This is a genomic window from Paenibacillus rigui (genome assembly GCF_002234615.1).
Classification (GTDB): domain Bacteria; phylum Bacillota; class Bacilli; order Paenibacillales; family NBRC-103111; genus Paenibacillus_S; species Paenibacillus_S rigui.
This window is the reverse complement of the sequence record NZ_NMQW01000012.1, coordinates 115,343-230,685: the sequence shown is the minus strand read 5'-3', so window position 1 is coordinate 230,685 and position 115,343 is coordinate 115,343. Positions and strand designations below refer to the sequence as shown.

At 50.5% G+C, this 115,343-nt stretch carries 102 protein-coding genes and 2 other annotated features (1 of these 104 cut by a window edge); of the genes, 89 read left to right on the top strand and 13 right to left on the bottom strand.

Annotated elements, in window-relative coordinates; translation table 11 throughout:
- Positions 1-65 precede the first annotated feature (65 nt).
- The 9 genes from CF651_RS08585 (at position 66) to CF651_RS08545 (ending at position 10,829) form a co-directional block, all read left to right on the top strand.
- Entirely contained in the window at positions 66-1,160 is a 1,095-nt protein-coding gene (locus tag CF651_RS08585; protein ID WP_094014440.1) for a GerAB/ArcD/ProY family transporter, read from the top strand.
- Positions 1,144-2,607 carry a spore germination protein gene (locus CF651_RS08580; RefSeq protein ID WP_094014439.1) on the top strand — a complete coding sequence of 488 codons (1,464 nt, stop codon included), beginning with the start codon at positions 1,144-1,146 and terminating at the stop codon, positions 2,605-2,607. Before CF651_RS08585 ends, CF651_RS08580 begins: the two co-directional genes overlap by 17 nt.
- Positions 2,604-3,818 carry a Ger(x)C family spore germination protein gene (locus CF651_RS08575; RefSeq protein WP_094014438.1) on the top strand — a complete coding sequence of 405 codons (1,215 nt, stop codon included), beginning with the start codon at positions 2,604-2,606 and terminating at the stop codon, positions 3,816-3,818. The genes CF651_RS08580 and CF651_RS08575 overlap by 4 nt, the downstream gene beginning before the upstream one ends.
- 77 nt (positions 3,819-3,895) lie before the next feature.
- Positions 3,896-4,819: a hypothetical protein gene (locus tag CF651_RS08570; protein WP_094014437.1), complete on the top strand. Its 924-nt coding sequence runs from the start codon at positions 3,896-3,898 to the stop codon at positions 4,817-4,819.
- Between the two features lie 146 nt (positions 4,820-4,965).
- Positions 4,966-6,249, top strand: a complete 1,284-nt coding sequence (gene tig, locus CF651_RS08565) for a trigger factor (protein WP_094014436.1) — start codon at positions 4,966-4,968, stop codon at positions 6,247-6,249.
- Between the two features lie 539 nt (positions 6,250-6,788).
- Positions 6,789-7,382 (top strand): ATP-dependent Clp endopeptidase proteolytic subunit ClpP, encoded by a 594-nt coding sequence (gene clpP / locus CF651_RS08560; RefSeq protein WP_094014435.1) that lies wholly within the window; start codon positions 6,789-6,791, stop codon positions 7,380-7,382.
- Positions 7,383-7,393: 11 nt separating this feature from the next.
- A complete protein-coding gene (gene clpX, locus CF651_RS08555) occupies positions 7,394-8,659 on the top strand; it encodes an ATP-dependent protease ATP-binding subunit ClpX (protein ID WP_094014434.1) in 1,266 nt (421 codons plus the stop codon).
- A 120-nt stretch (positions 8,660-8,779) separates the two neighbouring features.
- Positions 8,780-9,895 (top strand): flavodoxin-dependent (E)-4-hydroxy-3-methylbut-2-enyl-diphosphate synthase, encoded by a 1,116-nt coding sequence (ispG, locus tag CF651_RS08550; RefSeq protein WP_094014433.1) that lies wholly within the window; start codon positions 8,780-8,782, stop codon positions 9,893-9,895.
- A gap of 160 nt (positions 9,896-10,055) precedes the next feature.
- Entirely contained in the window at positions 10,056-10,829 is a 774-nt protein-coding gene (locus tag CF651_RS08545; protein WP_179232737.1) for a divergent polysaccharide deacetylase family protein, read from the top strand.
- Here CF651_RS08545 and CF651_RS08540 read toward each other — a convergent pair.
- The gene (locus CF651_RS08540) at positions 10,774-11,541 is read right to left on the bottom strand and encodes an N-acetylmuramoyl-L-alanine amidase family protein (protein WP_245855784.1); all 768 of its coding nucleotides are present in this window, start codon (positions 11,539-11,541) and stop codon (positions 10,774-10,776) included. The two genes, CF651_RS08545 and CF651_RS08540, sit on opposite strands and share 56 nt — an antisense overlap.
- A gap of 195 nt (positions 11,542-11,736) precedes the next feature.
- Here CF651_RS08540 and lonB point away from each other — a divergent pair, with 195 nt between their 5' ends.
- The 15 genes from lonB to hemL all read left to right on the top strand — a co-directional run bounded on the left by lonB (position 11,737) and on the right by hemL (position 29,544).
- Positions 11,737-13,440 carry an ATP-dependent protease LonB gene (lonB, locus tag CF651_RS08535; protein ID WP_094014432.1) on the top strand — a complete coding sequence of 568 codons (1,704 nt, stop codon included), beginning with the start codon at positions 11,737-11,739 and terminating at the stop codon, positions 13,438-13,440.
- A gap of 225 nt (positions 13,441-13,665) precedes the next feature.
- A complete protein-coding gene (gene lon, locus CF651_RS08530; RefSeq protein ID WP_094014431.1) occupies positions 13,666-15,999 on the top strand; it encodes an endopeptidase La in 2,334 nt (777 codons plus the stop codon).
- Between the two features lie 18 nt (positions 16,000-16,017).
- Entirely contained in the window at positions 16,018-16,653 is a 636-nt protein-coding gene (gene yihA, locus CF651_RS08525; protein ID WP_094014430.1) for a ribosome biogenesis GTP-binding protein YihA/YsxC, read from the top strand.
- Between the two features lie 326 nt (positions 16,654-16,979).
- Positions 16,980-17,567, top strand: a complete 588-nt coding sequence (locus CF651_RS08520; protein ID WP_179232736.1) for a non-ribosomal peptide synthetase module — start codon at positions 16,980-16,982, stop codon at positions 17,565-17,567.
- Between the two features lie 340 nt (positions 17,568-17,907).
- Positions 17,908-18,309, top strand: coding sequence for an adenosylmethionine decarboxylase (gene speD / locus CF651_RS08515; protein ID WP_094014429.1), 402 nt, complete (start codon positions 17,908-17,910; stop codon positions 18,307-18,309).
- 184 nt (positions 18,310-18,493) lie between these two features.
- Positions 18,494-19,012, top strand: coding sequence for an S-adenosylmethionine decarboxylase (locus CF651_RS08510; protein ID WP_094014483.1), 519 nt, complete (start codon positions 18,494-18,496; stop codon positions 19,010-19,012).
- A gap of 196 nt (positions 19,013-19,208) precedes the next feature.
- Positions 19,209-20,606, top strand: a complete 1,398-nt coding sequence (gene hemA, locus CF651_RS08505; RefSeq protein ID WP_094014428.1) for a glutamyl-tRNA reductase — start codon at positions 19,209-19,211, stop codon at positions 20,604-20,606.
- Positions 20,607-20,620: 14 nt separating this feature from the next.
- Entirely contained in the window at positions 20,621-21,445 is an 825-nt protein-coding gene (locus CF651_RS08500) for a cytochrome C assembly family protein (protein ID WP_094014427.1), read from the top strand.
- A 24-nt stretch (positions 21,446-21,469) separates the two neighbouring features.
- Complete coding sequence (locus CF651_RS08495; protein ID WP_094014426.1) at positions 21,470-22,237, top strand: precorrin-2 dehydrogenase/sirohydrochlorin ferrochelatase family protein; 768 nt, start codon at positions 21,470-21,472, stop codon at positions 22,235-22,237.
- 62 nt (positions 22,238-22,299) lie between these two features.
- Complete coding sequence (gene hemC / locus CF651_RS08490) at positions 22,300-23,238, top strand: hydroxymethylbilane synthase (RefSeq protein ID WP_094014425.1); 939 nt, start codon at positions 22,300-22,302, stop codon at positions 23,236-23,238.
- Between the two features lie 5 nt (positions 23,239-23,243).
- Positions 23,244-24,770 (top strand): uroporphyrinogen-III C-methyltransferase, encoded by a 1,527-nt coding sequence (cobA, locus tag CF651_RS08485; RefSeq protein ID WP_094014424.1) that lies wholly within the window; start codon positions 23,244-23,246, stop codon positions 24,768-24,770.
- A gap of 43 nt (positions 24,771-24,813) precedes the next feature.
- Positions 24,814-25,812, top strand: coding sequence for a porphobilinogen synthase (gene hemB / locus CF651_RS08480; protein ID WP_094014423.1), 999 nt, complete (start codon positions 24,814-24,816; stop codon positions 25,810-25,812).
- A gap of 324 nt (positions 25,813-26,136) precedes the next feature.
- Positions 26,137-27,201, top strand: a complete 1,065-nt coding sequence (gene hemE, locus CF651_RS08475) for a uroporphyrinogen decarboxylase (RefSeq protein ID WP_094014422.1) — start codon at positions 26,137-26,139, stop codon at positions 27,199-27,201.
- Complete coding sequence (gene hemH / locus CF651_RS08470; protein WP_094014421.1) at positions 27,202-28,137, top strand: ferrochelatase; 936 nt, start codon at positions 27,202-27,204, stop codon at positions 28,135-28,137.
- A gap of 102 nt (positions 28,138-28,239) precedes the next feature.
- Positions 28,240-29,544 (top strand): glutamate-1-semialdehyde 2,1-aminomutase, encoded by a 1,305-nt coding sequence (gene hemL / locus CF651_RS08465; protein WP_094014420.1) that lies wholly within the window; start codon positions 28,240-28,242, stop codon positions 29,542-29,544.
- 78 nt (positions 29,545-29,622) lie between these two features.
- Here the strand turns inward: hemL and CF651_RS08460 are convergent, their stop codons facing one another.
- Complete coding sequence (locus CF651_RS08460; protein ID WP_425436234.1) at positions 29,623-31,068, bottom strand: phosphodiester glycosidase family protein; 1,446 nt, start codon at positions 31,066-31,068, stop codon at positions 29,623-29,625.
- Between the two features lie 365 nt (positions 31,069-31,433).
- Between CF651_RS08460 and CF651_RS08455 the strand changes: the two genes are divergently transcribed.
- The 6 genes from CF651_RS08455 to CF651_RS08430 all read left to right on the top strand — a co-directional run bounded on the left by CF651_RS08455 (position 31,434) and on the right by CF651_RS08430 (position 41,391).
- Complete coding sequence (locus tag CF651_RS08455) at positions 31,434-32,312, top strand: RluA family pseudouridine synthase (protein WP_094014419.1); 879 nt, start codon at positions 31,434-31,436, stop codon at positions 32,310-32,312.
- Between the two features lie 106 nt (positions 32,313-32,418).
- Complete coding sequence (locus CF651_RS08450) at positions 32,419-33,696, top strand: LysM peptidoglycan-binding domain-containing protein (protein ID WP_094014418.1); 1,278 nt, start codon at positions 32,419-32,421, stop codon at positions 33,694-33,696.
- Positions 33,697-33,846: 150 nt separating this feature from the next.
- Positions 33,847-34,126: a binding site (T-box leader), on the top strand.
- 149 nt (positions 34,127-34,275) lie between these two features.
- Positions 34,276-36,945, top strand: a complete 2,670-nt coding sequence (locus CF651_RS08445) for a valine--tRNA ligase (protein WP_094014417.1) — start codon at positions 34,276-34,278, stop codon at positions 36,943-36,945.
- A 5-nt stretch (positions 36,946-36,950) separates the two neighbouring features.
- The gene (locus tag CF651_RS08440) at positions 36,951-38,327 is read left to right on the top strand and encodes a bifunctional folylpolyglutamate synthase/dihydrofolate synthase (RefSeq protein ID WP_094014416.1); all 1,377 of its coding nucleotides are present in this window, start codon (positions 36,951-36,953) and stop codon (positions 38,325-38,327) included.
- A gap of 7 nt (positions 38,328-38,334) precedes the next feature.
- Entirely contained in the window at positions 38,335-39,738 is a 1,404-nt protein-coding gene (gene murC, locus CF651_RS08435; RefSeq protein ID WP_094014415.1) for a UDP-N-acetylmuramate--L-alanine ligase, read from the top strand.
- Positions 39,739-39,990: 252 nt separating this feature from the next.
- A complete protein-coding gene (locus CF651_RS08430; RefSeq protein ID WP_179232735.1) occupies positions 39,991-41,391 on the top strand; it encodes an SPOR domain-containing protein in 1,401 nt (466 codons plus the stop codon).
- Between the two features lie 173 nt (positions 41,392-41,564).
- Here CF651_RS08430 and tatA read toward each other — a convergent pair whose 3' ends face one another.
- The 4 genes from tatA to CF651_RS08410 are packed head-to-tail and all read right to left on the bottom strand — an operon-like array spanning position 41,565 to position 45,050.
- Positions 41,565-41,756 carry a twin-arginine translocase TatA/TatE family subunit gene (tatA, locus tag CF651_RS08425; RefSeq protein ID WP_094014413.1) on the bottom strand — a complete coding sequence of 64 codons (192 nt, stop codon included), beginning with the start codon at positions 41,754-41,756 and terminating at the stop codon, positions 41,565-41,567.
- A gap of 27 nt (positions 41,757-41,783) precedes the next feature.
- Entirely contained in the window at positions 41,784-42,512 is a 729-nt protein-coding gene (gene tatC, locus CF651_RS08420; protein WP_094014412.1) for a twin-arginine translocase subunit TatC, read from the bottom strand.
- Between the two features lie 28 nt (positions 42,513-42,540).
- Positions 42,541-44,265 carry a GMC family oxidoreductase gene (locus CF651_RS08415; protein WP_094014411.1) on the bottom strand — a complete coding sequence of 575 codons (1,725 nt, stop codon included), beginning with the start codon at positions 44,263-44,265 and terminating at the stop codon, positions 42,541-42,543.
- A gap of 17 nt (positions 44,266-44,282) precedes the next feature.
- Entirely contained in the window at positions 44,283-45,050 is a 768-nt protein-coding gene (locus CF651_RS08410; RefSeq protein ID WP_094014410.1) for a gluconate 2-dehydrogenase subunit 3 family protein, read from the bottom strand.
- Between the two features lie 159 nt (positions 45,051-45,209).
- On the opposite strand from CF651_RS08410, the gene CF651_RS08405 reads away from it, so the two are divergent.
- A complete protein-coding gene (locus tag CF651_RS08405) occupies positions 45,210-47,108 on the top strand; it encodes a heparinase II/III family protein (protein WP_094014409.1) in 1,899 nt (632 codons plus the stop codon).
- Positions 47,109-47,276: 168 nt separating this feature from the next.
- On the opposite strand, the gene CF651_RS08400 is transcribed toward CF651_RS08405, so the two are convergent.
- Positions 47,277-48,563: an N-acetylmuramoyl-L-alanine amidase gene (locus tag CF651_RS08400; protein WP_094014408.1), complete on the bottom strand. Its 1,287-nt coding sequence runs from the start codon at positions 48,561-48,563 to the stop codon at positions 47,277-47,279.
- 244 nt (positions 48,564-48,807) lie between these two features.
- Between CF651_RS08400 and CF651_RS08395 the strand changes: the two genes are divergently transcribed.
- The 20 genes from CF651_RS08395 (at position 48,808) to CF651_RS08300 (ending at position 67,142) form a co-directional block, all read left to right on the top strand.
- Entirely contained in the window at positions 48,808-49,050 is a 243-nt protein-coding gene (locus CF651_RS08395) for a DUF4321 domain-containing protein (protein ID WP_094014407.1), read from the top strand.
- Between the two features lie 51 nt (positions 49,051-49,101).
- Positions 49,102-49,713, top strand: a complete 612-nt coding sequence (locus CF651_RS08390) for a Maf family protein (protein WP_094014406.1) — start codon at positions 49,102-49,104, stop codon at positions 49,711-49,713.
- A gap of 57 nt (positions 49,714-49,770) precedes the next feature.
- Positions 49,771-50,460, top strand: coding sequence for a RadC family protein (gene radC, locus CF651_RS08385; protein WP_094014405.1), 690 nt, complete (start codon positions 49,771-49,773; stop codon positions 50,458-50,460).
- Positions 50,461-50,507: 47 nt separating this feature from the next.
- Positions 50,508-51,539, top strand: coding sequence for a rod shape-determining protein (locus tag CF651_RS08380; protein ID WP_094014404.1), 1,032 nt, complete (start codon positions 50,508-50,510; stop codon positions 51,537-51,539).
- A 36-nt stretch (positions 51,540-51,575) separates the two neighbouring features.
- Positions 51,576-52,439 (top strand): rod shape-determining protein MreC, encoded by an 864-nt coding sequence (gene mreC / locus CF651_RS08375; protein WP_094014403.1) that lies wholly within the window; start codon positions 51,576-51,578, stop codon positions 52,437-52,439.
- Positions 52,440-52,441: 2 nt separating this feature from the next.
- Complete coding sequence (mreD, locus tag CF651_RS08370) at positions 52,442-52,969, top strand: rod shape-determining protein MreD (RefSeq protein WP_094014402.1); 528 nt, start codon at positions 52,442-52,444, stop codon at positions 52,967-52,969.
- 69 nt (positions 52,970-53,038) lie between these two features.
- Positions 53,039-53,689 (top strand): septum site-determining protein MinC, encoded by a 651-nt coding sequence (locus CF651_RS08365; protein ID WP_094014401.1) that lies wholly within the window; start codon positions 53,039-53,041, stop codon positions 53,687-53,689.
- A gap of 19 nt (positions 53,690-53,708) precedes the next feature.
- Positions 53,709-54,503, top strand: coding sequence for a septum site-determining protein MinD (gene minD / locus CF651_RS08360; protein ID WP_094014400.1), 795 nt, complete (start codon positions 53,709-53,711; stop codon positions 54,501-54,503).
- Positions 54,504-54,510: 7 nt separating this feature from the next.
- Complete coding sequence (locus tag CF651_RS08355; RefSeq protein WP_094014399.1) at positions 54,511-55,656, top strand: FtsW/RodA/SpoVE family cell cycle protein; 1,146 nt, start codon at positions 54,511-54,513, stop codon at positions 55,654-55,656.
- A 162-nt stretch (positions 55,657-55,818) separates the two neighbouring features.
- Entirely contained in the window at positions 55,819-56,736 is a 918-nt protein-coding gene (locus CF651_RS08350; RefSeq protein ID WP_094014398.1) for a M23 family metallopeptidase, read from the top strand.
- Positions 56,729-57,613, top strand: a complete 885-nt coding sequence (locus CF651_RS08345; RefSeq protein ID WP_245855780.1) for a M50 family metallopeptidase — start codon at positions 56,729-56,731, stop codon at positions 57,611-57,613. The genes CF651_RS08350 and CF651_RS08345 overlap by 8 nt, the downstream gene beginning before the upstream one ends.
- Positions 57,614-57,636: 23 nt before the next feature.
- Complete coding sequence (locus tag CF651_RS08340) at positions 57,637-58,890, top strand: Rne/Rng family ribonuclease (RefSeq protein ID WP_094014396.1); 1,254 nt, start codon at positions 57,637-57,639, stop codon at positions 58,888-58,890.
- Positions 58,891-58,975: 85 nt separating this feature from the next.
- Positions 58,976-59,066: a sequence feature (ribosomal protein L21 leader region), on the top strand.
- 14 nt (positions 59,067-59,080) lie between these two features.
- On the top strand, positions 59,081-59,392 hold the full coding sequence (gene rplU / locus CF651_RS08335; protein ID WP_094014395.1) for a 50S ribosomal protein L21: 312 nt from the start codon (positions 59,081-59,083) through the stop codon (positions 59,390-59,392).
- Positions 59,393-59,403: 11 nt separating this feature from the next.
- Positions 59,404-59,733, top strand: a complete 330-nt coding sequence (locus CF651_RS08330; protein WP_094014394.1) for a ribosomal-processing cysteine protease Prp — start codon at positions 59,404-59,406, stop codon at positions 59,731-59,733.
- A 20-nt stretch (positions 59,734-59,753) separates the two neighbouring features.
- A complete protein-coding gene (gene rpmA, locus CF651_RS08325) occupies positions 59,754-60,065 on the top strand; it encodes a 50S ribosomal protein L27 (RefSeq protein WP_094014393.1) in 312 nt (103 codons plus the stop codon).
- Positions 60,066-60,218: 153 nt separating this feature from the next.
- A complete protein-coding gene (locus tag CF651_RS08320) occupies positions 60,219-60,863 on the top strand; it encodes a Spo0B domain-containing protein (RefSeq protein WP_094014392.1) in 645 nt (214 codons plus the stop codon).
- An 11-nt stretch (positions 60,864-60,874) separates the two neighbouring features.
- The gene (gene obgE / locus CF651_RS08315) at positions 60,875-62,176 is read left to right on the top strand and encodes a GTPase ObgE (RefSeq protein WP_094014391.1); all 1,302 of its coding nucleotides are present in this window, start codon (positions 60,875-60,877) and stop codon (positions 62,174-62,176) included.
- Positions 62,177-62,510: 334 nt separating this feature from the next.
- Positions 62,511-63,743, top strand: a complete 1,233-nt coding sequence (locus CF651_RS08310; RefSeq protein WP_094014390.1) for an MFS transporter — start codon at positions 62,511-62,513, stop codon at positions 63,741-63,743.
- A gap of 18 nt (positions 63,744-63,761) precedes the next feature.
- Positions 63,762-65,894 (top strand): assimilatory nitrate reductase catalytic subunit NasC, encoded by a 2,133-nt coding sequence (nasC, locus tag CF651_RS08305; protein ID WP_094014389.1) that lies wholly within the window; start codon positions 63,762-63,764, stop codon positions 65,892-65,894.
- Positions 65,895-66,089: 195 nt separating this feature from the next.
- The gene (locus CF651_RS08300) at positions 66,090-67,142 is read left to right on the top strand and encodes an anthranilate phosphoribosyltransferase (RefSeq protein ID WP_094014388.1); all 1,053 of its coding nucleotides are present in this window, start codon (positions 66,090-66,092) and stop codon (positions 67,140-67,142) included.
- 190 nt (positions 67,143-67,332) lie between these two features.
- On the opposite strand, the gene CF651_RS08295 is transcribed toward CF651_RS08300, so the two are convergent.
- On the bottom strand, positions 67,333-67,836 hold the full coding sequence (locus CF651_RS08295) for an NUDIX domain-containing protein (RefSeq protein ID WP_094014387.1): 504 nt from the start codon (positions 67,834-67,836) through the stop codon (positions 67,333-67,335).
- A 213-nt stretch (positions 67,837-68,049) separates the two neighbouring features.
- Between CF651_RS08295 and CF651_RS08290 the strand changes: the two genes are divergently transcribed.
- The 14 genes from CF651_RS08290 (at position 68,050) to yajC (ending at position 82,588) form a co-directional block, all read left to right on the top strand.
- On the top strand, positions 68,050-68,514 hold the full coding sequence (locus tag CF651_RS08290) for an ACT domain-containing protein (RefSeq protein WP_245855778.1): 465 nt from the start codon (positions 68,050-68,052) through the stop codon (positions 68,512-68,514).
- 39 nt (positions 68,515-68,553) lie between these two features.
- Positions 68,554-69,840, top strand: a complete 1,287-nt coding sequence (locus CF651_RS08285; protein ID WP_094014385.1) for a homoserine dehydrogenase — start codon at positions 68,554-68,556, stop codon at positions 69,838-69,840.
- An 11-nt stretch (positions 69,841-69,851) separates the two neighbouring features.
- Positions 69,852-70,844: a homoserine kinase gene (gene thrB / locus CF651_RS08280; protein WP_094014384.1), complete on the top strand. Its 993-nt coding sequence runs from the start codon at positions 69,852-69,854 to the stop codon at positions 70,842-70,844.
- Positions 70,841-71,725, top strand: a complete 885-nt coding sequence (pheA, locus tag CF651_RS08275; protein ID WP_094014383.1) for a prephenate dehydratase — start codon at positions 70,841-70,843, stop codon at positions 71,723-71,725. Before thrB ends, pheA begins: the two co-directional genes overlap by 4 nt.
- Positions 71,726-71,732: 7 nt before the next feature.
- Positions 71,733-72,611, top strand: a complete 879-nt coding sequence (gene ilvE, locus CF651_RS08270) for a branched-chain-amino-acid transaminase (RefSeq protein ID WP_094014382.1) — start codon at positions 71,733-71,735, stop codon at positions 72,609-72,611.
- A gap of 329 nt (positions 72,612-72,940) precedes the next feature.
- A complete protein-coding gene (locus tag CF651_RS08265; RefSeq protein WP_094014381.1) occupies positions 72,941-74,635 on the top strand; it encodes a LysM peptidoglycan-binding domain-containing protein in 1,695 nt (564 codons plus the stop codon).
- A gap of 120 nt (positions 74,636-74,755) precedes the next feature.
- Positions 74,756-75,472 carry a BofC C-terminal domain-containing protein gene (locus tag CF651_RS08260; RefSeq protein WP_245855777.1) on the top strand — a complete coding sequence of 239 codons (717 nt, stop codon included), beginning with the start codon at positions 74,756-74,758 and terminating at the stop codon, positions 75,470-75,472.
- Positions 75,473-75,621: 149 nt separating this feature from the next.
- Positions 75,622-76,125: a crossover junction endodeoxyribonuclease RuvC gene (gene ruvC / locus CF651_RS08255; protein ID WP_094014380.1), complete on the top strand. Its 504-nt coding sequence runs from the start codon at positions 75,622-75,624 to the stop codon at positions 76,123-76,125.
- Positions 76,122-76,760: a Holliday junction branch migration protein RuvA gene (gene ruvA / locus CF651_RS08250; RefSeq protein ID WP_094014379.1), complete on the top strand. Its 639-nt coding sequence runs from the start codon at positions 76,122-76,124 to the stop codon at positions 76,758-76,760. The genes ruvC and ruvA overlap by 4 nt, the downstream gene beginning before the upstream one ends.
- A gap of 15 nt (positions 76,761-76,775) precedes the next feature.
- Complete coding sequence (gene ruvB, locus CF651_RS08245) at positions 76,776-77,780, top strand: Holliday junction branch migration DNA helicase RuvB (protein WP_094014378.1); 1,005 nt, start codon at positions 76,776-76,778, stop codon at positions 77,778-77,780.
- 70 nt (positions 77,781-77,850) lie between these two features.
- Positions 77,851-80,001 (top strand): SpoIID/LytB domain-containing protein, encoded by a 2,151-nt coding sequence (locus CF651_RS08240; protein WP_094014377.1) that lies wholly within the window; start codon positions 77,851-77,853, stop codon positions 79,999-80,001.
- Between the two features lie 7 nt (positions 80,002-80,008).
- Complete coding sequence (gene queA / locus CF651_RS08235; protein ID WP_094014376.1) at positions 80,009-81,067, top strand: tRNA preQ1(34) S-adenosylmethionine ribosyltransferase-isomerase QueA; 1,059 nt, start codon at positions 80,009-80,011, stop codon at positions 81,065-81,067.
- A gap of 30 nt (positions 81,068-81,097) precedes the next feature.
- Positions 81,098-82,234, top strand: a complete 1,137-nt coding sequence (gene tgt / locus CF651_RS08230; protein ID WP_094014375.1) for a tRNA guanosine(34) transglycosylase Tgt — start codon at positions 81,098-81,100, stop codon at positions 82,232-82,234.
- Between the two features lie 30 nt (positions 82,235-82,264).
- The gene (yajC, locus tag CF651_RS08225) at positions 82,265-82,588 is read left to right on the top strand and encodes a preprotein translocase subunit YajC (protein WP_094014374.1); all 324 of its coding nucleotides are present in this window, start codon (positions 82,265-82,267) and stop codon (positions 82,586-82,588) included.
- An 84-nt stretch (positions 82,589-82,672) separates the two neighbouring features.
- Here the strand turns inward: yajC and CF651_RS08220 are convergent, their stop codons facing one another.
- Positions 82,673-83,032 carry a TIGR04086 family membrane protein gene (locus CF651_RS08220; protein WP_094014373.1) on the bottom strand — a complete coding sequence of 120 codons (360 nt, stop codon included), beginning with the start codon at positions 83,030-83,032 and terminating at the stop codon, positions 82,673-82,675.
- Positions 83,033-83,330: 298 nt separating this feature from the next.
- Between CF651_RS08220 and CF651_RS08215 the strand changes: the two genes are divergently transcribed.
- Positions 83,331-84,002 (top strand): DUF421 domain-containing protein, encoded by a 672-nt coding sequence (locus CF651_RS08215; protein WP_094014372.1) that lies wholly within the window; start codon positions 83,331-83,333, stop codon positions 84,000-84,002.
- Between the two features lie 3 nt (positions 84,003-84,005).
- On the opposite strand, the gene spoVB is transcribed toward CF651_RS08215, so the two are convergent.
- The gene (gene spoVB, locus CF651_RS08210; protein WP_094014371.1) at positions 84,006-85,568 is read right to left on the bottom strand and encodes a stage V sporulation protein B; all 1,563 of its coding nucleotides are present in this window, start codon (positions 85,566-85,568) and stop codon (positions 84,006-84,008) included.
- A 157-nt stretch (positions 85,569-85,725) separates the two neighbouring features.
- Between spoVB and CF651_RS08205 the strand changes: the two genes are divergently transcribed.
- The 6 genes from CF651_RS08205 to CF651_RS08180 all read left to right on the top strand — a co-directional run bounded on the left by CF651_RS08205 (position 85,726) and on the right by CF651_RS08180 (position 92,312).
- Positions 85,726-86,061, top strand: coding sequence for a post-transcriptional regulator (locus CF651_RS08205; RefSeq protein ID WP_094014370.1), 336 nt, complete (start codon positions 85,726-85,728; stop codon positions 86,059-86,061).
- A 124-nt stretch (positions 86,062-86,185) separates the two neighbouring features.
- A complete protein-coding gene (secD, locus tag CF651_RS08200; RefSeq protein WP_094014369.1) occupies positions 86,186-87,412 on the top strand; it encodes a protein translocase subunit SecD in 1,227 nt (408 codons plus the stop codon).
- Entirely contained in the window at positions 87,402-88,313 is a 912-nt protein-coding gene (gene secF / locus CF651_RS08195) for a protein translocase subunit SecF (RefSeq protein ID WP_094014368.1), read from the top strand. Before secD ends, secF begins: the two co-directional genes overlap by 11 nt.
- A gap of 63 nt (positions 88,314-88,376) precedes the next feature.
- Positions 88,377-89,330, top strand: coding sequence for a cation diffusion facilitator family transporter (locus CF651_RS08190; RefSeq protein WP_094014367.1), 954 nt, complete (start codon positions 88,377-88,379; stop codon positions 89,328-89,330).
- A gap of 13 nt (positions 89,331-89,343) precedes the next feature.
- Positions 89,344-91,803 (top strand): single-stranded-DNA-specific exonuclease RecJ, encoded by a 2,460-nt coding sequence (gene recJ, locus CF651_RS08185; protein ID WP_094014366.1) that lies wholly within the window; start codon positions 89,344-89,346, stop codon positions 91,801-91,803.
- The gene (locus tag CF651_RS08180) at positions 91,800-92,312 is read left to right on the top strand and encodes an adenine phosphoribosyltransferase (protein ID WP_094014365.1); all 513 of its coding nucleotides are present in this window, start codon (positions 91,800-91,802) and stop codon (positions 92,310-92,312) included. Before recJ ends, CF651_RS08180 begins: the two co-directional genes overlap by 4 nt.
- Before the next feature lie 120 nt (positions 92,313-92,432).
- Here CF651_RS08180 and CF651_RS08175 read toward each other — a convergent pair whose 3' ends face one another.
- Positions 92,433-93,107, bottom strand: coding sequence for a DUF2642 domain-containing protein (locus tag CF651_RS08175; RefSeq protein ID WP_094014364.1), 675 nt, complete (start codon positions 93,105-93,107; stop codon positions 92,433-92,435).
- 275 nt (positions 93,108-93,382) lie between these two features.
- Complete coding sequence (locus CF651_RS08170) at positions 93,383-93,997, bottom strand: DUF2642 domain-containing protein (RefSeq protein WP_094014363.1); 615 nt, start codon at positions 93,995-93,997, stop codon at positions 93,383-93,385.
- Between the two features lie 334 nt (positions 93,998-94,331).
- Here CF651_RS08170 and CF651_RS32215 point away from each other — a divergent pair, with 334 nt between their 5' ends.
- From CF651_RS32215 to CF651_RS08125, 11 genes are all read left to right on the top strand, one after another.
- Positions 94,332-94,706: a hypothetical protein gene (locus tag CF651_RS32215; RefSeq protein ID WP_179232734.1), complete on the top strand. Its 375-nt coding sequence runs from the start codon at positions 94,332-94,334 to the stop codon at positions 94,704-94,706.
- Positions 94,707-94,944: 238 nt separating this feature from the next.
- Positions 94,945-96,000: a CotH kinase family protein gene (locus tag CF651_RS08165; protein WP_094014362.1), complete on the top strand. Its 1,056-nt coding sequence runs from the start codon at positions 94,945-94,947 to the stop codon at positions 95,998-96,000.
- Positions 96,001-96,138: 138 nt separating this feature from the next.
- Positions 96,139-98,331: a RelA/SpoT family protein gene (locus CF651_RS08160; RefSeq protein WP_094014361.1), complete on the top strand. Its 2,193-nt coding sequence runs from the start codon at positions 96,139-96,141 to the stop codon at positions 98,329-98,331.
- A gap of 48 nt (positions 98,332-98,379) precedes the next feature.
- Positions 98,380-98,820: a D-aminoacyl-tRNA deacylase gene (dtd, locus tag CF651_RS08155; protein WP_094014360.1), complete on the top strand. Its 441-nt coding sequence runs from the start codon at positions 98,380-98,382 to the stop codon at positions 98,818-98,820.
- Positions 98,821-98,989: 169 nt separating this feature from the next.
- Positions 98,990-99,166 (top strand): hypothetical protein, encoded by a 177-nt coding sequence (locus CF651_RS32210; protein ID WP_179232733.1) that lies wholly within the window; start codon positions 98,990-98,992, stop codon positions 99,164-99,166.
- Between the two features lie 293 nt (positions 99,167-99,459).
- A complete protein-coding gene (locus CF651_RS08150; RefSeq protein ID WP_094014359.1) occupies positions 99,460-101,403 on the top strand; it encodes an FAD-dependent oxidoreductase in 1,944 nt (647 codons plus the stop codon).
- Positions 101,404-101,859: 456 nt separating this feature from the next.
- Entirely contained in the window at positions 101,860-103,119 is a 1,260-nt protein-coding gene (gene hisS / locus CF651_RS08145; protein ID WP_094014358.1) for a histidine--tRNA ligase, read from the top strand.
- A gap of 36 nt (positions 103,120-103,155) precedes the next feature.
- Positions 103,156-104,934 (top strand): aspartate--tRNA ligase, encoded by a 1,779-nt coding sequence (gene aspS, locus CF651_RS08140; RefSeq protein ID WP_094014357.1) that lies wholly within the window; start codon positions 103,156-103,158, stop codon positions 104,932-104,934.
- 147 nt (positions 104,935-105,081) lie between these two features.
- Entirely contained in the window at positions 105,082-105,858 is a 777-nt protein-coding gene (locus CF651_RS08135) for a tRNA threonylcarbamoyladenosine dehydratase (protein ID WP_094014356.1), read from the top strand.
- Between the two features lie 326 nt (positions 105,859-106,184).
- Positions 106,185-107,510 carry a replication-associated recombination protein A gene (locus CF651_RS08130; protein WP_094014355.1) on the top strand — a complete coding sequence of 442 codons (1,326 nt, stop codon included), beginning with the start codon at positions 106,185-106,187 and terminating at the stop codon, positions 107,508-107,510.
- 255 nt (positions 107,511-107,765) lie between these two features.
- Positions 107,766-109,085 carry a hemolysin family protein gene (locus CF651_RS08125; RefSeq protein ID WP_094014354.1) on the top strand — a complete coding sequence of 440 codons (1,320 nt, stop codon included), beginning with the start codon at positions 107,766-107,768 and terminating at the stop codon, positions 109,083-109,085.
- A gap of 91 nt (positions 109,086-109,176) precedes the next feature.
- Here the strand turns inward: CF651_RS08125 and mnmA are convergent, their stop codons facing one another.
- A complete protein-coding gene (gene mnmA / locus CF651_RS08120) occupies positions 109,177-110,271 on the bottom strand; it encodes a tRNA 2-thiouridine(34) synthase MnmA (RefSeq protein ID WP_094014353.1) in 1,095 nt (364 codons plus the stop codon).
- A gap of 220 nt (positions 110,272-110,491) precedes the next feature.
- Here mnmA and cymR point away from each other — a divergent pair, with 220 nt between their 5' ends.
- The 6 genes from cymR to CF651_RS08090 all read left to right on the top strand — a co-directional run.
- Positions 110,492-110,911 carry a cysteine metabolism transcriptional regulator CymR gene (cymR, locus tag CF651_RS08115; protein WP_094014352.1) on the top strand — a complete coding sequence of 140 codons (420 nt, stop codon included), beginning with the start codon at positions 110,492-110,494 and terminating at the stop codon, positions 110,909-110,911.
- 17 nt (positions 110,912-110,928) lie between these two features.
- Positions 110,929-112,077, top strand: coding sequence for a cysteine desulfurase family protein (locus tag CF651_RS08110; RefSeq protein WP_094014351.1), 1,149 nt, complete (start codon positions 110,929-110,931; stop codon positions 112,075-112,077).
- Between the two features lie 43 nt (positions 112,078-112,120).
- Positions 112,121-112,642 (top strand): PRC-barrel domain-containing protein, encoded by a 522-nt coding sequence (locus CF651_RS08105; protein ID WP_094014350.1) that lies wholly within the window; start codon positions 112,121-112,123, stop codon positions 112,640-112,642.
- An 11-nt stretch (positions 112,643-112,653) separates the two neighbouring features.
- Positions 112,654-112,851, top strand: a complete 198-nt coding sequence (locus CF651_RS08100; RefSeq protein WP_094014349.1) for a hypothetical protein — start codon at positions 112,654-112,656, stop codon at positions 112,849-112,851.
- A 240-nt stretch (positions 112,852-113,091) separates the two neighbouring features.
- A complete protein-coding gene (locus tag CF651_RS08095) occupies positions 113,092-114,162 on the top strand; it encodes an AI-2E family transporter (RefSeq protein ID WP_094014348.1) in 1,071 nt (356 codons plus the stop codon).
- 172 nt (positions 114,163-114,334) lie between these two features.
- Positions 114,335-115,343 carry the 5' portion of an ArsB/NhaD family transporter gene (locus tag CF651_RS08090; protein WP_094014347.1) on the top strand. It continues 272 nt past the right edge of the window, so only the first 1,009 of its 1,281 coding nucleotides appear in the window; it begins with the start codon at positions 114,335-114,337; the stop codon falls past the right edge of the window.

Below are 115,343 nucleotides of genomic sequence, written 5' to 3'. Positions count from 1 at the left end.
ATTTAGTTTATTTTTCTAAATCGGGGCATCCTACTTTTTAGCGAAACGAGGGAGGTAAGGGGATCATGACCAAAAATCTGAATATGCTTCAGGCATCGATGATTATTCTTACTTCCGGCGGATTATGGAATCATGTTATTCTTATCCCTGTTTTGCTTGATGTTGCAGGGCGTGATGCCTGGTTCGCTATAGCACTGTCTCTCGTGCCCAACCTGTTGTGGGTGAGCCTGCTGTATTGGATCGTGAAACGGAGTCAGCAGCAGCCCCTGTTCAGCTGGTTAAAGCACACCGCAGGAAACGGATATTCCTTTGCGCTGCGAATTGTATTTATAGCATTTCTATTGGTGACCTGCTCAATTACTGTGAAAGACACGGTAGATTGGGCGGTTGCTTCGTATTTACCCGAAACGCCCCCGGTTGCGCTTGCCTTACTGTTAGTTTCCCTTTGTTATTTTGCCGCCCGTTCCGGGATTATGAGCATTGCCGTGATGAGCGGCATTTTGCTGCCCTTAATCGCTTTATTGGGCTATTTTGTGATGGGGGCGAACTTCCCTAACAAGGATTACACCAGATTGCTCCCTGTCATGGAAAATGGCATGGAGCAGCTTCTGCGTGGAATCGTCTATGCATGCTCGAGCTTTGAGGAACTCATCTTCATTGTTCTGCTGCAGCATCACGTGGGATCCCGGATTAAATGGTGGCAGCTGGCCCTGCTGGGATTTCTCATGATGGGCCTGACGCTGGGTCCTACAACAGGCTCCATTGCGGAGTTCGGGGCGGTAGAAGGGGCGAAGCAAAGGTACCCTGCATTCGAGCAGTGGAAGCTCGTCATTATTCATCGATTCATAGAGCGGGTTGATTTTTTATCGATCTATCAATGGTTTGCCGGAGCCTTCATCCGCTTGTCCACGATTATGTACTTGCTCGGGGAGCTGAGCGGGTTGAAAGGAAAAACACATAAATCAATTTTTCTCATGCTTCTCTCCCTAGGCTTTGTTCTTATGATGCTGGTGCCCTGGAGCGATATTGTTTTTTATGATTGGCTGAAATACAAGTATCTCCCTGGAGCGCAAATCGGACTGCTGGCTTTATTGATATGTTTGTGGATTGCTGCCATGAAAGGGAAGAAAGGGGCGCCAGTCAATGACAACCTGGGATGAACGCAAGCTGCGTACCTTATTTAAGCAGTGTGAGGATGTTATGTTTCACCATTTAAGCTCGGAGGAGAAAGAGGAAGTTCAGACGAGCTTGCTGCTTGTTTATTGCGAAGGTCTTTGCAGCAGTGAATCGATTCAGAATACCGTCTTGCCCAGACTTTGGAAGAACCTGAAGAAGCAAGCCGGTGAAAAAGAAAGAATCATCCCGGAGGATATGGGGACCATGCTCGTCTGCGACCTTCCGGACGATGTATCGGAGCAGGTTTTGATCGATGAGATTTTTAGAGGCAACGTTCTCATCTTTCGAATGGATACGGGCCAGCTGGCCATATTTGAAAGCGGGATGCGGCCGGAGAGGAAGCCGGAGGGCTCTGTATCCGAGCTGACGGTTTTTGGTGCGAGAGACTGCTTCATTGAGGATGTGAAGACGAATGTAGCCTTGATACGCAAAAGGCTGCGGACGACAAGCCTGCACAGCATCAAGTATATTTTGGGGACACGCAGCAGAACGGAGGTGACCTTGTTGTACTTGGAGGACGTGCTGAATCCGGAAGTCGCCAGGGATATCAAGCATAAGCTGTCGCAGGTCGATGTGGAATCCGTATTGGATATGGAGTCTTTAAAAAATATCATTTTAAAGCCGGGACTGGGCTTTTTTTCGTTAATGAGTATCACCACCAGACCGGATCTGGTGACGGCTAGCCTGGTCAAAGGCAGGTTTGCCATTTTGATGGATGGGAATCCCTCGGCTTTAATCGCACCGGTCAACATCTCTTATATGATGGCTGTCGCCGAAGATGTGTACGCTCCGCTGCCCCTGCTGTATATCGAACGTTTTATGCGCAGGGTGGGCTTGATGATTACGGTTCTATTACCCGGATTTTGGGTTGCTCTTACCTCGTATCACCAGGACCAAATACCTCTTCCCCTGTTGGCTTCCATTACAGTGGCTACGATGGGGACACCGCTAGCGGGACCTTTGGAAATTTTTTTGATGATTGTGCTGTTTCAATTTTTTTTGGAGGCGGGAACCAGGCTGCCCTCTGCGTTGGGACCTTCCATCTCCGTGGTAGGCGGGCTCATTATCGGTGATGCGATTATTAGCGCGGGGCTCACCTCTCCGATAACGCTGGTAGTGGCGGCCGTCTCCGCAACGGCACAGTTTACGCTGGCTAACGGGCTGTTCGGCAGCTCGGTAGGCTTGCTGCGAATTTATATTTTTGTGCTCGCCTCATTTTTTGGTTTATTCGGTTTTTTCACCGGCGCGTTCTCGGTATTGATATACCTAGCCAATCTGAGGTCCTTTGGGGTACCTTACCTGGCTCCATATTCTCCATTAAACTGGAAGGACTTGCGTTATGTTATTTTCCGTTTTCCGAGGAATAACCGTACCCGTAAGCCCCAACTGTTACAAGATGCAGGAGGCCGGGATGGGGGGGCGCCGGAATGAAAGTGAGCCTTCTAAGCAAATTCGCCGTCTTATTGTGCATTGCTGCCTTTGGTTTGACCGGCTGTTGGAATGCGAAGGATGTAGATAATCTGGATTACGTCAATGCGGTGGGAATCGATTATGCCAAGGAGAGTAAGGAGTACACCGTTTATTTACAGCTGCTCAGCTTTCAAAGGGTAGCCAAGACGGAGGGAGGGGGGATCGATACGAAGCCCATCCCTGTCTGGATGGCTATTGGACATGGCCAAACTTATGCGGAGGCGATTGGCAAAATAACGGTTGAGGCGGAAAAAAGACTGTTTTGGGGACATGTGACATCGCTGATTTTGGGTGAGGGGCTGCTCGAGAAGGGCGAGATTACGGACGTTCTCCAGTCAATGTTCCGGTTTTACGAGCTGCGTTACACGATGTGGGTTTTTGGAACAAAGGAGCCGATCGATAAGCTGTTCGAGGCATCGCCCAATTTTGAACGATCCCGATTGAATATGATCATTCACGCCCCATTGGATAATTATTTGCAGCGGTCCTACATCAAGCCGCTCCGTCTGCATGATTTTATCGCGGATTACTATGAGACAGCCAAAACGCTGGTTCTTCCTTCCATCGCAATTAGCGGAAAAGTTTGGCGCATCAATGAAAAGCCGATCCACTCGCTTCGTTATAACGGAATCTATGTCTTTTGGGATAAAAAAAATACGGGCTTCCTGCCATTGGAGAAGGTGTACGGTTTAAGATGGATGGAAAAGGGAGCAAGACGGGCCCCGGTCCTTATCGAGGACGACAAGCTGTTGGCGAACCTTCGAATGGAACATCCCAAACATGCGATCTACATGCGAACCATTAACGATAAGCCAGTGTTCGATGTTCATGTTGTCGTGAAAGGAATTATATCGGAGCTTAATGAAAATGTGCCTGTGGGGACATTAATTCAGCAGGTCGAAACCAAGATCGAGAAGGAAATCCGCGACACGTATGCCGCAGGCTTGAAGCAAAAGGCGGATTTGCTGGGGCTCTGCGATCATCTGTATTTGCGGGGAGCCAAGGGATACTCCAAATACGCCGGGGATCGGACCTTTTTACTTCATCCCGACTCCCTTGGGAAGGTAACGGTGGATGCGCAGATTACAACCGCAGGCAAATATACGTACAAGCTGTACAAAGACGTAACTGATGAATCGGTAACCCAACCGGAAGGGCACCGTTTGCCTTAGCTGAATTTTGCTTTCCGCGGCGGAATCGGGTACACTGACTTTCATACATATGCAAGTCAGGGGTAGGTGATAGGCTGTTGAGTGAACAATCGACGAATAACGTCATACTATTTCCCAAAACAGCGGAATTTTATCAGTTTGAGCTGACCCGGATGCTCGAAACCGAACGTTACGGCGAGGCGGTTCGGCTTCTCCGTTTTTTAATTAGCTGCCAGAACCAGGACGAGCGTTTGCTGGAGGAGTGGCATGCGCTGCTGCAGTGGCTTCAAACCATGTTTCCGGAGGCTTTGTTTGAAGACGATAACGCTCAGGAGGATGAGGATTGGAGCGAAGCGGACATGCTGCGCGAGCATCTTGCCTCCAAGGCCAAGCATGACAGCGGATATGCTGAAAAACTGCTGGATATGCTGTCGTCCCCGCAATCGCTTGAAAATCAGCTGCTCGCATTGGACCAGCTGGCCCTTCTCGAGCAATCGGAGCTCGATATCACCTCGAGGCTGGTGGACTGGATTACGGAGAGGGAGTGGCATCCTCTCATTCAGTATAAGGCGCTGCAAACGCTCAAGCTCAGAGGAATGACGGGGCTGCTGGAGCTGAGGAAGAACGGTGAAACCATTCTTGTTCATGTCGAGGACACGCCTTCCGGTTTCGAGGAATTTCCGTCCATCGTCAATGATATCATGGATCGCGTGCAGGAAATCAGCCAGATGAATCAGCCGGCGCTTGCTTATTTCGCCCAAGAAACGTGGAATGAATTTTTAGCCTTTATTTACGGAACCTCTTCCTACCGTCAGATGCTTCGCCAAGACCGGGAGTATGTCGATGTGTGGGCTTCTGCGCTGCATTTGGTCCTGCTGGAGAGAGTGTTCCACAGCGGAGACAGGGCTGAAATCCTTGAATTGTATGGAATTACGAAAACGATGGAATTCCAGTGGGAGCAGGCATACCGCATCATGCAGCAGTTTGCCGCGGTAATGTTTTCTCATAAACTCTCGGATTAAATTTTTTCCTGTGTTTCCGAACTTGAAAACCGAGAAGGTTATGTTATAATAGAGTGGTTATATTGGCGAAATGGGTGAAAACGAATCCATTTTGATCAGAACGTGAAAATATGTGATGGAACATTTTTTGGAGGGGAAAGCATAAAATGAAAGCAAGTTGGGAAAAAATAGAGAAGAACGTTGGCGTTCTTGACATTGAAGTGGAAGCGGACCAGGTGGCCGCCGCATTGGACAAAGCATTCAAGAAAGTTGTTGCAAAAGTAAACGTTCCGGGCTTCCGCAAAGGGAAAGTGCCGCGTTCTATTTTTGAAGCGAAATTTGGCGTGGAAAGCCTGTATCAAGAAGCTCTTGATATCGTTGTTCCTGAAGCTTATGTTGAAGCGGTTCAAGAAACAGGTATTACTCCTGTAGACCGTCCTGAAGTGGACGTTGAACAGTTCGCAAAAGGCCAAGTTTTGAAATTCAAAGCAAAAGTTGTTGTTAAGCCTGAAGTTGAATTGGGCGAGTACAAAGGTCTTGAGCTGGAAGCTAAATCTTCCGACGTAACAGCTGAAGAAGTGACAGCTGAACTGGAAAGACTGCAACAGCGTCATGCTGAGCTCGTTCCTGTTGAAGAAGGCGCTGCGCAAAACGGCGACGTCGTTTCGATCGACTTCGAAGGTTTTGTAGACGGTGTTGCTTTTGAAGGTGGCCAAGCTGAGAAGTACTCTCTTGAGCTGGGCTCCGGCAGCTTTATTCCTGGATTCGAGGAGCAGGTCGTTGGCCTGAACAAAGGCGAAGAGAAAGACGTCACCGTTACTTTCCCTGAAAACTACCACTCCGAAGATTTGAAAGGCAAAGAAGCTGTATTCAAAGTGAAGCTTCACGACATCAAACGCAAAAACTTGCCTGCTCTTGACGATGAGTTCGCCAAAGACGTCAGCGAATTCGAAACATTGGAAGAGTACAAGCAAGATCTCGAAAGCAACTTGAAAAAACGTAAGGAATCCGAGCTTCAACGCAACAAAGAAGCTGAAGTTGTTGACAAAGCAGCTGCAGCCGCAAAAGTAGACATTCCTGAAATCATGATCGAGAACGAAACGGCTCAAATGGTTAAAGAATTCGAGAACCGTTTGCGTACACAAGGCATGAACCTGGAAATGTACTACCAGTTCACTGGCCAAAACGATGATGCTCTGAAAGAACAAATGCGCGGAGACGCTGAAAAGCGCGTTCTGAACAATTTGGTTCTGGAAGCCATCGCGAAAGCTGAGAACATTGCAGCTACAGAAGAAGAAATCAATGCTGAGCTGGAGAATATGTCCAAAATGTACCAGCGTCCTGCAGATGAGCTTCGTGCGATTCTGGCGGCTAACGGTAACCTGGGCGATCTGGCACATGACATTATCGTTAAGAAAACTGTTGATTTCCTGGTTGAAAACAGCAAATAAGGTTAACATAAGAAGCAAAGGCACGTGTATGTATGCGTGCCTTTCTCTGTAACTAGGGATCAGCCCTAATGTCCATTAAAGGGGACAGCAGGGGGCCTCTCTGGATCATGAATAAGAATACATAGGCAATTAGAGTTTGGCTACAGCGGGGACTCGCGTTTGTCTTGAACGCATAAAACCCCATACGGGGTTTTATGTCGTCACGGGCACGCTTAAAGGCAATCATAGTGGCGAGGCAGACGTTTTAAGTGCTACCCGGCCAATTGCAAGCGTGTTGTGCCGATCCCTTTGTTTGCAGAGGGCAGGCACACCGGCCGAGATCCTAACATAACGTAACATCGAAGTACATATGCATCACCACGGACGAAATTTTGGAGGTTCAGGGGCGAAGGCTGCTGGGCCGCAATGGCGAAGAGGATTTGGGGGGATTAGCTAAATTCCCTTAAGGGGCCTTTGGGTCATTCCCTCTATTCGCTAAAAGTTTTTAAATCTGCTACAATGGAAATTGTAACGAATTTTGGAGCAAAGGGGTTGGAACAATGGGTCTGATACCTATGGTTGTTGAGCAAGAAGGACGCGGAGAGCGCTCGTATGATATTTACTCCCGTCTATTGAAAGACCGTATTATCTTTATCGGGACGGCCATTGATGATGATGTTGCCAACCTCGTCATTGCGCAGCTGCTGTTTTTGTCCGCGCAGGATGCTGAAAAGGACATTCATCTGTATATCAATTCCCCTGGCGGTTCAGTAACGGCCGGTATGGGTATTTATGATACAATGCAGTTCATTAAGCCCGATGTCTCCACGATATGTGTAGGTATGGCTGCCAGCATGGGTTCCCTGCTGTTAACAGCAGGTGCCAAAGGCAAACGCTTTGCTTTGCCGAACAGCGAAGTGATGATCCATCAGCCGCTAGGCGGAGTCAGAGGTCAAGCTTCAGATATTAAAATTCATGCGGACTGGATTCTTAAAACGAAACAGAAGCTGAATCAAATATACGTGGAGCGCACAGGTCAGCCGCTTGAGAAGATCGAGCGCGATACCGACCGTGACAACTTCATGAGCGCAGAAGAGGCCAAGGCATATGGGCTTATTGATGCGGTTATCACTCGTAACGAACTGAATGGATAAGGAGTGATTCCATGTTTAAATTTAACGATGAAAAAGGTCAGCTGAAATGCTCCTTTTGCGGTAAATCTCAAGAGCAGGTCCGTAAGCTTGTAGCCGGACCCGGTGTCTATATATGCGACGAGTGTATCGAGCTTTGCACCGAGATCGTCGAGGAAGAATTGGGGCACGAGGAAGAGCTGGATCTGAAAGACGTGCCGAAACCAAAAGAAATTCGCAATATTCTGGACCAATATGTTATCGGTCAAGAGTTCGCGAAGAAATCGTTGTCCGTAGCCGTGTATAATCATTACAAACGGATCAACTCCCAGCAAAGCAAGCTGGAGGATGTTGAGCTTCAGAAAAGTAATATCGTTCTGCTTGGACCGACAGGTAGCGGTAAGACGCTGCTGGCTCAAACATTAGCCAAAATTTTGAATGTACCCTTCGCCATCGCAGATGCGACGTCTCTTACAGAGGCGGGTTATGTAGGCGAGGACGTAGAAAACATTTTGTTGAAGCTGATCCAGGCTGCGGATTATGATGTGGAGAAAGCGGAACGCGGTATTATTTATATCGACGAAATCGATAAAGTAGCACGCAAATCCGAGAACCCATCGATTACCCGCGATGTATCCGGTGAAGGGGTTCAGCAAGCCTTGCTGAAAATCCTCGAAGGTACGGTTGCATCCGTTCCGCCGCAAGGGGGACGCAAGCATCCTCACCAGGAATTCATCCAGATTGATACGACGAACATTTTGTTCATTTGCGGCGGTGCATTTGATGGTTTGGAACAAATTATTAAGCGCCGTATCGGCAAAAAGGTCATCGGTTTTGGTACCGATGGACTCAAAGCAGATTTGAAGCCGGGTGAATACTTATCGATGGTATTGCCTGAGGATCTGTTGAAATTCGGTCTTATTCCGGAGTTCGTAGGCCGCTTGCCGGTAATTTCCACCCTGGAGCCGCTTGATGAGGCTGCCTTGGTACGGATCTTGACTGAGCCGAAAAACGCGCTTGTCAAGCAGTACCAAAAAATGCTGGAAATGGATAATGTGACGCTGGAATTCAATGCGGAAGCGCTGGAGGAAATTGCGCGCGAAGCGATCAAGCGTAATACGGGTGCACGTGGACTTAGAGCGATTATCGAGAGCATTATGCTCGAGGTGATGTACGAAGCTCCTTCCCGCACGGAAGTTTCGAGCTGCGTCGTAACGAAGGAAGCGGTTCAGGCGAAAATTGCTCCCGAAATAACAACATCCGATGAGAAAACCGTTAAGAAGAAAGAAGAGAGCGCGTAAGAGCGTCTTTCTCACTCATAGCATATTCATAGTAAACTAACCATAACAACCTCCAATCCTAGTACACCTCGGTGTATTTCAGGAGCGGAGGATGTTTGGTATGTTGGGGGAGACTAAATTATGTTTCACAGATCGCAGACGATCCCTGTCAGAGTAGGGGATTTGACAATCGGCGGCAGCAACGAAGTCATTATGCAGAGTATGTGCACCACCAAAACCGCCGATGTGAAAGCGACCGTTGCCGAAATCCATCGTTTAGAAGAAGCTGGCTGCCAGTTGGTCCGCGTTACCGTTAACAACAAGGAAGCGGCTGAAGCCATCAAGGAAATCAAGAAACAAATTCATATCCCGCTCGTATCCGATATCCATTTTGATCATCGTCTCGCCCTGATGGCTATCGAGAACGGGATTGACAAGGTGCGTATTAACCCGGGCAATATCGGACGTCGGGAAAAGGTTGAGGCGGTAGTTAAAGCGTGCAAGGAACGCGGAATTCCGATTCGTATCGGGGTCAATGCGGGATCGCTTGAAAACCATCTGCTTGAAAAATACGGCTATCCTACCCCTGAAGCCATGGTAGAGAGTGCTTTATACCATATTAACATTTTGGAAGAGCTGGATTTCCACGATATTATCGTGTCCCTGAAAGCGTCGGACGTACCTATGGCTATTGCCGCTTATTCGAAGGCCGCGGAAGCCTTCCGCTATCCGCTGCATTTGGGCATTACCGAAGCAGGAACCTTGTTCACCGGCTCGGTAAAGAGCGCAGCAGGCATCGGGGCGTTGCTTAACATGGGGATTGGGAATACGCTTCGCATTTCGCTTAGCGCCGATCCGGTTGAGGAGATTAAGGTAGCCCGTGAGCTGTTGAAAACATTCGGGTTAATTACGAACGCCGCCACCTTGGTATCTTGCCCGACTTGCGGCCGGTTGGATATCGATCTGTTCTCGATTGCCAACGAGGTGGAAGAGTACATTGCCAAAATCAAAGTGCCGATTAAAGTCTCGGTATTAGGTTGTGCGGTTAACGGTCCTGGCGAGGCAAGAGAAGCGGACATCGGTATCGCTGGAGCGAGAGGCGAAGGGATGCTGTTCCGGTATGGGGAAATGATCCGGAAGGTACCCGAGGCGGAGCTTCTCGCGGAGCTGAAAAAGGAAATTGATGTGATCGTGGCCCACTTTGAACAGACTGGCGAAATACCGGGAAGAGCAAAGCATTCGACGATGCATGCCTAAAACATAGCAGTGCCTTCATCTTTTTAACTAAGATGGGGGCGCTGTTTTTTTTGTTGCTCTGTATAGTTTGGAAGCCTTTGACAAATAACATAATGGAAGGAATGGAGTCACGTGCGCAGCGCTTTTTTCTTCGCAATTTAGCGTGAAAGGATGAAAAAATATGCACAACCTGCTGCATCAGGTATGGAAGCTGGCTTTAAGTGTTTCGCTTATGGTTGCTTTGCTGAATGTGAATACAGCAAACGCTGAAGGAGAACCGGCCAGCAAGAGAATTGCTATCGTGATAGACGATATGGGCAACGACATGACGGGGACGAAGGAAATGATGGAGCTGCCGATTCCTTTTACCGCCGCTGTGATGCCCTTTCTGCCGACGACCAAACGGGATGCGGAGTGGGCTCACCGCCTTGGACATGATGTCCTGATTCATATGCCGATGGAGCCGGTAAGAGGGAAGAAAAGCTGGCTGGGGCCGGGTGCAATCACAACGGATTTGCCGGATGAGGAAATTCGCAAGCGGGTATTGGCCGCTATTGAGGATGTTCCTTTTGCCATTGGGATGAACAATCACATGGGCTCCAAGGTGACCGCGGACCCGCGGGTGATGCGTATTGTATTGGAAGTATGCAAGGAAAAGAACCTCATTTATCTCGACAGCAAAACATCACATAAAAGCGTCGTGAAGAAGCTTGCTGAAGAAATTGGGGTTCGCACAGGTGAAAATAATATTTTTATGGATGATATTTACAGCCGCGATCATATTGTCAAGCAAGCCTTAAAGGTTCAAAAGTATATGGATCAGCATGAAGCCACGGTGGTTATCGGGCATGTAGGTCCTCCCGGAAAACACACCGCAGCGGTTTTAAAGCAATCCATCCCTACTTTGCAGAAGATGGGCGGACAATTCGTGACCATTTCCAAGCTGGTTCCTTAGGGGCCGGCTTTTCGTTTAGAAAAGCAATGACTCCTTGTGCAATCGAGGCCGCCAGCTGTTTTTGCTTTTGAGGCTGCGTCATCTGCTCTCTGTCGGAAGGGTTTGAAATAAAACCCATCTCAACAATCACCGCCGGAACCTGAACATGCTTCAGCAAGTAAAAGGTTTTACCGTATACCGGCGCCTCCGTGGTTTTATACAGCTCGTTTAGTGAGCTTTGCAAGGAGCCGGCAAGCCTTTTGCTGGCCTCCGATTTTTGATGAAGTACAACGGGCCCTCTTTTACCGCTTCGGGCAGCCCAGTTAACGTGCAAGCTGATTACGGCTTTTGGCCGTACCTCATTGGCCAGGTGGCTGCGTTGGGACAAATCCTTTAAATGGCGGGAACGTGTCCGAAACCAACGGTTTTCCCCGCTTAACGCATAGTCCTCTACCCGATTCATCAGCACATGATAGCCTTTTTCGCTCAGCAGGCTGTAGGTCAGCTTGGCCATCTCCAAATTAATATTTTTTTCATACAATTCACCGTACAGCGTTCCGCTATCGATGCCCCCATGACCTACGTCTATTAATACGTCGACATCGGTCAAAATCGGGTTTCTGTTTACCGGCGGAGGTACAGTGGATGCTGTTACATGCAAAGTCCGATTCAGAAGGAAAGGGATAGAAATTGTGGCAACGATGATTAGGCACATAAAGATAAGTTTACGCATAGGCACACTCCTATCCGGCTCGAAATACATATTTCTACTCTTTATATCGTTCTCCGCAGATTGGTTCTCATGCATGGCAGAAAACTTTCTCAAAAAGCGATTAACGGAACCAGATGAGGGGAATACTACCAAGTAATTGGGTTGAACAAGGTATATTATAGTCAAGCGTTAAAAAGCTGAGGAGGTTGTGCTGCAATGAATATTAGTGTGATTTTGATGATCATCCAACTATTTTTTGCTGTTGTGATCGGGTTATATTTTTGGAATTTATTAAGAAACCAACAAACGAACCGCACGGCGGTCGATAAAGAATCGAAAAAAGAACTGGAGAAGCTGAGAAAGCTGCGGTCCATTTCTTTAAATAAACCTTTGGCAGAAAAAACACGTCCTACCAGTATGACTGATATCGTCGGGCAAAAGGAAGGGCTGCGCGCCCTGAAGGCCGCCCTGTGCGGCGCCAATCCGCAGCATGTAATCATTTACGGGCCTCCCGGTGTCGGTAAAACCGCAGCTGCTAGAGTGGTGCTGGAGGAGGCGAAGAAAAATCCGGATTCCCCCTTTCGTAACGATGCCAAATTTACTGAGGTGGATGCGACTACAGCCCGTTTCGATGAACGCGGTATCGCGGATCCGCTGATCGGCTCTGTGCATGACCCGATCTACCAAGGGGCCGGGGCTATGGGGGTAGCCGGTATTCCCCAGCCCAAAGCGGGTGCGGTGACGAAGGCGCATGGGGGCATGCTATTTATTGATGAAATAGGGGAATTGCATCCTCATCAAATGAATAAATTATTAAAGGTACTGGAAGATCGCAAGGTGTACTTGGAGAGTGCTTACTACAATTCGGAGGATACGAACATCCCTGGCTACATCCATGATATATTTCAAAATGGCTTGCCGGCCGATTTTCGTCTCGTGGGGGCCACAACAAGAAATCCGCAGGAGCTTCCCCCGGCCATTCGCTCGCGCTGCATGGAAATTTATTTCAGGCCTCTTCTTCCGAATGAGATCGGTAAGATTGCAGAGAATGCGCTGAAGAAAATTGGGTTCCCTGATAATCCGGCTGCGATGGAAGTCGTTAAGAAGCACGCTACGAACGGGAGGGAAGCCGTTAATATCGTTCAGCTTGCAGCGGGCATGGCCTTGACGGATGGACGTAAAGAGCTGTCGGTTTCGGACGTGGAGTGGGTTGTGAACAGCTCCCAAATTCCGCCTAGACCGGAGAGGAAAATCGGCTCCAAGCCGGAGATCGGATTTGTGAACGGATTGGCGGTATATGGGCCTAACCTGGGGACGCTTCTTGAAATTGAAGTGACCGCCATCCCTGTCATCCAGCAGGGGACGGGCAAATTTACGATTACCGGTGTTGTGGACGAAGAGGAAATGGGTGGCGGCTCCAGAACGATCCGGCGCAAAAGCATGGCTCGCGGCTCTGTGGAAAACGTTCTGACCGTTCTTCGCAGATTGGGCATGAATCCTTACAATTATGATCTTCATATTAATTTCCCGGGCGGAACGCCTATTGACGGACCTTCCGCAGGCGTTTCGATGGCAACGGCGGTGGCTTCGGCAATCAATCAAATCCCCGTAGATAACCATTTGGCGATGACGGGAGAAGTTGGAATCCACGGCAAGGTGAAGCCGGTTGGAGGCGTTGTTGCCAAAGTCGAGGCGGCGTTCCAGGCTGGCGCTACCAAAGTACTTATTCCTCGGGAGAACTGGCAAGAAATTTTTAGCGGACTGAATGGGCTGGAAGTGATCCCTGTCGACTCGGTGGAAGAAGTGTTGTTCCACGCCTTAAACCTCAATACATCTATGACCACGGAAACGTCCGGTGCACAACCGGATCTGCATCCTTCCGCTTCTGTAACTGTTTTGCACGCTGATGGGCTAGAGTAACATATTGGCCCTCAGCGTTTCTTTTTTTATTCCTGTGTCCAATGGACTATTGACCATTTTTGGCTGCCGATTGGTGTTTTGATTTTAATTTTGATAAAATGATTCCTACAGCTATTGGTTTCGTTTGAGCACTTGCTTAATAGGTCATGATAAGGGAAGTATACTTGTTAATGAATGCTGACGAAGTCAACTTTGCTTAAGCAAAGTCTTGGGAGGTGCTTTTGGATGGGACCGAGTAAAAATAAGGTGAGGCGCTTGCCCTTGCTTCCTTTGCGCGGGCTGCTTGTATACCCAAGCATGGTGCTTCATTTGGATGTGGGCAGAGAAAAGTCGGTAAAGGCGCTGGAGAAGTCGATGGTGGATGACAGCATGATCCTCCTTTGCTCCCAGTCGGAAGTAAATATTGAAGAGCCGACGACCGATGATATATATCGAATCGGGACGATCGCTAAAGTCAGACAAATGCTGAAGCTGCCTAACGGTACGATTCGGGTACTGGTTGAAGGCGTCATAAGAGCCGAAATCATTGAATTTATTTCGAATGACGAGTATTACGAAGTTCAAGTCAAGGAGCTGCCGGAGCAGGAATCCACGGATTCCGAGATCGACGCGTTGATGCGGACCGTACTGAATCAATTCGAGAATTATATTAACCTTTCCAAAAAAGTGACGCCCGAAACGTTGGCCGCGGTGTCCGATATCGACGAGCCCGGACGTCTTGCGGATGTAATTTGCAGTCATCTCTCGCTTAAAATCAAAGATAAGCAGGAAATACTGGAAACGGTCGATGTAAAAGAACGGCTGGAAAAGCTTCTTGCCATTCTGAATAACGAGCGCGAAGTGCTGGAGCTGGAACGTAAAATCAGCCAACGCGTGAAGAAACAGATGGAGAAGACCCAGAAGGAATATTACCTACGGGAACAAATGAAGGCGATCCAGAAGGAGCTCGGAGACAAGGAAGGCCGCGCCGGAGAGGTAGAGGAGCTGCGTTCGCAGCTGGCTGAAACGGATGTGCCGGAGAAGGTCAAGGAGAAGATCGAGAAAGAAATTGACCGTCTGGAGAAAATGCCTGCAACCTCTGCGGAGGGCGGCGTCATCCGCAACTATATCGATTGGCTGCTGGGGCTGCCATGGTCCCATTTGACCGAGGATGATCTGGATATCAACCGTGCCGAGGAAATATTGAATGAGGACCATTACGGCCTGGAGAAGCCTAAAGAGCGCGTGCTCGAATACTTAGCCGTGCAAAAGCTCGTCAAAAAGCTCAAGGGGCCGATCCTGTGCCTTGTAGGGCCTCCAGGGGTCGGTAAGACGTCTATCGCACGTTCCATTGCCCGTTCATTGGGCCGTGAATTCATTCGTATCTCGCTTGGCGGCGTAAGGGACGAGGCGGAAATTCGCGGGCATCGCCGCACCTATGTAGGAGCGATGCCGGGACGCATTATTCAAGGCATGAAAAATGCCGGTACAGCGAACCCGGTGTTTTTGCTGGATGAAATCGATAAAATGGCAATGGATTTCCGTGGGGACCCGGCGTCTGCTCTGCTTGAAGTGCTGGACCCTGAGCAAAACAGTACTTTTAGCGACCATTATATCGAAGTGCCGTTCGATTTATCGAACGTCATGTTCGTTACGACAGCCAATGCGGTGCATAATATTCCGCGGCCGCTGCTCGACCGGATGGAAGTGCTATATATCCCGGGCTATACCGAGATCGAGAAGCTCCATATCGGACGCAATTATTTGCTGCCTAAGCAGGAAAAGGATCATGGCCTGCAGGAAGGCCAACTGGTTGTGGATGAACAGGCACTCATGCGTATCGTCAGGGAGTATACCCGTGAAGCCGGGGTGCGGAACCTTGAGCAGCAAATCTCATCGGTTTGCCGCAAAGCGGCAAAGCAGCTGGTGTCTGGACAGGCGGATACCGTACAGGTGCGTTATGACAATGTGAAGGAGTACCTTGGACCTCCGAAGTTCCGCTTTGGTGTAGCGGAGGAATTTGACCAGATCGGTGCCGTTACTGGTTTGGCGTGGACGGAAGTGGGCGGAGATACACTTGTCATCGAGGTTACGGTTATGCCAGGCAATGGCAAGCTCACATTGACAGGGAAGCTGGGCGATGTGATGAAGGAGTCGGCACAGGCAGCGTTCAGCTATACACGCTCCCGCGTAGAACAGCTGAGAATCCCTCCCGACTTCCACGAGAAGGTGGATATTCACATCCACATTCCTGAGGGAGCCATTCCGAAGGATGGGCCATCCGCAGGTATTACAATGGCAACGGCGCTGATCTCGGCGCTTACGAATATTCCCGTTTCCAAGGAAGTGGCCATGACCGGGGAGATTACGCTCCGCGGCCGGGTGCTTCCGATCGGCGGGCTCAAAGAAAAGAGCCTTGCAGCCCATCGTGCAGGGATTCGAAGAATCATTATCCCAAGGGACAATGTGAAGGATATTGAAGAAATTCCGGAAAGCGTACGTAACGATCTTACCTTCATCCCTGTCGCGCATATGGATGAGGTATTGGAACATGCGTTAGTAAAACCCGTAGGGGTATAAGAAAAGAGTGAAGGTACCATGAAGGTCAATCAGGCTGAATTCATTATCAGCGCTGTTGGTCCGAGTCAGTATCCTCCCGACGCCTTGCCGGAGATTGCTTTGGCAGGGCGTTCGAATGTCGGGAAGTCCTCACTGATCAATCGGATGATCCAGCGCAAAAACCTGGCGAGAACGAGCTCTCAGCCAGGGAAAACACAGCAGTTGAACTATTATAAAATCAACTCGGACTTATTCTTTGTCGATTTGCCCGGGTACGGGTATGCTCGAGTATCAAAGTCTAAACGTGAGATCTGGGGCAAATTTATTGAGGAGTATTTACTGCACCGCGAGTATTTGAAGCTGGTGCTGCTCGTGATCGATCTTCGCCATCCGCCCTCCAAGGACGATCAGGCGATGTACAGCTGGTTGAAGCATCATGGCGTTCCCGTCTGCGTTGTCACAACGAAAGCGGACAAAATCACGAAGGGACATTGGCAGAAGCACGTCAAGATCGTAAAGGAAACATTGCAATTCGATAAATCCGATCATTTCGTGCTGTTCTCATCGGAGCTTGGGCTTGGCAAGGACGAGCTGTGGAGCATAATCGAGCAAACGATAGGCTATGGTCTGCCGCCTGAACAAGAGCCGGAGAGCCCCTTGCCGGAGTTGTCTTAATTTGCACGCGTCAGCTCGTATGGAAAAGGTTTGAATAGAAGCTGTTCATGAGGGCTTGTCCCTTTGAACGGCTTTTTGCTGTATCCCAAATGGCGGACAAGGGAATCATGAAAGAGAGAAAAGAATCTGTGAACTTAATGAGGGAATTGAAGGGATTTATATGAAATCCTGGTTTCTTCCGAGGAAAAAGCAGATTTTTCAGAAATTCAACGGAATTCCATGGTTGGTTTGCAGGATTATTAAATATTTATGTAGTATAATGTATATAGAACAAGAGAATAGCAGTAAGGCTTCAGCGTTCGAAAACAAAGAATCGAGGGATTTTTATGGCAATGAGGTTAGCGACCGAATACGTCAAAACCTGCCTACAGTTAACGGAAGCCGAGATGGCCATGTTTATTCAGATGTTTGTCGATCATCAAGCTTCTTTACAGGTAAAGGTGCTTGAAAACGGAAATCAAGAGGTGGTACTGCTCGACGATGCGGGCAAAGAAATTGTTCTCTCTTTCGAACGTAAGTTTAACACGTATGTTTGTCAGGGCTCCTGCCGCATTACGAACAAAAACTTGGTTAACCTGATGCGCAAAGCGGTTGCCGCTTTTAAAGGAAGTGCAACGGTTCACCGTATCTATGAAACCTATGTGATGATTTATGAATATGAACAAGGTTCAGTTGTCAAAATCGTGGAATGCAAGGGTGACACGGAAAGATTAATTTATGAATATAAGGACACCTTGGGCTTATTGGAGCAATTGTTCCGTAAAACGGAGGTAGAGCACGAAATCGAGATGATTAAAGCTCAGATCAACACTATGCTTGATTTGAGAAACGACATGGAAGACGTTGCAGTTCGCGGACAAATTGACGAGCGGCTGACTCAGCTGACACATCGTTTGTTCGTACTTGAAGCTTAATATAAACTCCGCAAGGATGATAAGACTCTCCCGGACTTCGCCAAGAAGCCGGGGGAGTTTTTTGTGTGGAATGGACTGGGTAAACCGACACAAGGGACAAGTATATGACATATGTTAGTCAATGTGTGATAAGAATCCAACTTTTAGGCATTTGGTAAAAAAAAGTGTTGCATTTCTACCCAATTGATGTTATTTTTATTTTCGTTGAAAACAAAATAGGAACCAGGATTCACTCAGGACATTGAATGTTGCGAGAGATTATTCCCTCGGGAAGTGAATGACGTAGGTCCTAGCGGATGAAATTTTCAAACATTTTATTCCTAGGAAGGGGGACCGAAAGATGGAATATTCAACTTTCGGAAGACACGTTGCTGTAGATACTTGGGGAGTGGACTTTGATCTTCTCAACAATGCAGAATGGTTACAAGCGCAAATGGTAGAGGCTGCTGAGGCATGCGGAGCAAGTGTAATGTCCGTTCAATCCAAACAGTTTGAACCACAAGGTGCAACAGTGCTAGTATTATTGTCGGAAAGTCATCTCTCCATTCATACTTATCCTGAGAAGGGTTTTGCCGCATTGGATTGTTATACCTGTGGCGAAACGGTAGATCCTCAATTGGCGATTGATTATATGATCTCCGTACTGAAGCCAGAGACGACGCATGCGAAGAAACTGGTTCGCGGTATGGGTGAAATGACAGTCGAAACACCGGTTATGAAGCAAGTACAATTAACAAAATAATAGTCCTCGAGTTGTTCGAGAAATGGTAACCACGGAGCGATCCGTGGTTATTTGTTATGTTCTTTCCCCATACAATGAAGGAGTAAGGCAAGCTTGTGGCTTGTGCACTGGGCAGGCAGGATCCGGTTTACGAGTCGGTGAAGCCTGGCTCATGCGAATGGGGGGAGGTTGTATCGCTGTGAGAATGAAGCGGAGGCTTTTGTTGTATGGGATTCTTGTATTCCTCGTCATTTGGCCTGTATATCAAATCTATGAGATGGCTGCGGGCCATGCCGAGAAGGAAGATGCGGGGAAGCTGCTGTACCAGGTTTCGCTATTTCAGATGGAGCTGCTGGGCAGCTTCATGCAGGATGCAGACAAGAAGGATACGGGTGCTTTGAATGACCTTCGACAAGCGCTCTACACGGCAAATTTCACACACGAGCACTTGGTGCTCGCCTATGGTGAAGATCAATTGACACCCCTCAGCGGGCTATCGCATTTAATGCAGTATGTGATCCGGCTGCAGATCGGGGGCAATCGGCCCATGCGCTCTGAGGAATCGCAAGCCATGCTCGAGGCGCGCAAGCTGTTTGCCGAAATGTATGATGCATATAGCAAGCTGCTAAGCTCGCACAATGAAATCGTAGCTTCTCAAAACGAACGATTAATCAAGGCGGATAAAGCCATGCAAGAGCTTCTGCGTAAAAAGCTGCTGCAATAGCATAGCCTTTACTTTAAACGAACGATAAAACGAACGGCGAGGCTCGTATAAACTGGGTGAAAATAGCTGAAAATAAGAAAAATGGGCAGGGCGATAAACGCGGTTTTTCACACTTTATACAAAAAAATTGTCGGAGATTTTCAGAAAACTATGCTATAATGGGTTGAAGATTTAGAGAGGGAGGCAGGTGACACACATGCATATCGTTGTAGCGGGCTTAAACTATAGAACAGCTCCGGTATCCATCCGCGAAAAATTCACATTTACCGAGGGAGACCTTCCGCTGGCGCATCAAGAGCTCAAGCAGATGAACGGTATAATGGAATGTGTCATTGTGGGCACCTGTAACCGTACGGAATTGTATGTCGTTGTTGACCGGGAGCATTTATGCGGACATTACTTGCGCGGGTTTATTGAGAAATGGTTTGGCGTGCCCCGTGAGCAGTTTTCTAAACATTTGTACATTTATGAAAACGAGAAGGCCATACATCATTTGTTCCAAGTAGCTAGCGGGCTGGATTCCATGGTTATAGGAGAAACGCAAATACTGGGTCAGGTTCGTGATGCGTTTCTGTTATCACAGCAAACGAAAACGACCGGTGTGATCTTTAATACATTGTTCAAGCAGGCCATCACCTTGGCCAAACGTGCCCATACGGAAACCGGTATCGGCGAGAATCCGGTATCTGTCAGCTATGCAGCCGTCGAGCTGGGCAAACGCATTTTTGGAAGCTATGATCACAAGAAGGTCCTGATTGTCGGGGCCGGCAAAATGAGCGAGCTCACAGTAAAACACTTGTACGCCAACGGTGCCGACAAGGTCATCGTGGTCAACCGCACCTTAAGCCGCGCCCAGGAGCTTGCAGGCAAGTTTCAAGGTGTAGCCAGCTCTATGGACAAGCTGCTCGATCATCTGGCTGAGGCGGATATCGTTATTAGCTCAACAGGCGCGGCTGATCTCGTCTTGAACCGGGAGCAAGTAGCCCACGTGCTTCAGAAGAGAAGATCCCGTCCTTTGTTTATGATTGATATCGCGGTTCCGCGCGACCTGGATCCGGCTATCGGCGAGCTGCCGAATGTATTCTTGTACGATATTGATAATCTGCAGTCGATTGTCAATAATCATTTGCAGGAACGCCGCAAAGCCGCTGTTGTCATTGAAGAGATGATTGAGGCTGAGATGGACGTGTTCGCCCAGTGGACGAAGACGCTTGGCGTAAGCCCGCTTATTCAGGCGCTGCAGGCCAAGGCCAACACGGTTCATGAGGAAACGATGGATAGCCTGATGAAGAAGCTGCCAGATCTGGATGAGCGTGAGCTGAAGGTCATTCGTAAGTTAACGAAGAGCATCGTCAATCAAATGCTGCGTGATCCGGTTGTTCGGATTAAAGAAATGGCTGCAGAACGCCATGGAGACGAAGCGCTGGAGTACTTCACGAAAATTTTTGCGTTGGAAGATCAGTTAGCTGAGCAGGAACGTAAGGAACAAGCTGCCCGGCAGCATGAAGCAGACACCGCTCGCGATCGTTGGAAAGAAGAAGAGCTTCTTTCGAATGCCGCGGTTCCCTCTGCGGAAGCCTTGGCCAAAATGTAGTTGGGAGAGTTGCCATGGTGACGAAAAGCTGGTTGTATGATGCCATTATTTATATTTATGCCCTGAGCCTCTTGTTTTACTTCTCGGACTTTGTCGGTCCGAACCGAAGTGCGAAACGGATGGGGACAGGGTTGCTTTCTTTTGTATGGGTTATGCAAACGGTCTATTTGGTTTTTAACCTGGCCTCGCATGATCGGGCGACGGCTTTTTCGATGTTCGAGACGCTGTTCATGCTCTCATGGCTGCTCGTAACGGTTTCGCTTGTAGTGAACCGTTTTTTTCGTATCGAGCTGTTCGTGTTTGTTGTGAATGTACTCGGTTTCAGTATGCTGGCCCTGAACTTTTTTAGCAATCCTAAGGTTTCGCCTATGCTGGCTTCATGGAATATTGATGATGAGGTGCTGTTTATCCATATCAGCTTATCCATTGCAAGCTACTGCGCTTTTGTCGTTGCCGCCGTATTCTCGGGCATGTATCTTATATTGCACAGACAGCTGAAGGAGAAAAAGTTTTCCAAGCTCATGCAGCGGCTTCCAAGCCTGGACAAGACGGATCACTATTCCTTCGTCGCTGTTGTGATTGGGGCGCCCCTGCTGCTGCTGGGTATGTCGCTAGGTGTCGTCTGGATTGCGCTGCAAGGCAATATGTCGTTATTTTTTGACCCTAAGGTTATTAATTCCTGGTTCGTTCTGTTGGCCTACATATTTTACCTTGTTCAGCGATTGGTTCTGAAGACGCCCGGGTATAAGCTTGCGCTTTGGAATTTGGCGGCGTTTTTCATTATGGGACTTAACTTTGTGTTTGCGAACTTTTATTCCACGTTCCATCAGTGGTCTTAAGTGGAGCGGGGAGGGGGGAGCACGATGGATAACCCGACAAACCCTACGGAATTACATTCCTTGAATTCGATCGACGGGAGCCAGCAACGCTATTATCCGCTGCTTGTCGATCTTTGGGGCAAGCCCTGTGTGATCGTAGGAGGCGGCACCGTCGCCGAGCGCAAAGCGCAGGGGCTGCTGGAAGCCGGAGGGCGGATTACCGTCATTAGTCCTGTCTGTTCCCCGCAGCTGCAGCAATGGGGCCTGGACAGGAGGCTGACGCTTAAGCATGAGTCGTATCGGGCAGGAATGCCCGAGCTGGAAGAAGCGCTGCTTATTTTTGCCGCAACGGATCAGCCGCAAGTGAATGAAGCGGTACGTTTGGAAGCGCAGGCTTTGGGCAAGCTGGTCAATAGCACCGATCATGCCGAGCAAAGCGGTTTTATCGTTCCGGCGGTGGTTCGCAGAGGCAAGCTGCTGCTGACCGTCTCCACCAGCGGAGCAAGCCCGGCCGTGGCCCGCAAGGTTCGTCAGGAGCTTGAGCAAGTGTTCGGTACGGAATATGAGCTTTATCTGGATTTGCTGCACGAGCTGCGTGCCGAGGTTCAGATGAAGGTAGGCGAGACGAAGGAACGCCAGGATATCTTTCGCCACATGCTGGGTTGGCGGCTGCTGGACTGGATTCGTTCGGGCAGCTTCGATGATGAGGCTAGAGGAATGCTGGTGGAGCGGGTGTCAGCCCGTCCTTCTGTTACGGAAATGGATGCTATCGGAGATTGGATCAACCGGCAGCTGGAGAACAGAAACGAATAATTCATCGGCAGCCTTTGCAGCTGTAGAGATCTATACATAACCAAACATAAGGGGTTGAGCGCATGCGCAAAATCGTGGTAGGAACCAGACAAAGCGCGCTGGCGTTAACGCAGACCGGTCAAGTCGTCGACCAGCTTCGCGAGCTGTGCCGCAGACTTGAAATCGAATGCGAGTTCGAATTGAGAAAAATTGTGACCAAGGGAGATCGTATCCTGGATGTCACTTTGTCTAAAGTTGGTGGCAAGGGGCTGTTCGTTAAAGAAATTGAGCAGGCCCTAATGGATGGCGAAATCGATATGGCCGTTCATAGTATGAAGGACATGCCCTGGGAGCTGCCGGAAGGCCTTGTAATCGGTGCAGTTCCGTTCCGTGAGGATCCCCGCGACTGTCTGATCACCCGCGAAGCGAAAAGTCTTGAGGATTTGCCACACGGCGCCAAAGTCGGCACGAGCAGCCTTCGCCGTTCGTCCCAGCTGCAGCATCTCCGTCCCGACTTGCATATCGAGTCGATTCGGGGAAATATCGATTCGAGGCTGAAGAAGCTTGATACGGAAGGCTTCGATGCGATATTGCTTGCTGCCGCCGGACTTCACCGGATCGGCTGGCAGGATCGGATCAGCGCTTATTTATCACCGGAGCAAAGCCTTCCTGCCGTCGGGCAGGGAGCTCTATGTATTCAGTGCCGCGGGAATGATGAATTCACGCTTGACCTGCTCAAGCATTACAATGACGAGAAGACTGCCATTGCAGTGGCGGCGGAACGAAGCTTCCTCGGCAAGCTGAACGGCGGCTGTCAGGTGCCTATCGGTGCTTATGCGACTCTTCAGGAGGAAGACGGAAATTCGGTCATTGCTATGACCGGAATGGTCGGATCACCGGATGGAAAGCAAATGTTGAAAGAAACGATGACCGGAACCGATCCGGAATTGCTTGGTAAAGAGCTGGCGGAGGCGTTGATCGCCCGTGGTGCCGCTGACATTTTGGCTGTAGTGAGGGGTTGAGTCCAGTGACGAAAGGTGTCGTCTATCTTGTAGGAGCAGGTCCGGGGGACCCGAAGCTCATTACTGTTCGGGGTTTGGAGGCAATACAGCGTGCGGATGTCGTCGTATATGACCGCTTGGCAAGTCCAAGATTGCTGAAGCATATGAAGCCGGGGGCAGACAAAATTTTCGTCGGAAAGCTACCGGACAAGCATATGCTGAAGCAAGGGGAAATTAATCAGCTGCTGGTAGATCTGGCTTTGCAAGGGAAAACTGTAACCCGTTTGAAGGGCGGTGACCCAAGCGTATTCGGCCGTGTCGGAGAGGAAGCAGAGCTGCTTGCGGAGAATGACATCACCTTTGAGATCGTTCCTGGCATCACGTCAGCTATTGCTGTACCTGCCTATGCAGGAATCCCGGTAACCCACCGTGACTTTACTTCTTCCTTCTCCATCGTGACAGGGCACGAATATCAAAATAAGACTTACAGCAGCGTAAATTGGGAAAACCTTTCTCAGGCTTCGGGCACGCTCATTTTTCTAATGGGCGTTGCGAACCTTGAATTTATATGCAGCAAGCTGATCGACGGCGGGAAAGCATTAACAACGCCGGTTGCGTTGATTCGCTGGGGAACCTGGATGGAGCAGGCGACATTGACGGGAACTTTGACCGATATCGTGGAAAAAGTAAAAGCGGCCAATTTCCAGTCCCCTGCAGTTATCATTGTCGGAGAAGTGGTGAAGCTTCGGGACAAGCTCGCTTGGTTCGAGAAGAAGCCGCTGTTCGGTCGCCGTATTCTCGTCACGCGTGCGCGCAGTCAAGCAAGCGAGCTGGTAAGCCAGATCGAGGATTTGGGGGGCGAAGCGGTAGAGTTTCCGGTTATTCGCACCCAGCCTCCGAGCAAGCCGCAAGCCCGTCAGGAGCTATCTGAAGCAATAGGCCGGCTGGCTGAGTTTGATTGGGTTCTATTTACCAGCGTCAACGGGGTAGACCATTTCTTTGACCAGCTTCGTCACCAAGGCGTCGATATACGGAAGCTGTTCAACGCGAGAATTGCAGCAGTAGGACCTAAAACGGCTGCGGCGCTGGAAAGCCGGGGATTGCTGGTGGATGTGCTGCCATCCAAGTTCCAGGGAGATGAGCTGCTGGCATCCATTGAAGCCGAACTCCGACCGGGACAACGCATTCTTCTTCCGACAGCGGATATTGCCAAAGCATATATCCCGGCCAAGCTCCAAAGTCTGGGGCTTCAGGTCACGGAGGTTGACGTTTACGAGACAGTGCTGGACACAACCGGAGGAGCGGAAGTCATTGAGCTGCTTCAGCAAAAATCGATTCATATCATAACGTTCACAAGCTCATCCACGGTGACGAATTTGATACTGGCACTGCAAGAGCTGGGGGCGGAGCAGCCGCTTGACCTTCTGCAGGGCGTACAAATCGCCTGTATCGGACCGATGACGGCTCAAACGGCGCGTGAGGCCGGTTTGAACGTGGATTATGTAGCGGAAGAAGCGACGGTCGAGTCGCTCGTTCAGAGCCTATATCGATAATAGGACAGCACAGCATACATCATTATTTTTAGGAGGGGTACCCATGGGTTTTCCTATCGTAAGAAATCGGAGATTGCGTGGCTCTAAAGCTCTGCGCAATTTGGTCAGAGAGACCTCCGTTTCCGTTCATGATCTTATTTATCCTATTTATGTCGTCTCGGGCACTCAAGTAAAAGAAGAAATCAAATCCATGCCGGGTGTTTATCGCTTTTCTTTGGATTTGCTGGAAGAAGAATTGAAGGAAGTTGTCGGACTGGGCATCGAAGCGATTATTTTATTCGGTATTCCTGATCACAAGGATGAGCACGGCAGCTCCGCTTACGATCATAACGGCATCGTACAGGAAGCAACACGTCGCGTAAAAGAGCTGTATCCGGAACTATTGGTCGTGGCCGATACTTGCTTATGCCAGTTTACAGATCATGGTCATTGCGGTGTCGTGCATGTGGACGAAAAAACAAAGCGTGCGGATGTGCTGAACGATCCGTCGCTTGAGCTACTGGTGAAAACAGCAGTGTCCCAAGCAGAGGCAGGGGCGGATATTATCGCGCCTTCCAATATGATGGACGGCTTCGTAGCTGCCATCCGCCAAGGCTTGGATGATGCAGGCTATGACCAGGTGCCGATCATGTCGTATTCCGTAAAATATGCCTCGGCATTTTACGGCCCGTTCCGGGATGCGGCGAATTCCGCTCCGCAGTTCGGAGACCGCAAGACATACCAGATGGACCCGGGGAACGCTCGTGAAGCGCTTCGCGAGGCGGAAGGCGACGTTATCGAGGGTGCGGATTTCTTGATGGTAAAGCCTGGGCTGGCATACCTGGACGTGCTGCGTACGTTGAAGGATCAATTCGATTTGCCGCTGGTTGCTTATAATGTGAGCGGCGAATATGCGATGGTGAAGGCGGCCGCAATGCAGGGCTGGATCGATGAACCTGCCATCGTTATGGAGACGATGATCAGCTTCAAACGGGCCGGAGCCGATTTGATTATTACGTATTTTGCCAAGGACGTCGCTCGTCTGCTAAGAAACAACCGTTAAAGGCAGCAGCGGCAGGTTCTCGGACAACCGGTAGAAATAGAGGCGGTTACAGAGAGAATCTCTTGAGGTCTCTCTGACCCAACCCTGCTGGAATCTACGGTTTGAATTTGGCTTCCCGAGCATTGGACGGACGGTAAAGAGCTTTTCCTGTAAGCAGCGAAATCTGTGGAGGGAAAGGTTCTTTTTGTATGTGGAGCGCCTGCGAAGAAGGAGCCTCTTGTCATACTTTTGTCGGAATCTGAAGAGTGAATGAGTTGTTACATGCTGGTAAATAGGGCATAATGTTAGTAGATCATAGGAGTAAACGGAAATGAGGAAAATCGGATGAATTACAACGATCGTTTTATTAAAGCCTGTAAAAAGCAGGAGGTCGATACACTGCCCGTATGGTACATGCGGCAGGCGGGACGTTACGATCCGGATTACCGCAAAATTAAAGAGAAATACAGCCTGCTAGAAATATGCGAGCAGCCGGAGCTGGCCGCGGAAGTTACTTTAATGCCGGTCAAAAAGCTGGGTGTCGACGCGGCTATTTTATATTCGGATATTATGAATCCGGTTGCTTCGATCGGGATCGATTTTGATATCGTAAAGAACATCGGACCTGTGATTCATAATCCTGTCCGTACGGCAGCGGATGTGCAGAAGCTGCGTCCAATTCAGGTGGAGCAGGACTTATCCCATATCTTGAAAACAATTGAAATTTTGGCCGGGGAACTGAAGGTGCCCTTGATTACTTTTGCGGGAGCGCCTTTTACGATTGCGAGCTATTTGATTGAAGGCAAACCGTCCAAGAGCTATATCCGTACCAAAGAAATGATGTACAGCGAGCCCGCCATTTGGTTCCAGCTGATGGATAAGCTCGGTGACATGGTGATTGCTTATTTAAAAGCGCAAATGGCGGCAGGTGCCAAGGCGGTTCAGCTTTTTGACAGCTGGGTGGGCTCTCTTTCTCCGAAAGATTTTCAGACGTATGTGCTCCCAACCATCACCAGAATATTTACGGAGCTGAAACATCTGGAGCAGCCCAAAATTTATTTCCCGGGTGTCAGCTCAGGCGAGCTGCTTCCGACCCTGCGTCAGATTGAAGCGGATGTGATCGGATTGGATTGGCGCGTATCGATTTCTGAAGGGCGCCAAAGGGTCGGCGACAATTTTGCAGTGCAGGGAAATCTTGACCCCTATGTATTGACCGCGCCTATGTCGGTTATTCAAGAGCAGGCAAAGGCTATTATCGATGAGGGGATTCAACAGCCGGGTTACATCTTCAATCTGGGACATGGTCTTTTCCCGGAAGCCTCACTCGATAAATTGCGTGAGCTGACAGCGTTCGTTCATGCCTACTCGACGGAAGCCATTGCCAAAACGAAGCAAGGAAGTGGTGTTTAAATGAGCAAACCGCGTATCGGCGTTCTGGTGATGTCTTACGGGACACCTGAAAGCCTGGATCAAGTTGAAGCCTATTACACACATATTCGCCGCGGCCACCCGCCTACGCCTGAGCAGCTTAAAGATTTGACGGATCGCTACGAGGCGATTGTCGGCGGTTTCTTCCCTTTGCGGGAAAACACGAATAAGCAGGTTCAGGGGCTGGAGCAGCGGTTAAATGCCGACCACCCTGAATTTGATTTCGTATGCTATCAAGGCTTGAAGCATGCGGATCCGTTTATCGAGGACGGTGTGGAGCAGATGGTGAAGGATGGGATCGAGCAGGCCGTAGGTGTCGTGCTGGCCCCCCATTATTCCATAATGAGCGTTGGAGGCTACATCAAGCGGGCGCAGGAGAAAGCAGCGGAGCTCGGACTTCCGATTCAATTTGTCAAAAGCTATCACCTGCACCCTGAGCTGATCGAAGCGTTGTCCGATCGGGTATCGGAGACGCTGAAGCGGTTCGGGGATACGCCGAAAGACGAGATTCGCGTCGTGTTCACGGCTCACAGTCTTCCCGAGCGGATTCTCGAAATGAAGGATCCGTACCCGGAGCAGCTGCTGGAAACCTCAAGAGCGATCGCAGCGAAGACAGGGGTAACGAACTGGCAGTTCGGCTGGCAAAGCGCCGGTCAAACCGGGGTGCCTTGGCTCGGACCGGACATCCTGGATGTGCTGGAGAAGGTTAGCACGGAAGAACAGGTGAAGCATGTGCTCGTCTGTCCCATCGGATTCGTCTCCGATCATCTGGAAGTATTGTATGACCTCGATATCGAGGCGCAAAAGAAGGCGCAAGGGCTGGAAATTCATCTGGAGCGGACACCTTCCCTTAACACCGATCCTTTGTACATGAAGACTTTAAGCGATGTTGTCTTTGCCATGTGCGGAGCACAATGATTTAAGGCCTGCTGATGGATCATTTGCCGGCGATATAAAATTTGTAATGGCGGCTCCTTTGTGGGCCGCATTCATTCGTTTAGCAAAGAGAGGGGTAGGAAGATGAGCTTGAAAAAAAGAGAAGATGCACGTTCGGGCAAGGCGTTCGCAGAAGCGAAGGAGATTATTCCAGGCGGAGTGAACAGCCCGGTTCGCGCGTTCAAGTCGGTTGGCTTAACGCCATTGTTTATGGAACGGGGAGCCGGCTCGAGAGTATATGATATTGATGGAAACGAATTTATCGATTACATAGGGTCTTGGGGTCCGCTCATTATGGGGCATTCGCATCCGGAGGTTGTAGAAGCCATCAAGCGGACAGCGGAGACGGGAACCAGCTATGGGGCGCCGACAGAGCTTGAAACATTGATGGCAAAGCTGGTCATTGAGCGTGTGCCATCGATCGAGATGGTACGTATGGTCAATTCGGGCACGGAAGCAACGATGAGCGCACTGCGGTTGGCCAGAGGCTATACGAAGCGTTCCAAAATCGTGAAATTCGAGGGCTGTTATCATGGTCATGCCGATTCGCTGCTGATTAAAGCAGGCTCCGGTGTCGCTACGTTGGGATTGCCGGATAGCCCAGGTGTACCCGACAGCGTTGCTATGAACACGATCACCGTTCCTTATAATGACTTGGAATCGATTCAACTGGCCTTTGAAAAGTTCGGTGAAGAAATTGCGGCTGTTATCGTGGAGCCAGTAGCCGGGAATATGGGGGTAGTTCCTCCTCGGCCGGGTTTCTTGCAAGGCCTGCGTGACCTCACGACACAATACGGCAGTTTATTGATCTTTGACGAGGTCATGACCGGCTTCCGCGTCGGAAAACATAGTGCACAGGGGCTTTATGGCATTACGCCGGATTTAACTTGTCTCGGTAAAGTCATCGGTGGCGGACTTCCGGTTGGCGCCTACGGCGGTAAGAAAGAAATTATGGAGCAAATAGCGCCAAGCGGACCGATTTACCAAGCCGGAACGCTGTCGGGAAATCCGCTGGCGATGGCGGCAGGATATACGACCTTGCGTCTGTTGGGTGAACCTGGGGTATATGAGGAGCTGGAACGTAAAGCCGCACGGCTGGAAGAAGGCTTTCTGCGCAACGCCCGTGAGCTGGGAATCGCCAGCACCATTAATCGGGTAGGATCGATGATTTGTCCGTTCTTTACCGATGTCGAGGTGGTTGACTACGAAACCGCCAAAACATCGGATTTGCAGCGCTTCAACCGGTATTTTGCCGCCTTGCTGGATGAGGGGGTCAGTATCGCGCCTTCCCAGTTTGAAGGGATGTTCGTTTCAGCAGCCCATTCCGACGAGGATATCGAGCTGACAATCCAGGCGCATCATGAGGCATTGAAGCAACTGGGATCCTAGGAACATAAAGAAAGAACGCCTTTGTGATGAAGGCGTTCTTTCTTTTTATCCAACAGGGTACCCGCGTCAGAGCACCTATTATGGTGTCTTGGCAGGTGTTGTTGTCGTCGGCGCTGTCGGTGTTGAAGGCGCGGTAGGCGTTGGTGTCGAGGTTGGCGCAGGGGTCGTCGTTGGCTTCGTCCCCGAATTTGTAGTTCCCGTTGCCCCCGTATTGCCTGTACCTGTAGGCTCTGTCGGCGTTGTCGGCTTGGTTGTGGTGCCGCTGCCTTGCGTTGACGTACCGGTGCCGCTGCCTGTAGAAGGCTGTGTTGTGCTGCCAGACGGCTTCGTGGGATTCGTCGTATCTTTTCCGGTCGTTGCCGGCGTTTTATCAGTTTCCGTTTCCTTCGTACTGTGTGTTGGAGTACTCGTCTTGCCTGTATCGGTTGTGCTGGAACCGGTATTGGTGGACTTCGTCGATCCTCCCGTTGTTGTCTCGGAAGTTTTCGTTTTGTCCGTTTCCGTCTTCGTCGGGGTCGGCGTTGGTGTTGGCGTCGGATTGCTTTTTTGCTTTGCCTTCAATTCGGCCTGTTCCCTTAGGAAGTCCGGATGGTCGTACGAGCCGCCGGCATCAATTTTGTCGATACCATCCCATACCCGGTTCGCGACGACGTCCTCCGGATTGGAGTAAACGAGGAACGCAGACGGCAGCCGTCTTTCGCCGTATCGGCTCGATGGCTTGGTAACCAGCTCGCCATTCACAACCATTTCGGACGAGGCGCCCCCATCCAGAAATCCGGCGTTAATGACGCCGTCCTCCATGAACATGTCCTGTACCTCTTTCAGCGTAGCACCCACGCTATGGGTTTGTCTTCCATCGATAACGATGAAAATAACGGTTCCGTCCGCTTTTTGACCGACGGCTGTACGTGGAGCACGGCTGTTATCATTAATAGGAAGCGGCTTGCCGTTGGCAATGACGCGCGGGTAGAAGGAAGCCGCTTCAGAGATGCCCATGTCCAGAAGCTCATTAATGGAATATTTGCCAATGATGAGCGTACCGTCCTTGGTGAATCCGACAATATGCTGCGGCACGGTGCCGTCCTGGTCCGTATAAATGACCGAGCCGCCGGAAATGACCGCACCCAATGCGGCAAAACCGTTCCCCAGTCCCTCTGGATCGTTAAAGCCCCCGGCATTGACACCGGCAACAGCTCCCGTCCGTTGAACCATGGAAGTAATTTTTTCCCCTTCACCCGATTTGGCCGGGGTCATAAGACGGATTGATTTCGGATCGTACACATACATCCGTTTCCCTTTCCAGAGCGTACCGGAGATGTCCTCGACCTTGATCAATTCGTCGATCGAACGGATTCTTCGGTTGGATGTTTTAATTAAGCCGGATTGCTGCCTCTCCAAGGAGTTACTCTCGACGAACGCCTGCATCTGGCGGACGAGTTCATCGCGGCGCTCGGCACCGACGAAGATCCATGCCCAATCCCTGTGCTGCGTAATGATGACGGTTTGAGCCATCCATTCGCGGATTTGCGTTCCCGGTCCGGTCAGGAACAGGAAGCTGGAGGAGAGAAAAGTAATCAGAGCGATAGACAGCAGCGTTCGTTTCAACCAGCTCCAATGTCGAATTTGGCGGCGCGTTGATTTCAAAAGTTGTATTCCACTACTCAACGTAAGTCCACTCCTGTTAATATAAAATAAGCAAAAATAGGATGAAAAAAACCAACCATATCTAATCTATTCTATCATATTTTCGCTATGTTTAATAGACTTGCACAAAGCAGGCAATCCGGCAGTCACTTTTGTCGGTGGGGACCTATTTTTGATAAACTAATTCTAAACTCGCATGCACAAAAGGTATTACCATGCTGCACATCAAAGGAGCTTAATGCGATATGATATCCTGGCAAAAAAAAGGGGAATGGCTTGAACTCAGGCTTCCCCGGCCGATCCAAAACGAAAACGACATGAAAGAGTATATCAGGTTACCGGATAAATTTCTTGGTAATTTAATCAAGGCTCAAGGTGTATCGTTGGCGGGAGCGCGTGCGCGTCTGAAGCTTTTTCCGAACGAACCGCTACAAACTATACCGAGGTGGTTCCCTTTAGAAGTGCTTTTTGAGGATGACTTTTGTTTGGTTGTCCTGAAGCCTGCCGGTATGAAGCTGCATACGGACGGCACACGCTCTGACGCGGAGCCGGTCACTTTATCGGAAGCCGTTGCCGGCTATTATGAAAGCACCGGCCAGGCCTGCAGGCCGAGACATATTCATCGGCTGGACGAGGATACGACAGGCCCTGTGCTTTTTGCGAAGCATGAGTGGGGACAATTGATTCTCGATGAAGCCATGCGCGAGAAGAAAATCGGCCGGGAGTACTGTGCCATTGTGCAGGGCAGACTCAAGCAGCAGCACGGCACGATCGATGCCCCTATCGGCAAAGACCGGCATCATGCCTCCCGAAGACGCGTTTCTCCTACCGGGGACCGGGCTGTGACTCATTATCAGGTCGCAGAGCAGTGGAAGGACGCCGCCTTGGTTCGTCTGAAGCTTGAGACCGGAAGAACGCATCAAATCCGGGTTCACTTGAGCTATCTGGGTCATCCGATCTGGGGGGATGCGTTGTACGGGGGACGCAAGGAAGGAATAGACCGGCAGGCACTGCACGGGGAGAAGCTCGTATTCAATCATCCCTTAACCGGAGAAAGAACAGAGATTGAGGCACCTTGGCCTCAGGATATGGAACGTCTTTATTCGTTTTTGCAAAAAATATAGTCATGCTCTCTCCGCTGGAGCCATATAACTTTATAGACAAGTGAAACTGACCGTCTCATGTTTTGTTATTGGTATGAGATGAGTTTGGCGGAGGGAGGACAAAACATTGGCTGAACAACAAAGCGGTTTGCGATTTGATATTTATGAGCGAGTGCATTTGTCAGAAGGGGTAGCAGGAATTAAGGAATTGGAGGATGTCGAGCTGGTGCCGCATATTCAAGTGCTGCCGCAAGGTGATCAGGCGCTGCTCCGAGGCAATTTGCTGCTTTCAGGAACCTATGTGGATGAGCAGGATGCTGTGAACCGGACATTGGAGCATTTGATTCCGGTTGAAATTACACTCCCAATGAATCGTGTGCAGCGAGTGGAGGATATTGCCGTCGAGATTGAAAATTTTGATGTCGATCTCCTGTCTACCCGAAGCTTAAATATTACCGGCGTGCTTTCCTTGAACGGTCTAGAGGTTGTTTCCGCACCGGCGGGGCAAGATTGGCAGGAGGTTGAAGAGGAGGTCGTGTTCGTACACGAAGTGCCTGATCCGCGCTTGGCGGAGCAGCCATATCATCCACCGCTGTATGACCAGCCACCCAATAACGAAGCGCAGCAGTATAGCAGCGACCCTCAATTTACGGATCCCCGTTATACGGGACAAAATAGCCAAGGGTGGCCGGGTCAGGCGTATGCCGGATATGATCAGCAGCATCCACAACAGCCGCAGTACAGCCCGTATTCCCCTCAAGGGTATGCTCAGCCGTACGCACCTCAGCATCCGTCTCAACAGGAATGGTCCAATCCGTCACTTGCCTATGCCGCGGCCAACCCGGTTCAAGAGCCGCAGGCAAGTGCTGAGGAGGATCAGCGGCAGTCCTTCACTTTGGAGGCGGGAGCCATCCCCGAACAGGATGCTGAGGCATCGGACGAAGAGCCAGCGGAGGAAGCCAGTCTGGTGGATGCATCCAAGGCTATGACAGCCGGTGAGACAAACGAGCCTCAAGTTGCAGAAGAGAAGAAGGAGCTGAAAATCGCATTCACAGGTAAAAAGGAGGAAGAAGCGGCGGTCCAGGAAAAACCGATCGGCTTGACGTCCTTACTGCAGAGTGCCGTAGCCAACAAGAACGAAATGAGGCAGGCGCAGGAAAAGCAGAATGAAGCGGAGCAGCCTCCTGCCAATGCAAACGATAAGCTGGAATGGAAAAAACTGCTTCTCAGCTCCATGAATGAGCAGCAGGAATTCCGGCGCGTGCGGCTGTGTATCGTGCAAAAGGAAGAGACGCTGGAGATCATCGCCAAGCGCTATGATTTGAATCCGCGGGAAATTGCTCTGTTTAACCGGCTGGGTGACACCGATTTGTCTGAGGGGCAAGTTGTTTATATTCCCAAATAAGTAGGATCATGCGCCTCAACTCCCGCATCCGGGTTTGGTTGGGGCGTTTTTTGGTTACAATGAGAGATATCGGTTGTTTTAGACGCATCCCGTATTGACTCTACCCTTAATGTTGTTTATCATAGGAATCATTATATGAAGTATATTGTTGTAACAACTTGGAAAGGGAGTAGTAGGCAGCCAACCCTTCAGAGAGTGGAATTGTTTCGCTGAGAGATTCCGCAGGATGTAACTGGCCGAAGTCGCCCCGGAGTTGCAAAGTTCAACGTACATCCTGTGCGATAGACTTTGCCGGTCACAGCCGTTATCTGTTGAAGTGCCGCAGGCTGGAGCACTCGTAAGCTAAGCTGTCATGGCTTGGTGACGAGGAGCTGATTGATGTTTGCGGAAAAAAGGTGGTACCACGGAAGCAAATCCTTTCGTCCTTTGCGACGGAGGGATTTTTTTGTGTTAAAGAGTTGATATCGTATGGGCTCTATAAGCTTCGCAGCACCTTGACAAACGCATGCCGCTTTGAACGACGGCGAAGCAGTTTATCCTTGGTTGTGATTTGAGTATGCATAATGGAGGTTTATCAAGATGGAAGAAACCAAAACAACGCAGGCAGCGACTTCGATGCCAACGACGTACGACCCTAAGGAAGCCGAGAAAAAATGGTACGGCTACTGGCTGAAGGGCGGGTATTTTAAAGCCGGACAGCGTCCGGACGTGGAGACGTATACCATAGTCATTCCGCCACCGAACGTAACGGGGATGCTGCACATTGGACATGCGCTTGACTGCACCCTGCAGGATATTATGATCCGAACCAAAAGGATGCAGGGCTTTGATACGCTATGGCTGCCAGGCTCGGACCACGCAGGGATCGCTACGCAAACAAGGGTAGAGCAAAAGCTGCGCGAGCAAGGCGTTTCTCGTCATGATCTGGGTCGTGAGAAGTTTTTGGATAAAGTTTGGGAATGGAAAGAGCAGTATGCGGAGTCGATCCATGAGCAATGGGCGAAAATGGGCTTCTCGCTCGATTATTCCCGTGAACGGTTCACCCTGGATGAAGGCTTGTCCAAAGCGGTACGCAAAGTATTCGTACAGCTGTATGAGAAAGGTCTCATCTATCGCGGCAATTACATTATTAACTGGGATCCGGCAGCACGCACGGCTCTTTCCGATATCGAAGTGGAATATAAAGAGGTGCAGGGGAACCTGTATCACTTAAAATACCCGGTGAAGGACAGCAATGAGTCCATTACAGTCGCTACAACCCGTCCGGAGACGATGCTGGGCGATACGGCGGTAGCTGTACATCCGGAAGATGACCGGTATAAGCACCTGATCGGCAAAATGCTCGTGCTTCCGATCATCGGACGCGAAATTCCGATTATTGCGGATGAGTATGTAGAGAAGGAATTCGGAAGCGGTGCGGTTAAAATTACGCCGGCCCATGACCCGAACGACTTTGAAGTGGGCAAACGCCATGACTTGCCGCAAGTGCTGGTTATGGACGAAGGCGGTCAAATGAACGCGAATGCGGGCAAATATCAAGGATTGGACCGTTTTGAATGCCGCAAGCAAATCGTTGCCGATATGAAAGAACTTGGCGTCCTTGTTAAAATTGAGGAGCATGTTCATCAAGTCGGTCACAGCGAGCGCAGTGGTGCGGTGATCGAGCCTTATTTGTCCACCCAATGGTTTGTCAAAATGAAGCCGCTCGCCGAACGTGCGATCGAAGCGCAAAAATCCGGCAAAGGCGTCAACTTCGTGCCGGACCGGTTTGAAAAAATTTATTTGAACTGGATCGAGAATGTCCGCGACTGGTGTATTTCCCGTCAGCTGTGGTGGGGACACCGGATTCCGGCATGGTACTGCCAGGATTGCAATGAAATTCATGTAGAGCAGCACGATGTAACGAAGTGCTCCAAATGCGGAAGCGAGAATCTGCGTCAGGACGAGGACGTTCTGGATACTTGGTTCAGCTCCGGCCTATGGCCTTTCTCCACACTGGGCTGGCCGGATGACACGGAAGATATGAAGCGTTTCTATCCTACGAGCCTGCTCGTAACCGGATACGATATCATTTACTTCTGGGTAGCCCGGATGATCTTTACCGCACTCGAATTTACAGAGCAAATTCCGTTCAAGGACGTACTGCTGCACGGCTTGGTTCGCGACGCCGAGGGTCGTAAAATGTCCAAATCACTCGGCAACGGGGTAGACCCTCTGGAAGTGATCGAGAAGTACGGGGCCGATGCGATGCGCTTCATGCTGTCGACGGGCTCAACACCGGGGCAGGACTTGCGCTTCCGTTGGGAAAAGGTCGAACAGGCACGCAACTTTGCCAATAAAATTTGGAATGCCTCACGGTTTGCCCTGATGAATCTAGGCGAATTCAAGGTGGAAGATATTGATTTGAGCGGCAAGCTGAGCACGGCGGACCGCTGGATTTTGCATCGCTTGAACGAAACGGTTCGCGATGTGACGAGACTGATGGATTCGTATGAGTTCGGAGAAACCGGCCGATTGCTGTACAATTTCATTTGGGACGATCTGTGCGACTGGTATATCGAGTTCAGTAAGCTTTCCTTATACGGAAACGATGCGGAAGCGAAGAAAACTACCCAATCCGTACTCGCCTATGTACTGGATCGGACACAGCGCTTGATCCATCCGTTCATGCCGTTTATTTCCGAGGAAATATGGCAGCATCTGCCGCATGAAGGGGAGACCATCACACTGGCGTCCTGGCCGGTATTCGAGGCCCGTTTCGAAGCATCGGATGCGGTAAGCGAGATGGAGCTGCTGATGGACATTATCCGTACCGTTCGGAACATCCGTGCGGAAGTGAACGTGCCGATGAGCAAAAAGATCGAGCTTCTCGTAAAGCCTTCAAGCGAAGAAACGCTGGCGATATTGCAGCGCAATGAGGAATACATTCGCCGCTTCAGCAATACGTCGCTTCTGGAGATTGGTCTAGATCTGACGACACCGGATAAAGCGATGACAGGCATCGTCACAGGTGCGGAGCTATACTTGCCGCTGGCCGGCCTGATCGACATTTCGCAGGAAATCGCACGTTTGGAGAAAGAGCTTCAAACGCTGCATGGCGAAGTGGAGCGCATTGAGAAAAAGCTGGGCAACGAAGGCTTTGTAGCGAAGGCGCCGGCGAAGGTGATCGAGGAAGAGAAGGCGAAGCTGGCCGATTATGCGGACAAACGCGACAAAGTCATTGCCCGTTTGGCGGAGCTGAAAGGGTGAGTTTGATGAGCGAAGAAAACACGCAGGGTACAGGCGGTTTTCAGAATGCGGCGGATGCGGTCGAGTGGATCGTGCATTTGGTCCCGTTCGGAATCAAGCCGGGCCTCAAACGGATGGAAAAGCTGATGGAGCTGCTGGGCCACCCGGAGCGCCGCTTGAAATTCATTCATGTGGCCGGCACGAATGGGAAGGGCTCCGTCTGCGCCTTTTTGAGTGAGGTCATCAAGCAGGCCGGTTATGATGTAGGCACCTTTACGTCTCCGTATATTGAAAAATATACGGACCGTATCCGGCTCAATGGTGAAAATATTGCGGATGAGGATCTGGTCCGTGTTGTCAATAAGGTTAAGCGGTTGGTCGAGCAGGTCGCTGCGACGGAACTGGGCCAGCCGACCATGTTTGAAGTGTCCACGGCCTTAGCTATCGAATATTTCGCTCATGTCGCTTATCCGGACTTTGTTGTTTGGGAAACCGGCCTGGGGGGAAGACTGGATTCCACAAACATTGTTACACCTATCGTGACAGCGATCACGAATGTCGGCCATGACCATATGGAGATTTTGGGCGATACACTGGAAAAAGTGGCTGCCGAGAAAGCGGGAATCATCAAGGCGGGAGTGCCTGTCGTTAGTGCCGTGGATCAGCCCGAGGCGATTGCGGTTTTGGAGCGGGTGAGCAGGGCGAAGCAAAGTACCTTATATTTGAGCGGCCGCCATTTCCGTTATGAAGCGATCGCGGATCGGGAAAATGACCAGTCGTTTCATTTCTTCGGGCCTTTCCGCGGCATTCCGAAGGTCGGCATATCCATGAACGGCAGACATCAGCTGCAGAACGCTTCGGTTGCACTCATGACGCTGGAGGTGCTGCGCCAATATTATGCCCTGATCGTTGAGGATGACGTGCTGTACAGCGCGATGAAAGCAACGCAATGGGCAGGGCGCCTGGAGATGATCAGCCAATCGCCTAGAATGCTCGTTGACGGGGCGCATAACCCCGAGGGTGGGGCCGCCCTGGCTCAAGCTCTGCGCGATACGTATGCATACAAAAATTTGCATTTTGTGATGGGAATGCTCTCTACAAAGAATCATTCCGGATATTTGCAGCATATACTACCATTGGTGGATACACTCATCCTTACCGAGCCGGATTGGCATAAGAAGGAGGATGCTGCCAAGCTAGCCGAGCTGGCCAGGACGCTGCTTAAGGAAATGGGCCGCACCGATGTGGAAGTGATCGTAGAACCGGATTGGAAAGCGGCGCTGGAGCTGGTCAAGGGCAAGACAGCACAAGACGACTTGGCTGTCGTTTCCGGCACATTATATTTAATAGGTGATGTTCGTTCCTGGATCGTACATCAAACCGATTCTGAAAAAGGCTGGTGAGAGCGGCGTGAATACATCTGAGCACATCCATTTTATCGGAATTGGCGGGTATGGTATGAGTGCTATTGCCAAGGTGATGCTGGAAATGGGCTATCAAGTATCAGGTTCCGATTTGGCTCGGCAGGAGCTTACTGAAAAGCTTGCTGCCAAGGGAGCGCAAGTTTTCATAGGCCATGAAGCGGATCATGTAAAAGGGGCGGACGTTGTCGTGTATTCGACGGCTTTGTCCAAGGATAATGTGGAGATCGCGGAAGCCCAGAAGCTGAACATTCCGATTCTTCACCGTTCCCAGATGCTGGGCCGCCTCATGAATACGAAAAAAGGCATTGCCGTTGCAGGTGCACATGGGAAGACGACAACGTCCTCGATGATTGCGCTTGTATTGGAAGGCTGTCAGAAGGACCCTACCTACATCATCGGCGGAGAGATTATGAATTTGGGTAGCAATGCCAAGGCAGGCCAAGGGGATTGGGTGGTAGCCGAGGCAGATGAGAGCGACGGCTCGTTCCTTCAATATCATCCGTATATTGCATTGGTGAACAATATTGAAGCGGACCATTTGGAAAATTACAACGGTGACTTTGAAAATTTGAAGCATGCGTATGCTCAATTTTTGAGTCAGGTAAAAGAAGACGGCAAAGCGGTTGTCTGTAAAGACGACGCTTACCTGCGGGAGATGATCCCGCAAATCCATAGTCAGGTGATTACTTACGGGATCGAAGACGATGCCGATTATATAGCCCGCAATCTTGAACTGGGCGACCGCAAGGCGCGGTTTGATGTGGAGTTCCAGGGCAAAGCTCTAGGAACGATCCAGCTGTCCGTTCCGGGCAAACATAACGTATATAATGCAATGGCTACACTGATTACATGCCTGGAGGCAGGACTCTCGTTCGAGCAGGTAGCCGAAGCCATTACGGAGTTCCGCGGTGCCAAAAGACGCTTCCAGGTGCTTGGGGAAGTGGATGATATCCTCGTAATCGATGATTACGCTCACCATCCGACGGAAATTGAAGCGACAATCAGTGCGGCAAAGGCAACCGGGAAACGGATTGTTGCCGTGTTTCAGCCTCAGCGCTACACGAGAACGTATTTTTTGTTCGAGCAGTTCAGCCGCGCTTTTCCCGATGCGGATGAAGTTATCATTACAGATATCTACTCCCCTGCGGGTGAGAAGCAGATCGAGGGCATTACCTCCGCGAAGCTCGTAGAGCTGATTCGCCAGAACAGCAATGCGAATGTCCGGTATATACCGAGTAAAGAGGAAGTGCAATCCTACTTGCTTGGCACTGTAGCAAGCGGGGATCTGGTGCTCACAATGGGAGCAGGAGATATTTGGAAGGCAGCCGACGGTTTGGCGAAAGCGCTGGAAAGCGGCGCAATGGAGCAAAATGAAAAACGACAAGCCTAACGACATGTAGGCTTGTCCAAGGATAAACGACTTCGCCATCTTCCAGATGGCATGCGTTTGTCAAGGTAGACGAAGGTTAGGAAACTTACACTTTCTGATCTACTGGACAAAAGACAAGACACGGGGAGAAGTAGCCTGTGTCTTGTCTTTTTTCCGAAGCAGCCGGTTAGTCTTGATTTGCAAAGCCTGTTCTATTTCCTGCGATCCTTTCATAGTCTATTAATACAAAAAATGGACAAGGGAGATGCCGAAATGAACAAAGCCAAAATGACCTTTCGATTTGACCACGACCCTGGGCGTCAACGCGGCGCCGATCGTATAGTGAAAGAGTCTCAGCCTACGGTCATTCCGCTGCGCAATGAGGAATACCGGGTTTTGGATGAGAAGCCGGATCCAAGCGATACGCTTCAGCCAGCAAACCTGGAGCAGGCATCCGTCTCTATAACGCCGCAGCCTGCGGGAGCTTCACAGTCGCCCTTCATTGATGGCCAAGCGTTGAATCAATACACGACGGATTTCGGGGGCTGGCAAAGCTCGTTCGATATCGAGACCCAGCGGGTAGAGAAGCTGATTCGAGATTCGGGCGGCTCTACAATGCCGCAAGGCACGTCGGTTCATCCCGAGTCCGGGTATATAGATACCAGGCAAGCGGATAGTAAAGACAGCATAGGCCATCAGGAACGCTATGCTCAGCCGGAGCTTGAGCCTCTTCGGGATCATCGGTGGTATGTTCCGGAAGAGACCGCCTATATTACGAAGCGTCCGGGCTCGTCGTGGATCAAAATCGTGACGTCCGTCACGGGTGCGGTGATTACGGGGGTTGCCTTCGGCTTCTTCGTGCTCTCGATGTTTTCCGATGATGCCAAGGACACACAGAATGCGGCAAAGAGCAATGTGCCTTCCGGTCAGTCTTCTTCTGTGGCGGCTTCCACCTCACCCGCCGGAGATAAAACAACGGCAGCTGCCGGAGCCAAGGCGGCAGGAGGCGGTACGGCGGCTTTGACATCCAGTGCGGCGACAGTAGCGGTCAATATCGGAGCCAAAACCTACAGCTTCCTGCAGAGCGGTGTATTCAGCACGTCTCAAAGTGCGGATGCGGCTCAAGCCGATCTCAAAAAGAAAGGCTTCGGTGCCGTAAGCGAGGCAGGGGATAAATATCCGGTATACGTAGGGATGAGTTTGACACGGGATGATGCACTCGGCTTGGCACAGCAATTCCAGCAAAAGAAAATGGATGTGCTGGTGAAGAGCGTGGAGCTGCCGGCAGTAAGCAAGATGAAATGGAGCGGCAAGTCTTCTGATGCCTTCGCCTCTTATGTTTCGCAAGGGGATAAGCTGCTCGGGCTTATCGCACCGGTAACAACGGCCAAGTTGGCAGAAGCCAAGCCGGGGCCCCTATCGGATGCATCGGTGCAGTCGATCAAAACCGCGCACCAGACGTGGACAGGGCTGACCGCAGCCGCGACAGAGGGATTGGCCGACGATGCCAAAGCAGCTGTGCAAAAAATGAATACGGCTCTGAACACGGCCGTCGTGTCGTTGGATGAATACAAAAAGAATCCGGCTCCATCGTACATGTGGCAGGCACAAACGGCATTAATGCAGTACGTCATTAGCCAAAAGGAGCTGCGTAAAGCGGTATCGGTACAATAAATAAGTGGTGAGGTACGAGACAATCGCTTGTAGAGTCAAAGCTTCCCTCCGGAATCATTCAAAAACGGAGGCGTCGTAGAAAAATGGAACAAGCCGCATGGACGAAGGTCGTCTTTGCGGCTTGTTTGGTTTGTTTTTCCGAAAGGCGCGGTAAGCACAATCGTTCTTAGCTTTTAGAGCAGCTGCTTAGGCTCTTCGCGGGGCTTCTCGACTTCATCCTCCACGATGCCGCGCGTGGAATTGCGGAATTCACGAAGCGTATCGCCAAAAGCGCGTCCGAGCTGGGGAAGCTTGGCCGGGCCAAACACGATTAATGCGATGGCCAGGATAATAATCAAGCCTGAAATGCCGATGTTGTTAAACATGCGAATCACTCCTTGATTCAGAATAGGTTAACCGCTGGGCAGCGGCTCCTTCATCGACCGGTACTGCCAGCCGGAGACGAGAATGCTGATTTCAAACAACAGGATGAGCGGAATGGTGACCGACAGATGAGAGAAAAAATCCGGCGGCGACAAGCAGGAGCCGACAATGGCAAGCCCAACATACGCATGCTTGCGTACTTTTCTCAGCACGTCCGGAGTAACCAAACCGATCTTCGTCAGAAACAGGATGACGACGGGGAGCTCGAAGGCAGTCGACAGCGGAAACACCACATCGAACAGAAAAGTGAAATATTTGTCGATTCCGTACGTTTCCACCGCTCCGATACTTTTGTTCATCCTCATCATGAAATGCACCATCATCGGAAAGACGACGAAATAGCTGAAGCACAGCCCGGTCAGAAACAGCAGAAACGAGGCAGGAAGGTAAACGAGCGTGCCGTTCGCTTCCTGCTCGGTCAAGCCCGGGCGTGCAAAAGCCCACAGGTGATAGAACAGGACGGGAAGCGTGAACAGAACCGCAAGCAGCAGCGCGCATTTCATATAAATGAACAAGCCGTCCGTAAACGAGAATACGTTCCACTGAATGTTGGCGGCCGTAGGCTGGGATTTGATAAATCGCAGGAGGGCAGGGGCAGCGGTAACGCCCCCGCCGAAGGTGAGTATAAACCATCCTGCTACAACGATCAGCCTTTTGCGGAGCTCCGTCAAATGTTCGATCCATTCCTGGTTTTCCATGTGAGCACCTGCCATTCCCAAAGGAGGCTTAGACGAGTGAGCCGCCGCCTTTTTTGATATAATTGATAACGCCTTCCGCTGCCCGATAGGCCAGCGCCCCTACGGTAGCAGTCGGGTTATAGCCGCTGTTATGGGCGAAGGCGGATGCACCGACCACAAACACATTTTCTGCATCCCACATTTGTAAATAATTGTTGACCGCCGATGTGCCGGGGTCCGCACCCATGACCACGCCCCCTGTATTATGGGTGGATTGGTAAGGTACGATATTATAAGGCTTTAACTGGTCGGAGGAGCCCATGTTGGTAGGAGCCATTTCCTTCATGATGGCCGTTGATTTGGTTGCAAGAAACTTGACCATTTCCCGGTCCTGATCCTCGAAATCAAACGTTACCCGAGGTAGCGGAAGTCCGTAAATGTCCTTGTAAGTCGGGTCCAGATCAATATAATGATGTCTCCACGGCATATTGGAGCCTTGAGGAGAAACGGTGATCGTACGATTTGCATAAAATATCGATTTTTTCTTAAATTCTGCGCCCCAGCCCGGGGTTCCGGCAGGAACCGAATTATTGGCAATAGGTCTTTGGCCTGCCTGGTACACGCGGATGCCGGCGCCATGGATAAAGTTCAACGGCCCGTGGTCGAAGTTATCCCCGTTGAAATCGTCGACCTCCATGCCAAGAGCCCCTGCCCCTGCGTACAGGTTGAATTCCTTATCATCAAAGAAGCCGGTTGCGGAACCTCCCTGTACCTGATAAGCATAGTTTCGTCCGATAACCCCGTTGCCTGTGGCCGGATCGTATGGCTTGCCGAGCTTGGACAGCAGCAAAAGCTTCACGTTATTGAACACGTAGCTGGCCATGACCACAATATCGGCCGGCTGTTCGAACTGTTCACCGGTTACGGTATTCACATAAAGGACACCGGTAGCCTTTTTCCCGTCATTGAGAACTTGGATGACATTGGAAAAGGTGCGAAGCTCGTAATTGCCCGTTTTTTCAGCAACAGGGAGCACGGTAACGACCGGATCCGCCTTTGCGCCGTATTCGCAGCCGAACCGCTCACAGAAGGCACAATATTGACAGGCGGCACGAGTAATGCCATCCGGGTTGGTGTATTGCTGGGACAAGTTTGCAGAAGGGCCCATGTAAGGGTGCAATCCCAATTTTTTGCTCGCATCCTCGAACATTTTCAATATAGGCGTTTTAATCATCGCGGGGGTTGGAAATGGGGCGGACCGTTTGCCGATTGTAGGATTTTCATCCGAATCGCCCGAAATGCCCGCCATATTCTCGTATTTCAAGAAATAAGGCTCCAGCTGGTCATAGGTGATGCCCCAATCCTGAATCGTCATTCCCGCAGGAATTTTGTTTTTTCCGTAACGCTCCACCGTTTTGCTGTAAATTTCAAAATCGTATGGGAGGAAGCGGAACGATTGACCGTTCCAGTGAATGCCCGAGCCTCCAAGCCCTTCTCCCAGCAGGAACGATCCGTAGGTTCGCATCGGGACCGCAGTCAATTTCTCCGTGTTCCGGAAGGTGACCGTCTCCTTGGATAAATCCTGCATCAAATCATAGCGCTGCGCATAACGCAGCTCATCATGCACCATATAATAGTCCGTTGTCGTACGCGATTTGCCGCGCTCGAGTCCAACCACTTTCGTACCCTGCTTGGCAAGCTCCGCCGCGATAATGCCGCCGACCCAGCCCATGCCTACGATCACAACCGGTACCTTTGGTAGTTTAGTCGCCATGCTCTTTCACCTCTTGTTCAATGTGCAGTCATATGATCGTGCAGACTGGCCGGTTCAATTTTGACAAACTGGTCTTTGGCCATAATTTCGGTGTAGCTCATTTGGTTGCCAGGGTAATTGCGCATTTTCCAGCCCTGCATATCCTTGTTGCCGCCATACAGCGGATCGGAATAGACGCCTTCGATCGTGAAATTTTTCAGCAGATTGAAAAACTGTTGAGCCGTCCCGCCGGTCACGGTAACCTGTTCTCCCTTTTCGAACAATCCGAGAAGCTCGTCTTGCTGTTCCGGGGCCAGCTCCTGAAACGCTTTCTGATACTTCGATTGGCTTGTATCCTGCAAGGCCTTCAAGCCATGGGTAAACAGGTCATGCCGTTTGATGCTGGGGTAGTTCCCCTGCGTCGGCTCCCCTTTAATGAAGGGACCTATCATGTATTCCTTGCCGTTGTTCCCCCATTGACTGGCAAGCTGGTGATCGATAAAGTAAGCTACGCCCAGCTCCTTCGCTCCGGGGCCGAGGTCATCTTTAGGGAAAATGCGTTCCGACGCGGCTTCCGTCGTATCGAATTGGTCCTGCGTGAAATACATCAAAGCCTGGCTGTAATTTTTAGTCGGTGTTTCCGCCGTCTGTCCTTCCGGGGTTTTGGCCGTATTGTTTTTACGGTTGGCTGCAATGGCTCCTCCGATGACACCGCCGACAATAGCGCCGCCGATCGCTGTGCCAGAATATTTAAGAAACTGACGCCGTGACTGGCTCTCCGGTGCTTTGGGCTGCTCCTTGCTCATACCGATTCCCTCCTCGTATGGTAAATTTGTTTGTATTGTGTCAATGTAAGGAAGTTAATATACCTATATACATCTTCTTTTTTTTGTGATAGAACAGTAGTGACTCATGTACAAGTTCCATCCATCATTAGAATATTTATTAGGAGGGATAAGGAATCAATGGATACGAGAGTGCTTTTTGAAGCTTTAGAGTATGGAGCCAAACAGTTGAAGGGACAGCCCCTTTTTGAGATCGGCCGGAGCGGCAGCAAGTGGGAGGAAATCCGCACTTCGCCAAACCACAGCAAGCTGCTGCAGGAGGTTGTGGAGGTTGGGGAAAGCTTGCGCCAGGAGCCAATCGGGGTGCTGCCATTCTCGAAATATAAACTCTTTGACACGACCGGCAACCGAATCGAATTTGAGAAAGCTTACTTTAAAAACCGTCTTCGGTTGAATACGTTTGCAATCTTGTCCTTGGCGTATGGAAAGCCTCAGGATATCGAAGCGCTGGAAGATATCATCTGGGCCATGTGCGATGAATATACGTGGTGTTTGCCGGCTCACCTTGGCGGACATTCATTAAAGTCGATCGACAAGCTGAATCAGGCTGAAGCGCCTGCATGTGACGGTCAGCTGCACGGGAAGGTGAAGCCGCATCGGCAAACGATCGATTTGTTTGCTTCGGAGACTGCGTTTACGTTAGCTGAAATTTGCAGTCTATTGGAGACCCGGCTGTCCGAGGTGGTGATGAGCAGAGCAAGAAAGGAAATTCGAGAGAGAGTTCTTGAACCGTTCTGTGAACTCGGCTCCTTTTTATTTTGGGAGCAAGCTACCCATAACTGGTCGGCCGTATGCTCCGGCTCTATTGGGTCCGCAGCCCTCTACTTAATCCAGGACAGTGCAGGGCTAACGCCAATCATCGGACGGGTTCTACAGGCGATGGAGTGCTACCTCAGCGGATTTGATGCGGACGGAGCTTGTACTGAAGGGATAGGCTACTGGAACTACGGGTTTGGCTATTATACTTATTTTGCCGACTTATTGAAGCAGCGGACCGGAGGGGCCGTCGATTTATTTACCGGAGAAAAGATCAAGCAGATCGCTTTGTTTCAACAAAAATGCTATCTGAATGAAGATTGGACTGTCAGCTTTTCCGACGCTTCCTTGCACTCGAGCTTTTCGCCCGGCCTGACCGGTTATTTGAAAACCATCTATCCGGAGGTGGAAATGCCGCCGGCCCGTTTCGCTTCATCTTATACGACAGATCATTGTGCCCGCTGGCCGAACGCCGTCCGTAATTTTGTGTGGAGTCTTGCTCCTGAGGCATCGGAAGAAGCAACGGAAGCGGTGTATTATTTGCAGGATGCCGAATGGCTTGTCAGCCGCACGGTAAGTCAGGGGCATGTCGTTAGCTTTGCCGCCAAGGGAGGGCATAATGCGGAGCCGCATAATCATAACGACGTCGGACATTTTATGCTCCATGTGAACGGGACGACCCTGCTGACCGATACGGGGGCCGGAGAGTATACGAAGTCCTACTTCGGGGAACAGCGCTACAGCTACATAGGCAACCGGTCCAAAGGGCATTCAGTTCCTATCATTGAAGGCATAGAACAGCAGGAGGGCAAGCAGTTTGCCGCGCAAGTGCTGGACATATCCACAAGTGAGAATCGGGACGTATTTGCGCTGGAGCTGGCGGGGGCGTATCCGAGCTCCAATTTGCAATCGTTGATTAGAACGTTTCAATTTGATAAAAAAGGGGCTGCCCCTCAGCTTGAGCTCATCGACCGTTACCGGTTTGAGCAGGCGCCGGATTCCATCGTCGAGCGGTTCGTTTCCTTTACGAAGCCGGAGATGGTAAGCGATGGACGCGTTCGGCTGCAGCAGAATAACGCTGTGACGGACCTGATCTTTGATGCGAGTCAGTTGCAATGCTCCGTCGAGCGTGTCGATTTCATGAATCACAGCGGCGTGCGGGAAGATCTGTATCTCCTGGATCTGACGGTGGCGAAGCCCGGTACGGAAGAGACCGTGCGGGTGCAATTTCTTCCGGGAACCCCCGGCGCTTCCGCTTTGTAAAATAACAAAACCCGTGACCCTGCGTTTAAGTCCAAAGACTGCAGGGATCACGGGTTTTGTTTGGTAAATACAAACGTATGGCACCTTGAAAGATGGTGAAGCCGTTTGTCCTTGTGTATAAGACAGACGCGGACTTTCGCCTAAATGTACTGTCCTGCTCATGGGCGGCTAGGGCCGTGCAGGACTCCGCTTTTGCACGTAGCGGTCCAGCAGCGCCGCCGCTTCGGCACGCGTCATGCGGCGGTCCGGCATATAGCGGTCCGCCGTGACGCCGTCAATCCAGCCTGCTTGCTTCAGGCTGGAGATCGCCTGTGCCGACCAGGCATCGGCCGGCACATCCTTGAACGCCTGCGGCAGCGGCGCTGCAGGTGCAGCACTTGCCTGCGGCAGCGCCAGCCGCTGGAACATGGCGGCGACCTCCGCCCGCGTGACGGGCCGGTCGGGACGAAGCGTCCCGTCCTCATACCCGTCCAGCACGCCGGCGCGAACCGCCTTGTTCAAGGCCGCGTAGGCCCAGTGGCCTGCCGCCGCGTCCTTGAACGGGGCGGGTGCAGGCCAGGTGCACCCGCCTGCGTACACGGCTTTGGCGACGGCGCTGCAGCCGCCGGCGCCAAGAGTGGGCTGGACCTTCGACAGGTCGAAGATCCGGTCCAGCAGGGTGACCCACTCCGCCCGAGTCAGCTCGCGGTCGGGCTGGAACTGCTTGCCGACGCCGTCGAGGATGCCCTGCGTCTTGAGGCGGGCGATCGCTTCCCGGGCCCAATGGGTCCGCGTATCCGTGAACCCCTCGCCCCCTTGGGCATCCGGGGGCAGGTACGCTTCAATGCCGCTCTCGATGGCTTGAGCCATCTGCGTACGGACCTCTGGGGTGGAGAGCATCGCGGCATCCTGGGCATTCGATAAGAAAGCGGTTTCTACAAGAATGCTCGGAATTTGCCCCATACGGATTACGTATACCGCACTGGGCAGCAGCCCGCGGTTTTCCACATCGGTCGAGCGAACGAATGTGTCGAGCATCTGCTGGGCGAAGGCGCGGCTTTGCGGAGTAAGCTGTGACATTTGGGGACTTGCAGGGTAGTCCTCTTGAGGATAGGCGCTATCATAGTAAAGCACCATCGCTCCGCGGGTGCCCGCATTCGAGTACGAATTCGCATGGATGGAGACGAATAAGTCCGCTTGCTGTGCATCGGTGAATTGTACGCGATCCTTTAAGCTGATGAAGGTATCGTCCGTCCGGGTCATTGCGACCTCATAGCCGCGCTTGATAAGCAGCTCTCTGACTTGCAGGGCGATATCCAGATTGACTGTTTTTTCATTGAGTCCATTCACGCCGATAGCGCCCGGGTCCGACCCGCCGTGGCCGGCATCCACCACAATTTTCGCCGCCTCGGACATCGATGGGAAAGCGATGGCGCAGGCCATCAGTAAGCTGAAGATAGTAAAAGGCCGACGCATATGTATAGTATCCCTCCTGTTGTTCAGCGCATAGGAATCATTCCCCTTCGCTATCATTTCGAACGGGGGTATCCTTTTGGCGATACGATCTCGCTGACGGGTGCGGCCGCTCATCATCGAGAAGCATTGCAGACAGACGCTGCTCCCATTGTACAAGGCACTGGAACCTATTGTAATCAGGTAACATTCTCCAAATCTATGATATAATTATGGGTAAGTATATTCATAGGGAAGGATCGTCCATTTGAAAAAAAATACATTTACTTTCATCTTATTGCTCATCATAGGATTAGTGGCGGGAACGTTGATCGGCCAACTGCTGTCATCGGTGCCGGCCTTATCGTTTTTGACCAAATCCGTAGAGCTGTCCTGGAAGCCCAAAGCGGATCTACTCGTTTTGAAATACGACCTTCTTTTAGAGCTCAAGCTGAGCCTGATCAGTCTGCTCGGTTTGGCAGCCGCCTTTTGGCTGTACCGCAAGCTGTAACGCAAGCTTAAACAAACAACTATCATACCATTCGGGACAAGGAGTCTATATATGTCGATGAAGGAACAGAAAAAACTGATTTTGGCGTCATCATCGCCCCGTCGTCAGGAATTGATTCAATCCCTTCGGCTGCCGTTTGAAATCAGAGTCAGCGATGTGAACGAGGACACGGAGCCGGGACTCAGCCCGCAGCAAGTCGTGGAACAATTATCCAGTCGCAAAGCGGGAGCAGTGTACGAATTGTATAAGGTAGAGCAGCCGGAGGGCAGCGAGGGGGTTATCATCGGCTCCGATACGATTGTCGTGCTCGATTCCCTCGTTCTTGGCAAGCCGAAGGACAAGCAGGACGCTTTCCTTACGCTCAAACGGCTTCAGGGGAGGGCGCACAAGGTATACAGCGGGGTATCCTGCATCGATCTTCGGACGGGACAAGAGCTGGTCTCCTGCCAGATGGTGTCAGTTTCGATGAAGGCGTTGACGGATGACCAAATCGAGCGTTATATTGATACGGGCGAACCGATGGACAAGGCTGGATCCTACGGGATTCAAGGCTTGGGCGCCACCCTTGTGGAACGGATTGAGGGCGATTATTTCAGTGTCGTCGGCCTGCCGATGTCGCTGCTGAGCGATTTGCTGCGGCGTCTGGGCGTTGCTGTTATTTAACCCGGCATCATGCTATAATGGGTGTTCACAACATTTTTGAATGAAAGAGGGGAATGAATGGAATCGAGCAATGTCATATTGCGCGATGTCCCAAACGAAGAACGACCTAGAGAACGCATGATGCAGTATGGGGCTCAAGCATTAAGTAACGCGGAACTGCTGGCAATCTTGCTTCGGACCGGCACGTATCAGGAATCGGCTGTCTTATTGGCTCAGCGTGTGCTTAGTCAAGCAGGCGGGCTGCGTAATCTCGTAGATATGAGCCTGGAGCAGCTGACGGAAATCAAAGGAATTGGCGCCGCCAAAGGACTGCAAATCCAAGCCGGCATCGAACTCGGCCGCAGGCTGGCCCGCAGTACGATGGAGGACACGGTAACCGTTCGTTCGCCGAAGGATGTAGCGGACTTGCTAATGGAAGAGCTGCGTTATTTAAACAAAGAGCATTTTGTTTGTCTGTTTTTAAATACAAAAAATCACGTCATAGGTCAGGAGACGCTATCGATGGGGAGCCTGAACGCATCCATCGTTCATCCGAGGGAAGTATTCCGGGCGGCGATCAAGCGGAGCAGCGCTTCGATTATTTGCGTTCACAACCACCCTAGCGGCGATCCGACCCCAAGCTCCGAAGACGTACAGATGACCCAGCGGCTCGTGGAAGCCGGTGATATTGTCGGCATTGAGGTGCTCGATCATATCGTGATTGGCGATCGGAAGTTTGTCAGTTTAAAGGAGCAAGGTTTGATGTAACATAAACATAATAGAAATTTGGTAACGACAAGGAAGGGAGTACCTACATGTTTGGTGGTTTCACAAAAGACCTGGGTATCGATCTGGGCACTGCAAATACGTTGGTTTATGTCAAAGGCAAAGGGATCGTTGTCCGGGAGCCGTCCGTTGTGGCGCTGCGCACCGATACAAAGACGATTGAAGCGGTAGGAGAGGCCGCCAAGAAAATGATTGGGCGTACTCCTGGAAATATTAGAGCCGTCCGTCCGATGAAAGACGGGGTTATCGCAGATTTCGATACGACCTCGACAATGATCAAATATTTCATTCGCCAGGCGCAAAAGCAGCGCTTGCTGTTCCAGCGCCATCCGAGCGTGATGGTATGTGTCCCGTCGGGTATTACGGCAGTGGAGAAGCGTGCGGTCGAGGATGCTACCCGTCAGGCGGGAGCGCGTGACGCCTATACGATTGAGGAACCGTTCGCAGCGGCGATCGGTGCCGATCTGCCGGTATGGGAGCCGACAGGCAGTATGGTTGTAGATATCGGCGGCGGGACGACCGAGGTGGCCGTCATTTCTCTTGGAGGCATCGTTACCAGCCGGTCCATTCGTGTGGCCGGAGACGAGATGGATGAGGCGATTACGCAGTATATCAAGCGTACATACAACCTCATGATTGGGGAACGTACGGCGGAATCGATCAAAATGGAGATCGGCTCGGCCATGTCAAGCGATCAGCCGGTTCGATTCGAAATTCGCGGCAGAGACTTGGTGAGCGGCCTGCCTAAGACGATGGCTATTACCTCTGAGGAAATTACCGAAGCCTTGGCGGATACGGTCAACAGTATCGTGGAAGCGGTGAAGGTAACCTTGGAGAAGTGTCCTCCCGAGCTTTCGGCGGATATTATGGACCGCGGGATTGTACTGACGGGCGGAGGCGGATTGCTGCGCAATCTGGATAAGCTGCTGTCCCGCGAAACCGGCATGCCGGTGCTTGTGGCTGAGAATCCGCTGGATTGCGTGGCCATTGGAACGGGAAGAGCGCTCGAAAATATTCATTTGTTCCGGAAATCGGGTCCTGCGGGCAAATCCAGGCGTTAATAATACTTTGGCATTCAAGCTTAGAAGGTGGTTGCGGTGAAATTACTGGGGAACAAGAGGCTGCTCATTTTGATGCTGGGCCTCATCTGTTTTATTGCCCTGATGGGCTTGACGCTGGGCAAACGCGAACGCATGACCTGGCCGGAAAAATTTATAACCGACACCGTCTCCTGGACTCAAGGACTGTTTTATAAGCCCGCTGGCTACATAGCGGGTTTCTTTGAGGATATGGGACAATTGCGTACGATTTTCGAGGAGAACAAGGTGCTGAAGCAAACCTTGACGAAGTACGCCCGTGACACGACACGGCTGAACGATCTGGAGCAGCAGAACAAAAGGCTGCAGGAGGCCCTTGGCTTTACGGAACGTCAGAAGCAGACCAACAACTATACCTTTCGTATCGCCGAGGTCGTAGCCGTTAACCCTGACCTGCTTAATAATACGGTTCGGATCAATCTCGGGGAGAAAGACGGTGTGAAGCCGAATATGGCCGTCATGTCCGTCGAAGGCTTGGTTGGCCGGGTCAAGCAGGTATCCTCCTTTTATTCCAATGTCCAGCTCCTGAAGGGAATCGATGATACGTCCGATGATTCCAAGGCCATTGCGGTAACCGTGAAGGGCAAGGAGAATGAATCCTTCGGCATTATCGAGAGCTATGATCGCGAGAAGCAAAAGCTGGTCATGACCAAAATCGATCCGAACGATAAGCTTGCAGTTGGCGATGTCGTCATTACGTCGGGCTTGGGCCAAATTTTCCCGAAAGGGATTGAAGTCGGTAAAGTGATTTCCCGGGAGCCGGGTAATTTCGGCATTTCGCATGTCGCGGTCATTCAGCCGTTTGCGTCGTTTGACCATTTGCGCGAGGTATTCGTCGTGATCACTCCGGAGCAGGGGGGTTGATTGTGACCAGAAAGTTGCTTTGGCTTATTTTACTTGGACTCTTTATTCTCGAGGGGACGCTGCTGCAGTGGATTATACCGGAGGTATGGCAATCCAAGGTATATGTAGCACCCCATTTTATTTTAGTCATCGTACTGTACATCGGACTTTATGTTGACCGTCATACCGCTTTGGTCTACGGGCTGGTGTTCGGCTTGCTCCAGGACTTTATGTATTATTCTCCTATGCTTGGACCGATTTCCTTTGCGATGGGGCTGACCGGATACCTGGCAGGCTTGACGCATCGCCGTCTTTTTTCCAACATCGCCGTAAGCATGCTGGTCATAGGCTTGGGCAATCTTTTTTTCGAATGGATACTTTACGGCTTATACAGAGTATTCCAGGTCACCCACCTGGATCTGCAATGGGCATTCTTCCATCAGATGCTTCCAAGCATGCTGATCAATCTTCTTTTCGCTCTGATTGTGTACGTGCCTGTAAGGAAGCTCTTCGAGAGCATGCAGAGCGTCTCATCCGCAGCGGACGAATAATTTTTCCGGGGAAGAAGGAGATGGGGAGAATTTTGCCGAATTGTATAGGCTGGGAGGTTGGAGATGTGTATGACTGCGGTGAAGCATCATGTGACGATCAAGGGAGTCAAGGACGGCCTTGTTTTTTTGCTGGACGACACCTGTGAATTTGACGAACTGATTAAGGAGCTACAGCACAAGCTGGAGAAAACCCATCAAAAAATTTTGACGGGTCCGATCATTCATGTATATATCAAGCTTGGTTCACGCCAGGCTTCCGAAGAAGAAAAAGAACAAATCCGCTCCATCATCGGGCAAAAGGGCAATTTGTTGATTCAATCCATTGAGTCTCTTGCAGACGACGCCTCCTCGGCACTGGCTAATATGTCGGATGTGAAACTGTTGAAGGGCATGGTGCGTTCGGGACAAACATTGACCGAGGAAGGCAATATTTTATTTCTCGGCGACATTAATCCCGGCGGGACGATCATCAGTTCAGGGAGTATTTATATTATGGGCTCCCTCCGGGGGATGGCTCATGCAGGGGTCGACGGGGATGAGTCTGCCGTTATTGCAGCTTCACACTTGAGGCCGACACAGCTGCGGATTGCCTCGATTATTAGCAGACCGCCGGATGAGTGGGGAATTAACGAAGCGTTTATGGAATACGCCTACGTCAAGCAAGGCAAGATGGAAATCGATAAAATACATCAATTGCACAGATTGGAAATGAAGCAGTAACGTGAAGGAGTTGAGCCGTATGGGAGAGGCAATCGTCATTACTTCGGGCAAAGGTGGTGTCGGTAAGACGACCACGTCCGCCAATATCGGAACGGCGCTGGCGCTTCAGGGGAAAAAGGTGTGCATGGTGGACACCGATATCGGATTACGCAATTTGGACGTGGTGATGGGGTTGGAAAACCGGATCATCTATGATTTGATAGACGTAGCGGAAGGGCGCTGCCGGCTGCCGCAGGCTTTGGTGAAGGACAAGCGGTTCGATGAGCTTTATATGCTTCCCGCTGCACAAACCAAAGACAAGCATGCGATTTCGCCCGAGGCGGTACGGGATATCGTGCTGGAGCTGAAAAAGGATTTCGATTTTGTCATTATCGACTGTCCGGCGGGGATAGAGCAGGGCTTTAAAAATGCAGTCGCCGGCGCAGATAAAGCGATTGTCGTGACTACGCCGGAAAATGCGGCGGTACGGGACGCTGACCGGATTATCGGGCTGCTTGAGAATGAGCGGATCGAGTCTCCGAAGCTGATCATTAACCGCATCCGCGCAAACATGGTCAAAAAAGGCGAAATGCTGGATATCGACGAAATCTGCTCTGTACTGGCCATCGATCTGCTTGGGATTGTGCCTGATGACGAGTATGTTATTAAAGCGGCGAATATGGGTGAGCCGACGGTCATGAATCCGAATTCGCGCGCCGCGATCGCTTACCGCAATATCGCAAGAAGGATGCTTGGGGATACGGTACCTCTTATGCCGATGGAAGAAAAGCCGGGCGTCATTCGCAAATTAAAGAAGTTTATTGGAATAGGATGAGCGGGAAGTGCTGCACAAATTTAAAAAAATAGATTTTCCCATTGTAGCCATCTTGTTAGTGTTTATGGTCATCAGCACCTTGCTGGTTTACAGCGCTACGCTGGATGATCCGACCATTAAATTCGATTTGCAAAAAATCATACTTATTTACGTCATATCGATTCTTGCTTTTATGGGTATTACCTTTATCGATTTTCGCGCGCTGTTAAAAATATCCCCTTATCTGTACATTGCCGGGCTGTGCTTGCTGGCCGCGGTATATGCATTCGGTAAAGAAATCAACGGAGCCAAGAGCTGGTTTGAGCTGCCGGGCGGGCTCCTGTTTCAGCCGGCGGAGCTGTCCAAGCTGCTGCTGATCATTTCCCTGGCTGCTTTTTTGGCCAGAAGGCAGGGAGAGCCGCTGCTTTTGTTGACGGATGTCATCCCGGTCGGTCTGATTATGGCGGTCCCTTTTGCACTCGTGCTGATTCAGCCGGACTTGGGGAATGCCATTATTTTTATCGTTATTTTTATAGGCATGCTGTGGATCGGGAATGTGAAGTATCTTCATTTTCTCATCGGGGCGCTGGTCGTCGCCGCCTTGTTCGCCGGTTTTTTATACATGTTTAACCATTACCACGAACCGATCAAGCAGTATTTTACCGAGCAGGGCAAAGGTCACTGGGTGGCACGTCTGGATACATTTATTAACCCGGACTCTGCAACAAAGGATCAGAAGTTCCAGGTCGATAACTCGATTAAGGCTATCGGCTCCGGTGGATTGACGGGGGAGAAATATTTGCAAGGCACCTCGGTTCACCGGCATTTTATTCCTTATGCGTATTCGGACTCCATTTTCGTCGTGCTTGCGGAAGAATTCGGGTTTGTGGGCTCATCGATCCTGCTTCTCCTGTACTTCGTGCTGATCTATAGAATGATCCTGATCTCCATTCAATGCGGGGACAAGGGCGGCTCCTACATTATTGTGGGGGTTGTGTCCATGTTTGTGTTTCAGATTTTTGAAAATGTCGGTATGCTGATCGGGATCATGCCGCTCACCGGCATAACGCTGCCATTCATCAGTTACGGCGGTACCTCGCTGTTAATTAATATGATGAGCATCGGGCTGGTCATGAGTACGAAGGTCCATCAAGAAAGTGAGCCGAATTATTAGTTTCGTCTTTGCTTAGTCATTGTGTTGCATTGCTCAAAGAGGCAGTTTTCCGGGAGTAAAGCTTTCGGAAGGCATGTCTCTTTTTTTGCCATGACCGCACTTCCCTTTGTTATATTCAAGTGTACAGGCTCATAGGATGAAGTATATGAGGGGGAGTCGTCTATGGAAACCAAAAACAAGGTGCGCCAGAGGCGCATGGAACGAATCCGCAGCTTGCAGGAATCGGGAGCGGAACGCCGCACTTATCATATGACTGCACCGCATGAAGAGAACCATACACGGTTCCAGGGCAAGCCGGCGGGTGCCGGGGGAGAGCTGCGTCACAGCAGAGGACCTGCGGTGGAACCCGAGCTTATCGAACGCTGGAATGATCCCGAATATGCATGGAAGCAGCGGTGGGAGAAAAATTTGGGTGACTACTCGTACGAGGATGATAACCATTCCTATGAAGGGGGCCGGTGGGGACCGGGGAAAAGAAGGTTCCGCCGGAAGCTGATTCTCAGCTGCATTTTATTCGCCTTGGTGTATGGGATGTTTCAATGGGATCATCCGTGGGCCAATCGGGGGAAAGCGTTTGTTTCCTCCGCATTGCAAGAGCCGTTTGATTTTCAGCCGGTTGCGCTTTGGTATGAACGCCAGTTCGGCGGGTCTCCTCATTTGCTGCCCGCTCTTAACCCTGTGAAGCAGCCGGATGCGGAGAAGGTATCGGTGCTATCCAAGCATTATTTTACGCCTGTGAAGGGGAGTAAAATTATCGCCCCCTATGAGCCGAGCAGGCTGGGCGTCACACTGGAGACCAAAGCGGATGCTACGGTGTCGGCTATGGATACCGGATTGGTAGTGTACGTCGGCAGCAAGGAAGACACAGGATACACGGTCATTATCCGTCATACGAACGGGCTGCAATCCGTCTATGGATGGATTGAGCAGGGCCGTGTCGAGCTTAATGACTGGGTCAAGGGAGGGGAGACGATCGGGACCGTGTCCAAGAACAGCACGAATCAATCGGGCTACCTCTACTTCGCAGTGTCCAAGGATAATGCATTTGTGAACCCGGCGGATGTGGTACGTTTTGATTAAATGGAATCGATGGTTCGGTACATCGTACCGATTTCACCCGCTGTTCTCGATTGTCATCCTGCTTTCGGTGTTTGCCGGCTATTTCGTAGAAACGGCCACTTTGTTCGGTATTGTCCTTATCCATGAGCTCGGGCATGTTATGGCGGCCAAAAGCTTCGGCTGGCGGGTGAGAGAGGTACAGCTGCTGCCCTTTGGCGGTGTTGCCGTAATGGACGAGCTTGGCAGTGTGCCGGCCTGGCAGGAAATCGTCGTTTCGCTTGCCGGTCCGCTCCAGAACGGCTGGATGATTGTCATCGCCTATGCGCTGCAGCTCACCGGTGTAGTAAATGAAGAATGGACCCAATATGTTATCCAAGCCAATATCTTTATCGCCTTGTTTAATTTGCTGCCGATTCTTCCGCTGGACGGAGGGAAAATTATGCAGTCTCTGATGAGCCTATGGCTTCCTTACCAGCGGACGATTGCATTGAACTGCATGTTAAGCCTGGTTTTCAGCGCGCTGCTGATCGTGGTCTCCATACTGCACTTGTATCGCGGAAGCATTCAGCTGAATTTGCTTATGATCGCCGTTTTTCTGCTTGTTTCCAATTGGTATTCGTACAAGAGCTTGTCGTATCATTTTATGCGCTTTCTGATTAACAGAGAGTTTACGCTTCAGCGGCTTATGAATCGGGGCACCTTGGCTCAGCCCATCATCGTCCATGGACGGCGGAAGGTTACGGATATCGTCCGGCTCTTTATGCGCGAGAAATACCACCTGGTGTATGTCATGGATGAACACGGGGCCATTTGCCGTGTGCTTCCGGAGCAACCGCTGCTGCATACGTATTTCAATGAAACGAAGCGGGGGAGTGCCATTTCCGAGCTTTTCATGTAAAATGGAGACCGAGGTGGAAAATCATGAAACGTATGCTGGTGCAATGTAGTCAGGACCAGATCGAAGTGGCTGTAATGGAAGACGGGAGATTGGTTGAGTATGATAATGAATCTCGTGGAGCGGAACAACTCGCGGGCAACATGTATCTAGGTCGGGTTGTTAGTGTCTTGCAAGGGATGCAGGCAGCGTTCCTCGATATTGGATTGGATAAAAACGCCTTTTTATATATAGATGATATTTTACCCGCACACTTGGACAGACAGCCTAAACAGAAGCCGCCGATTACGGAGCTGGTTCAGGTTGGACAAACGGTGCTGGTACAAGTCGTAAAGGAACCGGTGGGGACGAAAGGGGCCCGGGTGACCACGCATCATTCCATCCCGGGCCGCTGGGGTGTTTATATGCCGAACGCAGACTATGTAGGCGTTTCCCGTAAGATTGAGCATGAAGCGGAGCGGGAACGGTTGAAAGCCGTGGCCGAACGTCGGTTAGAGCGGGGGGAAGGATTCATCGCCCGTACCGCCGCCGAAGGCATAGACGAGGAGTCGATCCTATCCGACCTTGCTGAGCTGCGCCAACGCTGGCAGGTCGTGGAGGAGTCCGCTAACCAAAAGGGCCCGGTCCCGCGCAAGGTATATACGGACTTCGGGCTGCTGCCTCGTTGGATTCGGGATGTGTTTCAGGATGATGTGGAAGGCCTTTGGGTCAACGATCCGGAAGCGTACGCTTTGATTATGACGCTGCTGCGCAACACCTCCGATTCTTTCCGGGACCGCGTGCATTTGTATACGAACCCAAGGATTCCATTATTCATCAATTTTGATGTGGAAGAGCAGCTGAAGAATGGGTTCAAGCGGAAGGTGTGGCTGGAGAATGGCGGCTACCTGATCGTTGATTATACAGAGGCTTTGACGGTATTTGACGTAAATACCGGAAGGTACACCGGAAGTATCGATTTGGAGCAGACGGCCAAAGATACGAACGTGCTGGCAGCCAAAGAAATTGCAAGACTGCTAAGGCTGAGGGATATCGGCGGGCTGATTATTATCGATTTCATTGATATGGACCAGGATGCCCATCGCCAAGCCGTGTATCAGATGCTGGCCGGAGAATCCAGAAAGGACCGGACCAAGACAGTGATTGCAGGCTGGACCAAGCTCGGCCTGGTGGAGCTGACGCGCAAGAAGGTACGGGACGGCAAAGAAAAGCTGGCGGTCAAACGGTGCTCCGCATGTGAAGGCACCGGCTGGGTATGGACGGCGGAGGGAAAGTCATAATCATACTTCTTATTGAAGCAGGTAAAACCAAATAGGCCATTGCATTGATTTGACCTTTGTGATAGAATGTTCAGGTATGTTGCAAAACATGCTGTAACCGCACGAAGCGGGTTTAGTGAAGTGCATTTTCCGTAGGGGAGATGTCACCTGGCTTTTAGGCGAGTCTGAGACATGAGGGAGGTGCAACGAAATGTACGCAATTATTGAAACAGGTGGTAAACAGTATAAAGTTCAAGAAGGCGATGTTCTTTACATCGAGAAATTGAACGCTGGTGAAGGCGAGTCCGTTACTTTTGACAAAGTATTGGCTGTCTCCAAAGAAAGCGGTTTGGTGCTTGGCGCTCCGCTGGTTTCCGGCGCAGCTGTATCCGCGAAAGTGGAAAAGCACGGTAAAGGTGAGAAAATCATCGTTTACAAATACAAAGCGAAAAAGAACTACCGTCGTAAGCAAGGTCACCGTCAGCCTTACACTAAAGTTGTGATTGACAAAATCCAGGCTTAAGGAATAAGGCGATGATTCGGGTAACGATCAAACGGAGTCCTGACGGCCTTATTCAATCGTTCCGAGTGAAAGGTCATGCGCTGTATGATGAGCCAGGCAAAGACATTGTTTGCGCCGGCGTCTCAGCGGTGACGGTCGGTACCGTCAATGCGGTTGAAGCTTTATTAGGACTGGAGCTGCAAGCGAAAACCAAGCATGGTTTCCTTGATGTTACAGTGCCGGATCAGCTTGAGGCTGCATTGTCCGAAAAGGTACAGATGCTCATGGAGTCGATGGTCGTCATGCTGCAATCGATAGAACAATCGTATGGTGCATATATAGCTATGCAGGATCAACATTAATGAAGAAGGAGGTAGACATCATGCTACAATTAAATCTTCAATTGTTCGCTTCCAAGAAGGGTGTAGGTTCCACAAAGAACGGTCGTGACAGTATTGCGAAGCGTCTTGGCGTTAAACGTGCAGACGGCCAGCAAGTAACTGCAGGCAGCATCCTGGTTCGTCAACGCGGAACGAAAATTCACCCGGGCAACAACGTAGGTATCGGTACCGATGATACGCTGTTCGCAAAGGTTGAAGGCGTTGTGAAGTTTGAGCGTTTGGGTCGTGATCGCAAGAAAGTTAGCGTCTACCCTGTAGACGCTGCGCCTGTGGCTGCGGCTTTGGAAGTTTAATTCCGTCATCGACGATAACCCCGGCGATTTAAGTTCGCCGGGGTTATTTTTAGTTTATTCCGTAGTAAGAGCGAAGTGAACTTTTGGGAGTAACATGCTATACTGTTAGGGCTAGGATCAAGCGCGGGTGCGTGGGTCGAAAGAGGTAGAGCAATGAACTCGAATCGTACGAGCAGCAGCGAGCAAGCGGATAAATTGGCTTTGGAGACGGCTTTTCCAAAGCTGCCTACTGATGATTGGGGGAAGGAACATCACCTTCACGTCATCTCCTTGTTTAATCACTACCGTCACGATTGGATGAATGAAATCCAACTGCTGTTCGGCTACGTGAAATTAAAAAAATATGATAAATTAGACGGTCTCATGGAGAAAATAAAAATAAAGGTGCAGCGAGAGAGTCTGATTTCCAAATTAGGCGTGCCTGAGCTGGTTGTTTACTTGTTTTCTTTTCAATCCATGGTGAAGGATCTGCTGCTGGAAGTGGAATTGGAGCAGGAAATTCGCCTCAATGAGATCATGCAGGACACGAATTCCATCAGTCGTTTGCTAATGGGAATGCTGGAGGTATTGAAGTGCAACGCTCATGACTCGGAAGACGAACATCATGTGAAACTTCAGTTGACAGCGGATTCCGAATTTTTTAACGCTGATTTTCGATATCAGGGTGCGATTAACCCGTCTTTGTTTCGAGAGAGGCTGAGGCCTCTGCTGGAACATTATGGTCCCCAGCTTCAATGGCATATTCAAATGGAAGATTATCAGGCGGTTATTGGAATAGCAGTGCCCCTGAATACATAAAGAGGTGGAGCATGTTTGTAGATAAAGCGAAGATTTATGTAAAAGGCGGAGACGGCGGGGACGGATTGGTTGCTTTTCGAAGGGAGAAGTACGTTCCGGAGGGAGGTCCGGGAGGCGGAGACGGCGGAGATGGCGGAGACGTAATCTTTCGCGTGGACGAAGGCTTGCGAACGCTGATGGACTTCCGTTACCAGAAGCATTTTAAAGCGGAGCGCGGGGAAAAAGGCCGGAACAAAAGCCAGCACGGTGCAAATGCGGACGATATGGTCGTTCGTGTGCCGCCGGGTACGGTTGTGATCGATGACGACAGTCAAGAAATTTTGGCCGACCTGACGCGCCATGGGCAAGAGGTCGTTGTGGCCAAAGGGGGCCGCGGCGGTAGAGGAAATATCCGGTTCGCGACACCGAACAATCCAGCTCCTGAAATCGCTGAGAATGGCGAGGAAGGCGAGGAGCGTTGGGTTGTGCTTGAGCTGAAGGTAATGGCGGATGTAGGCTTGGTAGGCTTCCCGAGCGTAGGGAAATCCACCTTGCTATCCGTTGTTTCGGCTGCCCAGCCTAAGATTGGAGCGTACCATTTCACCACCTTGACACCGAATTTGGGTGTTGTGGATGTGGGAGACGGACGCAGCTTCGTGATGGCGGACTTGCCGGGGCTGATCGAGGGTGCGCATGAAGGCGTAGGCTTGGGACATGAATTTTTGAGGCATGTGGAACGGACGCGCGTCATTGTCCATATCATTGATATGGCCGCAACAGATGGGCGGGATCCTTTTGATGACTGGCTGAAGATCAATGATGAGCTGAAGCTTTACAACAGCAAGCTGGAAGAAAGACCGCAAATCGTCGTGGCCAACAAAATGGACATGCCCGAAGCGGCAGATCATCTGGTTGAATTTAAGAACCGGCTGGCCGCTCTCAATCAGGAAATTCAAATTTTGGAGATGTCCGCGATTACGAAGAACGGGGTTCAAGAGCTGCTGTATAAAGTTGCGGACCTGCTCGAAACCATTCCGGAAATGCCTCTTGTTGAAGACCTGATCGATCTGTCTGAACGGAAAGTATTCCGTCTGGAAACGAAGGATGATGAGGATTATACGATTCGCCGGGATAATGAGGATTTCGTAGTGGAAAGTCCGAGCCTGGAAAGGCTGATCAAACGGACCAATTTCAGTACGGAGGAAGCAGTTATGCGTTTCGCTCGTATTCTACGGAAAAAAGGAATCGACCAAGCGCTACGTGAACGCGGAGCGAAGGACGGACAAACCGTTCGTATCGGTGATTTTGAATTTGAATTCGTGGAAAAAGAATAATTGCTTCGTACTTAGATGCAAAAGGAAAGATCATAATTCAATCGAACGCCTTCTCTCATGTTAAGCTCATGTGAGGGAGGCGTTTATTTTTGGGCTATTTTCCAATATAACACGAACTATCAAAGATGATTTGCTTTTTAATGTTCGTGAATAAAAGTTTTTGATCAATAAAACGATAATTTTTTATGGAAAATCAATTAAAAACATGAACTTTTTTTATTGAAAGCCATTGAATTTTTCGGAACCAAAATGTATATTAGGATTATGTTATTAATCCTCACATAAATAGTACACGAAAACTAAAAAAAGAGTTATAATTAGGAGGTAATGTGGAGTGGATGTAAAAAGTTTTAGGAAATCGGGGCATTTTCCAAGTTTATTGTCAGCATTTCTCTACTTTGATGTTAGTTTTATGATCTGGGTGTTATGCGGTGCCTTGTCGCTGTATATCACCAAAGACTTTGGTCTTACAGATGCACAGAAGGCCACGATGGTTGCGATTCCGACCTTAGGAGGATCAATCTTCCGGATTCCGATGGGGATATTGGCGGATCGGATCGGATCGAGAAAAACAGGCATTATCGGTATGGTGCTTACAATTATCCCGCTGCTGTGGGGCTGGCTCGGAGGAACAAGCTTGACTCAGGTGCAGTCGCTCGGCTTTTTACTCGGTATTGCAGGAGCGAGCTTCGCCGTTTCCTTATCGCTTGCAAGCCGCTGGTACCCTCCGCAATACCAGGGATTGGCGATGGGGATTGCCGGAGCGGGCAACAGCGGTACCGCATTGGCAACGTTTTTTGGACCTCAGCTGGCAGCGACCATGGGCTGGCACAATGTTTTCGGCCTGACGATTATCCCTTTGCTGCTTGTTCTTATCGTTTATTGCTTTATGGCCAAGGATGCTCCGAACCAACCGGCACCTAAAAAATGGGGCGACTATTTGTCAGTGATGAAAAATGTGGATACTTGGTGGTTCAGCGTATTTTACGCAATTACGTTCGGCGGCTTCGTCGGGTTTTCTAACTACTTCAGCATTTTCTTCTACGATGTATATGGAGATAAAACGATAGCGGGAGGCTTGACGAAGGTCCAGATCGGTTACCTTGTCACCATCACTGTGATTGCAGGAAGCTTCTTCCGTCCTATCGGCGGCTATATTGCAGATAAAATAGGCGGCATGCGGTTCATGCTTCTGCTGTATTCGATTATTACGGTTTGTGCCTTTGCGGTTTCCACAATGCCGAGCTCCTTTTTGACCATGCTCATTATTACCAGCGTTATGATGGCCTGCCTGGGGATGGGGAACGGCTCCATTTTTCAACTGGTACCGCAGCGGTTTTCCAAAGAAATCGGTGTAGTGACAGGGGTCGTAGGCGCAGCGGGAGGCTTGGGCGGATTTTTGCTACCGAACAACGTACTGGGTCCATTGAAGCAAGCGACGGGGACGCATGTAACCGGCTTTATCGTTGTAGCATCCATCGTCTTTGTCGTTACCCTGGTGTTTTATGCTATCACACGCAGCTGGAGAAAAGCTTGGGCCTCTTCCGGTTCCGGCGTCAACTATTGATGAAATGAGTGAGAACAAATGAGCGACTTCCTTAAGCATTTTCAAAAACAGCAAGCCTCGCTCAGCCCGCGGGAAATTGTGAGACAGACCGAATGTCCTTATTGCAGTGTGCAGTGCACAATGAATTTGCATGAAGAAAAATCAATAAGAGTCAGCAGGTATTCGGTGACAGCCCGTAAAGAGGACCCGGTGACGGATGGAAGACTTTGTGTCAAAGGGTTGAATGCCCACACTCACGTGCTGGACGACCGCAGGCTGAAGCAACCGATGGTCAGAGGACGCGATGGAAAGCTGTTGAATGTTTCATGGGAGTCGGCATTGGAGCAAATCCGGATTCAGGTGCAATCGCTGCAGGAGCGGTACGGCAACGATACGATCGGCGTATATGGCGGTGGATCATTAACGAACGAAGAGAGCTATTTGCTTGGCAAATTCGCCCGAATCGCTCTGCAGACGAAATATATTGATTATAACGGCAGATTTTGTATGTCGGCCGCCGCCGGGGCCTCCAACCTGACGTTCGGGATCGACAGGGGCTTGACCAATCCCTTATCCGAGGTGCCCTTGGCCAAGTGCATTATTCTGGCGGGGACCAACATTGCCGAATGTCAGCCTACGATCATGCAGTACTTTCGCAAGGCAAGGCAGGAGGGCTGCAAGATCATCGTTATTGATCCGCGTGAAACAGCAACCTGCTCGATCGCCGACCTCCATCTGAAAGTAAAGCCGGGCTACGATGCGGCGCTTGTTAACGGGATGCTGAAGGTGATTCTGGAGGAAGGATATGTGGATGAGAGCTTTGTTCGGGAGAGGACCAACGGCTTCGATGAACTGGCGGAGCATCTCAAGCGCATATCGCTTTCGGAGGTCGCCGCTCTAACCGGCATCTCTCCTCAGTCGATCATGGAGGCTGCACGGATGTATGGCGAGGCGGAGACGGGAATGGTATTCACTGCACGCGGGGTGGAGCAGCATGCAAGCGGTGTAGCAAACGTACGGAATTTTCTTAATCTGGTGCTGCTCACCGGCAAGATTGGCAAGCCGGGCTGCGGCTATGGAGCCATCACAGGTCAGGCCAACGGCCAGGGGGGCCGAGAGCATGGGCAGAAGGCCGACCAGCTGCCCGGCTACAGGCTCATCGAAAACCCGGAGCATAGGGCGTATATCGCAAAGGTGTGGGGGGTACCGGAGGATCAATTGCCGATGAAGGGACTGTCGGCCTACGAGATGATGGAAGCAATCCATCGGGGGGAAATCAAAGGTTTGATTATTCTCGGCTCGAATCCGATCGTATCCAATCCCAACAGTCATCTGGTAGAGAAGGCTTTGAAAAAGCTGAAGTTTCTGCTTGTGATCGATTTGTTCGAGTCGGAAACGGCAAAGCTTGCTCATATGCTGCTGCCCGGGTCCGCTTATTTAGAGGATGAGGGGACGATGACACAGCTTGAGGGACGTGTCATGGTACGCAGAGCCGTCAAGCCGCTGCCAGGCAAAGCCCGCTTGGATTGGCGCATTCTCTGTGATATCGCTCAAGTACTGGGGAAAGGGCAATACTTTGAATACCGATCAGCGGAGGAAATATTTGATGAACTAAGGATAGCCTCCAAGGGAGGCAAGGCTGACTACTACGGCATGACCTATGAGAGGCTGGAGCAGCAGCATGGGATGTTCTGGCCTTGTCCGGAGGAGGCGCATGCAGGGACGCCTCGGATGTTCGAGGACGGGTTCGCGCATGCGGACGGTAAGGCAAAACTGGCGCCGATCGAGCATCAGAACCCGAAGGAGGTGGCGAACAGGAAGTATCCGTACCTGCTAACGACCGGACGTGTGCTGCAGCACTATTTATCCGGTGTTCAGACACGGAATACCCCTGAGCTCAACTCCAAATACCCGGAGCCCTTGCTCGAAATTCATCCCGATGCAGCGGCTGAGCTCGGGCTGGTCCATGGCGGTCATGCCAAGGTGGCCTCGAAGCGGGGCAGCATCCGGTTGAAAGTAAAGGTTTCATCCAAGATCCGGCTGGATACCGTCTTCGTTGCTATGCATTGGGGCGGGGACGGATGCATTAACCGTTTGACCAACCCTTCCTTGGATCCTGTCTGCAGGATGCCGGAGTTCAAGGTTTGTGCCGTGCAGATCGCCCCGTCTTAAGGCGTGAAGGATTTTTTCTCGCTCACGGTGCACACCGTTCCCAGACAATATAGTTCATCGGTTCAGGTCCATTCGTAAGCAGATTCTGCTTACGATTTTGCTCTTTACTTATAAAAGAGCGTGTTCACAAAGCCTTTGCTCTAATTATTCAGACAGAACACGCTCCCCGATCCGACTCCGAAATGAGGTGACATCATGAAGCAATGGATTAAAACGATAGGTACAGGTAAAACAGGCTCGCGTCATCTTACTTATGATGAAGCGGTTGCCGCCGCTCACGCGATTGCGCGGGGAGAGGCTACGGATGCGCAAACGGCAGCCTTTCTTATGGCGATGCGGATGAAAGGCGAGGCGGACGAGGAGATGATGGGCTTTATTGATGTATTTCGCAAGTACTCGCTTCCGTACCGCTCGTTTTCGAACTCATTGAACTGCGCGGGACCTTACGATGGCCGCCATTATTTCCCGATTACACTCCCGGTCAGTCTGCTTATTGCTTCTGTAGGCTTTCCGCAGGTGCTTCATGGGAGCGAGTCGCTTCCGCCGAAGCTGGGACAGTCCTTGAAGGAGCTGCTGGAAGGGCTGGGCATTCAGGTGGAGCTGGAGGCCAAGGAATGGGAAAAAATATTTTTAACGTTGAACATCGGGTTCATCTGGACGGATCTGATCTGTCCTCCATTCAGCAGAGTGCGGCATATTCGGGAGCAGATGGGGCTGCGAACCTTTTTCAATACGGTTGAAAAGGTGATGAATCCGGTACACTCGCAAAATATTATTATTGGCGTCAATCACAAGACGGCGATGGACCATTTGATTCACCTGCTGCCGAAATCAGGCTTTGAAACGGCCTATATTGTACAAGGGATTGAAGGCTCGGAGGATTTGCCGATTTATAAAACAAGCTCGATTCGCAAGGTGACTGCCTGGGGCGACGAATCCAGCAGCATTGATCCGGTTACATTCGGTTTTCAGGGCGACATGCTTGAGAAATGCAGCAAGGAGGAGCAGCTTCGTTTGATGGCCCGAGTCATTGCAGGCGACGATTCGGATGACATCAAGAACGAGAGAGAGCATGTCATTTTTAATGCGGGACTGCGGTTGTATTGGTTCGATAAGGTGGCTTCCTATGAGGAGGGGTTCCAATTGGCCCGATCGCTTTTGCAGCGCAAAGAGGCGTTGAAGGTATTGAACAAATGGTGTGAAATGAGCAACAAAAGCGAGTTTCGTCCGAGAAAGCAGGCGAATTAGCAGGTGACAATCCGTGACAAAAAAACCGTAGGGAGCAGACGAAATGCGTCCTTACGGTTTTTTGCTGTGCAAAGCATGCGGGGCGCGTGCAATTTGTACTACCTGATGGTTAAAGGGGCGAATGAGTCCAGGGCGGTCATGTCGAAGTCCGGGGAATAAATAAGCCTTGCTAGGCTTTAAGAAAAGGCTGCTAGTTCATCAGCGGATCGACGAGCGGTGTCCATAATACGGCAGGCTGTTTGCTGCTGTCATACCCTGCACTGCCTACCCAGATGTGAGGAGCGGGGCCGTTAGTGAAATAATGGGCCAGCAAGGTGTGGAAAATAAACGGAATATCCCTTTGGAGCACCTGCTCCCGAGGAATCCAGTGCAGCACGCCTTCGTCCGTCTGAAGAACATCCCTCCGTGCAGTGTGGGCGGTATAAATAAACTGCTGCCGGATTTCATTTTGATTCAATCGGATCAGAATATATTGCAGCTGCAGATCGAGAATTTCATGAGGCTGCAGGCCGGTTTCTTCAAAGATTTCGCGCAGGCAGGCGGTGCGCGGGTCATTTATTTCCTCAGGCTCCAGGTGACCGCCAACGGCGGCCCACATGCCCGGGTTCAAGGTTCGGGTCAATGACCGTTTCATCATCAGTAAATCATTGCCGTTAAAAAGCATGGCGGTAGCCATCATACGTGCGCGGATCAAGGCGCTTCTCTCCTTTTCAAAGCGGTATCGGGTAGAGCGAGGCCTCCCGTGCTTCCATATGTATCCCAATGTATCACGAATGGGTTGGCATTGAACAGCGTACAGATGTGGAAACTTACAGCAGTACGAAAAATGCCTATTGCCGTAAGGGGTTATTTTCGATATAATGTCCACTATGTAGAAACAATCGTCTTTTTAGAGAGGACTGTTACTGTGTTGGAGAAAAAAGAGGCGGAGATCGGCCGCGAACGGTATTATCTGGTTCGTGAGGATATTTTGCCTGAAGCGCTCATCAAAACGGTGCAGGCCAAGGAACTGCTGGCCCGCGGTGAAGTGAAGACAATTCATGAAGCTGTGGAGCAGGTGGAACTGAGCCGAAGCGCCTTTTATAAGTACAAGGACGGGATCTTCCCCTTAAGCAAGCTGGATCGGGAGCGAATTGTTACGATCTCGATGGATCTGGAGCATCGCTCGGGGATTTTGTCCAGAGTGCTGGCGATGATAGCGGGGCTGGAGGGCAACGTACTGACGATTCACCAGACGATCCCTCTGCAGGGGGTTGCGAATGTGGTGATTTCGGTCGAAACGTCGCTTATGGCGGAAACCGTAGCCCACTTATTGGAGAAGCTTCGCGAGCAGGACGGCGTCAGCCGCGCAGCTGTCGTTGGGCAAGGCTAGAGTGAGCAATAAGGCAATTACACTAGGAGGGAATTGAACATGAAACCAATCAAAGTCGGCCTACTGGGCCTGGGTACTGTAGGAACAGGTGTTGTTCGTATTGTGGAAGGAAGTCAGCAGGATGTGCTAAGCCAAACCGGCGCTTCGCTCGAGATTGCTAAAATTTTGGTTCAAGATAAAAGCAAGGCCAGAAGCATTGCTGTGACTAGCGACAAGCTGACGGAAAATGCTTGGGATGTCATTGAGAATCCGGAAATCGACATCGTCGTTGAGGTGATGGGCGGGATTGATCTTGCCAAGAAATATATTTTGGAATCACTCGAGAGAGGCAAGCACATCGTTACGGCAAATAAAGATCTGATGGCTTTGCATGGTCCCGAAATTTTGGCCAAGGCGTCCGAGAAGGGCTGCGATGTCTTGTATGAAGCCAGTGTAGCCGGTGGCATCCCGATCATTCGTGCGCTGGTTGAAGGATTGTCCTCTGACCGAATTACCAAAATCATGGGAATTGTGAACGGGACGACCAACTACATTATGACCAAAATGAGCCAAGAGGGTGCGGCTTATGACGACGTATTGAAGGAAGCGCAGGACCTCGGTTATGCAGAAGCCGACCCGACATCCGATGTGGAGGGCTTTGATGCCGCTCGGAAGATGACGATTCTCGGCAGACTGGGCTTTCATGCCAATGTGGATTTGAGCGACGTATCGGTTCGCGGCATCAGTCAAGTGACCAAGGAAGACATTGCATACGGGAAGCGTCTGGGCTATGAAGTGAAGCTGCTCGGTATCGCCGAGTCGCAGGATGACCATATCAGCATCAGTGTGCAGCCTACGATGGTGAAGCAGTCCCATCCATTGGCGTCTGTGAACGGCGTGTTCAACGCAGTTTACGTGTACGGTGAGGCGGTAGGGGAGACGATGTTCTACGGACCCGGGGCGGGTGAGCTGCCTACAGCCACATCCATAGTTGCTGACCTGGTTGCCGTTGTTCGCAACCTGAAGCTTGGCATCAACGGACGTCGCGGATTTGCGCCTTATAAAGAAAAGAAATTGAAGTCCGATGAGCAGATTTCTTCCAAAAACTTTATTTTGCTTCACGTGGAAGATAAAGCAGGCGTACTGGCGCAAATTACACAGGTGTTTGCCGAGCATGAGGTCAGCCTGGAATCGGTGCTGCAGCATCCGAACAAAACGAACCCGAAGGCGGAAATCATCATCATTACTCACGATGCGAATCAAGCGGCAATGAAGAAAGTATTGAAGCAGTTCGACGCGATGGATGTCGTACATTCCATCAAGAGCGTGTATCGGGTAGAGGGGTAAGGTACTGATTCATGGGAGTAAATGCGAACACAAATGCAGCTAATCGGAAGGTTTATGTCAAAGTACCGGCGAGCACGGCGAATCTTGGACCTGGCTTTGACACGCTAGGCATGGCGCTGGATTTATACGAATGGATCGAGATGGGCTTTGCGGAGCAAACGAAGATTCATTTGTTCGGCGATCAGGTGGAAGGCATTGCAACGGATAAAACCAATTTAATTTATAAAGTGGCCCAGCTGGTATTCGAGAAGGCGGGAGTGCAGCATCCGGAGCTGGAGATCGCGATGTACAGCGATATCCCGCTGACACGGGGCCTTGGCAGCAGTGCGGCAGCGATCGTCGGCGGCTTGGCGGCCGCCAATGCGCTCATCGGCAGTCCCTTGTCCGATGATACGCTCTTTCAGCTGGCGACGGAGCTCGAGGACCACCCCGATAACGTCGGGGCGTCCCTCTTCGGCGGACTGGTCGTCGCCTTCTGGGACGGGCAGCGCGCGGAGTATATCCGCGTCGAGCCGGATGAGAGGCTGGAAGTGCTGGTGGCCATCCCGCACTTCCAGCTGGCAACCGAGAAAGCGCGGCATGTCCTGCCGCGCGAGCAGAGCCTGACGAACGCCGTCTTCAACGTCGGCCATTCGTCCGTGCTTGTCGCCGCCCTGTGCACCGGGCGGCTCGACATGATTCCGCGCGCGATGAAAGACGCGCTGCACCAGCCTTACCGGGCCGCCCTCGTGCCAGGGCTGGCCAAGATTCTCGCCGAGGCGACGGATCACGGAGCCCTCGGCGTAGCCTTGAGCGGCGCGGGCCCTACGATGCTCGCGCTCGTAGACCGCAGCAGCTCCCGCAAGGCGGAGCTGGAGCAGTTCCTGCTCGATACGCTGGCGACCGAGCAGATAGAGGCCACGCTGCTCTGGCTGAACCCGGATCGCGGCGGCGTGCAGGTGTTGACACACTTTGATGCAGGGTGTACATTAATCGAAAACATCAAAGGAGATGTCCGCGGATGAAGCGAATTGCGCTTTTAGGTCCGGGTACATTCACGGAGGAATCAGCCCACAGCTTCTTGGGCAGCGGAGAGACGTACGAGTACGTGAACTGTAAGCTGATTGACGATGTGTTTATGTCAACGGTCAACGGGGAAACGGATTACAGCGTCATTCCGATTGAGAATACGTTTGACGGATCTGTTCGGCTCCACCTGGATTGGCTGATTCACGAAGTGGATTTGCCGATGCAAGCGGAGTGGGTGTTTCCTATTTCTATTAACCTGCTCGGGATTGGCGCAGGGAAAGGAAATCTCGAGGCCAGCTGCAGCGGCCTGACCAAAATCATTTCCCATGGCGTAACCCTGACCCAATGCCGGCAGTTTTTACGCAAATATTTGCCGCATGTGGAGCTGGAGCAAGTAGGCAGCAACGGGGAAGCGGCCCGGCTTGTCAGTGAGCTGGGTCGCCCGGATGTGGCCGCATTGGCGCCGAACGGAGCGGGGATGCTGTACGGACTCCATACGTGGGCTCCCGCGGTGCAGGATCATCAGAATAACTATACCCGGTTTTTGCTGGTAGGCAACGAGCCGATCCAGCTCCCGGGAAGAGCGCCGGATTTTACCAAAACGACGATTATCGTTACGCTGCCGGATGATTATCCGGGCGGTCTGCACCAGCTATTGTCCGCCTTTGCATGGCGCCGGATCAACTTGTCGAAGATTGAGTCGAGACCGACGAAGAAGAAGCTGGGCACCTATTATTTTTATATCGATGTGGAAGCGTCTATGGATTCCGTTTTACTTCCGGCAGCCCTTCAGGAAATTGAAGCGATCGGCTGTCAGGTACGCCTATTGGGCTGTTATCCGACCTATTCTTATGAGCCTGTACATTCGGAGGTGTAAGTAAGGTATGGCACAAGTGATTTATTTGAATGGAAAATATGTCAGCAAAGCGGATGCTCAAATTTCAGTCTATGACCACGGTTTTTTGTATGGTGACGGGATTTTCGAGGGGATTCGGATGTATAACGGCAATATTTTCAAATGCAATGAACACTTGGATCGCCTATACGATTCGGCTAAATCGATTATGCTGACGATTCCGCTCTCTCAAGACGAGCTGCGGCAGGTGCTGATCGAAACGATCCGCCGCAATGAGCTTAGAGACGGATACATACGGCTGGTTGTTTCGCGCGGCCCCGGAGATTTGGGTCTGGACCCGCGCCGTTCTCCCAAAGCGAATGTGATCCTTATCGTAGAGCAGCTGTCGATTTATCCGGAGGAAGCCTACATCAACGGGCTGAAGACGGTATCGGTGTCAACCCGGCGCAACGTACCGGATGCGTTGAACCCGAAGATCAAATCCTTGAACTACTTAAACAATATTTTAGTTAAAATACAAGCCAACCTTGCGGGCGTGGGAGAAGCGATTATGCTGAACTCGCAGGGCTACGTGGCGGAAGGCTCCTCGGACAATATTTTTATCGTCAAAAGAGGTGTCGTCTTTACCCCGCCTTGCTATGTCGGCGCTCTCGAAGGCATTACCCGTGCGGCCATTATCGAATTGTGCGCCAATCTGGGCTACAAGGTGAAGGAAGAGCCGTTTACCCTGCACGATGTCTACGTAGCCGATGAGGTGTTCTTTACCGGGACAGCTGCTGAGGTTATTGCGGTACGGGAGGTCGATGCCAGAATTATCGGGGAAGGCAAGGCGGGTCCGATCACAACAAACCTGCTGAAGGAATTCCGCAAGCTGGTTGAAGTAGACGGCGTTAAAGTTTACGAATAAGCGACAAGCCTTCTCACATACAATGAGCAAGAAGAAGCCTGATTCCTGTAAGGGGAGACGGACTCCTCTTGCTTTTTTTGCGTAGGCGGGGAAAGGACTTTTTTGACTTGAAGGACGATTTTCATGGGGGGAATTGAATTTTTTGCTTGAACCGATGGTCAAATGCCCACCAGCCTGCATAAGCTGTATTGTCATTTTATTTCGTCGCGTGTGAACGGTGGGCCAGTCAACGGTACCTGCTTGCACACGGCGGCAAAGTAGTGTTCTCTGGAACGAACGTGTCGATGGAGAAGGGCTGCTGAAGTGAAAACTTGAAGGAGGTTTGTGCAGTGAAAATCCATATGGTCAAGAAAGGCGACACTCTCTACCAAATTGCGCAAAAATACAATGTCGATCTCGATGCGCTTATCGCGTTGAACACCCAAATCGCCGATCCCAATGTGATTGATGTCGGAATGAAGGTGAAAATCCCGACCAACCCGAAGCCGGTGGAGCCGCCGTCAGATTATCTTTACAAACATATCGTCATGCAGGGAGATACGTTATGGAAGCTGGGCAAAGCCTGGAATGTTCCGCTTAACGATATGATCGAGGCCAACCCACAGCTCAAAAATCCAAGCGTACTGATGACGGGAGAAACGGTGTATATACCGAAGGTCAAACCGCAATCCGGCCACCATCCCTCTCAGCATCAACACTATCATGGGGGTCATGGACATAAGAAAAATACGGCCCCGATTCAAACGATGCCTGCTCCGATGCCAGTGCCGATGCCGACTCCTCCAGTGAACATGCCTACAGAGATGGCACCGGCTCCTGAAATGCCCTTGATGCCGATGCCGTTCCCGAATTTGCCCAATGTACCTAACATGGAAATGCCGCAGCAGCAGGCTCCTAATATGGAAATGCCGTATCATCCGGGACCTGCAATGGAGCTTCCGCTGAACCAGGCTCCCAACATGGAAATGCCATATCATACCGTACCTAATATGGAGATGCCATTCGAGCACGGTCCTAACATGGAAATGCCGATTCATCAAGAGCCTAATGTGGAAATGCCATACAACCAAGGTCCCAATATGGAAATGCCTTTTCACCAAGGCCCTAATATTGAAATGCCCTCCCACCAAGGCCCTAATGTTCCGTCACCTTATTCTCCCTTTACGATGACGTCTCCGGCAGCCGAAGTGAATCAGAATCAGCCTGTTTATGTGAGCCCTTTTTCCGAGCAAGTGCCGGATTTGATGCCGGAAGTCCCCTCCAATATGATGCCGAACTTTTCGGCACAGCAGCCATCAATGGACCTGTTTCAGCAGTTTCAGGTACCGGCTACGGAGGTGATGTCGCACCATTTTAACGATATGAATCAGGCAGCCTGGCCGCAGCAGGCAGCTCCGTCATTTCCAACGATGCCTTCGGCTGAGCAGATGCCGTTTGGGGGCTATCCCGCACAGATGCTGCCTGCCTATACGACACCTATGCACTTCAAGGATTGCGGCTGCGGAGGATCGCAAATGCCAGGATTCAATCAACCGATTCCTTATCCGCTTGGGGCTCATGCCGAAATGCCGGTCATGGGTTATGAACCGCATGAGTATCCTCATGGCGGTCACCCACAAATGATGTACCCGGGTCAAGGCTTTCCAGGCATGATGCCTGCGATGGATCATCCGTCGTTTCCGGGCTACGATCATCCGATGGCTATGACTTCCGCTTACCCAGGCGGGATGTACCCGATGCACCATGGTTTTCCAATGGGGAACCCGTATGGCGGATTCCCTTACGGCGGCCATGACGGGGATTGCGGCTGTGGTGGCCATAAGTCCAGAGGTGAAGAGCAGGAAGAACGGGTATCGTTGGATTCCGTCTCCCGTTCCTCTTCGGACAAAGAAGCGTTCCAATCTTCAGGCAGCAACAAAAAAAATCGCGCGGCAGCAAGCAACACCCGTTCTTCCCAGAAAACAAGCAGCCGCGTCGCGGCTTCCAAACCCAAAGCGAAACGTTCGCCGTGGATTAACGTCTAACACGTGTCATTGTCTAAAGATTGCCGGATTCAGCCGGGAGCTCGCGCTCCCGGTTTTTTGCTGCTGACAAAGAGGCATTCGCAGTCCTCAACGCGCACATTCGTATAAAGAGACTAGCAGATGGAGAAAATGGTAAAAAAAGAATTGAAGGGGATGCGGATGATTCTTCTCAACTTGCTAAACAAAATTAAAAAAAAGCTGCGTTGGAAGCGTCGCTGGATCACTTTGGCGTGTGTGCTCGTTGTTGCGGGACTTCCCATGATCGCGTTGACCCTCTTGCATCAAGGGACATTTTCTACAGAGTGGTCGAAGGATAAAGAGCAGTCGGTGTTTGGCCGTGGATTAGCCCAGGCGGTTCAGCAGCAGCCGGAGGAAGAAGTAAGGAGGGTCATCGGCCAGGTCGTTGGGCAGCAGGAGACCTATTCGAAAAAGGCATATGTTTGCGGCGAAGAGCTGCAGCTGCTCGGAATGTTGACATCTGAGCAAATGCTGCAATATCACAAGGAGCATCCAGAGTTGACGGTAACACTCGGCGAAGCCGGACAAGTTTATTTTACGGAAAGGGTCGAGGATTTGTCGCCTCAATGCAAAAATAATGCCTATTTCGGTTTGGATGCGAGCGGCAATCTATCTTTGTTTGAAGGTGTGCCTGGGGGAAATCAGGTGATTCGGACCTTTTTTCAGCTCGATATCCAGTACTTGGAAAGCAGTTTGCCGAAAGAGACGGTGAAGCAGCTGTACCGTGGCATTCCTGTCAATAATCTGGACGAATATAACAGTGTGTTGTCCACCTTTGCTGATTTCGCTGTTGTCGAATCCCGGCCTGATATGAAGTAAACAGAAAACGAACTTTCGGCTCCAAGCCGGGGTTCGTTTTTTTCTATGTTAAGGGATTTATGTCTTTTAGGGCGTGTCACACGGGACAATATCTGCTATAATGGCAGGTGAACACATATGTTCGCTTTTGGAATGGGAGAGTGCAGCGGTTGCGTATTATGGGGATTGACCCGGGCATAGCGATTGTCGGTTTCGGGTTTATAGATAAGGAAGGCTCGCGGCTCGTTCCGGTACAGTACGGCTGTATTCAGACCGAGGCGCATACGGATAATGCAGTACGGCTGCAGATGGTTTATGATGCGACAGTTCAGCTGTTGGACAAATATAAGCCGGATGCGGTGGCGATTGAGAAATTGTTTTTTAATCGCAATGTAACGACCGCTTTTACGGTAGGTCAAGCGAGGGGAGTTCTCATGCTGGCTGCCGTACAGAAAGGCATTGCTATCGCGGAGTACACGCCTCTGCAGGTAAAGCAGTCGGTTGTCGGTTACGGGAAGGCGGAAAAGAAGCAGGTGCAGGAGATGGTACGTATGCTGCTGCATCTTTCGGCGGCGCCCAAGCCAGATGACGTGGCCGATGCGCTGGCAATTGCCATATGTCATGCCCATGCTTCGACGCTTCAACAAAAAATGAACGAGGTAACCAAACGATGATCGACTTTTTAAGAGGAACGATTGTACATAGGGAAATAGATTTTGTCGTCATGGACGTCAGAGGCGTCGGCTATCGTGTTTATTGTGCGAATCCTTATTCCGCTTCCTTGAAGGAGGGGGAGGAAACGACTCTTTTTACACATTATCAGGTTCGTGAGGATGCTCACCTGCTGTTCGGCTTTGTCAATCGGGAGGAGCAATCGTTGTTTCGTCTGCTGATTGAGGTGAACGGGATCGGACCGAAGGTAGCCATCGGCATCCTTGCAGGGGGCGGACGGCCGGAGGTTATCGCTGCGGCTATTCAGCAGGAGAACCTTAATTTTTTGACCAAGCTTCCGGGAATCGGACGTAAAACAGCACAGCGGATTGTATTGGATTTGAAAGATAAGCTCGGCGGCATTTCCGTTCCAACGGAATCTCTGTCCGCTTTTAACGGCGGAGACGATCTGTTCGCGGCGCCGCAGGGAGTCAATTCGTGGAGCGAGGCGAAGGCTGCGCTGCTTGCGCTTGGCTATACCGAGGCGGAGGCAGACCGTGCAGGGCAGGCGATTAAGCCGAAGCTGATTGGCGGCGAGACGGTTGATGCGGTCATGAAGCTGGCGCTGCAGGCGCTGTACCAGCAGTCGATGCGCTAAGAGGGGGACAACACCATGGATGACCGGATTATTTCTGCCCATCTGATGATGGAGGAGCAGACGATGGAGCTTAGTCTCCGTCCGCGGTATTTGGCTGAATATATCGGGCAATCGCAAGCAAAGGAAAACCTGAAGATATATATCGAGGCGGCCAAATTGCGCAAAGAAGCACTGGATCATGTGCTGCTGTATGGACCGCCGGGGTTAGGGAAGACGACGCTGTCCAACATTATCGCCAACGAGCTCGGGGTGAACCTGCGTACGACGTCAGGTCCGGCTATTGAACGTCCCGGCGATTTGGCCGCAATTTTGACCAATTTGCAGGAGGGCGATGTTCTGTTTATCGATGAGATTCATCGCCTCCACCGAACCGTTGAAGAAGTCCTCTATCCGGCGATGGAGGATTTTGCATTGGATATCATCATTGGCAAGGGGCCGAGCGCGCGCTCGGTCCGTCTGGATTTGCCAAGGTTTACGCTCATCGGAGCGACGACACGCGTGGGACTGCTGTCCGCTCCGTTAAGAGACCGTTTTGGTGTGGTCAGCCGCCTGGAGTTTTATACCGTGGATGAGCTTTCCTATATTGTCAGCCGAACGGCGGATATTTTGCAGGTTCAAATTGTCGGGGACGCTTCTGACGAAATTGGCAAAAGATCCCGCGGGACGCCACGTATCGCCAACCGCCTCCTGAAACGCGTAAGGGATTACGCCCAGGTCAAAGGGGACGGGATCATTACGCTGGACATTGCCCGTAAGGCTTTGCTGGGCATTCAGGTGGACCATTTGGGTCTCGACGACATTGACCATAAAATGCTGCGGGCGATCATTATGAGCTTCCAGGGGGGGCCGGTCGGACTGGATACGATTGCCGCGACCATTGGCGAGGAAAGCCAGACGATCGAGGATGTATACGAGCCTTACTTGCTGCAAATCGGATTTCTGCAGCGCACCCCGCGTGGGCGCGTAGCTACCCACCTGGCCTATCAGCATCTAGGGCTTCCTGTGCCTGATAACCGTTAGCCGAGGCAACTGGGGAGGCTTGAACCCCGGATGCCCGGATGCCTATAACTTTGAGAGGGGAATGCCGTACATGGGGAAACTGCGACCTTCCTTGGGTTCCTTACAGCATTGGACATGGTCTTTATGCCTCGGCAGTGTCATTGCAGGTGCAGCCGCGTTCGCGCTGCTTCCTTCAACTTCGGTATATGCCGCTGCTTTACCCAAGGTCGATAATATAAGAGTAGCATTATTCATAGAGACGGGAAAATACAGCGATACGACACCGGCGGTTACGTTATCCTCCGATAAAGGCTTGGATGCCGGCTTTACAGGGGGCAAGAGCAAAGCGGGAGCCGCTCTGGCTTTGACTTCGGGCAATCAGCAGGTGAAAGCAGCGCTGGAAGCTTACCGGGCGCTGCTTCTCGAGAGCGCGGATGCGGCGCAAGTCAAGGCTGCCGCTGCCAAGCTGACAGCTGCCAAAGAAGATAGTCTGATCTTGAAGAGGGATAGACAAGGCAAGCCGGTCTATCAATTATTGTCCGGGCCTTATACCACGAAGGAAGCTGCTGCAGCCGCAGTAAAGAAGGCTTCGATGGTTACATCCGCTGCGGATACCATTGCGGGCTTTGCGCCTCGGGTAACCGGACCGTTGCATTGGAATGCCGGCGTATTCGCCTCGGAGGACGCCGCTGCCGCACAAGCTGTGGTCATTAGCCAAGCCGGCTTTGAAGCGGATGTGGCCTATCTGGAGACGGCAGATGGTACAGCCTATGCCGTGCTGACCTCTTCAGCCTCCGATGCAGCAGAGCTGAGTGCAGCCAAGCAGCAAATAAACGCTGCTCTGCCATCGGTCGCGCTGCAGCCTGTGGACGCTGCCCAAACGTATGCCCTCAAGCGCAAGGCGCTCGATAAAGCTGCGGTTGGGATCGTGGAACAAACCCAGCTGATGCTGGGAGGAGGCGGCAGCGGTAAGCTGACGGTGTCGTCGAAGGCGGGCTCCACAATCAAAGTGGAGGAACGCTCCGCGAGGAGCTACCGGGGTTCGATAGAGCTGTCCCAGCTGAACGGGAAGCTGGCGGTTATTAACGAGCTTCCATTCGAGCAATATTTGGTCTCGGTGGTCAGCTCCGAGCTCAGTAAGGACTGGCCTCTCGAAGCTTTGAAAGCACAAGCCGTGGCTGCGCGTACGTATGCATTGAAACAGGGTGTGAAATATCAAATTGCCCATGTGACGGACACGACGCTGGATCAGGCCTACAAGGGGGCTGCAGTGGAGTTCGCTTCGGCTTCCGATGCGGTGCAAGGAACCGAGGGTGAAGTGCTGGCCGATCAAGGCGGATTGATTTCGCCCCTGTTTTATTCGAATGCCGGAGGGTTAACCGCCGATTCTTCCGAGGTTTGGGGAAATAAGGTCGATTACTTGAAGAGCGTGGCCACGCCGGATGAGGGCGCTGAGAAAGGCAAAGCGGTGTGGTACCGTATTGTGCTGCCTAACGGCAATATGGGGTATATTCATTCCAATTATGCGCGGGATACGGGGAAGAAGAATGCGGCGGGTTTGCCGTATTATGAAGCAACAGACACGGGGGTCAGTGTACGTTCCGCTCCTTACGTGGACAATTCAGGGAACCCCGCATTGTTTAAGGTGGATATTGGGGACCGATTCGTCGTTTTCGACCAGGCGGTCGAATCGAACGCCTACTCCTGGATTCGCGGTCCCTATGAGGGCGACAAGCTCAAGGACAAAATCAATGGCGCGCTGGCTCAGCCGATTGCCGGAGCGATCGATCATTTGGAAGTCTCGGAGCGCGGACCTTCCGGTCGCGCCATACAGGTAAAGGCGAACGGACAAGTAGTGAAAACCTCTTATCCGGATGCTCTCCGGACGTTATTCAACAGCTTGCCCAGTACCCGGTTTGATATTGAAGAAACGGGAAGGTATACTATATTGGGAGCGAACGGAACGGTTCGCAGCCAATCACCTGCCATGCCTGTCGTGTACTTGAACGGAAGCTCAGCTTCAACGGCGGAGCCGGTGTCAGGCTCGCAAATGTTCGTTCTGAACGGAAGCGGCCAGGTGCGGGCAACCGATAAGGAATCGACATTTATTTTCAAAGGGACCGGCTTTGGGCACGGTCTCGGGATGTCGCAATGGGGTGCTAAAGGCTATGCGGAGCTTGGCTATGATTACAAAAAAATACTGCAGACCTACTATGTAGGAGTCTCGATAATCAAGGAATGAAGCCGATATGCAAGTAGAATGGTTCGACTATGAATTACCGGAAAGATTGATTGCACAAACCCCTTTGAAGGATCGTACCGCTTCCAGGCTCTTGACCTTGAACAAAGAAACGGGAGCGATCCGCCATCAGACGTTTGAGTCGTTAATCGATTATTTGGAAGCCGGGGATGTACTCGTGTTGAACGATACACGGGTGCTGCCAGCCCGGCTTTTTGGCGTGAAGGCGGATACCGGAGCCAAAGCGGAGGTCCTGCTGCTGAAGCAGCTCGAAGGCGATCGCTGGGAAGCGCTGGTTCGACCGGGCAAGAGGCTGAAAGCCGGCTCTGTCATTGCCTTCGGAGCCGAGGAGCAGGGCGAGGGCTCCAAGCCATTGCTTACGGCAACGGTGGAGGAAGAACGGGAGATGGGCAGCCGGGTGCTGCGCTTCTCTTATGAAGGCATCTTCAACGAGCTGTTGGACCGGCTGGGGCATATGCCGCTGCCTCCCTATATTAAAGAACAGCTGCCGGAACGGGAAAGGTATCAGACCGTTTATGCAAAGCATGAAGGCTCGGCAGCTGCCCCGACGGCTGGCCTGCATTTTACGAAGTCATTTTTGCATAGGCTGGAACAAAAGGGTATACAATTAGCCTATATTACACTGCATGTCGGTCTGGGGACGTTCCGTCCTGTCGCAGTGGACCATGTAGAATCCCATACGATGCACGAGGAGTACTATGAGGTCAGTGCAGAGGCTGCCGATCGGATCAATGCGGCCAAGGCCGGCGGCCACCGGGTGGTTGCGGTAGGCACAACGTCGGCGAGAACGCTGGAAACCGCTATTCGTGTGAGTACACAGCCGGGTCAGCTTACGGCCTGCAGCGGGTGGACGGATATTTTTATTTATCCCGGGGTCGAATTAAAGATCGTGGATGCGCTGTTGACGAATTTCCATCTGCCTAAATCCACACTGCTGATGCTGATCAGTGCGCTGGCCGGCAGAGAGCGGATTATGGCGGCTTACAAGGAAGCGGTCGAACAGGAATATCGTTTCTTCAGCTTCGGCGATGCGATGTTTATTTATTAGTAGAGGTAATTATAGAAAGAAGTGACGAACATGCCTGCAGTGACATATGAACACATCAAAACATGCAAACAATCCGGAGCCCGCTTGGGACGGGTCCATACGCCCCACGGCGTTATTGAAACGCCCGCCTTTATGCCGGTGGGAACGCAAGCGACTGTGAAAACGATGAGTCCTGAAGAGCTGAAAGCAATGGATGCCCACATTATTTTGAGCAACACCTACCATTTGTTTTTGCGTCCCGGACATGAGATTGTGAAGCAAGCGGGGGGACTCCACCGTTTTATGAATTGGGATCGCCCGATCCTTACCGACAGCGGCGGTTTTCAAGTATTCAGCCTCAGCGATATGCGCAAAATCAGCGAGGAAGGCGTTGCCTTCAAATCGCATCTGAACGGGGACAAGCTGTTTCTATCGCCGGAGAAGGCGATGGAAATTCAGAATGCGCTTGGTTCGGATATTATGATGGCTTTCGACGAGTGCCCACCGTTCCCTGCGGAGCACGCGTATGCCAAACAATCGCTCGAGCGTACAACCCGATGGGCTGAGCGATGCCTGCAAAGCCATTCCCGTCCGAAGGAGCAAGCCTTGTTTGCAATTATTCAGGGCGGAATGTACGAGGATTTGCGTAAACAGAGCGCCGCTGAGTTGACTTCCATGGATTTCCCGGGGTATGCTATTGGGGGATTAAGCGTGGGCGAGCCAAAGCATTTGATGTATGAAGTGCTGGAGTATACCGTCCCTTTAATGCCTTTTAACAAGCCTCGCTATTTGATGGGGGTAGGTTCTCCTGATGCTTTGGTAGAAGGAGCCATCCGCGGGATTGATATGTTCGACTGCGTGCTTCCAACGCGCATCGCACGTAACGGTACCTGTATGACGAGCTCTGGACGTCTTGTCATCCGTAACGCCAAATATGCTGAAGATTTTGGCCCATTGGATCCGGAATGCTCCTGCTACACGTGCAAAAATTATTCCCGCGCGTATATCCGGCATTTGCTCAAAGCGGATGAGACTTTTGGGATCCGTCTGACCACTTACCACAACCTTCACTTCTTGCTGGAGTTGATGCGTCAGGTGCGACAGGCGATACAAGAGGACCGGCTGTTGGATTTCCGTAATGTTTTTTTTGAAAAGTACGGTTTAGATGAAAACGGAAAAGGATTTTAAACGTATAGTATAGGGAAAGGGGGGATTTCGATGTGGTTAGCAGCTGATGCACCTGCTCAAGCGCAGGGGTTAGAAGGTTATTTAATTACATACGGTCCGTTGGTCTTAATGTTCGTCGTCCTGTATTTCTTATTGATTCGTCCCCAGCAAAAACGTCAAAAAACACGCACAATGATGCTGGGTAATTTGAAAAAAGGCGATAAAGTCGTAACCATCGGTGGACTTCATGGAACGATTCTGGAGATCACGGATGACACGGTCATTTTGCGTGTAAACGATGTGACCAAGCTTACGTTCGAGCGTTCCGCGGTAAATGCGGTATCAAGTACCGGAGCCGGCGACGAGAAAAAGTAATGACAGCAAATGCGAGCCTTCCCGATTAAGGGGCTCGCATTTTTTGTTTGGCGGGGGGGAGGTGACATATGATGCGAGCCTCCCTTACTTTTTGACATTAACCCCGATCATACCTCCCAGTGCGCCAGCGGCAAAAGAGAGCAGCAATAAATAGAGAGTTTCCTTCGTGATGCCCGCATCATAAGCCAGGAAGCCGATCAGCCAGATGACAAGCGTGTACACGATACCTAGAAAACCGCCGTGATACCACCCTTTACTGCTGCTCCGTTTCCCCGATACAATGCCTCCGATAAACATAGCAATCCCATGAATGGACATCGTATAGCCGAATAGCGAGCTTTCCTGCAGGCTTGTGATAAGCATGAGCATGGAAGTCATGACCGTTCCGATCAGCATAAAAATCATGGAGTACATTAACCCTGAAAATAAAGGGGATTGTTTCATGGCGCCGGTTCCTCCTTTGTCACAAACTCTTCTATCATCATTGTATGGGCACGTACATAAAAATAGTACAGGTTGTTCTTTTATGAAAATCGGCGGGCTGAATACATTGTTATCTCTTCTGAGGGCCAGTGCTTACGTACTCCTGGTTTGGTTGTAATCTAGTCTTTGTGCTGTAGCGGGCTATCCTATGTTTTGCCAACAATTCGTAAACGTCCGTGCTGCATGACATTGCTGTACTGAGGTCAAAATATCCATGGAAATAAGCCCTGTACTCAGGTTGAGGAAGGAGCCCACGGATATGTTGACCCTTTTTTTTCGCACAGTGCTTGTATATTTCATTGTCTTTCTGACCATGCGTATTATGGGGAAGCGGGAGATCGGGAAGCTGTCCATCTTTGATTTGGTCATTTCAATTATGATTGCGGAGATCGCAGTTTTTGTACTGGAAGACATGAGAAAGCCGCTTCTGGAAGGGGTTCTCCCTATGTTTACGCTGGTCGGCATTCAAATACTTATTGCTTTTGTATCGCTGAAAAGCGAGAAGCTTCGGCGACTTTTTGAGGGGAAGCCCGCTTATATTATCCAGAACGGACAGCTTGACCGGAAAGTGATGAAGCAGCACAGGTATAACCTGGATGATCTGCTGCTGCAGCTGCGCCAAAGCAAGGTGACGAACGTAGCCGACGTGGAATTTGCTATATTGGAGCCCTCTGGCAAGCTGACCGTCGTGGAAAAGAAAGCCGAGGAGAAAAAGCTGCAGGAAGGGCAGCAGGTTAAATTCCGTTATGAAGGGCTGCCGCTTCCTTTGATCATGGATGGGAAAGTACAGGATGAGAGCTTGGAGAAGCTTGGCAAGACACGATTTTGGCTGAAAAGCCAGCTGCAATCCAAGGGGATACGAGACTTTAAAGAGGTGTTCTTCTGTACCATTGATCATCGGGGAAAATGGTTTATTGACCGCAAAAGGTGAAGCTTACTTGACGAACTTTTTGCTAAGCCATATCACCCGCAGCAGATCGCTGCGCTGGATCAGTCTTAGCCATATCGAGCAGACCAAATAGAAAAGCATGCCTGCGGCACACGCCGATACAAAGCGCACGACTCCGCTGTCCCACCATTCGATTTGCATGATACCGAAGCTGATCCATCCTGAAATCATAACAGCCACGCCTACCTTGGCAATATCCGTACCATGCATCCGAAACTTCAGAAGCTTGACCACACTGCGCCAATGCAAAACCGTAACCAGCACAATATTGATATTGATTGCCAGAATCGCCCCGAGAATACCGAATTCCGGCTTACTGGCCAGCCACACGATGAGAGCCAGCTTTGCTACGGACCCGGTCAAGGTATTCACAAGAGCGCTGCCGGGACGGTCCATAGCCTGCAAGGTCGCCTGAAGGGGAGCTTGGCAGTATATAAATAATGCCACAGGAGCCATCATTTTCAGCATAGGGGCAATTTGTGCATTCCCATACATATAGTGGCAGAGCGGCTCAGCAAGAACGAACATGAGCATGGCAAAAGGAGCCCCTGTTACCAAAGCCAGCTTTAGGGATTGGTGCAGCCTTGCATGGATGGTCTTCATGTCACCTTGGGCAGCCGCTTCGGATAGGGAAGGAATCAAAGAAACCGATAAGGAATACGTCAGTGCGCTTGGCAGCAGCAGAATGGGCATGATCATTCCTTGAAGCGCGCCGTACTGGGCTGTCGCGAGCTTGGCAGACACCCCCGCGATGGCCAGGCTTTGAACGATCAGGATCGATTCAAAAAAATAAGAGCAGGACCCTACCAGCTTGCTTCCTGTAATTGGTACAGCCAGACGAAGCAGGTGCTTGAGCTCAGCCCATCGTCCGATCAGCCGGGAGCCTATTTTGGCAAGGGGGAGGCTTGGCGCGTTGCGCCTGCTCCGCCGGTAAGAGATAAACAAGACCAGTACGGCACAAATTTCCCCGATCAGAACACCGATCATAGCTCCAGCCGCTGCGTATTCAATTCCGTAGGGAAGCATCATATAAGCAAATATCAGAACGGTAAAAATACGCACCACCGTTTCAACGACCTGGGACAAGGCGGTGGGAATCATATTTTGCCTACCTTGAAAATATCCCCTGTATACCGAACCTATACCGACGAAAATAATGATCGGGGACATACAGACAAAGGTCAGGTACACCCGGGAATCGGTAAATAGACGGTTCGTAATCCATGAGGCGCCGAGCAGGCTGATAAGGGAAAAAATGACGCTTACCAGCGTGGAAAAAGCAAGCGCCATACGGAAAATACGGCGTACCCGGCTCTCGTCGCCTTCCGTTTCGGCTTCGGCGATCAGCTTGGCCACTGCAATAGGCAGACCGCCCGTAATCAATGTTAGAATAACGATAAGAAACGGGTACCCCATCTGGTATAGGCCAACACCTTCTGCTCCAATGAGCCGCGGCAGTGTGATTCTGGGAATGAAGCCGAGAATTCGGTTAACAATGCCTGCTGCGAGCAATATCATCGTGCCATGAATGAACGACTGTTTCGTCATTTGGATTCCTTCTTCCTCCCCTTGATTATTTAATGGATATGCTGAACCTGTCCCAGGGCATGCACAATTTTTATCAAATTGCCCGGCAAGGGAGGAAAAGACATTTGAACAGCGAATATGTGTAAGTGATAGAAGCTGTGCGGCAGGAGATGATGGAATGGAGCAAGATGAACGGATTGCCGATATCTTGGAGCCTCAGGAGGAATCGGAGGAGCCGGTTCGTTCGGAGCCGGAGGCAACAGAAGAGCCATTATCCGACGAGGAACTGAATCAAATGATCGAGAGTATATGCAACAGCAAGGCCGAGGAATTCCGTATGATCGGGTACGAGCACGTGACAGGCCAGGAAATATGGGAATGTGTAAGCGATAAATATCGTAAAACAGGCGTTCCTCCTCTGCATAAAATTGTCAACGATATTTTGTCTTTGAAAGTGACAAGCTTTATGAATTGGATGACCATGAGCATATATAAAACCGACCCTTTCAAATAATGGAAGGGTTGTTTTTTTCCAAAAGCTAAAAACCGCTTTGCGCTTGCTAAAATTGTCAAATTGACTCGTTTTTCGCAGGTAGGTATAATAGGCATATTGAGACTGGAAGGAGATCGTATTTTATATGAAAAGGATTGTTGCCTTTTTTCTAGTGGTGGTCATCACTTTGGTTGCCGCTGGATTCACAACCCCGCACTTGGTTAGCAAGATTAAGCTGGGGCTCGATTTAAAAGGTGGGTTTGAAATCCTGTACGTTGCAGAGCCTATTGAGGCGGGTAAGGCAGTAACGTCAGACGCCCTGAAAGAAACGGCTCGCAGCTTGGAAAAGCGTGCTGACTCCCTCGGTGTTGCAGAGCCGGAGGTAACGACAGAAGGGACCGACCGGATCCGCGTTCGGCTGCCGGATGTACAGAATGAAGAAGAAGTGCGCAAGAGCATGAAGGAGCCGGCAGAGCTTACTTTCCGCGGTCCCGATGGAACGAAGGAAATGGTCGGCAGCGATTTCGTGGAGGGAGCGGCTAAGGTCGGCTTTGACCAATCGAACCGTGCCCAAATCAATATTAAAGTAAAAGATGCGGATAAATTCAAGAAGGTTACTGAGAAGCTGCTCGGCAAACCGCTTGCTATTTATTTGGACGAGCGTCAGCTTTCCGCACCTACCGTTCAAAGTGTACTGTCGGACGGAGCAGCTACGATCTCCGGTAACTATACGTACGAGGAAGCCAAGGAATTGGCAGATACGATTAATCTGGGCGCCCTGCCGTTGAAACTAACCGAGAAATATTCTCAGGTCGTAGGAGCCTCGCTGGGTCAACTGTCCTTGCAGCAAACGGTGAAAGCGGGCTTAATCGGCTCGATACTAATCTTGCTCTTTATGGTTATCTTCTACAGACTGCCCGGCTTGGTGGCGGCAGTAACGCTTATTACCTATGTATGGCTGCTCTTGGCCGTATTTGATTGGATGAACGCCACTTTAACGCTTCCGGGGATTGCAGCCTTCGTACTCGGGATTGGTATGGCTGTCGATGCCAACATCATTACGTATGAACGGATTAAAGAAGAGATCCGCAGCGGGAAAAGCTTGCTTTCCTCATTGAAATCAGGCTCCAAGCATTCCTTCCGTACGATCATGGATGCGAATATTACGAACCTGATCTCAGGTGTTGTTCTTTTTTATGTTGGGAACGGAGCCATCAGAGGCTTTGCTTTAACGACAATTATGAGTATTATTTTGAGCGTATTGACGAATGTATTCTTCTCTCGTCTGCTCATCCACATGCTGATCAAGAGCGGTAAGTTCAATAAGCCGTCTCTCTACGGTGTAAAGGAGGCGGAAATCCGTGGACTATAAGAATCATTTTGACTTCATGAAAAACCGCAACAAGTTTTTCGGCGCCTCCATCGCCATTTTGCTGATCGGTTTGATCGTGCTTGTTGCTTTCGGTTTAAATTACGGCGTAGACTTTAAAGCAGGAACCTCTCTTGATATTAATGCGGGACAGACGGTAACCAGAGAAAAGGTGGACCAAACCTTTGAAAGCATTGGCTTGAAGCCTTCCGTCGTTTCCATCAGTGGGAATAACGACCATATTTCGGCTCGTTACGATACGATTCTGTCCGAGGCTGATGTGAAAAAGATCAATACAGGCATGAAAGCGGCCTTCGGTGATAAAGTTTCCCAGGAAGTGAATACCGTTTCGCCGGATATCGCCCGTGAATTAGGGTTTAAAGCAATGATTGCTGTCGCTATTGCGAGTGTTGCCATCTGTATTTATGTAAGTATCCGATTTGAGTGGCGGTTTGCTATTGCTGCGATTATTGCCATATTGCATGACGCATTTGTTGTTATTGCGGTATTCGCGATTTGCCGGTTCGAAGTAAACCTGCCCTTTGTTGCTGCGGTACTGACAACGATCGGTTATTCCATCAACGATAAAATTGTTATTTTTGACCGTGTCAGGGAGAATCTCCGGTTTACACGGCTGAAAACATCGGAAGATTTGTCTAACATGCTGAACAACAGTATTTGGCAAACGATGGCCAGAAATATCAATACGGTCGTGGTTGTCCTGGTCGCCGCTCTGTGCTTGTTTATTTTCGGCAGTGAATCGATTAAGCTGTTCGCTCTTGCCAAGATAATTGGTTTGACTTCAGGGGCGTACTCCTCTATTTGTATCGCCAGCCCTCTGTACTATCTGCTAAAGAATAAGTCGCTAGGTTCTAAAACCAGGGCTGCTGCAGTAAAAGAATAATAGCTGGCCGCGTAAATATTTATTTCCGCGGCCTTTCTATCAATTCACTTAAGGAGTGGCCCCATGACTGAGGAACGTGTGCAAAAAGCCGAAACAGGCGCTTGGATCGGAATTATCGGCAATCTTGGACTTGCGGTCTTGAAGGGGGGAGTGGGTTACTTCTCCGGAAGTAAAGCGCTCATTGCGGACGCGCTCCATTCGGCTTCAGACGCAGCGGGTTCTTTTGCCGTGCTTGCCCGTCTTCGTAACGCTAGGCTGTCTTCGGATGAAGATCGCGCCCATGGTCAGACCAAATCCGAAACGTTGACTACGATTTTCTTATCGGTTTTGCTGCTTGCCATCGGATGCGAGATTGCTATTCATTCCGCAAAGGCGATTTATCATGGTGTAGATGCTGCCCCTAAGGCGACTGCTCTACTTGCCATTGCGATATCCATTGTTATTAAAGAGGTCATTTTTCAATATAAATACAGGCTGAGGAAGCAGCTTTCCAGCCAACAGGTTTTGGCTTATGCATGGGAGCGGCGTTCGGATATGTATGCTTCCATTGCTGCCTTTTTCGGCGTGCTGGGGGCCATATTAGGGAATTATTCAGGTTATACTTATCTTTATTATCTCGATCCGCTGGCCGGTGTGTTCATCGCCGTATTGGTGCTTCGAATGGGCTATCGCCTGGTTACGCAATCCATACATAATCATATGGAGCATTTATTGCAAGAAGAGGACGCCAGAGCATTGATTCAGACAGTTCAGACCATTAAAGGTGTCATTGCAGTGGATGAGCTGCGGGCAAGAGAGCACGGTCATTACGTATTGGTGGATGTTAAAATCAGTGTTAACCCGCGAATCTCCATTCAGGAAGGACACGAGATTGCACGACTGGCCAAACAAGCACTGATGAAACGATTTCATCATGTATCGGATGTTCATATTCATGTAAATCCTTATGATCCGGGATATCCATATAAGAATAATGTGGATTCCGACACGGATCATTATCCTACTTTATTGCATTAAATGGAGGTTACTCATGCTTCAAGCACGGGCAAGATGGAAAATAAGCGAGGCGGATGCTCGTCTGGTGGAGGAATTATCGAACGAGCTGCATATTACTCCTCTCGTAGCCCGACTGTTGGTCGTGAGGGGTATCACGGACAAAGAGCATGCGGCAGCTTTCTTATTTGGAGGAACGGATCTGGTACACGATCCGTTCCTTTTAGATGGTATGGATCAAGCGGTAGCTCGGATCCAAGAAGCACTTCGACAGGAGCACAAAATTCGCGTTTATGGAGATTATGATGCCGATGGGGTTAGCAGTACGACACTCATGGTTCATTTGCTGAGACAGCTAAACGCTAACTTCGATTATTACATCCCCCATCGAGTTCATGAAGGCTATGGCCTGAACAAGCCGGCCATGGATATGGCGCATCAACAAGGTGTCCAGCTCATCATAACGGTAGATACCGGGATTAGCGCTGTGGATGAAATCCAGTATGCCCATGATCTCGGCATCGACGTCATCGTGACGGATCACCATGAGCCGCCGGAACGGCTGCCTGCGGCCCTAGCAATTATTAATCCGAAGAAGCCCGGATGTCCTTATCCGTTCAAACAACTGGCAGGTGTGGGCGTAGCTTTGAAGCTCGCGCAGGCGCTGCTTCAGCGATGGCCGGAAGAGCTGCTGGAATTCGCAGCCATCGGCACCGTTGCAGATCTTATGCCCCTGCTGGATGAGAATCGCGTCATCGTGAGACAAGGTATTGAACGCATGAAGTCTACGTCGAACAAAGGCATACGGGCACTGCTGGATGTGGCCGGGATTGCAGTCAAGGATGTGAATGCAACGCACATCGGCTTCGCGCTTGCACCAAGAATAAATGCCAGTGGTCGGCTGGACGATGCGGATGCTGCGGTTCGTCTGCTTATTTCCGAGGATCACGCGGCAGCAGAACAGATGGCCAACGATCTTGATATGTTAAATAAAGAAAGACAGCGGATCGTGGAAGAGATGACCAAGGAAGCCGCAGCTTTGCTCGAGGAAAGGATAGAGCAGTTAGGTGAACTGCCCAAGGTTATTGTTCTGGCTCAGGAGCAATGGAATGTGGGGGTTATAGGTATCGTGGCCTCCAAGCTGGTGGATAAGGTATACCGCCCGACGATCATACTGGGAATAGATAAAGAATCCGGCATGGCCAAAGGCTCCGCCCGTTCCATTGCCGGTTTTGATATGTACCAGGCTTTGACCCATTGCCAGGATCTCATGGATCATTACGGCGGGCATCAGGCTGCTGCCGGAATGACATTGGATGCGGGCCATTTGCCGGAGCTTGAACGGCGGCTGAACCTTCTTGCTGAGGAATGGCTTCGGCCGGAAGATTATTCTCCGCTCATTCAAGCCGATGTCGTCAGCAAGCTGGAAGAAGTCGGTATTGAAACGATCCGTCAGCTTGAGCAGCTCAGTCCATTCGGCATGGGAAATCCGACCCCGCGCTTCGTAATTCCGAGCGTACGCTATCAGGAGCTTAGGATGATCGGAAAAGAGCAGCAGCATGTTAAAATGACTTTGGTTCAGCCGGAGGCTGAAACGTCGGCTGCGCTGGATTCGATCGGGTTCAATAAAGGAGCCATCGTTCCCTGGATCTCGTCTACGGCTGAGATTGATGTTTTGGGTGAGCTGTCAGTGAATGAATGGAATGGCGTACGCAAGCCGCAGATGATCCTCCAGGATGTCCGTATTCCTCATATTCAGCTTTTTGACTGGCGGGGGGCATCTAACATTGAAGGAAAGCTTAAAGAGCTTACAGAGCGTTTAAGACTGCTTGGACGTGGGGGAGAAGCGCCGATGGTTCCGCACCTTGTCGTTTTTCATGCCAAAGAGATCCGAACCCATCAGCAGCTAATGGACTCTTACCCGATATGGGAGCTGGACCCGGTGCTGGAGGATCGTTTTATACCTCTGAACAAGCTGGCCGAATCTGCTCCTTGGACAAACGGGACGGACCTTGTATTGTACGATCTGCCTCCGACGCTTGCGGCTTTGAAGCAGGCGGTAGAGCAGGCAAGCCAAGTCCAGCGATGGTACGCGCTATTCGGGTCGCATAGCGGCGGAAACGAAAGCTCCTTGCCAAGCAGGGACATGTTCAAGAAGGTATATGGCGCGGTACAGCAGCAGGGGGGGCGAACATTGGCCAAAGCCACGCTGGTGGATGCGATTTCCAGACGCTCAGGGCTATCTGCTTCCCTGGTACAGTTCATGTTGGATGTGTTTATCGAATTGGGCTTTATTCAACAAACGAGTGCAGGCATTACAGCCATTCCGCAGCCGGCCAAAAAAGATCTGGCTGCTTCCCGACAATATCAGAAACGCCAACAAAACATGGAAGTTGAGCAGGTACTGCTGTACTCCAGTGCGCAGCAATTGCATGAATGGCTCATACGGGCCGCCGATCCGAACACGCATCTCAAATTATTGGAGGGAATTGTATGAATTTCAAATCGTATATCCGTGTCATTGAGGATTTTCCTCAGCCAGGCATCAGCTTTAAAGATATCACAACTTTATTGCAGGATGGTACTGTGTATAAACAGGTCATCCAGGAACTGGCACGCCAGCTGAGAGACAAGGAGATTGATGTGATCGCCGGCCCTGAGGCGCGCGGCTTTGTTATCGGAGCTCCGCTTGCCGTTGAGCTTGGGATTGGTTTTATTCCGATCCGCAAAAGCGGCAAGCTGCCTGGAGAAACGATCGAGGCAGACTATGCGCTTGAATACGGCAAAGATAAACTGGCCATGCACAAAGATGCAATAAAGCCCGGTCAAAAAGTGTTGATTGCAGACGATTTGCTGGCTACAGGGGGAACGATTGCAACCTCGATCAACTTGGTTAAGCAGCTTGGCGGCGAAGTCGTCGGCGCTGCATTTCTGATTGAACTGGATGAATTGAATGGACGCGAGAAGCTGGGCAACATCGATATTATTTCTCTGGTACAATACTAGGAAAATAAAAAGGACGCTGAATCCGATAAGGAATCAGCGTCCTTTTTTTGCCTACATGGACCCATTTTTAGGACAGGCACCATTTGCACCATTCATTGACTTGGACCCGTTGAATGATGCTTAAGGCAGGTGAACGGTTTTAATATGGTCCAGATGAAGGAAAACCGTTTCCCCGTCGGCTGCAATCAGCTCAATTAAACTGTTTTGTATGGATTTCAGCTGCCCAATTTTGTTTGGGTGCTCTCCCAAATCAAGAATAACGAATTGGCCCTCCAGCTTTTTTAGCTGCTGATCGAAAGTTCGGGCCAGCGTGACAGTGGTGGGGCTCAGAGGAAAACGCTCCTGCGTCAAGGAGTAGGGAGTTACATTGGAATCATAAGGAATCATGTATTTTAAATGCTGCATAGGAATATACACCGCATGGAAAACAGGAGAATAGAAGACAAAAAAATCATTCATAATGCTTGTGACATACCCATGGATCGATTGATTGCCGCTTGTGTAAATTTCACTAAAAACACCTTTTGCATTCATGAGTATTTTCCGGTAGGAGATGTCGGTTTGGTTCTCAAACGGAGGCTCCGGATGGATGATGGAGTTGTCATAATCCAATGCAGTTTCTTCTGCGAGAGCTAACTGCTGGAGATGCAGCAAAGGAATGTAAAGAAACTTTTTGCCGTTATGCAAAACAATAATATCACTTCCAAGGTCAATGAGCTTACCCTGAATCTTGGTTTTGATGCCGGAGATGGTTAGTTCAACCTGTTTCCCGATTAATGCCTTCATTGCTAACATTAGAGCACCTCCAATCTTGAAAGACATATCCAGTGTTCCGGACAAGGGAGCGGTTGGTTGAACTAACCCCCCTTGCCCGGGAATGAAGAAGGAATATAGCAGGCTTGCCCGATTAGAAAAACAACCGTCATAAGATCAGACGGTTGAGAATTGCTATGATCTCGAAAGGGACTGGAGAATCGCCTCAGTCTCATTGGGGAGAACGATAAGGCCCAGACGACTTCTAGGTGCATGTCCATTTGCTTCGAGCACATAGGTAGAAGAAGATGTGCCGTTTAGCGTCTCGACTTGTTGCCCGATTTACTGCCTGATTTATTGCCTGATTTGTTACCAGACTTGTTACCGGATTTATTTCCCGATTTGTTGCCATTGGACTTGCTTTTGTTTCCGGAGGAGCTGCTTTTATTGTTATTTTTGTTGTTGGAGGTTTTCCCGATCACATTGACGGTTTTAATGTGGGAAATCGGAACGCGCACCAATTCCTTGTTAACCAAGAGCAGTAAATAGTCTTGCGTGCTGTCGGCTACGAAGCCTTCGATTTTCTCAGGGCCGCCGCGGTTAATTTGTACGAAATGGTGGTTAAGCTTTTGAAACAGTGCAGTGAAGCTGTTTGCCGTGATGAATTTTACAGACATTCCGGAACGGTTGCTTTTGTTGGAATCGATCTCGCTGATGCTTTTAATATGGGAAGTGCTGATGTAAACAATGGAATCTTTTGTTTTAACTACAATGAAGTCGGATTGCACAGAGAGTAAAACTCCAGTCACGGATTCAGGACCGCCGCGGTTAATTTTAACTTCAGTTCCTACCAAGCTAGTCAACGGGCTTTGATTGCTATTTTGAGTGTTCGTTGTTTGAGTTTGTGGTTGGTAATGATGATAGTAATACATAGAACATTCCCCTCTCGGATTCTATAAATTTTTTGGTTGCCTGCTTGTCACTGCTTCTACTTGCATTGCTGCCCATCTAGTTGTCTATTTCATTGGCAGCAACCTCCTTCCGTTTGTCATGATAGGGAATTCATAATTTATATATATGTATCCGGTAAGGATTGGTACTGGTCTAGCATCCATACTCCATAAATTCCACATCTATCTATAAGAGGGTTATAGAGTTGTAATCATAGGGATATTAATATATTTCCGAATCTATGAACCATGGTCTAGCACATCTCTTTTTCTCTCTTCATAGACTGAACTATCTCAAATATAGGAGGTAGTTTGAATGGCGATGGGAAAAAGCAAAGGTAATAGAAGTGGAAATCGCAGCGGGGGAAGCAGAGGTAAGCGCAGTGGCGGAAGCAGAGGCAACCGCAGCGGTGGAAGCAGAGGCAATCGTAGTCAAGTAAGTCCCGGAAGAATGGGACCTGGAGCAGTAAGTCCGATCGGAGTAAGCCCGGGCAATCGCAGTGGCCATAAAAGCAACCGTACTCGCGGCAACCACAGTACAAGAGGCAACCATAGTACTCGTGGCAACCACAGTACAAGAGGCAACCACAGTACACGTGGCAACCACAGTACACGTGGCAACCACAGCACTCGTGGTAACAACAGCACAAGAGGCAATCAAAGCAGTCCCGGTGCAGGCCAGGAGTGCTAATTTCAGGCATGGGAACAGATGCCGTGGCCCTCATGTAGATAACCGCATACAGTGAATTACCTATAAAAAGTCTATCAATCCATTTGATAGGCTTTTTTCTTGGTTCATAAGAGGGTTCCGGTTATTGCCGCCTCGCATCAACCAAGACAAACGCGCCCGTCCTGAGGCTGGTTGGCCAGCGTCAATCCTGCAGGACGGCGAAGCGGTCTATCTTTGTCCTAGAAAGGCGGTTGAGCCAATGGAGCTTCCCACTCGAAATATTGTGATTGGCGAGCATGAACAGACAGCGCTGGAAAAAGACGTGTGGAGTGATACTTTTGTCAAAGCTTATATGATAAGTGGAGGAAAAAGAGAGCCCATTCAACTGAGGTACCGTGGAGGCCATACGCGAAACTATCCCAAACGCTCCTATGAAATCGTAAGGAACGGAAAAACGTATCATTATAATGCAGAATACGATGATCCTTCCATGATAAGGAATGCGTTGTCGTTTCAATTCTTCGGATGGATCGGTGTTCCGAGCCCCAAAACGAGGCATTGTGTACTGAAGCTTAACGATCAAAGCCTCGGCGTCTACCTGGAAATAGAGGGAGTAGACCGGTATTTTTTCAGGCGCAGAGGGATTGCTGTTCAATCGCTGTTCTATGCGGTCAATGATTATGCCAACTTCAGTTTGCTTGGGCCGGAATCGCAGCGCAAGAAATCCTCCTTGTTCAAGGGATACGAGCAGATGATGGGGCGGCAGGCAGACCGTAACGAGTGGAAGGCGTTTATTTTACGGCTGAATACGCTTAAAGAACCCCAATTAAGCCGATACTTGATGCAAGAGCTGGATATCGACAATTATTTGAAATGGCTGGCGGGCGCCGTTTTTACGGGCAATTACGACGGGTTTGATCAGAACTATGCGATTTACCGTCACAAAACGAGGAAAAAGTATCGGATGATTCCCTGGGATTATGAAGGTACCTGGGGGCGTAACTGCTACGGCAAGAAGTGCGGGAGCGACCTGGTTCGCGTAACAGGCTACAATGAGCTGACCAAGAAGCTGCTTTCCAATAAAAAGATAAGGCTTCGTTATAAAAGCCTGCTGCGGAGCATTTTGAAAACCCATTTTACCGTAAAAAAAATCGACCCGGTTGTCTTGAAAATGACGCAAAGCATTGCCCCACAAATATATAAGGATTCGGGACGAAAGTGGTCACTCTCCGTATTTGACGGGGAACGTCAATTGATCCGCAGCTACATTCAGGAGCGTCGTGAGCTGATTAAGGAAGCCCTCAGGAAGCTGTAAACCGATGGAATAATTCGGTGTACTCACCAATTCGTCGAAGAGGCGGCAAAATATGTCGAAATATCGCAAATAAGTTGACGTAGTGCCTGTCGGGAAGGCATAATGAATTAAAATCGATTTAAGGGAATGGATAAACGAATGGGGATAGAGCAGCTTCTTGAGAAGGCGGCCGGCTATGTAAAAGAAAATGATCTGAAGCGGATTAGGGAAGCCTACGAGTTCGCTGAACAGGCTCATTCGGGCCAAGTTCGCAAATCAGGGGAGCCTTATATCTTGCATCCGCTTGCGGTTGCCGAAATATTGGTCAACATGCAAATGGACACGACATCGATTATCGCCGCGCTGCTCCACGATGTAGTAGAGGACACGACGGTTTCTTTGGAGACGGTTGAGGAGAAATTCGGCAAAACCTGCGCTATGCTTGTGGACGGCTTAACAAAACTGGAAAAAATCAAGTTCAAAAGCAAGGAAGAGCATCAAAACGAAAATTACCGCAAAATGTTTGTAGCGATGGCCCAGGATATCCGGGTAATTCTGATCAAACTGGCCGATCGCCTACATAATATGCGTACATTGAAGCACCAATCCGAGGAAGCGCAGCGGCGAATAGCCGACGAAACATTGGAGATCTTTTGTCCGATTGCGCACAGGCTTGGTATTTCTACTATAAAGTGGGAAATGGAAGATACGGCTCTCCGCTATTTGAATCCGCAGCAGTACTACCGGATTGTGAATTTGATGCAGAAGAAGCGGGCGGAGCGGGAGAAGTACATTGAGGATGTTATCTCCACCGTGAATGAAAAATTGTCCGAAATGGGCATTGAGAGCGACATTTCCGGCCGGCCGAAGCACATTTACAGCATTTATAAAAAGATGACGGCGCGCAATAAGCAGTTCAATGAAATTTATGACCTGCTGGCCCTTCGGATCATCGTTGACAATATCAAAGACTGCTATGCAACCTTGGGGATCATTCATACGCTGTGGAAGCCGATGCCGGGACGGTTCAAGGACTACATTGCCATGCCGAAGCCGAACATGTATCAATCGCTGCATACGACGGTCATTGGGCCTAAGGGCGAGCCGCTTGAGGTACAAATCCGTACCTTTGAAATGCACAAAACGTCCGAATACGGGATCGCCGCACACTGGGCTTATAAGGAAGGCAGTATGGTTCCTTCCGGCAGCTTTGAGGATAAAGTGGGCTGGTTCCGTGAGATCCTGGAGCTGCAGCAGGATGCGGAGGATGCGTCGGAGTTCGTGGAGTCCCTCAAGATGGATTTCTTCTCCGATCTGGTATTCGTATTTACGCCGAAGGGGGAAGTTATTGAGCTGCCTGCCGGTTCGGTTCCGCTTGATTTTGCCTATCGGATTCATACGGAGGTCGGCAATCGGACGATTGGCGCCAAGGTGAACGGGCGGATCGTCCCGTTGGATCACCGGCTCAAGACCGGCGATATTATAGAAATATTAACTTCCAAGCACTCGTACGGACCGAGTCAGGACTGGATTAAATTAGCCCAATCCTCTCACGCGCGCAGCAAGATTCGTCAATGGTTCAAGAAAGAAAAGCGCGAGGAGAATGTGGAGAAGGGCAAGGATGCTATCGAGCGTGAGCTGAAGCGGCTTGGCATCGATCCTCCGACGCTAATGAAGGACGACGAGCTGCTGGAGGCAGCCAGGAAGTTTAACTTTAACGAAGTCGAGGACATGTTCTCGGCTGTTGGCTTTGGGGGCATTACAGCGGCCCAAATCGTTACCCGCCTGACGGAGAGAATGCGCAAAGAAGCGGAGGAAGCCCAGGCGCAGGCGCTTCAATTGACGAATGAAATCAAGGAGGTTGTCAAAGCACCTGCGGAGCGCAAAAGCCGTCCGACCCATGGCATTCGGGTCAAAGGAGTGGACAACCTGCTTGTTCGTTTCGCCCGCTGCTGCAACCCGGTTCCCGGCGATCAGATTGTAGGCTACATTACGCGCGGCAGAGGCGTGTCGGTACACCGTGCGGATTGCACCAATATTCCTGCCGCGGATTGCGGTGAAGAAGGCAACCGTGTCATCGAGGTGGATTGGGCGGACTCGGTGGAGGCGAATTACAGCGTTGAGATAGAGATTACCGGACATAACCGGCCGGATATGCTGAATGATGTGCTTCACGTCGTTTCTGAAAGTAAAACGTTAATTTCGGCTGTAACCGGCCGTTCGGATAAAAACAAAATGGCGATCATTCATATGACGATTTTGATCCGCAATGTAGAGCATTTGCATTCGGTCGTCGAAAAAATCAAACGGGTCAGAGATGTATATTCCGTGCAGCGGATTATGCAATCTTAATCGGGCCAAGCAAGTCTATAGAGCTTAAGAATTGAGGGCGGACAACAAATGCGGGTGGTAGTGCAGCGAAGCAAGCAAGCTCAGGTTACGGTAGAAGGCAAGTCGGTCGGAGCAATTGAACACGGGCTCGTGCTTTTGGTCGGAGTGACCCATGACGATACGGAACAGGATGCGCGATACATGGCGGAGAAAATAGCCGGCCTGCGTATTTTTGAAGACGAGACGGGGAAAATGAATCTTTCCGTAGTGGAAACCGGCGGACAAATATTGTCCGTATCCCAATTTACCTTATATGGCGATTGCCGCAAGGGCAGACGCCCCAATTTCATGGCAGCGGCTCGTCCTGAGCAGGCACAGCCTCTGTATGACCGTTTCAACGAGCTGCTGCGGGAGCAAGAGCTTAAGGTGGAAACAGGTGTGTTCGGGGCGATGATGGACGTAGCTTTGGTTAATGACGGCCCGGTAACACTGATCGTGGAGAGCCGTTAAAGCTCATGCTGCTTGTCGAAAGCATAAAGGTCTGTTTCTCAGTCAACCTGACTGGAGGGGCAGACCTTTTCTCATGAAAGGGAGGAAGCTGCGTGCTGGAAGGAAAGGTTAGGTTTGTTGTCAATTGGGCAAAATACACGTATACACTTCCAACAAGGAGCTTATACGGATGCATCAATCGGGTAAGGAAAAAATCATAGTTCAAACGGAGCAGCAAATTCTTTGCTGCAGCGCGGAAGAAGCGGTAGCGATGGCCGCAGCCGTGTGGAGCGTAGACGAGGTGTGCGCCGATTTTTCTTCCATCAGTGAACAAATGAAGCGTCAGCCGCGAAAAACGTTTCGCTAAATGGCTGGGCATGGATGAACGGATGGACACTGGCAAACTCATAGCATTTCGGAAAGGCTTCCTGGTTACCAGGGGCCTTTTGTGTTGTATTCCTAACGTCCCAAGATTTTATTCATCTGTCGACATGTGGTAAACTAAGTCTAGTTTTGTGTTGATAGGTTTGCATTTATCACAAATTTCGTCATCTTTCAGGAGAAGAGTGAAACCAACGGTATCGAAACTTCGTCTATATAGTTGGATATGGTTTCCTGAGAGAATCATTCAAACTACTATGAAGAAATATGGGGTGCACGATGGGAAGAACGGGGTATTCAACCGGTAATAAGAAAGGGTGGCTGCTGGCCATCACGGCTTGCTTGTTAGTGGCTGTCATGGGCGCGGGAGTCTATACGCTTGTGAAAAAAGGATCAGGGACTGCCAAGCCGCAGGCATTGATGGAGGTTAAATCCGTCAAAAACATGAAGGCAAGCTACGATGTTATTGTGGTCGGGACGGACCCGGAGGGCGTTGCGGCAGCCATATCGGCGGCACGGAACGGACAATCCACGTTACTTGTTGACGGGCATGACCGGGATGTATTGGGCGGTCTGATGACCGAGGGCTGGCTGAACAGCATTGATATGAATTATGAGCCTACCAAAAATGTGCTCAGCAAGCATGACATTATGAACAAAGGGATTTTCAGCGAGTGGTACAGTAAAATCGAAGGGGATTCCTTCGACGTGACGACGGCTGCCAATGCCTTTAACCAAATGGTGGCTAAGGAAAAAAATATCGACGTACTGATGAAAGCCAAGGCTATGGAGCCGCAGGTAGCTTCGTCGGGGGGCACTTCCAAGGTGACCGGAATGATCATCACCAAGGCTGACGGCACCAAGCAGACGGTTCAAGCCAAGGCAGTCATTGATGCGACGCAGGATGGAGATATTGCTGCAGCGGCCGGCGTGCCGTTCACCGTCGGCCGGGAGGATCTGGCGGATCCCAAGAGCCGCATGGCGGTGACCGCGGTGTTCCGGTTGAGCAACATTACGCCGGAGCGGTGGAAGCAGTTCGGCAAGACCATCGCAGCGGAAGACAAGGGGCAAGGGAAGTACGGCATTAATGAAATGAGCCTGTGGGGCTTTGATAAAATGCAGGAATATCCTGCAGTCAATAAAGAAAAGGTACGCATGCGCGGTTTGAACGGCGGACGCCAGAAGGACGGCACCATGCTGGTCAACGCACTGCAAATTTTCGGCGTCGATCCGTTTGATCCGAAATCAAAGCAGGAAGCTTTCCAAATTGCAAAGGATGAGCTTCCGCATGTGCTTGCTTATTTGAAAGAAAAGTATCCGGACTTCCAGGGTGTCGAGCTGGATGGAATCGCACCGGAGTTGTACGTTCGCGAATCCCGTCATATTCAAGGGGAATACAGGCTGTCCATTATAGATTTGCTGGAAAACCGCGATCAATGGGACCGCATTGCTTTCGGCGGCTATCCGGTGGATATCCAACGGACAAGCCCGAAGGATAACGGTGCCGTTGTGATGGACCCGGATAAATATGCAGTACCTTTCCGCAGCATCGTGCCTCTCAAAGTCGACGGCCTGTTGGTAGTCGGTCGTGCGGCAAGCTATGACACGCTTCCGCACGGGAGTGCGCGTGTCATCCCTGTGGGTATGGCAGAGGGAGAAGCGGCCGGTGCGGCTGCGAAGCTGGCGGGTGAGCTGAATATGAGCTTCCGTCAAATGTCAGCCTCCAAGGAAACGATCGCCAAGCTGCAGGATCAGCTGAATAAGCAGGGGATGGACTTGAAGCCATATACAATGAAACCGGCTCCGTTCATGGAGAACAAATCGTATGAAGGCTTGAAAACCGCAGTCAGCTTAGGATTAGCTACAGGCGGATACAAGAATGAGTTTGACCTGGACAAAACGTCCAATCTGCAGCGGATGGTCAATTTGCTGGAGGGGATGCGGAAGTTCAAGCCTGCCTCGATGCAGGGAAGTGCCGCAGCCGTGATTGCAAATGTGAAGGATGCGGCGAAGCAGCCGGTCTCTTTGGACCAGGCCGCCCAACTGGCAGCGGGGCTTCTGAAGGTGGAGGCATCGCAGGGAACGGCACTCAGCGTACTGCAATCCAAAGGGATTTTGAGCCAAACAACGGTCGATGGCATTGCCAATAAGCAGGAGCTTACCAACGGGGATACGTACATGATCATCCGCGATGTATATAATCAAGTGATAGCGGTAAAATAAGGATAAGACTCCGTTCATGGCGGATTTCCTCGCAAATTGCTTGACTTTGCCAGTTTTCGATATTACAATACTTACATTGCAAGCAAGTTTAGCAGTAATAATTGATCCATTGAAGGGACAAAGTAGTTCGACCCATCCATATCCAGAGAGGGAAGCCAGAGGCTGCAAGCTTCCTTGTGAGATCCGAACGAACAGACCTCCCCGAGGACATACAGGGAACCGCAAGCCTTCGGGTTTGTGAAGTAGCTGTAATGCGTCACGCGGGCGTTAACCGCTTAAGAGTGTGAATTGAGCAGCGAAGCCGGCTTGATTCGAATCGTGGGTGGTACCGCGGGAGAATGTACGTTAACGAATCTCTCGTCCCTGACATTGTGTCAGGGGCGGGAGTTTTTTTATTTCAAGGCGATGCACTAACTAACGGGCGAAGCGGTCTGATTCAGAAAGGAGTAGCGATAGATGAGCATACAGAAACCAAAAGGAACGCAGGATTTGCTTCCTGGAGAAATTGAGAAATGGCAGTATATCGAGAACAAAGCGAGAGAGCTGTGCTCGCGTTTCAATTACCGTGAAATTCGGACGCCGATCTTTGAGAATACCGAGCTGTTCCAGCGCGGTGTCGGGGAGACGACGGATATCGTCGAGAAGGAGATGTACACCTTCATCGATAAAGGAGACCGCAGCATGTCGCTTCGGCCGGAAGGAACGGCTGGGGTCGTTCGGGCTTATGTGGAAAACAAGCTGTACGGGGAGCCGGACGTCAGCAAGCTTTACTATATCGGACCAATGTTCCGATACGAGCAGCCGCAAGCGGGACGCTACCGTCAGTTCCACCAATTCGGGATCGAAGCCTTCGGCGCTGTTGATCCAAGCATCGATGCCGAGGTTATTGCATTAGGCTACACATTCTATAAGGAGCTGGGGCTGAAGGATGTAACCGTAGAGATCAATTCCGTCGGGAATCCAGCCTGCCGTGCCGTGTACCGGGAGAAAATTCAGCAGTTTTTCGCTCCGGTGAAGGATAAGCTCTGCAAGGACTGCCAATCCCGTTACGACCGGAATCCAATGCGGATTCTCGATTGCAAGATCGACCAGAAATACGGAGAAGGGGCCCCAACCATTCTGGAGTACCTGGACGAGGAATGTACGGTGCACTTCCAGGCGGTGCAGGATCACCTGAATGCCATGGAAATTCCGATCCGAATCAATCCCCGGTTGGTACGTGGTCTGGACTACTATACGCACACCGCGTTCGAATATAAAGCCGCAGGGATCGGTGCAATTGATACGATTGGCGGTGGCGGCCGCTATAACGGGCTGGTAGGCCAAATCGGAGGCAACGATCAGCCTGGAGTAGGACTTGGGCTTGGCATGGAGCGTATTCTTCTCGTTCTGCAAGCGCAGGGCGTGGATATTCCTACTGCACCGCCATTGGATGTGTATTTGATCGGACTGGGCGAAACAGCCGAGAGGGAAGTAACGAAGCTGCTTCAACAGCTGAGGGTAGCCGGGCTGAAAGCGGAGAAAGACTACTTGGGCCGTAAAATGAAAGCCCAGATGAAATCGGCGGACCGTTATCACGCGAGCTTTGTAGCCATTCTGGGTGACGACGAGCTGGCGCGCGGGGAAATTACCGTGAAAACGATGGCTACCGGCGAACAGCAGACTTTATCCCTGGAGCAGTTTGTTGCAGCGATGCAGAAGCAAAAAGCTCTTTAATTTTGTTTTATTAATCCTAGGAGGTAGATGAAAATCATGTTATTGAAGACGCATCAATGTGGAACCTTAACGAAGGCAAATGTAGGAGAAACCGTTATTTTGAACGGTTGGGTACAACGTCGCCGTGACTTGGGCGGAGTATTGTTTATCGATCTGCGCGACCGCAGCGGACTGGTTCAAATCGTATTCAATCCGGACTTCTCGGGTGAAGCGTTGGGTACGGCAGATCGTGCACGTAACGAATATGTGCTTGCTGTCAAAGGGAAGGTCGTCGAGCGTGACGCAGCCACAGTGAATGCGAACCTGGCTACAGGCGAAATCGAAATTCAAGTAACCGAAATTGAAATCATGAATGCGGCAAAGAATCCGCCTTTCTTTATTGAAGACGGCATCGAAATCGATGAGTCCTTGCGTTTAAAATACCGTTACTTGGACCTGCGCCGTCCGGAAATGCAGCGCACCTTGTTCCTCCGCTCCAAAGCGGCCAAAATTTTCCGCGATTTCCTGGACGAGAACGGCTTCCTGGAAGTGGAAACGCCGATTTTGACGAAAAGTACACCGGAAGGCGCCCGCGACTACTTAGTGCCAAGCCGTGTGCATCCGGGAGAATTTTTTGCACTGCCGCAATCCCCTCAAATTTTCAAGCAGCTGTTAATGGTAGGCGGCGTGGAGCGTTATTATCAAATCGCCCGCTGCTTCCGTGACGAGGATCTTCGTGCGGACCGTCAGCCTGAGTTTACGCAGGTCGACATCGAGACCTCGTTCTTGTCTCAAGATCAACTGCTGGAATTGATGGAGGAGCTCGTTGTGAAGCTGATCAAGCAAACAACAGGCAATGAGATCGCCCGTCCATTCCAACGCATTAGCTATGCCGATGCTATGGGGAAATACGGCTCCGATAAACCGGATCTTCGTTTCGGCCTGGAGCTGCAGGATGTTTCCGACATCGTGTCGAATTCCGGCGTGAAAGTATTTGCGACCGTAGTGGAAAAAGGCGGCCAGGTGAAGGCGCTGAATGCCAAAGGCTGCGGCAGCTGGAGCCGGAAGGAAATCGATGATCTGGGTACCTACGCGTCCCGTTACGGTGCCAAAGGCTTGGCATGGGTTGTATTGAAGGACGGCGAAATGAAGGGGCCGATCGTGAAGTTCTTCACCGAGCAGGAGCTCGAAGCGTTGAAAGAGCGTTTGGGCGCTGAAGAAGGCGACCTGCTGTTGTTCTCGGCTGACACGAAAAAGGTTGTTGCCGATGTACTCGGTAACCTTCGATTGAAAATCGGACGTGATCTGGGTCTGATCAACGAGAAGGAATTCAAGTTTGCATGGGTCGTGGACTTCCCGCTGCTTGGCTATGACGAAGAAGCAAAACGCTATGTCGCCGAGCATCATCCGTTCACGCGTCCGAAGGAAGAGGATCTGCACTTCTTCGATACCGATCCGGGACAAATTCGCGCTCAAGCGTATGACCTTGTCTTGAACGGCTATGAAGTCGGTGGCGGTTCGATGCGGATTTACAAGCGTGATGTGCAGGAGAAAATGTTTAAAGCGCTTGGCTTCTCCCAGGAAGAAGCACAAGAGCAATTCGGCTTCCTGCTTGAAGCGTTCGAGTACGGTACGCCTCCGCATGGCGGTATTGCATTCGGCTTCGACCGTCTGGTGATGCTGATCACAGGACGTACGAACCTTCGTGAAACGATTGCATTCCCGAAAACAGCGAGCGCTACGGACTTGCTGATGGATGCACCGAGTGAAGTGGACAACAAGCAGTTAGACCAATTGTCCATTCGTTTGGCATTGAAGCAGCCGGCTTCGAAGTAAGTCAGAGGTTGGGGTAAGCAGAGGAGCGGGTTGAGCGGTCACTATGATGGAATAGGGGCAGCTTGATCCGCTCTTCCAACACCCATCCCCTATATGCCTGACTGTAATACATAAACGATCACAATAAATAATAAGGAGGTCAGCGGAATGCTGCATCAGTTCTCACGAACGGAGCTTGCCATCGGGCCGGAAGGTCTGAACGTAATGCGCAACAGCTGTGTAGCCGTACTTGGTGTCGGGGGAGTCGGTTCCATTGCTGCAGAAGCCTTGGCTCGCACAGGGGTAGGTAGAATCATCCTGATTGATAAAGACGTCGTCGACATCACCAATATTAACCGGCAGGTCCATGCTCTTTTATCGACCGTGGGTCAGCCGAAATCGGACCTGATGCGGGATCGGATCAAAGAGATCAATCCCGAGTGTGATGCGGTCTCGCTGCGTATGTTCTACACGGAAGAAACGTACGAGAAGCTATTCGAATATCCGCTTGATTATGTCATCGATGCGTCGGATACGGTCAGCTACAAGATTCATGTAATTAAGCAGTGCCTACAGCGAAAAATCCCTATCATTTCCAGTATGGGAGCGGCCAATAAAATGGATCCTTCCAAGTTCCAGGTAGGCGACATTTCCAAGACGACCGTGGATCCGCTGGCTCGTGTGATCCGGCATAAGCTGCGGAAGGAAGGCATCAAGAAAGGTGTCAAAGTCGTGTTCTCCACAGAGGAGCCGATAAAGCCGCGGGCAGACGTAACGCAGAAGATTGTACCGGAGAATGCGCCGGATATTCGCAAAGCGCAGCAGCCGCCTGCGAGTAATGCTTTTGTTCCGCCGGTGGCTGGATTGATCGCCGTGAGTGTAGTGGTTAAAGACCTGCTGGACAAGGCAGCGAAAGCCGAGAAGGCAAATACGCAGCAATCCTGAGACAAATGATGTTATGCTGTCAGTTTAATAGACCCAAGAAAAGAAAGCATGGCCCGAAGCTGCACATTGCGCGGAGGGCGGTGCTTTTTTTGGCAGATAAGCGTAGAAGCTTCTCATACCTCTTCTGCCTTGACAAGCGCATGCCTTCTGGAAGGACGATGAAGCGGATAATTCTTGCCTGTATGATGCGTACGGAAGAAGAAAATGCGATACGTTTACCCTTGGTGATTGGTGTTTCTGGCAGGCTGGCTTTATAATGAATGGAAGATGGAATAGAGGTTTTCTCATATGTATGAACCATTAGCTGGGTAAAGGTTGGGATCACGTTGGATTTATTTTCATTGGCAGCGGAAGAGCATTCACAAGGAAAGCTGCTGGCGGACCGGATGCGACCGGTGACACTTCAAGAATATATCGGACAAGAACATATTGTAGGACCCGGTAAGCTGCTCCGGCGTGCGATTGAAGCGGATCAGGTATCCTCGATTCTATTGTACGGCCCGCCGGGAACAGGCAAAACGACGCTGGCGCACATTATTTCCCGCGCGACGCAGGGGGAATTCGTCAAGCTGAACGCCGTAGACGCTACGGTCAAGGACGTTCGTGACGTTATCGAACAGGCCAAGAACAATAAAGAGCTGTATGGACGCAAGACCATACTGTTTCTCGATGAAGTGCACCGCTTCAATACATCGCGCCAGGATGCGCTGCTGCCTGCAGTCGAGCAGGGTATTATCGTCTTCATCGGCGCGACGACGGAGAACCCGTTCCACCATGTGAACGGGGCCCTGCTGTCGCGCTCAACGCTCTTCGAGCTGCACGCGCTGACGCACGAGCATTCGCTTGCGGCGCTGCGCCGCGCGCTCACCGACCGCGACCGCGGCCTCGGCTTCATGCCGCTCGAGGCCGCGGACGAAGCGCTTGAGCACATTGCGCGCATGGCCGGCGGAGACATCCGCCGCGCGCTCAATGCGCTCGAGCTGGCCGCGCTAACCACCCCGCCGGATGTGGACGGGGTGGTGCGCGTAACGCTCGAGGTCGCCGAAGAATCGATTCGGCGACCGACCGTGAAGGCCGACGAGTCGACGCAGTACGACGTCTTGTCGGCCTTCCACAAAAGCATCCGCGGCTCGAGCGACGCCGCGCTGTTCTGGTTCCTGTATGCCGTCGAGAGGCTCGGCATGGACCCGATGACCTTCCTGCGGCGGCTGATCGTCGCCTGCAGCGAGGATATCGGCCTGGCCAACCCGCAGGCGATGGTACAGGCCGTGACGGCAATGGACGCCTATCACAAGATCGGCTGGCCGGAGTCCAAGTATGTGATCGCCCAGGCGATATTGTTTGCGGCGGAGAGCCCCAAATCCAATGCCATTCCATCGGCAATTGCCCAGGTGATGGGAGCGTTTGACGCCATAGGGGAAGCCTCGGTGCCGCATCATCTGCGAGACGCCCACTACAAGGGGGCGGAGAAGCTCGGTCATGTAGGCTACAAGTACCCGCATCTTTATCCGGGGCATTATGTCGATCAGGAATATCTCCCGTCGAAGCTGTCAGGGACCCATTTTTATGTGGCGACAGAACAGGGGATGGAGGACAAGATCCGACAAAATCAAGAGAGAAGAAGGAAAAATACAGTCCCAAAACAACCGTAAGACCGTGCTAGGACCAAGTATCGGCATGATAAGGGCGTTTCCGTATGGTTTTGTTAAATAGTTCAAGCTTTTTGAGGGAATATTCCGTAATTTTGAGCATAGCACGAGCTTTGACTGTATAGCTTATTAATATATAATTTATTTAATGAAGTGTTACTGGCATTTTATTGTACACAAATCGAAACCTAAGGGAGGTGTACCTATTCACCTCAAACGAGGGGAATAGGAAATGTATTGGATAGTGACCCGTTACCGATGCTGTTGAATCTTGGTTTAGTATTGCTCTTGGTATTTTTAAACGGTTTCTTCGTGGCGGTCGAGTTCGCCATGGTCAAAGTCCGCAACAGCCGGATCGAGGTGCTGGCGCAGGAAGGAAACCGGAATGCCAAATTTGCCAAAATTATGATGGGTAACCTCAACGGCTACTTATCAGCCTGCCAGCTGGGCATTACGTTAGCTTCGCTAGCGTTGGGCTGGATTGGTGAACCCGCAATTGCTAAGCTGCTTCAGCCGGTGCTTGAGCCGCTACAAATCCCTAATTCGGTTGAACATACGATCTCATTCGTTATCGCATTCACCTTGATTACGTCTTTTCACATCACGCTCGGCGAGCAGTTTCCCAAAACGTACGCTATTCGGATGTCTGAGCAAGTGGCCATGCTTTCGGCCGGTCCTATGATTTTATTTTACAAAATGATGTATCCATTTATCTGGTTTCTGAACGGAACCTCCAATTGGATGCTCCGTAAAGTCGGTATTGAACCAACTGCCGAGCATGATACGGCTCATACCGAGGAAGAAATTCGTGTATTTATGAAGGAAAGCAACAAAAGCGGACTGATCGATAATACCGAGATGGCATTGGTTGATAACATTTTTGAATTTACCGAAACGAATGCAAGAGAAATTATGATTCCAAGAACCGAAATGGAATGTCTTTATGCTAATTTAACTTATGAAGAGAACCGGCAAATCGCCGTTACCCAAATGCATACGCGCTATCCTGTGTGCGATCCGGATAAAGATAACATTATCGGCTTTGTTCACATCAAGGATTTGCTTAAATCCGATCGTGGGCTTGAAACGATCAAGAGCATCATGAGACCTATCACCAAAGTGCCGGAATCGATGCAGATCAGTGCGCTGCTGAAGCTGATGCAGAAGAAAAAGACGCAGATGGCTTTGCTGATCGACGAATACGGAGGGACCTCCGGCCTGGTAACATTCGAGGATATTATTGAAGAGATCGTCGGAGAAGTGCAGGATGAGTTCGATGAAGAGCGCCCTCAGATCGAGAAGAAGGATGAATTGACGCATTCCATCGACGGCAGGATGCTGATTGAAGAAGTAAACAGCTACTTCGGTCTGGAGATCGAGTCGGATGATTACGATACGATCGGCGGATGGATCTATTCCCAGGTCGAAATGCCGCCGAAGCGGCACCAGCGTATTCATTATGATGAGACCTACGAATTTATTATTGATGAGACGGAGCACTTGCGGATCTCGCGTATTCTGGTGCGCAAGCGTTCAGAAGAGCAGCAGCCTCCGGCTTCTGCAAGCGTCAGTCTGTAGTATGAGTACATCATTGTGTATAAAAAAGAAGCGGGTTTCTCCCGGTGCGCTAATTAATCGCATCGGAGAAACCCGCTTTTTACTTCCCGTATTATTGGATCACAGTATCGATTGTGGCTCCGCCCAAACAAACCGCTCCATCGTAGAAAACAACGGCCTGACCGGGCGTGATCGCCTTTTGCGGTTGATCAAAGGTGATCTCACAGGTAGTCCCGTCTTCGCCGAACACGACCGTAACGCCTTGATCCGGTTGACGGTAACGGAATTTAGCCGTACACTTCACCGGCTCCTTCGGCGCTTCACCGCTGATCCAGTTCACGTCGGTCGCACGCAGTCCTGTCGTATACAGGCTCGGGTGCTTCTCACCTTGTACTACGTACAGGATGTTCTTCTCCAAATCCTTTCCTGCCACGAACCAGGGCTCGCCGCTGCCGGAGCCGCCGATGCCTAGTCCTTGACGCTGGCCTAGGGTGTAGTACATCAGGCCGTCGTGATATCCCTTCACTTCCCCTTCGAGGGTGCGCATTTCCCCGGATTTGGCGGGCAGGTAGCCGCTGAGGAATTCCTTGAAATTGCGCTCGCCGATGAAGCATACTCCGGTGCTGTCTTTCTTCTTGGCCGTTGCGAGGCCGGCCTTCTCGGCAATGGCCCGAACCTCCGGCTTCGGCAGATGCCCGATCGGGAACATCGCTTTGGACAGCTGGTACTGGTTGAGTGCATTCAGGAAGTAGGTTTGATCCTTGTTGTTATCGACACCCCGCAGCAGCTGGAATTTCCCGTCTTCTCCTTGCTTGACTTGCGCATAATGGCCTGTGGCGATGTAATCCGCACCAAGGTCGAGCGCCTTTTGCAGAAATTCGCCGAACTTGATTTCCCTGTTGCACATGACGTCCGGATTCGGTGTTCTTCCTTTGCGGTATTCATCAAGGAAGTACTGGAACACCTTATCCATGTATTGTTTTTCAAAATTTACCGTATAATAGGGAATACCGATCTGCTCGCAAACGCGGCGAACGTCTTCGGCATCGTCCTCTGCGGTACAATGGCCGAACTCATCCGTGTCGTCCCAGTTTTTCATGAAGACGCCGATGACCTCGTAGCCTTGTTCCTTTAATAAAAGCGCGGACACGGAAGAGTCGACTCCGCCGGACATTCCGAGTACAACGCGTGTTTTGTTATTATTCATCTTCAACCCTCACTTTTACTGCATAATCTCATGCGGGTGTTCAGCATTGATGGACGTTGAAGCAGCATGCTGGACAAGCTCATAGCTTGTATTATACATCGCTTTAGCTTAATAATAAAATATTTCATCAATATGTCACGGTTTTACTCCCATAATACAGGGTTTTATGATAGGATATAAATGATACAAAAATGTATGAAATGTGAACGAGGTGCTCTATTTGAAGATATCTACTAAAGGCCGATACGGTTTAACCATCATGATGGAACTGGCAACTAGATACGGAGAAGGCCCCACCTCTTTGAAAAGTATCGCGGAAAAGCATCAGCTTTCCGAGCATTACTTGGAGCAGTTGGTTGCTCCTTTACGGAATGCCGGTATGGTGAAAAGTATACGGGGCGCTTATGGAGGATATATTTTATCCAAAAATCCAGAGGATATTTCCGCAGGAGATGTCATCCGCGTATTGGAAGGCCCGATTTCCCCGGTTGATTTTACGGAAGAAGATGACCCGGCCAAACGAGACTTGTGGGTGCGAATCCGCGATAGCATTGCCGACGTATTGGATTCGACGACTTTGCACGATTTGATTACCTTCAAGGGTGAAGGGCTGACAGACAATTACATGTTTTATATTTAGTTCACTGGAGTTTTGATATGACACACATTTATTTTGATCACGCCGCGACAACTCCGGTTCACCCGGAGGTTGTCCAAGCCATGCTTCCTTATTTCACTCAAGTATTCGGGAACGCCTCCAGTACTCATAGCGCAGGAAGAGAAGCACGTGCCGCCATCCATCAAGCAAGAGAGAGCATAGCTTCCTTTATCAGCTGCGCGCCTTCCCAGCTGCTGTTCACAAGCGGCGGAACGGAGAGCGACAATATGGCCATCTTCGGTGCTGCTCAAGCGGGCAAGTCCGTAGGCCGTCATATCATTACCTCCCAAATTGAGCATCATGCAGTACTGCATGCTTGCGAGCATTTGGAGAAGCAAGGCTATGAAGTAACGTATTTGCCGGTGGATCATACCGGAACCATCAGCATCGAGCAATTGGAGCAATCCGTACGTCCCGACACGATATGTATCAGTATCATGTACGCCAACAATGAAGTAGGGACGATTCAACCCATTCAACAAATTGGAACGATCGCGCGTGCGAAGGGCATTCCGTTTCATGTGGATGCTGTACAGGCGCTTGGACATATACCGATTGATTTGAACCTGCTGCCGGTAGATATGATGAGCTTTTCCGCCCATAAGGTTCAAGGCCCCAAAGGGATTGGCGCACTTTATATCGCCAAACAAACACAGATTCCGCCCATGCTGTTCGGAGGCAATCAAGAACGTAAACGTCGGGCAGGTACCGAGAATAATGCCGCTATCGTCGGTTTTGGCAAAGCTCTTCAATTATTGGCAGGCGATATGTATGAAACGCAACAAAAGTTGGAAAAACTACGTCTAGATATGGTAACAAAGCTCACGGAGCTATTGGGAACGGATCAAGTTGTCATCAACGGCCACCCTACTGAACGGCTTCCTCATATTTTGAATGTGAGCTTTCCGGGGGTTGCCACCGAGACAATGCTGATGAACCTGGACCTTGAAGGGATTGCTGCAGCAAGCGGCTCAGCATGTACGTCCGGCTCTTTGGAAGTGTCGCATGTATTGAAGGCAATGAATCTTCCGGAAGAGGTTTTAACCTCTGCCGTACGCTTCAGCTTCGGTTCTGACAATACGCCGGAGCAAATCGAAATCGCTGCCCACAAAATTGCAACCATTGTTCAACGTATTCGTAATAAATAAGAAGCGGCTTATCCTTTGTTAGCTGCTTTGGGAGGCACCACGATTGAAGAGAGCAAGGGATGTCATTGGTTTGCCGATTATAAGCGTGAAGACCGGCAAACAGATAGGCACGGCCAAAGATATGGAACTCGGTGAAGATTGGAGCATTGAAGCGGTGCTGCTTGAGACGAAGCATTGGTTCTCTACACCCGGGTGTATATTGTGGAAGGACATCATTGCTCTTGGCGAGGATGCTATTACGGTCCATGATGAAGACGCTGTGACCCAAAGGGAAGAGGGAGCAGGCCATACTTCGTTGATCAATGGGGATCGGAAGCTCAAAGGGCTGCCTGTGGTGACAGCAAACGGTCAACAATTGGGCATAGTAGATGACGTTTATTTGGATCCAAATTTGGGTAAAAAGGTAATAGGATATGAATTAACCGAAGGGTTTATTTCGGATTTAAGAGAAGGGCGCAAATGGCTGCCCTTGCCAGAATCGGTGACAGTGGGTGAAGATGCGATCATTGTACCTATGCATTGTCAGGATGCATTGGAGGATAGCTTCATACCAAAAGAAGAATAGGGTGATCAATTATGTTACGTTGTCCAAACTGCAACTCCAAAGACATTGGGAAAATAGGCTCCCATCAATTTTATTGCTGGGGCTGCTTTATCGAATTGACCGTGAACGGGGAAAAAATGTCCGTTTATCAAGTAGAAGAAGACGGTACGCTTAGTTCGCTGGATGATTTGTTTTTTGAAGAGGAAGTTCCTCAAGTCCATGCCAATTAATGCATCCTATTTCACATAGATACAATCTATATCGCATCGCCACTAACCGCACGGGAGCGGAAGGGCAGGTGCGATTTTTTTTATCTTAACAAACACACATGCCGTCTAGAAAGTCGAACGAAGCTGTTAATCTGTATTGATGTCCGTTGTTTATGCATAAGGACCTGCAGGGTTAGGATGTCCATCTAATACATATACTGTATGGGAGAAGGTACGGACTCTTAAGGCAGGTGAATTCAAATGGATCGATTTTATAAAAGCCGGCTGTTTATCGTTCTTATCTATACCATATTATGCTTGTTTGCTTTGTTTATGCTGCTTCAGATCAAGCCGATGCTGCTGGCAGTGTATCATTTTCTAAAGGAAATATTTGCACCGTTCATCATTGCGATGATTATTTCGTATGTGCTGAATCCAATCGTCTCGCTGCTTAACGCACGCAAAATGCCCCGTACCGTAGCGGTGCTCTTGATTTATACCATGTTTATTGTATCGACGACGGTCGTGCTAATGAACATCATTCCGATGTTTATGGGACAGCTCACTGAGCTGAATGAGCATATTCCTCAGCTGGCTATGAAGGCGCAGAGCATCGTCGACGGTGTAAACCAGGAAAAATCGATACCTGACAGCATACGCATTGGCATAAATAAGTCGCTGGCCCGGCTCGAGAACGGGATTTCTACAGCGATTTCGGATTATATCAACGGGATCGGGAACACGATCAATATGCTGTTTGTCGCTTTTATCGTGCCGTTTCTTGCCTTTTATATATTAAAAGACTTTCAATTGATCGAGAAAACCGCATTAGCCATTGTTCCGAAAACGAAACGAAAGCAAATCGTGACACTGCTCGTGGATATCGATACAGCTTTGGGACACTACATCCGCGGTCAGTTTATCGTTTGTGTACTGATTGGATTGCTTGCTTACATAGGCTATTGGATGATTGGTATGCCATATGCGCTGCTGCTTGCGAGCCTGGTTGCGATCTTTAACATTATCCCGTACCTGGGCCCTTTCTTTGGTGCCGCTCCGGCTATTATTATGGCTTCCACCGTCTCCTTCAAAATGGTGCTGCTGGTTGTAATCGTCAACACGATTTGTCAGGTTTTGGAGGGAAATGTGATTTCTCCTCAAGTCGTCGGACGCTCATTGAAAATGCATCCGCTCCTCATTATTTTTGCTTTACTGGTAGGCGGAGAGCTGGCAGGCGTAGTCGGCCTCATTCTGGCTGTTCCTTTTTTCGCAGTGATGAAGGTGATTCTTCAGCATGTGTCTATGTACTATATTCACCGCAGAACGACTTGAAAAAAAGTGGCTGAGGAATTGAAACTTTTTCATCGGGTGAGCGTATTACCTATGGGCCAGAAAGGTCGAGCGGAGAAACAAGTTCATATGTATATGTTTTTTGGAGGAGCCTGTCACCAAGGGCTCTTTTTGTGTTTTTTGGGACATATGCAGGGATGAAGGGGGACATGAAATGGATCAACAAGCATGGATGGCAATTGGTATTTTTCTAGTAATTTACGGTTTAATTATTTCGGAGAAAATTCACCGTACGATCGTGGCGATGATCGGCGGCATTCTCATGGTCGGTTTGGGGATCGTGAGTCAGGAAACTGCACTGCATCATATTGATTTTAATACGCTGGGCCTGCTGGTAGGGATGATGATTATCGTGGGAATCACCGCGGAAACCGGGCTGTTCAAGTATATTGCGATTTGGGCAGCCAAGAAGGTAGGAGGGCATCCGGTCCGCATATTGGTCGTGCTGTGTCTCGTAACAGCGGTAGGCTCCGCTTTTCTGGATAATGTGACCACGGTTCTGCTGATGGTTCCCGTAACGTTCAGTATTACCCGACAGCTGAGGGTGACACCCGTTCCTTTTTTCATTTCCCAAATCATGGCTTCCAATATTGGAGGAACGGCGACTTTGATCGGGGATCCGCCTAACATAATGATCGGCAGCGCCGTGAAGGAATTAACCTTTATGGCGTTTATCAACAACTTGAGTTTGATATCGTTTATTATATTATTCGTAACAATCCCTTTCTTCGTGCTGCTGTACCGCAAACAAATTCAAACGACCGAGGAGCTTCGACTCAGTATTATGGATCTGGATGAGAAGGCGGAGATTCAAAATCCGGCATTGTTAAAAAAATGCTTAACCGTGCTGGGTTTAACGATTATTGGGTTTTTCGTTCATCAGATCGTTCATCTGGAATCCGCTACGGTGGCTTTGGCCGGAGCCTTCCTGCTCCTGCTGCTGACAGGGGAGCATTATTTGGAAGAGGCGTTTCACCGGGTGGAGTGGACGACGATTTTCTTTTTTGTCGGGCTGTTCGTCCTTGTATCCGGTTTGGTGGAAACAGAAGTCATTGCAGCCTTGGCCGATTATGCCGTGGGTGTAACCGGAGGCGACGTTGCAAAGTCGGCGATTCTTATTCTTTGGCTAAGTGCGATTGCCTCAGCGTTTCTCGATAACATCC

Coding starts and splice junctions, on each gene's coding strand:
- CF651_RS08585 (WP_094014440.1), top strand. CDS start 66: ATGACCAAAAATCTGAATATGCTTCAGGCATCGATGATTATTCTTACT.
- CF651_RS08580 (WP_094014439.1), top strand. CDS start 1,144: ATGACAACCTGGGATGAACGCAAGCTGCGTACCTTATTTAAGCAGTGT.
- CF651_RS08575 (WP_094014438.1), top strand. CDS start 2,604: ATGAAAGTGAGCCTTCTAAGCAAATTCGCCGTCTTATTGTGCATTGCT.
- tig (WP_094014436.1), top strand. CDS start 4,966: ATGAAAGCAAGTTGGGAAAAAATAGAGAAGAACGTTGGCGTTCTTGAC.
- clpP (WP_094014435.1), top strand. CDS start 6,789: ATGGGTCTGATACCTATGGTTGTTGAGCAAGAAGGACGCGGAGAGCGC.
- clpX (WP_094014434.1), top strand. CDS start 7,394: ATGTTTAAATTTAACGATGAAAAAGGTCAGCTGAAATGCTCCTTTTGC.
- ispG (WP_094014433.1), top strand. CDS start 8,780: ATGTTTCACAGATCGCAGACGATCCCTGTCAGAGTAGGGGATTTGACA.
- CF651_RS08545 (WP_179232737.1), top strand. CDS start 10,056: ATGCACAACCTGCTGCATCAGGTATGGAAGCTGGCTTTAAGTGTTTCG.
- CF651_RS08540 (WP_245855784.1), bottom strand. CDS start 11,541: ATGCGTAAACTTATCTTTATGTGCCTAATCATCGTTGCCACAATTTCT.
- lonB (WP_094014432.1), top strand. CDS start 11,737: ATGAATATTAGTGTGATTTTGATGATCATCCAACTATTTTTTGCTGTT.
- lon (WP_094014431.1), top strand. CDS start 13,666: ATGGGACCGAGTAAAAATAAGGTGAGGCGCTTGCCCTTGCTTCCTTTG.
- yihA (WP_094014430.1), top strand. CDS start 16,018: ATGAAGGTCAATCAGGCTGAATTCATTATCAGCGCTGTTGGTCCGAGT.
- CF651_RS08520 (WP_179232736.1), top strand. CDS start 16,980: ATGGCAATGAGGTTAGCGACCGAATACGTCAAAACCTGCCTACAGTTA.
- speD (WP_094014429.1), top strand. CDS start 17,908: ATGGAATATTCAACTTTCGGAAGACACGTTGCTGTAGATACTTGGGGA.
- CF651_RS08510 (WP_094014483.1), top strand. CDS start 18,494: ATGAAGCGGAGGCTTTTGTTGTATGGGATTCTTGTATTCCTCGTCATT.
- hemA (WP_094014428.1), top strand. CDS start 19,209: ATGCATATCGTTGTAGCGGGCTTAAACTATAGAACAGCTCCGGTATCC.
- CF651_RS08500 (WP_094014427.1), top strand. CDS start 20,621: ATGGTGACGAAAAGCTGGTTGTATGATGCCATTATTTATATTTATGCC.
- CF651_RS08495 (WP_094014426.1), top strand. CDS start 21,470: ATGGATAACCCGACAAACCCTACGGAATTACATTCCTTGAATTCGATC.
- hemC (WP_094014425.1), top strand. CDS start 22,300: ATGCGCAAAATCGTGGTAGGAACCAGACAAAGCGCGCTGGCGTTAACG.
- hemB (WP_094014423.1), top strand. CDS start 24,814: ATGGGTTTTCCTATCGTAAGAAATCGGAGATTGCGTGGCTCTAAAGCT.
- hemE (WP_094014422.1), top strand. CDS start 26,137: ATGAATTACAACGATCGTTTTATTAAAGCCTGTAAAAAGCAGGAGGTC.
- hemH (WP_094014421.1), top strand. CDS start 27,202: ATGAGCAAACCGCGTATCGGCGTTCTGGTGATGTCTTACGGGACACCT.
- hemL (WP_094014420.1), top strand. CDS start 28,240: ATGAGCTTGAAAAAAAGAGAAGATGCACGTTCGGGCAAGGCGTTCGCA.
- CF651_RS08455 (WP_094014419.1), top strand. CDS start 31,434: ATGATATCCTGGCAAAAAAAAGGGGAATGGCTTGAACTCAGGCTTCCC.
- CF651_RS08445 (WP_094014417.1), top strand. CDS start 34,276: ATGGAAGAAACCAAAACAACGCAGGCAGCGACTTCGATGCCAACGACG.
- CF651_RS08440 (WP_094014416.1), top strand. CDS start 36,951: ATGAGCGAAGAAAACACGCAGGGTACAGGCGGTTTTCAGAATGCGGCG.
- CF651_RS08430 (WP_179232735.1), top strand. CDS start 39,991: ATGAACAAAGCCAAAATGACCTTTCGATTTGACCACGACCCTGGGCGT.
- tatA (WP_094014413.1), bottom strand. CDS start 41,756: ATGTTTAACAACATCGGCATTTCAGGCTTGATTATTATCCTGGCCATC.
- tatC (WP_094014412.1), bottom strand. CDS start 42,512: ATGGAAAACCAGGAATGGATCGAACATTTGACGGAGCTCCGCAAAAGG.
- CF651_RS08415 (WP_094014411.1), bottom strand. CDS start 44,265: ATGGCGACTAAACTACCAAAGGTACCGGTTGTGATCGTAGGCATGGGC.
- CF651_RS08410 (WP_094014410.1), bottom strand. CDS start 45,050: ATGAGCAAGGAGCAGCCCAAAGCACCGGAGAGCCAGTCACGGCGTCAG.
- CF651_RS08405 (WP_094014409.1), top strand. CDS start 45,210: ATGGATACGAGAGTGCTTTTTGAAGCTTTAGAGTATGGAGCCAAACAG.
- CF651_RS08400 (WP_094014408.1), bottom strand. CDS start 48,563: ATGCGTCGGCCTTTTACTATCTTCAGCTTACTGATGGCCTGCGCCATC.
- CF651_RS08390 (WP_094014406.1), top strand. CDS start 49,102: ATGTCGATGAAGGAACAGAAAAAACTGATTTTGGCGTCATCATCGCCC.
- radC (WP_094014405.1), top strand. CDS start 49,771: ATGGAATCGAGCAATGTCATATTGCGCGATGTCCCAAACGAAGAACGA.
- CF651_RS08380 (WP_094014404.1), top strand. CDS start 50,508: ATGTTTGGTGGTTTCACAAAAGACCTGGGTATCGATCTGGGCACTGCA.
- CF651_RS08365 (WP_094014401.1), top strand. CDS start 53,039: ATGACTGCGGTGAAGCATCATGTGACGATCAAGGGAGTCAAGGACGGC.
- minD (WP_094014400.1), top strand. CDS start 53,709: ATGGGAGAGGCAATCGTCATTACTTCGGGCAAAGGTGGTGTCGGTAAG.
- CF651_RS08350 (WP_094014398.1), top strand. CDS start 55,819: ATGGAAACCAAAAACAAGGTGCGCCAGAGGCGCATGGAACGAATCCGC.
- CF651_RS08340 (WP_094014396.1), top strand. CDS start 57,637: ATGAAACGTATGCTGGTGCAATGTAGTCAGGACCAGATCGAAGTGGCT.
- rplU (WP_094014395.1), top strand. CDS start 59,081: ATGTACGCAATTATTGAAACAGGTGGTAAACAGTATAAAGTTCAAGAA.
- CF651_RS08330 (WP_094014394.1), top strand. CDS start 59,404: ATGATTCGGGTAACGATCAAACGGAGTCCTGACGGCCTTATTCAATCG.
- rpmA (WP_094014393.1), top strand. CDS start 59,754: ATGCTACAATTAAATCTTCAATTGTTCGCTTCCAAGAAGGGTGTAGGT.
- CF651_RS08320 (WP_094014392.1), top strand. CDS start 60,219: ATGAACTCGAATCGTACGAGCAGCAGCGAGCAAGCGGATAAATTGGCT.
- obgE (WP_094014391.1), top strand. CDS start 60,875: ATGTTTGTAGATAAAGCGAAGATTTATGTAAAAGGCGGAGACGGCGGG.
- nasC (WP_094014389.1), top strand. CDS start 63,762: ATGAGCGACTTCCTTAAGCATTTTCAAAAACAGCAAGCCTCGCTCAGC.
- CF651_RS08300 (WP_094014388.1), top strand. CDS start 66,090: ATGAAGCAATGGATTAAAACGATAGGTACAGGTAAAACAGGCTCGCGT.
- CF651_RS08285 (WP_094014385.1), top strand. CDS start 68,554: ATGAAACCAATCAAAGTCGGCCTACTGGGCCTGGGTACTGTAGGAACA.
- thrB (WP_094014384.1), top strand. CDS start 69,852: ATGGGAGTAAATGCGAACACAAATGCAGCTAATCGGAAGGTTTATGTC.
- pheA (WP_094014383.1), top strand. CDS start 70,841: ATGAAGCGAATTGCGCTTTTAGGTCCGGGTACATTCACGGAGGAATCA.
- ilvE (WP_094014382.1), top strand. CDS start 71,733: ATGGCACAAGTGATTTATTTGAATGGAAAATATGTCAGCAAAGCGGAT.
- CF651_RS08260 (WP_245855777.1), top strand. CDS start 74,756: ATGGAGAAAATGGTAAAAAAAGAATTGAAGGGGATGCGGATGATTCTT.
- ruvA (WP_094014379.1), top strand. CDS start 76,122: ATGATCGACTTTTTAAGAGGAACGATTGTACATAGGGAAATAGATTTT.
- ruvB (WP_094014378.1), top strand. CDS start 76,776: ATGGATGACCGGATTATTTCTGCCCATCTGATGATGGAGGAGCAGACG.
- CF651_RS08240 (WP_094014377.1), top strand. CDS start 77,851: ATGGGGAAACTGCGACCTTCCTTGGGTTCCTTACAGCATTGGACATGG.
- queA (WP_094014376.1), top strand. CDS start 80,009: ATGCAAGTAGAATGGTTCGACTATGAATTACCGGAAAGATTGATTGCA.
- tgt (WP_094014375.1), top strand. CDS start 81,098: ATGCCTGCAGTGACATATGAACACATCAAAACATGCAAACAATCCGGA.
- yajC (WP_094014374.1), top strand. CDS start 82,265: ATGTGGTTAGCAGCTGATGCACCTGCTCAAGCGCAGGGGTTAGAAGGT.
- CF651_RS08220 (WP_094014373.1), bottom strand. CDS start 83,032: ATGAAACAATCCCCTTTATTTTCAGGGTTAATGTACTCCATGATTTTT.
- CF651_RS08215 (WP_094014372.1), top strand. CDS start 83,331: ATGTTGACCCTTTTTTTTCGCACAGTGCTTGTATATTTCATTGTCTTT.
- spoVB (WP_094014371.1), bottom strand. CDS start 85,568: ATGACGAAACAGTCGTTCATTCATGGCACGATGATATTGCTCGCAGCA.
- CF651_RS08205 (WP_094014370.1), top strand. CDS start 85,726: ATGGAGCAAGATGAACGGATTGCCGATATCTTGGAGCCTCAGGAGGAA.
- secD (WP_094014369.1), top strand. CDS start 86,186: ATGAAAAGGATTGTTGCCTTTTTTCTAGTGGTGGTCATCACTTTGGTT.
- CF651_RS08190 (WP_094014367.1), top strand. CDS start 88,377: ATGACTGAGGAACGTGTGCAAAAAGCCGAAACAGGCGCTTGGATCGGA.
- recJ (WP_094014366.1), top strand. CDS start 89,344: ATGCTTCAAGCACGGGCAAGATGGAAAATAAGCGAGGCGGATGCTCGT.
- CF651_RS08180 (WP_094014365.1), top strand. CDS start 91,800: ATGAATTTCAAATCGTATATCCGTGTCATTGAGGATTTTCCTCAGCCA.
- CF651_RS08175 (WP_094014364.1), bottom strand. CDS start 93,107: ATGTTAGCAATGAAGGCATTAATCGGGAAACAGGTTGAACTAACCATC.
- CF651_RS08170 (WP_094014363.1), bottom strand. CDS start 93,997: ATGTATTACTATCATCATTACCAACCACAAACTCAAACAACGAACACT.
- CF651_RS32215 (WP_179232734.1), top strand. CDS start 94,332: ATGGCGATGGGAAAAAGCAAAGGTAATAGAAGTGGAAATCGCAGCGGG.
- CF651_RS08165 (WP_094014362.1), top strand. CDS start 94,945: ATGGAGCTTCCCACTCGAAATATTGTGATTGGCGAGCATGAACAGACA.
- CF651_RS08160 (WP_094014361.1), top strand. CDS start 96,139: ATGGGGATAGAGCAGCTTCTTGAGAAGGCGGCCGGCTATGTAAAAGAA.
- dtd (WP_094014360.1), top strand. CDS start 98,380: ATGCGGGTGGTAGTGCAGCGAAGCAAGCAAGCTCAGGTTACGGTAGAA.
- CF651_RS32210 (WP_179232733.1), top strand. CDS start 98,990: ATGCATCAATCGGGTAAGGAAAAAATCATAGTTCAAACGGAGCAGCAA.
- CF651_RS08150 (WP_094014359.1), top strand. CDS start 99,460: ATGGGAAGAACGGGGTATTCAACCGGTAATAAGAAAGGGTGGCTGCTG.
- hisS (WP_094014358.1), top strand. CDS start 101,860: ATGAGCATACAGAAACCAAAAGGAACGCAGGATTTGCTTCCTGGAGAA.
- aspS (WP_094014357.1), top strand. CDS start 103,156: ATGTTATTGAAGACGCATCAATGTGGAACCTTAACGAAGGCAAATGTA.
- CF651_RS08135 (WP_094014356.1), top strand. CDS start 105,082: ATGCTGCATCAGTTCTCACGAACGGAGCTTGCCATCGGGCCGGAAGGT.
- CF651_RS08125 (WP_094014354.1), top strand. CDS start 107,766: ATGCTGTTGAATCTTGGTTTAGTATTGCTCTTGGTATTTTTAAACGGT.
- mnmA (WP_094014353.1), bottom strand. CDS start 110,271: ATGAATAATAACAAAACACGCGTTGTACTCGGAATGTCCGGCGGAGTC.
- CF651_RS08110 (WP_094014351.1), top strand. CDS start 110,929: ATGACACACATTTATTTTGATCACGCCGCGACAACTCCGGTTCACCCG.
- CF651_RS08100 (WP_094014349.1), top strand. CDS start 112,654: ATGTTACGTTGTCCAAACTGCAACTCCAAAGACATTGGGAAAATAGGC.
- CF651_RS08095 (WP_094014348.1), top strand. CDS start 113,092: ATGGATCGATTTTATAAAAGCCGGCTGTTTATCGTTCTTATCTATACC.